Below are 87500 nucleotides of genomic sequence, written 5' to 3' on the forward strand. Positions count from 1 at the left end.
TGTTTGTGTGTTTTGAAGGAACCAGCATTCAGTTGGTAGTCAGCTTGACCGCATGACTGTTCGGAAGATCTCGTGAAACTGGTCTTAATTAATCAATGATCGGTTTGTTGGAAGCTTGCAGGCTCTCGAGTGTAAAAGGTACTCGGGTGTTTTTGCTTGTGGATGGCAGGCCAATGATGATCGTTTGTGCTCAAGTAGTCTGCCCGCGATCCCCGCAGCCCGTGAGGGCGAGGAGACGCAAGAGGGGAGTGCTGCGGTAGCGCACAAAGGGTCATGCTTAAACGTGCGTGAGCACGTTGAAGGATGAGCATTGATAATGAGAGTGATCAAGTGTCTTAAGGGCATTCGGTGGATGCCTTGGCGACAAGAGGCGATGAAGGACGTGATACGCTGCGATAAGTCATGGGGAGCTGCGAATAAGCTTTGATCCGTGAATTTCCGAATGGGGGAACCCACTCCGTATGGAGTACCCGTTAAGGGAGCAAACCCGGGGAACTGAAACATCTAAGTACCCGGAGGAAAGGACATCAACCGAGACTCCGCTAGTAGTGGCGAGCGAACGCGGACCAGGCCAGTGGCTATATTTTAAGAACCGGAACCGTCTGGAAAGTCGGGCCTTAGTGGGTGACAGCCCCTTACGGGTAGAAAGAGATATAGTCCTTGAGTAGGGCGGGACACGTGAAATCCTGTCTGAACGTGGGGGGACCACCCTCCAAGCCTAAGTACTCCTTGTCGACCGATAGCGAACAAGTACCGTGAGGGAAAGGTGAAAAGCACCCCGACGAGGGGAGTGAAACAGACCCTGAAACCGGATGCCTACAAACAGTTGGAGGGCGGTCTTCAAATTCTTCGGATTTGAAGGCCTGTTCATTTGCGCTCACGCATGAGCGGCCCTTTGGGCCTATGCTCCGCGAGGGCGGCCAAACGTGGCCGGCGCGCAGTCGCGCTTGCGGCGCTCATGCGCCGAAGTCTTTTTCCATGAGAGTGTTTTATGGAGAAGACGTCGAAGCCGTCAGGCTTCGCAAGGCCGACCGGCCGCCGCCGCTTATGCGGCGCGCCCGTGCAGCGCCAGCACATCTTTGATGTGCGGTACGGCGCGTGAACGATAAATGAAGGTCATTTAATGCGAAGCATTTGATGACCGCCTGACAGCGTACCTTTTGTATAATGGGTCAGCGACTTAATTTAACGAGCAAGCTTAAGCCGATAGGTGTAGGCGCAGCGAAAGCGAGTCTGAATAGGGCGATGAGTTCGTTGGATTAGACCCGAAACCGAGTGATCTAGCCATGGCCAGGTTGAAGGTGCGGTAACACGCACTGGAGGACCGAACCCACGCCTGTTGAAAAAGTCGGGGATGAGCTGTGGCTAGGGGTGAAAGGCCAATCAAACTCGGAAATAGCTGGTTCTCCGCGAAATCTATTTAGGTAGAGCGTCGGATGAATACTCTCGGGGGTAGAGCACTGGATGGGCTATGGGGGCTTACCGCCTTACTGATCCTAACCAAACTCCGAATACCGAGAAGTACTATCCGGCAGACACACAGTGGGTGCTAACGTCCATTGTGGAGAGGGAAACAACCCTGACCGCCAGTTAAGGTCCCTAAGTTATGGCTAAGTGGGAAAGGATGTAGGACTCCCAAAACAACCAGGATGTTGGCTTAGAAGCAGCCATCATTTAAAGAAAGCGTAACAGCTCACTGGTCTAAATAAGGGGTCCCGCGCCGAAAATGTACCGGGGCTCAAGCCATACACCGAAACTGCGGGTGCATCTTTGATGCGCGGTAGCGGAGCGTTCTGTAAGTCTGCGAAGGGATACCTGTGAGGGGTCCTGGAGATATCAGAAGTGCGAATGCTGACATGAGTAACGATAAAGCGGGTGAGAGACCCGCTCGCCGAAAGTCCAAGGGTTCCTGCGCAACGCTAATCGGCGCAGGGTTAGCCGGCCCCTAAGGCGAGGCCGAAAGGCGTAGTCGATGGGAATGCAGTTAATATTCTGCAGCTTGGTGGTAGTGACGGATGCAGTGTGTTGTATCTCCTTATTGGATTGGGGGTGCAGCGAATGTGTTCCAGGAAATAGCTCCACCTTATAAACCGTACCCGAAACCGACACAGGTGGACTGGTAGAGCATACCAAGGCGCTTGAGAGAACTATGCTGAAGGAACTCGGCAAAATGCTCCCGTAAGTTCGCGAGAAGGGAGACCTCAGTTCGGGCAACCGGATTGGGGTGGCACAGACCAGGGGGTGGCGACTGTTTATCAAAAACACAGGGCTCTGCGAAGCCGCAAGGCGACGTATAGGGTCTGACGCCTGCCCGGTGCTGGAAGGTTAAGAGGAGGTGTGCAAGCACCGAATTGAAGCCCCAGTAAACGGCGGCCGTAACTATAACGGTCCTAAGGTAGCGAAATTCCTTGTCGGGTAAGTTCCGACCTGCACGAATGGCGTAACGACTTCCCCGCTGTCTCCAGCATAGACTCAGTGAAATTGAATTCCCCGTGAAGATGCGGGGTTCCTGCGGTCAGACGGAAAGACCCCGTGCACCTTTACTACAGCTTCACACTGGTATTCGTCACGACATGTGTAGGATAGGTGGTAGACGTTGAAGCCTTGGCGCCAGCTGAGGTGGAGTCACCCTTGAAATACCACCCTTGTCGTCATGGATATCTAACCGCGGTACAACAATATCCGGGACCGTGTGTGGCGGGTAGTTTGACTGGGGCGGTCGCCTCCCAAATGGTAACGGAGGCGCGCGAAGGTGGGCTCAGAGCGGTCGGAAATCGCTCGTTGAGTGCAATGGCATAAGCCTGCCTGACTGCGAGACTGACAAGTCGAGCAGAGACGAAAGTCGGCCATAGTGATCCGGTGGTCCCTCGTGGAAGGGCCATCGCTCAACGGATAAAAGGTACGCCGGGGATAACAGGCTGATGATGCCCAAGAGTCCATATCGACGGCATTGTTTGGCACCTCGATGTCGACTCATCACATCCTGGGGCTGGAGCAGGTCCCAAGGGTTTGGCTGTTCGCCAATTAAAGTGGTACGTGAGTTGGGTTCAGAACGTCGCGAGACAGTTCGGTCCCTATCTGCCGTGGGTGTAGGAGAATTGAGAGGATCTGTCCCTAGTACGAGAGGACCGGGATGGACGTACCTCTGGTGGACCTGTTGTGGCGCCAGCCGCATTGCAGGGTAGCTATGTACGGAAGGGATAACCGCTGAAAGCATCTAAGCGGGAAACCCACCTCAAAACCAGTTCTCCCTGAAGAGCCGTGGAAGACCACCACGTCGATAGGAAGCGTGTGGAAGTGTGGCAACACATGAAGCTTAGCTTTACTAATAGCTCGTTCGGCTTGATCGCTCTCATTAATCAATGCTTATCTGAAATAGACCAGTTCACGACAAAACTGCGCTTCGCCGGCCTGGTGGCCTCAGCGGGGAGCCCCCACCCGATCCCATCCCGAACTCGGCCGTGAAACTCCCCAGCGCCAATGGTACTGCATCTTAAGGTGTGGGAGAGTAGGTCGCCGCCAGGCCTGCTAAACGCAGTTTGACATTCTTGGTGCGCTACCGCCTGTCGGCTGCTTGAGCGCCAAACTCTTCAACGAATTCTCGACCTTCACGCGGGATGGAGCAGCCCGGTAGCTCGTCAGGCTCATAACCTGAAGGTCGCAGGTTCAAATCCTGCTCCCGCAACCAACAAAACAGCCGCCCAACAGGGCGGCTTTTTTGTTGGAAGGGGTCGCCGATTTTAACTTGACAGGGTCCCCGGAAGGAGGACAACGTCCGACGCAACGGGGCAGAAAACAATCAAATCCTGCTCCCGCAACCAAAACACCCACACACAGCCCGCATGGCAATTGCCTGCGGGCTTTTTGCATTGAAACCTCCTGACTAGACCAGCCCGGAAGGGTCTTTACGGGCAAGTTCCCGTTTGACCTGTTCGATGAAATCGATGGCGATGCGCGGCATGTTTGCGCCGCGCCGGACGGCGACGCTCGCCACGATCTTGGTCTCCGGTACGAAGGGCCGCGTCACGATATTGAGATTGCTGGCAAACAGGGCCGAATAGGGGTCAACGACCGCCGCACCGATACCCTGTGCGGCCAGAATGCACGCCGTGTGACAGTACCGCGCCTCCACCTTGGCGTCGAAGGGAGTGCCAGTTTCCTCAAAGGCATGTCGGATCGTGGTGCCGATGTGGCTCTCCAGGCCGATAAGGCGGCTGCCCGCGAGGTCCTGCGGACTGACAACCGTGCGCGATTCGAGCGGATGTCCGGTCGGCAGCACGCAGACCATGTTCTGTTGCGCCAGTTCGATGACATCGAGATCCAGATGGGTCTTCAGTCCGAGCACGAAGCCCATGTCGACGATGCCCATCTTGACGTTCTGCAGGACGGTGTCGAGCCTGCGCACAGAGTAGCGCACGGTTGCGTTGGGGCGGTCCTCGAGGAAGGCGGACAGAATGCTCGGCAACGCGCCGTGACCGAGCGGGGGCGTCGTTGACAGCCGCAGCCGGCCGGACTTGGCCGCGCGCAGTTCCCGGGCTTCCGTCTCGATGTTGCGCAGGATCGAAAACAGCGGTTCGACTTCCGCCAGGAACAGGCGCGCATCCTCCGTCGGTTGAAGCTTTCGCCCGGTGCGCTCGAACAGGGAGAAGCCGAGCTGTTTTTCCAGGGCGCTGATGCCATTGGAGACCGCGGGCTGGGAAATGCCGAGATCTTCGGCAGCGCCGACGGTTGTCTGGCAGCGCATCAGGGCTTCGAAGATCTCCAGAAGCCGGAGGCTCAGGTCATTCTTCCGGGTAATCTTCAAGCGCGGCTCCGGGCTTGCTCTAATGGATCTATGGCGTCAGCAGCACAGCGCCCAAGGCCTGCCCGACAGCCGCCTGGGTGGGGTCAGTCACGGGCAATCCTATGGCCTTTTCAAGCTTTTGGCGATGCCGCGCCATGCCGGCGCAGCCCAGAACAAGTGTGTCCGCAAAATCCAGCTCCTTCAGCTCGGTGGCGACTTCCAGGACGCGGCCGAACGCTTCGTCGCTTTCTGCTGCTTCGACGGACAGGTGCAAGGGCCGTTCCGCGGCGAGCCGGCTTTCCACGCCGAGCCTGCGGACATAGGGCAGATGGCGGGCAATCGACCTTGGGCTGAGCGCAATTACACCCGCTCTTTCCCCTTTCTGCAGAGCGGCAAACAGGCCGCTTTCCTGGATCCCGAAGACCGGCTTGGACAGCGCTTCGCGGCAGGTCGCCAGGCCCGGGTCCGAATAGCAGGCAATGACGAAGGCATCCGCGTCCTGCCGGTCCAGCATGAGATCACGCAACGGCAGGATCACGCTGTCGACGTCCTGCTGGGTCTCCACGCCGAACGGGCCGCTTTCCAGGGTCACGCACTCGATCAGCGGACCGCCGGCAACGCGCAACGGCTCGACAGCTTCCGAGAAGCCTTCGGTGACCGCCGGATTGGAATTCGGATTGATGACCACGATCTTTTTCGGCATGTCGGTCCGGTCCTAGAAAAGGTTTGCGCCAAAGTTTGTCGCCGGCATCATTTCCGGCGCGCGCGCGGGAACGAAACCGGTGCCGTCGAATGGCAGGCGTTTGACGAACTGACCGGCACCGCGCTCGGCCTTGAGTTCTCCGCCATCGACGATGACGTTGCCGCGGTTGAGCACGGTGACCGGCCAGCCGGTCAGTTCCATGCCTTCGAACGGCGTATAGTCCATGTTGTCGTGCATGCCGGCGGCGGTCACCCGGGTTTTCTTCTCCGGATCCCAGATCGCGATATCCGCGTCCAGCCCGATGGCGATCGACCCCTTGCGGTCCTGCATCCCGAACAGCCGGGCGGCGTTGGTCGACGTCAGCGCAACGAACGCGTTCAGCGACAGGCGGCCCGTCGCGACACCTTCGGAAAACAGGAGCGGCGCCCTGAGCTCGATGCCCGGCAGCCCGTTGGCAATCCTGTTGAAGGGCGGATTGCTGCCGCTCGACAACTTGCCGGTTTCATCGAATCGGTAGGGTGCGTGATCCGAGGAGTAGAGCTGCAGGGTTCCGGCATTCAGGTGCCGCCACAGAACATCCTGCGTGGCCTTGTCCCTGAGCGGCGGCGAGCAGCAGAACTTCGCGCCTTCGGCGCCTGGCCGGTCAAGGTCGTCGGCGGTCAGGAACATGTATTGGGGACAGGTTTCGCCAAAAATCATGTGGCCGTTCATGCGTGCGTCGGCAATCGTCCGGGCACCTGCGTCGGTGGAGACATGCACGAACAGCAGCGGGGCTTCGACGAAGGAGGCCAGGGCAATGCCCCGTTGAATGGCCTCGGCTTCTGACGCGGCCGGATGGCTGACCGCGTGATATTTCGGCGCCGTGTAGCCGCGGGCAACCAGGCGGTTCACCATCCACTTGATCAGCGCATTGTTTTCGGCATGCACCATCGTCAGGCCGCCGTTTTCCTTGGCGGTAACCAGAATATCGAGCATGGCCTCGTCGGAAACGATCAGCTTGTCATAGGTCATGAACACCTTGAACGAGGTGATGCCGCGCTCAAACGCCATCGGCAGTTCTTCGTTCAGAACGGTCTCGGTCGGGTCGGACACGATCAGGTGGTAGGAATAGTCGAGAACGGATTTCGGCGCTGCCCGGTCGTCATAGATCCGGATGACATCGGTGATGGTCTGGCCGCGATGCTGGGCGGCAAAGGGGACGATGGTCGAGTTGCCGCCGAATGCCGCCGACACGCTGCCGGAGTAGTAATCGTCCGACGTCATGGCCCCGGTGGCGGACTCCTGCTCGATGTGGCAATGGGTTTCGATACCGCCCGGCAGAACCAGCTTGCCGCTTGCGTCGAGTGTCCTTGCCGCGCCGTCCAGTCCGAGACCGAGTGCTGCGATACGGCCGTCCCTTATGCCGATATCGGCCTTGAACGTATCGGTCGCGGTGGCCACGGTTCCGCCCTTGATGATGAGGTCATAGTCAGCCATGGGTTCGGTGCTCCTCGTCAGACAGATTTGATCAGGCCGCCGTCACAGCGCACGACGCTGCCGGTGACATAACTTGCGCGGGCCGAACACAGGAAGGCGGCGACATCGGCGAATTCCTCGACGGCGCCGTAGCGGCCAGCCGGAATGGTCGCCCTGGAAGCGGTCCGGATCTCGTCGATGGATTTACCCTGGCGCTCGGCCGCCTTGCCGTCCAGTTCGTCGACACGGGCGGTGTGAATTCTGCCCGGAACAAGCACGTTGGAGGTGATGCCGTTGCTGGCGGCTTCAGCTGCGAGCGACTTCGACCAGCCGATGAGGGCGGAGCGCAGCGTGTTCGACATGGCCAGGTTCGGGATCGGCTGCACCACGCCGGACGTTGCGACCGTCAGGATGCGACCCCAGCCGTTTTCGGCCATGCCGGGCAGGCAGAGATTTGTCACTTCGATCAGCCGCGTGACCATCGTGTCGAACTGCGAGCGCCACAGGCCGGCGGAATGTGCAGTGGTGGGGCCGGGAGGCGGGCCGCCGGTATTGTTCACCAGAATGTCCACGCGTCCGAGTTTGGCACACGCTGCCTGATAAACATCGCCTGCCGCTGTTTCTGCAGAGAGGTCGCACACCACGTAGTCGGCTTTGTGCCCGCTCCTGTTCAGCTGGCCTGCAGCCTCCGCCAGCTTGTCTTCCGACCGCCCTGACAGGCAGACATGGGCGCCTTCCCTTGCCAGGGCAGCCGCGATGCCGAGGCCCAGTCCCTGGCTGGAGGCCAGAACGAGCGCGCACTTGCCGTCGAGTTCAAGATCCATGAGCCATGTCCTTCAAATGCATGTCGAGACGGGCGAGAAGTCTGTCCAGATCCGCAATGTCTTCCGCCGTCAGTTTGGGTCCGGGCCGCCGTGTCGCGGCCGACGAAAGCGCGCCGCGGCGTTTCAGGATTTCCTTGCGGATTGCGAGCCCTGCTCCCGGCTGCTGTTCGAGGCGAATGATCGGCAGGTAGGCATCGAACAGGTCGCTAGCCTCCGCCGTCCTGCCGGCGCTGCAGAGGTTGACCACGCCCACCAGCATCTCAGGAAACGCGAAACCTGTCATGGCGCCATCCGCGCCGCGGATCATTTCTTCGGGAAGAAACAGTCCGCCGTTTCCGCACAGGATCGACACGCGGCGGGCACCGGTTTCGGAGGCTGCTGCGCGGACAGCGGTCAGCTTGTTCAAACCCGGCCAGTCCTCATGCTTCAGCATGACCAGTTGCTCGAAGTCCTGAACGAGCCGATTGAACAGGGCGGCTGAAATCGAGACGCCTGTGCTCAACGGAAAGTCCTGGTAGCAGACCGGAACACCGGGGCCGAGCGCTTCGAAGACCTGCGCGAAATAGCCGTAGTGTTTGTCTTCGGTCGTCAGACCCCGCATGGGGGCGACCATGACACCCGCCGCACCGCGGTCCATGGCCGCATGTGACAGCTGTGCCAGGTTGTCGATACCGGGACTGGAAACCCCGACGATGACCGGCACACGTCCGGCGACCCGTTCGAGCATGTGGGTCAGAAAGGCGGTGGACTCGTCCCCCGACAGTTTTGGCGCTTCTCCCATCATGCCGAGGATGGTCATGCCGGTTACGCCCTTGTCGAGATAAAACTCCACGAGCCGGTCGGCGCTGGCATAGTCGATGGCACCGGTGTCCGTGAACGGTGTGGCTGAAATGATGAAGACGCCCCTGGCGTCCACAGTCAGCTTCATGTGTGTTCTCCTCCAAACATGACGGTCCGCAGGCGGCTAGCTGCCGGGCTGCGGAACGGTAAGATTAAAACGGTCTTGCGTTTCGCAATACTCGGTGCCGTGCAGCCGTCCGACCGGCATGTAGGCGGACGCATCGACATGCAGGGTCGCGGCGTCGACCAGGCCGGGCCTGGCATGCAGGGCGAGTATCTCGGCGATGCACAGATGCCGGAGTGGCGTGATCTGGCGCATTTCGAACAGGCGGCATTCGAAGCGGATCGGCGCTTCGGTAATACCGGGCGGCGCGACGATATGGGATGGCGTCGATGTCAGGCCCGCGAAGTCGAGTTCGCTGCGGTCCGGTCCGAGATCCGCAGCGCAGGCCGCCATTTCGGACGCCATGTGCCTGTCCGCAAGGTTTATGACCAGTTCGCCGCTCTCCATGATGTTCCGGGTCGTATCCTTGATTGTCCCGGTGTCGCGGCGCGATTCCAGTCCAAGGATGGCAAGCGCGGGATCTTCGGAAAAGACGTTGAAGAAACTGAAAGGCGCGGCGTTGACCACCCCGTCGGGCGAGATCGTGCTGACCAGCGCGATCGGCCGCGGGACCACGGTGGCGGTGAGAAGCTTGTAACGCTGCTGCGGCAACAGGGCCGTGAAATCCAGGAACATCAGCTCATTCCTGCGGCAGTACGGTGCCGGTCCGCTCGGTGATCAGACCGTAGTGCTCGATCCGCCGGTGCCGGGCGAAGTCGAAGATCGTTTCCTTGCCGAAGTTGCACAGGTCGAGATCGCAGGCGTGGACGAGGATTTCGTCGTCCTCTGTCTTGCTTTCGGCAACGATCTTTCCGTTCGGATCGACAATGAGACTGCCGCCGATCAGGGGATGCCCGTCCTCGACGCCGGCCTTTGCGACCGCGATCACCCAGGTCGCATTCTGGTAGGCGCCCGCCTGAACGCTCAGGCGGTGATGGAACAGGCGGTCCTCCGGCCCTTCCTGCGACATCTGGGAATTGACCGCCGGTGTGTTGAAGCCGAGCATCACCATCTCGACGCCCTGCAGCCCCATGACGCGATAGGTTTCCGGCCAGCGCCGGTCATTGCAGATACACATTCCCAGAATGCCGCCCTGGCTTCGCCAGACCGGAAATCCGAGGTCTCCGGGCTCGAAGTAGCGCTTTTCCAGATGCTGAAAGGCACGCTCGGTATCGTAGTCCGCATGGCCCGGAAGATGGACTTTCCGGTATTTTCCGATGATGTCACCTTGGGGTGACACCAGGATGGAGGTGTTGAAGTGGTGCCCGTCCGGCGTTTTTTCCGCATATCCCAGATACATGCCGATGCCATAGGCCTTCGCGCGGTCGAAAAGCGGCCGGGTTTCCGCCGATGGCAGCTCCGTTTCGAACCAACTGTCGACCTCCGCCTGATCCTCCATGTACCAGCGCGGGAAAAATGTCGTCAGAGCAAGCTCGGGGAAGACGGCGAGCGTCGCGCCGGCATCCTTTGCCCTGTCGAGGAGTGCAATCATCCGCTCAACCACGTCCTTGCGCGTATCGGCCTTCTGGATCGGGCCCATTTGCAGTGCGGCGGTTACGATCTCACGCATCAATCGATCTCCTGATCATGTCGAAAGCTTGCGTTCCAGGCGGCTGCCCAGTCGGACGGCCGGCCACAGGAGCACAAGATAGAAGCACGCAGCCATGACGATTGGCGAAGCGTTGTAGGTGACGGAACGGGCCATGTCGGCAGAGTAGAGCAGTTCGGCAAAGGCGACGACACTGGCAAGCGATGTCAGTTTGACCACTTCGATCGTGTTGCTGACAAGGTCGGGCAAAACGTTCCTGACGGCTTGCGGCAGGATCACGTAGACCATGGACTGGAAACCGGTGAGACCGGTCGATCTCGCGGCCTCGTCCTGGCCCGTGCCGATCGATTCGATCCCGGCCCGGTAGATCTCGCCGTAATAGGCGGAATTGTTCAAGAGGAAGGACAGGCAGACGGCTGCGAACGGGCTGAGGCGAATGCCGGCAAAGGGCAGCCCGGCCGAAATCATGATCAGCAGCGCCAGCGGGGGGATGGCCCTGAAGATGTCCACCAGAACGGCGACAGGCCATCGGATCCAGCGCCTTTCGGATGTGCTCAGCAGAGCGACGGCAAGTCCGCCGAGAAGCCCGCTGGGAATGACGACGATGCAGAGCAGCAGCGTCATGCCGAAACCGCGCAGCATGATCGGCCAGGCCTGGACCATGATGTCGACATTGAAGAACTGGAGCAGGATCTGTTCCATCAGAGCCGCCTCCAGGCATAGGCCTTTTCAAGCCGCCGTCCCGCATAGACCACCGGAATGAAGAGGATGAGATAGGCGATCGTTGCCATCATCAACGGCGTTGCATTGGCTGCGAAGGATTGAGCCGTGGTGGCCTGATTGAGAAGTTCGGGAACGCCGATCACCATGCCGAGTGCGGTGTTCTTGGTGATCGCGATCGTCCGATTGGTCAGCGGCGCGACCGTCATCCGCACCGCCTGGGGGATGACGACGTAGATCAGGGTCTGAAAACGCCCCAGCCCGGTCGACCGCGCTGCCTGCCATTGGCCTTCCGGAACCGAGAGAATGCCCGCCCAGAAGATCTCCTCGGCAAAGGCCGACAGCACCAGCGTCAGCACAATCCACAAGACGAGGAACCCGGAGAGATTGATCCCGAGATTCGGCAGGCCGAAATAGAGAATGAGAATGAGAACGAGCGGCGGCAGCGCCCGCAGCAGATCCACGAAGATGACGATTGGCAGATTGATCGCCCTGAAGCCGTAGCTGCGCAGAACCGCGAGCGCGAGGCCGAGCGAAATGCCGCTGACAATGACCAGGATCGCGATCTGGCAGGTCACGAACAGGCCGCTGACGATATCGGGCCAGTATTGCTGCATCACCTCCGGTTTGAAGAAGGTGTCCACGAAGCGGTCGAAACGGGTCATCTCATTCAAAAGGGCTCTAGTGATAGGCTTCTTGCAGGAAAGTCCGGGTGCGCGCATGCACCGGTTCGTCGAAGATCTGTCCGGGAGGGCCGGCTTCCACGATCTGCCCTTCCGCCATGAAGACCACGTGATCGGATGCGGCTTTCGCGAAACGCATCTCATGGCTGACGACGAGCATGGTCATGCCGTCGTCCTTCAGCTGTCGCATGACTTTCAGAACTTCGCCGACCAACTCGGGGTCCAGCGCGCTGGTCGGTTCGTCGAACAGCATGATTTTTGGTTCAAGCGCCAGTGAGCGGGCAATCGCGACCCTTTGCTGCTGGCCGCCTGAAAGCTGGTTCGGGTAGTGTCCTGCCCGGTCCGACAGGCCGACGCGCTCCAGCTGCTTCAGGGCAATGGCCTCCGCCTCCGCGCGGCTTTTGCCGAGAACCTTGCGCAGCGCCAGCATGACGTTGCCCTTCGCGCTCATATGCGGGTAGAGATTGAACGACTGAAAGACCATGCCTATTCCACGCCGGACGCGGTTCAGATTGACGGAACGATGGGTGATGTCTTCGCCATCCACATAGATCTTGCCGGATGTCGGGGTTTCCAGGCGGTTGCAGCATCTCAGGAGACTGCTCTTGCCTGACCCGGACGGCCCGATCAGGAACGTCATCTCTCCGGTTCCGGCCTCCGGGGTGATGCCCCTGAGGGCGTCGACGTCCCCATAGCGAAGATGAAGATTGTCAATCGTGAGGATGGGTAGTCTGTGCGACACGCGGAAAATTCCTGAAGTCAGAACAGGGCCGGGCAGGCTCTGACGGCCCGCCCGGCTTGTCTTTCTTGAAAGAGATCAGGAGGAGCAGCTCAGCTCGTGAGGTTCGGACACGTATCCCTCCAGATCGGGGACGCCGTATCCGGGGTAGACCGTCACGGCTGCCGAGCCTTCAGCCGGTGTGACACCGAACCACTTTTCGGACAGTTCCGCGAGCACGCCCTTGGACTTGAGGCATTCCAGCGCGCCTTCGACTTTCGCCCTGAGTTCGGGCTTGTCCTTCGGGAACGGAATGGCAAAGACCTTGCCGGTCGAATGCAGGTAGGAGAGCTTCAGCGCGGGCGTCTTCTTCACGGCCCATGCGCTGACAGTGTTGCCGGCGACATTTGCGAAGGCGCGTCCGGACAGAACCGCCTGCACTGCATCGCTGTTCGTGCCGTAGGATTCGACCACCCAGCCGACCTCATCGGTCAGGTCACGGGCCCACTTGTCGTAGGCGGACCCCTTGTTGACGGCGATGGTCTTGCCCTTGAAGCCATCAAGGCTGTCGATGTCTTCCGCCTCGGCTTTGACGACGAACTGGAAGTCGGTGTTCAGATAGCCCTCGCTGAACAGAATGCTCTTTGTGCGTTCTTCGGTGACGGTTGTCGGCGCAACGAGGAAGTCGTAGGTGCCGGCCTGCATGCCCGGCAGGAGACCGGACCACTGCGCTGCTGTGACGTTCAGCGTCGCACCCATTTCCTTGCCGAGTGCTTCGGCAAGATCGACGTTGAACCCTTCGACACCGCCGTCGAGCTTCGGCATTGCGTGCGGGGCGAAGGTGCCGTCCAGGGCGACGTTGTAGACCTCCTCTGCAGCGGCAGGAGTGAGCGCCAGGCAGGCGGTAAGGGCGAGAGCCGTTCGAAAGCCTTTGAAATTCATGTAAATCTCCTTGCGATCAGGCTGCTGCTATCGGGAGTGGAAAAGCAGCACGCGGGAAACAGAACATTGATGGCGCGGGAGGGCGCAATCGGCGGTGTCGAGCGGATGCGCGATCAGAAATTAAGCATGCAAAATAATGCGTCACATTCAATAATCGGAGCTATTATATTACGGATATAAATATAATCTCACATTATGAACTCTCGATCATGGACGGATGGATATCGGTTCTGCCGTCGCGGGATGGGAGCCTCGGAAAAACGAGTTTCCCAGGATCGGATTTTTCCTAAAGACCTGAATTCAAGTGGTTTTCAACTTGAGTTTCTTGTCGGTCAATCAGATGCGCACCAGCCGGAACAGACAGCGTTCTGACTGCACCTTGGACACAGGCGAAACCCGCAAAGAATCTTTTGAGGTGGCAGGCGGAAACAGCGAGCACACTAGGGTACGGACCCATAAATGAAGCCGATTTGGCGGCAGAAATGGCAAAATCTTGCGAGGAAGCGTGCGCAGAGCGGGCTTTATGCCCGGTCAAGCGCGATGACGCTGCGAGGTGAAGCCATTTTGCCGTCCTTCGGATTTGGCCGTTTTGACCAACTGCCACGTCGCGAAAGGCTTGAAAATGAACCACATTTCCTGCGCTTTCGCTCCTCGCAGTTGGTCAAAACGATCCAAACCAAATTGACTTCATTTATGAGTCCGTACCCTAGGCTCAGGACCCCGGATAAGCCATCAAAGCGCCGGGTTGCGATGTGGCCGGGTCTTGGAAACCGGACAGGGAGAAGCCCGCCGACTGTGTGTGACGGGCTTCGTTTCTTTCTGGCGGCGGTCATGGGTGGCACGGCACTCGAAAGCATCAGGTGCCTTCAATGATCAGGAAATCGGCCTCCGCATTCGCCATTCTGATCTCGCGCGCCGCCCGATATTCCGGCGAGTCGTAGCACGCAAGAGCCGTCTGAAAGTCCTTGAATTCCACGACGACGTTGCGGTCGCGGGACTTGCCTTCCGGGTCCCTGTATTGACCGCCCCTGACGAGAAAGCGCGCGTCGTATTTCTCGAACGCCTGTCTGGCCGCGGCAAGGTAGGCGGGATAGTTCTCCGCGTTTTTGACCGACACCCGAACGACCCAGTATCCTTTTGACATGTGCATCTCCTGTTTTCAGATCCTGGATGGCATTGCATCTTCAGGACGGGTCTGGACATACGGCTTTCCTTGCATGAGAAAAAATGAATAATTGAGAATGAAGCATTCTCTAAGTGAGATACATGGAACTGAGTGACCTGAAGATATTCGTTGCGGTCGTGCGCCAGGGCGGCATCACCCGGGCTGCCGAAAAGCTTCATCGCGTGCAATCCAACGTCACGACCCGGGTCCGGCAGCTGGAAGACAAGTTGAACACCAAATTGTTCGACCGGCGCGGAAAGCGTCTCGTGCTGACCCCTGCAGGCCGGACCCTGCTGGACTATGCGGACCGTTTGCTTGCCTTGGCGAGCGAGACGGAGGCCGCCGTACAGGGAGGCAGGCCGCGCGGTGTATTCCGCTTGGGATCCATGGAAAGCACGGCCGCCGTGCGTCTTCCCACGCCTCTTTCGATCTATGCGCAAAAGTTTCCCGATGTCGTTCTGGAACTGAGGACGGGAAACCCGACGCAGTTGGCCAACGCGCTCCTGGCCGGTGAGATTGATGCTGCGCTCGTGGCCGAGCCGATTGCCGAGGCCAGGTTCGACTCGATTGTTGCCTTCGAGGAGGAACCGGTCATCGTCACGTCGACGGAGCATCCCCCGATTGACCGCGAGGGGAGCGTGCCCGGCACCATGATCGTGTTCGAACATGGCTGTCCGCACAGGCGCAGACTGGAGGAGTGGTATGCGCTCCGCGACGAGATGCCGGAGCGCACCATCGAGCTCGGCTCTTATCACGCGATGCTTGGCTGCGTTCTGACCGGCATGGGGGCCGCGCTCGTACCCAAAAGCGTGATCGCAACCTTTCCCGAAAGCCGCCGCCTGCGCATCAATACGTTGCCGGACGGTCAGAACCGGATCCGCACGCTGTTGATCTGGCCCAGGAACAGCCGTTCGCCCAAGATCGAGGGATTGCGGCGCATTCTCCAGGAAGAACTAGCCTGACACCTGCTGCCCTTGTCCGGGATGCCCGGCCGTGGCCGGAGGGTGCGGGATCCCGGAAAACGTGCGTCAGTCTTTGCCGCCGGTCCAGACCTGCGGGTTGATCATGTTGATCGGCTCGCCGCTGGAATAGGCATTCACCTGGTCGAAGATATCGGAAAACTGCAGATCGAATTCATCTTCGGTCACATACCCGATATGCGGCGTCGGCAGCACATTCGGATGTGTGAGCATCGGGTTGGCGGTGTCGGTCAGCGGTTCCGTGTCGAAGACGTCGACGGCAGCGAAGATCCTGTTTCTTTCGATCTCGGCTTCAAGCGCACCGGGCACGATCAGGCCCGAGCGGGACGTGTTGACCAGAAGGGACCGCGGTCGCATGGCGGCGAGATCGTCCGACGTGATGATGCCTTTCGTGTCCGGTTTCAGCCGCACATGCAGGCTGACAATGTCTGACGTTCCGAAGAAGGCGTCCCGGCTCTCGGCCACCCGGACGCCGTCTGCCACTGCCCGTGCGCGTCCGGCCTCCGACGACCACCATTGCACCTTCATGCCGATCGCGTCGGCGTAACCGGCGACAGCCTTTGCGATCCGTCCATAGCCGTAAAGGCCGAGCGTCCTGCCGCGCAGGCTCCGGCCGACGCCCATCTGCCAGTTGCCGCCCCGGATCGAGGCGACCTGTTCGGGGATTTGCCGGAAGCTTGCCAGGATCAGCGCCAGGGTGAGTTCCGCCGCTGCATAGCTTGGCGTGCCCGCATGCATGTTGGAACAGAGCAGGACGCCGTTCCTGGTGCAGGCATCGACATCGATATGCGGATAGACGCTGCGCTGGGAAATCAGTTTCAGGCCCGGAAGCCGGTCAAGCAGGTCAGCCGTGATTTTCGTGCGTTCGCGGAACAGGACCACCGCGTCGGCCGCTTCGAGGCGCGATGCCAGAACGGCCGGGTCCTCGACATGGTCCGTCCACACCGTGACGTCGTGATTTTCGAGTTTGGCGTAACACGGCAATGTGCGCAGCGTATCGAACCAGTCATCCAGAATATGTACTTTCATCGGCTCTCCACACCGCTGCCTTCGACCAGTGTCCGGGGGGTCGGTACGAACACGTCCATGTGCAAGGCAGTCAGCGCCCTGGTGATCTGCGCGCGTTTTGACAGGAGGTGGTTATACTGCGCATCGCAGCCGGAAACGGGTGTCGGGTAATCCCTGATTTCATCCGCGATTGACTGCCGCGCGCATTCCAGCGCGGCGCGTGCTTCATCGAGACTGTCTTCAAAATGCATGCTGTTCTCCTGTCCTGCCTCCGGCGCTGCCTTTCAGGATCCGGACCAGACATCGCCGGGAACGAAGACGTCGCCCGCGGCGAGTTTCCGGGCGGTGCGCATCAATCCGGCGGAGATGACATGGTACTGCCCGTCCTTGTCGCCGTAGTCTATCACGACTTCCATTTTGCCCATCGGGTGTTCCAGTTCAATCCTCACCGGAGATGACGGTGGTGCGGGTACGAGGCCTTCGGCGACCGTGCCGGGGGCCAATATGCAGGACGCCAGGCACTGCGAGCCAGTGACCGCGAGAGTGGGATGGCAGTTCCACGGCATGAAATAGCGGACGGCGGCGGTGCCCCCCTCACGCGCCGGTGCCAGAAGTCCGAATTTCGGGATGACGGATTTTGTTACATCTCCCAAACCCATTCGTTCGCCGGCAATCAGCCGCACGGCCTCCATTTTTTCAAAGAGTGCCTTGTTCGCATCCAGCTCCGCCGCGCTTTCATACCCGGTGATCCCGAAGTCCTCGGCGCGGCCGATGACCATCGCCATGGCGACATCCATGCAGGAAACCTCCAGGCCGTTGATCTCTTCCCTTGTCTGTCCGGTCGGAAAAAGGCCGCTCGTTGCACTGCCCTCCACATCCATGAACTGCAACTGGATGGGTGCAGCCGTGCCCGGGACACCATCGATCGACGCTTTGCCGTCGTAGCGGACCTGTTTGCCCGGTGTCTGGACAAGCGCGGCGACGCGCGTTCCCGTGTTGACCGCCCGGATCCTGACTTCCGTGACATCGCCGACAGGCTCGACGAGCCCCATCTCGATGGCCGCCGGTCCGACGCCGACAAGGATGTTGCCGCAGGATGGTTTGTAGTCGACGAGCTTCTCCTCGACGCTGACCTGCGCGAAGAAATAGTCCACATCCGCCCAGTCGTCCGCGGATTTCGAGAGCATGGCGACCTTGGTCGTGACCGCGGTTCCGCCGCCGATGCCGTCGATATTGAACGGATGACCCGCACCGACGATGGCAACCAGCACCTCCGACAGCCGGTCGAGATCTTCCGGCAGATCGCTGCGGTTCATGTAGGGTCCGCGCGAGGATCCCCCGCGCATGAAGAGAAAGGGGATGGCTGTCTGCGTCATGCGTCGCTTTCCTCTATGAGCTTGACCAGGACGGAGGCAAAGGCCTGGGTGCCGAGCGGACCTCCAAGGTCCGCCGTCCGGGTCTCCGGGTGGGCGAGTGCGGTTTTCAGGGCGCTGTCGATCGCCGCAGCGGCCTTGGCCTGTCCCAGGTGGCGCAGCAGCATGGCGGCCGAGCCGATCAGGGACGTCGGGTTTGCCCGGTCCTGCCCGGCAATGTCCGGTGCGGAACCGTGCTGGGCCTGTGCCGCCGCATTCTGCGGGCCGACATTCAGGGAGGCTGCCAGTCCGAGCCCGCCGGCAAGTTCGGTGGCAAGGTCCGACAGGATGTCGCCGAACATGTTGGTCGTCACGATGACGTCGAAGCGGTCTGGATCGCGAACCAGCAGCGCCGCCGCCGCATCGACCAGGACCTCGTCATATGCGAGACCTGGATAGTCCTCGGCGATCCGCCGGATTGCCTCCAGAAACAGGCCGTCGCTTGTGCGCATCACGTTCGCCTTGTGAACGGCCGTGACCTTTTTGCGCCCGGTGCTTTCGGCGAACCGGAAGGCCGCGCGTCCTATCCGTTCGCTGCCACGTTCGGTTATCAGCCGCATCGCCATCGCCACGCCCGGCACCGGCATGAACTCGCCGCTGCCGGCGTAAAGGTTGCGATCGGCGTAGAACCCCTCCAGGTTTTCCCGGAAAATCACCAGGTCGACGTCCCGTCCGGTTGGCGTTGGCAAGCCGCTGAAACTCTGAGCGGGCCGGATGTTGGCGTAAAGATCGAGTTTCCTGCGCAGCACGCCCGACGGATTGAGGCCGCCGTCTTCCTTTGGCGGATAATCATTGTGCGAGACCGGCCCGAGAATGACGCCGTCCGCGGCGAGCGCGGCTTCGATGACGGCATCTCCTATCGTGCTGTCACCGGCCTCCAGGGACGCAAAGCCGATGGTGCGATCCGTGAGCTCGATCCGTTCGCCCGACCTGGCGCAGGCAGCCGCCACGATGCGTTTCGTGGCGGCCATGATCTCCGGGCCGATGCCGTCGCCGGCAAGACAGAGCAGCGAGAGCGTCATGCCGCTGCCTTACGTAAGTGGCCACGGCAGGGTGACATAGGACTGCAGCAGTCCCGGCGGGAAGTCGCGGTTCAGCAGCCAGGCCATGCCGCACATGAACGCGATCCCGCAGGCGCCATAACCGAGCGCATACGGAAGGCTGCGTTTCGCCCGGTAGTGGATGAAGGTCACCAGGAAGCCGGCAAGCGCCAGGATGAACCCGATCAGCGACGTCAGGATCAAAAGACCGGCAAACCAGGCCAGCGTCGGCCACAGGCCATGCTGGTTGCCTTCCGAATTTCCGGCCTCGCTGTCGCTGAACAGCGGGCTCGTCTCGGGGCTGGTGCGCATTCGGAACAGAAGGATCAGGCAGCCGATGATCGATACCAGGCCGACGAATTGCGGGAAGACCCGGTCCGCGGAGGCATAGTCGGGGATCAGCGAGGCGTTGGTGAACGCAAAGGCAAGGTAAGCGAAGATCGCCAGCAGGAAGATCAGCGGCGCGCGTTTGCTGCCCGTGGGTACATCGCCTTCCGCGCGAATGTTCTTCGACTGGCGCAGTCCGATCACGACGGAGACGATCGTGATGATGATGAGCACGATCACGATCGGCGAGAAGATGTACTCCATGCCCTCCGCAAAGCCCTTGCGGAAGCGCGATGCGGCGATCTGGACCGCCTGGTTGGTGTAGGTTTCCGCCGGATTGGACAGAACGAACCCGATCAGGAATGCGGGCCGCGACCAGTCGAACCGCCGCATCAGGATGCCGAGCAGGCCGATAGCGAAAAGCGCCACGAGATCCATCAGGTTCTGGCCCGACTGGAACGCGGCGAACGAGATGATCATGAACAGGAACGGCGCAAGCAGCGCGAATGGAATGGTTGTCAGGCGCGCGATGCCGCCGGACCCGAGAATGCAGATGATCGTTCCGACGACGTTTGCCAGCGCGAGCAGCCAGACGATTGCGTAAGTGACGTCGAGATTGTTCTTCAGCATCGACGGCCCGACCTCGATCTGGCCGGAGCCGAGCAGCGCGACCGCGCCGATGAAGACGGCCATGGAGCCGGATCCCGGAATGCCGAACAGAAGCGTCGGCACCAGGCCGCCGCCTTCCTTGGCATTGTTGGAGCTTTCCGGTCCGATGACACCGCGCACGTCGCCGCTGCCGAACTTGGATTTGTCCTTCGACGTTTGCACCGTGTGGCCGTAGGCGATCCAGTCGACAACGGAGCCGCCGAGGCCGGGGATGACACCGACCGTGACACCGATCAGCGAACAGCGGATGCTGAGCCAGATATTGGAGAACCAGTCGCGCACGCCGTGAAGCCAGCCGCCGCCGAGCATGGAGCGCTCTGATATCGCGCGGTCCTGGCGCAACAGGGCGACGATTTCCGGAATCGCGAAGATACCGAGGCCGACGATGACCAGTTTCAGGCCGTCGGTGAGATACGGCATGTCGTAGGTCGCCATGCGCAGGGCGCCGGCGCTGTCGCCTTCGCCGATGGTTCCGACCATCAGGCCGAGACCGGCGGCGACGATGCCCTTGATGGCGACCTGACCGGCCAGAATGCCGACCATCGACAGGCCGAACAGCGTGATCATCAGGAGTTCCGGCGTCCGGAACTCCAGCACGATTGGCCGCGCGACAAGGATGAAGACGGTCAGAAAAGCCGCGCCGACGAGACCGCCGAAAAGTGATGACGCGAAAGCAGCGGAAAGGGCGCGCGCAGCCTCGCCTTTCTTGGCAAGCGGAAAGCCGTCGAGAACGGTCGCCTGCGAGGCGGAGGAGCCGGGAATGCCCATGAGGACGGAGGCGAACGTATCCGATGTCGGGACGACGGCGACCATGCCGATCATGAGGGCAAGGCCAAGCACGGGATCCATGCCGAACATGAACGGCAGCAGCAGCGACAGGCCGGCAATGCCGCCGAGCCCGGGGAAGACCCCGATGCAAAGGCCCATCACCACGCCGAGAATCAGGTAGCCGATGACGGCCGGCTGAAAGATCATCGCCGACGCATCGGCGAGCGCAGGTAAAGCGGTGCCAAGAATGTCCACTGGATCGCCCCGGATTTTGTTTTTCAGGAAAGGGAGCCCGTCCGGTCAGCCCGGACGGGCGGAAGTGCTGTTACTTGAGGGAGACGCCGTAGCGTTCCTGCAGCCAGCCGACCACGAATTCCTTCGCGCTGTCGGGCACTTCAGTCGCGCTCTTGAGGGCGCTGTCAGCCTCGGCACCTGTCATCTGCGGGTACTTGCCGAGCCGTCCTGCGGAGATCTCCGCGAAGTCGCCGCGTGCCTTGACCGCGTCAAACGCCTTGGAATAGGTGTCGATGGCATCCTGGGATGCGCCGTTCGGCAGGAACACCATCTTCTGGGCCGGGAACCCGGCGATGAAGAACGCCTTCCAGGCATCCCATTTTTCGCCCGAGGTTTCGCAGCCTTCGGTCGCCTCGCAGACTTCCTTGAAGGTCGGCATGTCGGGGAATGTCGGATCGCGGACGATGTTGCCGTCGGCATCCAGGGCACCCCAGCTCATCATCGGCACGGCCGTTCCGGCTTCGACCAGCGGCGTCACGCCTTTCAGGTAGGACGAAGACGTTTGGTAATCGATGTTGGCTTCACCGCGCTCGAACATCAGGCGGCCGTCACCGCGGCCCTTGATGCCGAAGACGGGCTCGACATTCAGGCCGAGCATTTCCCAGGCCAGAAGCGGAACGAGATCGAGCCGCGTCGCGCCCTGGGAACCGTAGATGAAATCGGTCTCCTTCAGCGCGCTGGCATCGTTGCCGCTCATCTTCGCGGCCAGATCCGGCGGCAGGTAGGCGACACCGCCCGTGCCGGACGCCAGAACCACGTTCCAGTCCTTGTAGTCGTAGCGCACGCGCGGATCGCCGAGCAGGTACGGGAACTGGGTGGAGCCGGACGAGCCGAAGATCACCGTGCCTTCGCTGTCGGCGAATTTCTGGTTCTGGAACCAGTTGGCGCCTTTCGTGGAACCGGCACCCGGCATGAATTTCACGACGACGGTCGGCTGGCCCGGAAGCGCTTCGCTCAGGAGCGGCGCATAGAAGTTCGCCCACTTGGCGGACCCGCCTGTTTCGGAGAAGGGAATGACCCATTCGACTGTTTTGCCGGAAAGGTCGAGATCGGCCGCAAGGGCCTGGGCCGGTACGAAGGCACCGGCAGCAAGTGTCACACTCAGCGCCAGCTGGCGCGCAAGCTTTTTCAAAACCATGTTTTCCTCCCAATGGCGCGGGCTGTGTGTTCCCGCAGCCTCACTCTCAGCGCTCGCAAAAGCGACTTGATGCTGGCAGTGTTCCCTGCGAAGCTTGCAACAAGCTTTCATCGAAAAAGAATAAAAATGCGGATCGCACTCGTAGAAGACAATGTCAGTCTGGCAAAGGGGATCGCCTATCAGCTGCGCGATGCCGGCCATTCGGTGGATATTCTCCATGACGGCGACGAGGCGGATGTGTTTCTGAAACAGGAAGGCGGCGATCTCGTCATTCTGGACATCAACCTGCCGGGCAGGAGCGGGCTGGACCTTCTGACAGATCTCAGGGAACGCGATGATCCGAGACCGGTCATTCTTCTGACCGCCCGGTCCGAAACGGAAGACCGGGTGATGGGGCTGGACGCGGGCGCGGACGACTACCTGGTCAAGCCGTTTGAAATGGAAGAGCTCGCGGCAAGGATCCGCGCGCTTGGCCGGCGCAAGGGTGTCGTGCCACGGCAGCTCATCGAGATCGGTCCGTTGAAACTGGATGCCGGCGCGCTGCAATTGCTTGACGGCTCCGAGGCCCTGGAAGTTCCGCGGCGCGAGCTTGCATTGCTTGCCGCGCTGGCCCAGGCGAACGGGCGCACGGTCTCCAAGGCGAGCCTATTGGACCAGCTTTACGGCGCGGGCAGCGAGACGGACGAGAAAGTCATCGAGGTCTATGCCTCCAGGCTGCGCAAGCGTCTTGCTCCTTACGGCGTCAACATCCAGGTTCATCGCGGCATCGGCTACTCTCTCGGCAAGGCGTCCGCATGAAGAGAACCTACTCTCTGCGCCTGCGCCTGACCCTGATCATCCTCGTTCCGCTGCTGTTCGTCGCCGGTGCGACCGGCCTGTGGCAGCTCAACAATGCACGCGTGACCGCCGGTGAAGTCTTTGACAGGAGCCTGCAGTCGGCGGCGCTTGCGGTTGCCAACGACGTTGCGCTATCCGGCGGTGACGCCCTGGCGCCGAGCACGCGCAAGATCCTGTCCGACACATCGGGTGGTCGGGTCTTCTACCACGTCTATGCGCCTGACGGCGTCATCGTCACAGGTTATGCAACGCCACCGGTGGGCATCCCGCTCGCCGGCGACGGCGATTTCAGCCCTGTCTATTTCAATGCGGAATACCTCGGCCGGGACGTGCGCGGGTTTCGCATGCGCACCCGTATGCAGGTCGATGACTTCAGCGGTCTTTTCACGACGACCGTCTGGCAGGATGTTGCCATCCGCGCGGCCTTCGTCCAGGACCTGATGCTGCGCTCGCTGGTGACGATCTCGTCCATCATCACGTCCCTGTCGCTGATCGTCTGGTTCGGCATCCGGATCGGACTGCACCCGTTGAACGACCTGCAACAGGCGATCGACCTGCGGTCCGGCGAGGTCCTGAAACCCATTCAAAGACCGGTTCCGGTCGAGGTCGAGGGGATCGTGCGCACCCTCAACCGCCTGCTTGGCCAGGTCTCCGAAGCCATGGCAACGCAGAGCGAATTCATTTCAAATGCCGCCCATCAGCTGCGCAACCCGGTTGCCGGTGTTCTGGCATTGGCTGAATCGGTCCGTTCCGCCCCGGATGAGGCGGCCATGCGCGAGCGCGCAGGTGATCTCGTTGACGCCGCAAAGGAAACGAGCCTCCTGGCGCAGAAGCTCTTGACCTACGAGCGCACCAAATCGATCAGCCCGGCCTCGGCGCAGGAAACGTTCTCGGTCAATGAGCTGATCGATGGTGTGACAAGGGATTTTCAGGGCAGAAGCATCGGCAGACCGTCGATCACCCCGCAATTGCCCGATAGAGACATCTCCGTCACCGGAGACAGGACGATGATCCGCGAGGCGGTGTCCAATCTGGTCGACAATGCCATGAAGCATGGTGGTGCAGGCCTGTCAGAGATCACCGTCGCGCTGGAGACCGCCCCGGAAGCGGCAACGATTGTCGTCAGGGACGACGGCCAGGGGCTGACAGAGGCGCAGATACAGACCGCGCTTCAGCGTTTCGGCCAGGTTTCGGAACGCAGCGACGGCAGCGGTCTCGGATTGCCGATCGTGGAAAGGGTCGCCGAACGGCATGGCGGCGGTCTAAAGCTCCGCGGGAACGACCCCGGTCTCGAGGCGCGCTTCACCATTGCGCGATAGGAGACAACGCCGGCAAGAGCGGTCTCCGTTCCCGCCCTGACGAATGCGGGGCTTCAGAGCTCCGCTGCTTCGTGATCGTCACCGGTCACGTAGTTGTAGCCGTCCACGAGCAGCTGGAAGACAATATCCGCCTCCTCCCGGGTGCGCGACGTATAAAGGAGGACGAAACCTTCCCAGCCCGGCCGGCTGTCCGCCCAGGGATGCATGGCCGCCCATCCGGCCTTCACGGCTTCGCGGGCGCGCGCCGGCGGCAGCGAAGCGTGCAGACTGCCATCCGGATGCAAATGGGCAAACTCCCGTCCGCCGACGATCGCCTGGGGCCGTGCCAGGTCGATGGTCTCGCTCAGCCAGAAGCCCTTGGCGCCCGGAAGCGAGATCACCGTGGCGCGGAGCTTGACCCCCGGCAAGGCCGCCACGCGTTGCAACAGGCGGTCCGACAGCTGCGGAACGGGCTCTTCACCGATCTGGATGTGCGGGACACGATTGGTGGTGGCGGGCAACTCACCATCCCGTTTCGGCAGACGGTCGTCTCCGGCCCGCGCTGACACGAGGGCGAGCCCGGCTATCATGAAAACCGCGACGGCAATCCGCCGCGGCATATGCCATGTTTTCATCTTTGCACAATAGCGGTTCGTCTATTCCGCTTCCCGGAATTTCGTGTGGCAATCCTTGCAGGCACCGCCAATGGCACCGATATTCGCGCGAACGGCATCGACGCCGTCACCGGCAACGTCGCTCATGGCGACCGCCGCCGCTGCAAGTTTCTTGTTGATCTCGGCGCTTTCCGGATAGGTCGACCAGGCTTCGACCTTTGCGCGTGTCTTTCCGGGCAGGGCCGTGCTGTCGGATCCCTGTGGCCAGGCCGAGCCCATGTTCATGGTTGCCATGATCTTGATGTTTTCCGCCGCGATCTGGGCGGCTTCCGCATTGTATTCGATATCCCCTTTTGCCATGGCGCCCAACTGGCCCAGGTTCCACGCATAAAGCGCCATGACCGCCTTGCGTGCCTTGATGGCGTTGTCGAAATGCCCGTCTGCGACGGACGTGCCCATACCGGCAGTGAAGACGAATACGAGTGAGCAGAAAACCTTCAATCCGTTTTTCATCAGACTCTCCTCTCATGTGCAGAATTGAACATCAGATAAGTCTCATGATCTAATGCGCTGATAAATTCTCTAAATTGCGACAAAAGGCTGTGCGCAGATGCACAAACTCAGATGGGACGATCTTCAATATGTCCACGCGGTTGCCGAGCAGGGATCGCTTTCTGCGGCCTCGCGCGCGCTCGGTGTGAACCACGCGACCGTCCTGAGACGGATCGCGCTCCTGGAAGCGTCCCGCGAGGTCAAGCTGTTCGACAGGCAGAAAGACGGGTATCGGCTCCGGCCCGAAGGCCGGGCGCTTCTGGCATCGCTCAAGCTCATGGACCACGCCTCGGCCAGGATCAGGAGAAGCCTGGATTCGACCGCCAAGGGCATCGAGGGCACGTTCCGTCTTGCGACGACGGACACGATTGCCTGCCTGCTTTTGCCCGACCATCTGGAAAACCTTCGGCAGATGCACCCGAACGTTAATATCGAGGTTGCCGTTTCGAACGATCCGATCGACCTGTCGCTTTCGGGTGCCGAGATCCTTGTGCGGCCCGGCCCGGATCTGCCACCGGAGCTGAGCGGTCTCAAGATCGGCACCGTCGAATTCGGCGTCTTCGGCTCTCCGGATTATCTGGCCCGCACCGGGGAACAGCCTCTCAGGGCGCACAAATGGCTGGGGACCGCCCCGGGCTTTGCAGGATCAACAGTCGGCGAATGGCAGCTTTCCAACGTCGAAAACCGGCGTGAGTTTTCCGCAGACAGCTTCCTTATGCTGGCGGCTATGGCCGAGAGGGGGCTCGGCCTTGCCATGCTGCCCGTCTTTGTCGCACAGAAATCTGCTCGGCTTGTTGCGTTCGGTGGCCGCGCCGGGTTGCCCTCAACGGGTCTCTGGGTGGCGACGCACAAGGATTTCCGGCAGCAGCGGGATATCGAAGCGCTGCTTGAGTTCTTTGCAGGTGCGCTGCGCCGTGATACGCGGGAAGGCGCAACTGCCTCGTGACCGCGCAAACGCCGCGGCGCAACTGCGAGCAAGGGGGAAATCCGTTCCGGTTCTAGCTGAAACGCCGCGCAAGCTCTTGTATATGCGCCGGTCCCACTTCGCAGCAGCCGCCGACGATCGTCGCGCCGGACGCAATCCAGCCGCCGACATGGTCGGCATAGGCGTCCGGGGTGAGATCAACACGGGACGTCAGCTTCGTCACCGCGCTGCCTGCGCTCAGGAATTCCTTGCTGATCCCGGTGAACCCGTTGGCGTAGCCGCCTGTCGGCAGTCCGGCTTCCGTCGTGGCTTTCAGTCCAGCGGTTACGGCTTCCGGTATGGAGCAGTTCAGCAGGATGGCTTGCGGGGCCAGCGCGGCAACTTCGCGGACGGCGTCTTCCAGGCTTTCTCCAGAGCGCAGTTTCGTACCATCTCCGTCGTCGACCGTCAGGCCGATCCAGACAGGTTTGCCGTGGCCGAGCGCACCCGTGACCGCGGCCCGTGCCTGCTCGATCGAAGCAATCGTCTCGATCAGGTAGGAATCCACGAAATCCGCCTGGATGCGGCAGATTTCCGCGTAAAGCTCGACGGATTCCTCTTCCGGCGGCGCGCCGTCGTGGCTGTAGGACCAACCGAGCGGACCGACGGACCCGACCACCGATCCGGAACCGTGTGCATCGCGCGAGCGGCAGGCGATTTCGCATGCCTGCTGCTGCAGTTCTTCGAACCGGTCTTCGATCCCGTTCGGGCGCAGGCGGTCGCGATGGATCGCGTAAGTGTTCGCCGTTGCCACATGCGCACCGGCAGCGAAATAGGAATCGTGGATCGCTCCGACGAGATCCGGCCGTTCCATCATGATCCGCGTCGACCAGAGCCCTGTCGGTTCGAGCCCGCTCAGGCGGACAAGCTCCTGGCCCATGCCGCCGTCGAGGATTGTTATCTTGTTCGTTTCCACCACTGCACCCGGATGATTGTTGGTTTTGTGTGCGATCCCGGGGACCGCGATACGGCCGGTCCCGTGTCCAAGCGTTCGGGGTTATATCTCGCTATCGGGGCCTGACAAGGCCGGGACCCGACGTTTTCAGGTCGCGATGCGTCTCTTGGTCATCCGTCCTGCACCGGCAGGGGATCGAGCATGTCCTCGAAGAACCATGCGGTCAGCTCGTTCCGGCTGGAAACGCCGGCCTTGCGGTAGACGGTGGATGCCTGCTGCCGCACCGTTTTCTCGCGCGTTTCCCTGAGCCCCGCGATTTCCCGGAATGAAAGACCCTTCAGCATTCCGATCACGACATCCTGCTCACTGGCGGTCAGGTTCCAGGCATTGAACTGCTTCTGCATGACCGCGCGGTATTGTCCCGCAAGCTCAACCGAACGCGAGTCGAGGCGCGCCAGTTGGCCGCGTGCTTTTTCAAGCTGTCCGCTCAGCTCCAGGAGTGTTTTCTGCTGAATATGGCGATCGTACAGAAAGGTGCCCAGGACCAGTGCGCTGATCAATAGCCTGGCAAGATCGTCGCCCATGGAACCGAGCGTTTCGCCGGCCCGGAATTCGTTGAGAACTTCAACGACACTCGTGGCAAACACGATCAGAACGAACGCGGCAAAAAAGGTTCGCCAATTCCACAACGGCCCGTTCGTATCCAGCATGAAGTCGTTCCCCGTCTTGCGTGTCTTTGGCAGCCCGGCATCCGGTCGCGCCGTTCGCATTGACCCTATGTCCTATGCCGGAAGGCGTCGATCCGGCATTTGTCCGATGGACGGATACCTACGTGTTTCCCATTCACAAATACATCGGGGCGCCATGCACCACTTCGCTGTGGCTTACGGCAAGTGCCCGCACCGGATTTGCTGAATTGGAGATCAGATATGTCGCTCACATTTTCCCGGCGCCAGGTCCTCGCAGGCGGCCTTGCACTCACAGGTACCTGTCTGGCAGGGCCGGCATGGTCGAACACGGCGCGGCCGCGGTTGCCGATATCGCCTCTTGCGGACGGCACGGACGGCGCGCCGCTGGACCTGACGATCCGCACTGGCATGTGGTCTTTCAAACCGGGCGTCATGACGCCGACGATCGGTGTCAACCAGGACTATCTGGGCCCGACCATTCGAACCCGGCGGAACACCGAGCTCACGCTCAACTACCACAACACATTGACCGAAGGCGTCTCCGTCCATGGGCACGGACTTCATGTCCCTGGGGATGTCGACGGCGGGCCGCAGCTGGAAATGTCCCCCGGCGAACGCTGGCAGCCGACGCTATCGATCGTGCAGCCGGCAGCCACCTGCTGGTACCATTCCCATACCCACGGAAAGACCGGAGACCAGGTCTATCGCGGCCTCGCGGGCATGATCATCATCGATGACGATGAGGACGTCTCGAAGGAACTTCCGAACCGATACGGCGTCGACGATCTTCCGGTGATCCTTCAGGACAGAACCTTCGATGCGGCGGGACGGCTGGTCTATTCGCTGGAAGAGGCTGGGGAAGACGGCTGGTTCGGCGATACGGCCATCATCAACGGTGCCTTGTCGCCGGTCGCGGAGGTTCCGGCCGGCAAGGTTCGTCTTCGCCTTCTCAACGGCGCGAACGCGCGATTTTATATCCTGGCATTCGCCGACAACCGGACCTTTCACAAGATCGCCAGCGATGGCGGCCTGCTGGAAGCGCCCGTGCCGATGACAACCATGGAAATGTCTCCCGGCGAACGCTGCGAAATCATCGTGGACCTGTCCGACGACACCTCGGCTGAACTGCTGACCTTTTTTGAAGACGAGATCGACGAGGAAGGTGAGGGGATCGTTTCCGGTCTCGTGGGTCTGCTGACCGGACCCGGTCAGTCGGCACCGCCCGCCTCGCTGCTGTTGACGGTCGACCGGACACTGGTCGCGCATACCGCGCGCGTTCCCGAACGCCTGGCGACGATTGACCGTCCGGACCCGGGCGAGATCACGAAAACGCGCGAATTCATTCTGGAAATGGATCACGGCGGCGGCGAGGGCGCCCATGCCGGGCATGCGCAGGGCCACGGTGCACATGAGGCGCACGCCATGACCATGACGATCAACGGGGCTGCAATGGACATGAGCGTGATCAACGAGCGCGTCGAGCGCGGTGTCTGGGAACGCTGGCGGATCCGTTCCGATCAGGGCGCGCATCCGTTCCACGTGCACGGCTGTTCCTTCCTGATCGAACAGATGGAGGGCGCGGCTGTAACTCCCGATCAGGGCGGCTGGAAAGACACGGTGGTGCTGGACGATGACGACTGGTCGGAAATTGTCGTCCGCTTCGATCACCTTGCGAGCGAAGATTTCCCCTACATGTATCACTGCCACATTCTGGAACACGAAGATCAGGGCATGATGGGGCAGTTCACGGTAACCGACAGAACCGGCTGAAGGCGGCGGGAACTTACCCCGCCGACTTCCGCTGTTCATCGCGAATGAGGGCGGTGAGGCGGTAGAAGCCGTGGGCCATCTTGGTATAGGGCGTCAGCAGGAAGAAGCTGAGCACCGAGCCAAGGTGGATGGCAAGCAGCGTCGGCATGGCCGCCGTGCTGCCGAGTGCGTAAAGCGCAAGGCCGGAGAGCGCGACCAGGAACAGGAGCAGGATGAAACCCATCTCGCCGCCCCAGTTGGCCGCTGCGCCAAGAGACCGGTCCGCTTTCAGTTTCAGCGAAGCCAGCATGACCGTGCCGATCACCATCAGGATGCCGCCCGGTATGCCCAGAAGCTTCGGCAGCGACCACAGCGGATAAGGCGCGGGCATGTCGAAAACGTAGTGGAGAAGCGTTCCGGCCGAGGTCGAGGCAAAGCAGAGCAGGAAGCCGTACATGACGGCCTGGTGCGCGTGACGCCGCGCCTGGCTGAACCGGTCTTCGTCTTCGAAATTGCAGCCGTCGCCGTGCCCGCCCGCGAGGTTCTTCATTTTCGCCGCGGACCCGAAGGCATCGACGATCTCCTTCAGCGCGATCGTCGTGCCGCCGGTCTCTGTCCAGTAGCGTCTCAGGCTGACCGCAATGCTTGCAAGCGGAAACAGGAAGGCCGGGAGGAAAATCGCCACCATGGCCGAATGGGACAGAACCGCATAAAACCCGTCGCCGCCGGCGGACCCGAGCGCGCGGAATGCCAGGAACAGGAGGGCAAAGCCGAGGATCGTCGCGAGCGCGATCATCACGCCGCTTTTCTGAAAACGCCGGGCAACCGGGGCGGGCCACGCAAGACTTTCCCAGCTGTCCTGGCGCACTTCCGCAAGCGCCTTCGGCAGATTGAGATCGAACTCGTGCGGTGCCGTGTACTGGCAGGCGTAGTAACAGCCCCGGCAGTTGTGGCAGAGATTGGCCAGCTGGGTCAGGTTTGCGTCGGTGAAGAAACGTTCCTGGTGCAGGGCCGGAAAGACCGAGCAGTAGCCCTCGCAGTAGCGGCAGGCGTTGCAGATCTCCGCCTGGCGGCGGGCTTCCTGGAGCAGATCAGTTTGCATGATTGGCGGCCTCCCGGCCTGCGATGCGACCGAACACGGTTCCGATGGTCATGCCGAAACCGGCGAGATAGCCCTGTCCGAGAATGGACCCGGCCATGGTTTCCCCGGCAGCCCAGAGGTTTCGGACAGGACCGCTTTCGGTGCTGCACTGGGCGTTCTCGTCCACTTTCAGGCCGAGATAGGTGAAGGTGACTCCGGTCTTCAGGCTGTAGCCGTAGAACGGCGGCTGGTCGATGGGGCGCGCCCAGTTGGTTTTGGGAATGTTGATCCCGGTTGTCTTGACACCATCCAGTTCCGTCGGATGAAAGTTCGACGTGTCGCCGCAGGCGGCGTTGAAGGCGGTGACCGTGTTGCGCAGCTTTTCGGGTGGAAGGCCCATTTTCCCGGCAAGTTCTTCCAGCGTGTCCGCCTTGATCGGCGGGAAGACCGACGGCATGAACAGGTCCAGCGACTTGGCATCGATGATGACGTAGCCGATCTGGTCCGGCTGGTTGGCCACGAGACGTCCCCAGATCGCATAGCGCTTCGGCCAGACATCCTCGCCTTCGTCGTAGAAGCGGTCCGCTTCCTTATTGACGACAATGGAAAACGGCACGCAGTCCAACCTTGTGACGATGCCGCCGTCGAATTTCGGTGCCCGGCCGTCGATCGCGACCGCATGGCACTGGGTCGGGTCACCGACCGACTGGACGCCCTGATCGAGGAGATCCGCCAGGACGACGCCGCGGTTGTAGGGTGTGCCCCGGATAAGGAAATTCTTTGCCGGTGGACCCCAGGCGCGGGTGAGCCACTCGGTATCTGCCTGGAACCCGCCGGAGGCAACAATCACGGCGCTGGGCGTCAGCTGTTTTGTCTCGCCTTCATGCGTGTAGTCGATCCGCACGATCCGGTCGCCGTCGAGCTCCAGATGCGTGACGTTGGCCTCGTAAAGGACCGAAACGCCGAGCTTCTCGGCGGTGCGGTAATAGGCGTTGACCAGCGACTTGCCGCCGCCCATGAAAAACGCGTTGGTACGCGCCAGCGAAAGCGTGCCGGACAGGGACGGTTGAAAACGGACGCCGTGCTCTTCCATCCATGGCAGGCATTCTTCGGAGGCGCGGATCGCCAGCCTTGCGAGCGTCTCGTCGGTCTTTCCGTCGGTGACTTTCAGAAGGTCGTCAAAATATTCGTCCTCGCTGTAGTCGTCGACCAGCGGGCCGAGCGGCGCCGTGTGCATGCACCGGAAGTTTCTGGTGTGGCGGGAGTTGCCGCCCCGATAGGCCTTGGGTGCGGTTTCCAGAATGACGACGCTTGCCCCTTTTTCCGCGGCCGTCATGGCCGCGCACAGGGCGGCGTTGCCGCCGCCGATGATGGCGATGTCGTACGGGCTGCTCATGATGCTTTTCCTCTCGGAGGCGTTTTAGCAGTCGTTCGATTATTTTGACAATTGTCGGTTTTTATCTCATTGATGCTCCATGCGCATCAATTTCGATTTCAACGATCTCGAGGCCTTTCTGGCCGTCATGGAGACAGCCTCGTTTCACCATGCCGCCGAGCGGTTGAGCCTGTCGCAATCCGCGATCACCCGCAGGATCCAGAAGCTGGAGGAAACGCTTGGCTCCGTCCTGTTCGAGCGCACCACGCGCGCGGTCAGACCGACGCTTGCCGCCAAGCGGTTGCAGGCGCGGGCCGAGGCGATGCTGGAAGGCGCAAGGGAGACAACCCTGGCCATGCGGGACGAAAGCGTCGCCTTTGCCCACCAGCGCGGCTCACTGGTAACGATCGCGATGATCCCGACCATGGTCACACCCCTGCTGGCACCCGCGATCGGCCGCCTTCGGGAAAGCGGCACGGTCCCAAGGGTGCGGCTTCTGGATCGGGCCGCCAACGAGGTCGCGGAAGCCGTTTCGCAGGGAGAAGCCGATTTCGGCATCTGTTCCATCGGCTCTCTGGAAGCGAACACGCAGTTCGAAGCGCTGTTCGAGGACAGGATCGTCCTGTCGCTGCCGCGCGGCCACCAGCTTGCCGAAGCCGAAGCCGGGGCCGTCGCCTGGTCAGATCTTCAGGACGTGCCCTTGATCCTTCCGGCAAGAGGCACGGGCAATCGTCTCCTGATCGACGAGGCGATGGCCAGGAGCCGGCTGTCGCCCCGCTGGACGTATGAAGTCGGCCGCTCGACCACCGCTATGGATCTTGTCAGTGAAGGTATCGGCGCCGCGCTGCTGCCGCGATCGGCAATGACGTCCGCACAAGGCAAAACGCTGGCTTTCAGGAAACTGGGCGACCCGGTCGTGTCGCGCCCGGTCGGGATGCTGACCCGGAACGGCGTTGCCGGAAATCCGCTCACGGATGCGTTTAAGCGGGCCTTCCGGGACTTGTCGGAAGGTTTGCGGACGATCTGACAAGGTGGTGTTCAGTTCGGCTTATCCGACTCGACGATGTCGACCTTGTATCCCCAGAGCCGCTCGACATGTTTCAGGGTTGCGGCCCTGCTGTCCGGATCGAGCGGGACGGCGTTGCGCCGGATGGCCTTCAGATGCAGGCACCGGTCTCCGAGAAGATCGGCGTCGGCGACCTGGATCTCCGGCTCAAGTGCCGACAGGTCATGGTCGCGCGCCAGGGCGTCGCGCACATGCCGGTACCCCTGCTCATTGTGGATGCCGGTCACCGTGCAATAGCGCGACGATGAGTCGTCCGACAGGGCGAACATCCTGAACCGCCGGATCACGGCAGGCGAGAGAAACTGCTGGATGAAGCTTTCGTCGCGATAGTTGGCCCATGCCTGTCTCAGGACACTGCGCCAGTCGCCGCTTCCGGCGAGATCCGGAAACCACTCCCGGTCCTCCTCGGTCGGGTCCAGGCACACGCGCCTGATATCGTCCATCATCGCGAACCCGAGCGCGTAGGGGTTGATCCCGGAAAAACGCGGATCGTCGAAGTCCGGCTGGGTCAGCACGTTGGTGTGGCTGTGAAGGATCTCCAGCATCGCGCCGTCGCTGATCCGTCCCTGTTCGTGCAGCTTGTTCAAAATGTAGTAGTGCACGAAGCTGGCACAGCCCTCGTTCATGACCTTCGTCTGCTTCTGCGGATAGAAATACTGCCCGATATTACGCACGATCCTCAGGATTTCGCGCTGCCATGTGGTCAGTACGGGGCTGTAGTGTTCCAGGAAATAGAGCAGGTTCTCTTCGGGCAGATGCATGTCGCGTTTGCGGTCGAGAAGCTCCGTATCCGTCGACGCTTGACCGCGCGCAGGGTTCAGGATGGTGTTCCAGAGATAGTGGACATTCTGTTCGGCCGCTGCGATCCGTTCGCGGCGCTGCTCTTCCGCTTCTCGCAGGGAGGGCTGTCGTGGACGGCGATGCCGGAAGACGCCGTGCGGCATGAGGGAATGCGCGGCGTCGAGCGTTGCCTCAACCTCGCCAAGACCATGCTTTTCCTCGCAACAGGCAATGAATTTTCGCGCGTATTCGAGGTAGTCGAGAATGCCGTCGGCATCCGTCCATTGCCGGAACAGGTGGTTGGACTTGAAGAAGTGGTTGTGACCGAAAGCGGCATGCGCCATCACCAGCGCCTGCAGCGGCATGGTGTTCTCTTCCAGACAATAGCTGATGCACGGGTTGGAATTGATCACGATCTCATAGGCGAGCCCGCGCGCGCCCTTGCGATAGAGGCGCTCGTGGCCCAGAAAGTGTTTTCCGAACGACCAGTGATGATACATCAGCGGCATGCCGATCGACGAGTAGGCGTCCAGCATCTGCTCGGATGAAATGATCTCGATCTGGTTCGGATAGAAGTCCAGCCCGAGGTCATCGCGGGCCACCTCCTCGATGGCGTCCAGTGTCCGCCGCAGCGTTTCGAAGTCCCAGTCGGCCTGGTCGAACAGCAGTTCGGATTTGGGTTTCGGTGCGCGTTTAGCCATGGCCTTGCCCCGAGGGGTCGCGCGCGAAGAGTTCGCGGAAAACGGGATAGATATCGGCGGCGGTCGCGACCCGTTTTCTAGCAAAGTTCGGCCAGGCCTCCGCCACGCGTCCATAGGACTCCCAGAGCTCCATGCCGGTTGCCTCGCTGTTGATCAGCTGCGCTTCGTCCTCGCCGACGATCTCGACATAGGCAAAATACTGGCAGACCTGCATGAGGTCTTCGCCGAGGAGGGCGGCGCAGCGCCGGGAATCGCCGCCGAAGTTTTCGCCGTCCGAAGCCTGTGCCGCGTAGATGTTCCATTCCGACGGCGGGTAACGGTCGCGGATGATGTCCTTCATGACGACAAGCGCGGTACTGACAACGGTTCCGCCTGTCTGCGGCGAGTAGAAAAAGGTGTCTTCATCGACCTCCGACGCGTCGTGTGTGTGCCGTATGAAGACGATGTCGGTTTTTTCGTAGCGGCGCTCGAGAAACAGGTGCAGCAGCATGAAGAACCGCTTTGCCAGGTCCTTTTCGCGTTCGCCCATTGAGGCGGACACGTCCATCAGGCAGAACATCACGGCATTGGCGTTCGGTTCCGGTTGCTGGATGAAGTGGTTGTAGCGCACGTCGAGCGGGTCGATATAGGCGACAATCTTGCGTCGTTTCGCCAGGATTTCATAGGCGGCGCGCAGGTCGGCCAGTTCCGCGCGTTGTTCAGGCGTCGGTGACGCGACCTGCTCCAGCCTGAGAATTTCCTTCAGCAGGGCCTGCGCTTCCTTGTCGGTCGGTCTTTTCAGGCCGATCCTGCGGCCAAGGGCATTGCGCATCGTCCGGGCAATATTGATGTTGGCCGGTGCGCCCGACGTGGAATAGCCGGCGCGGTGGGGATGCGTCCGGGTGATTTCCTTCAGGCTCTGCTTGATGAGGTCGGGCAGCTCCAGGTCCTCGAAGAAAAAGTCCAGGAATTCCTCTCTGGAAAGCGCAAACAGGAAATCATCCTCGCCGTCCCCGCCCGGGGCTCCCTGGCGGCCGGCGCCGGAACCGCCGCCGCGCGGCGGCTTTTCGATCCGGTCACCGGTCTGGAAGCTCTTGTTGCCGGTATAGACCCGTTCCCTGCGCCCGCCTTCGGCAGCCTTGCGGAACGAGGGTTCGCTGACCCCGTCGGTCGGAACGCTGACATCCTTGGCCCGGCCGACATCCGCGACGCCGCGCTCGCGCACGGCATCCTCGACCGCTTTCTTGATCTGGGTCCGGACCCTTTTCAGGAAGCGCCGCCTGTTGCTCAGGCTCTTGTCTTTCGGGTTCAGTCTGCGGTCGATGAAATGCGCCATCTTTCACTCCGCCTCCGGCGCTACCCGGCCTTGTTGACGCGCATGTACCACTCGACCAGCCGCCTGACCTGCCGTTTGGTGTAGCCGTGACCGGTCATGCGCTCGACGAACTCGTGGTGCTTCTCGTCGGTCTTCTTGTCCCGCTTGGCACCGAAACTGATGACTGGAAGAAGCTCTTCCACCTTGCCGAACATGCGCTTTTCGATGACCTGGCGCAGCTTCTCGTAACGCCGCCAGTCCGGGTTCTGTCCCTGGTTTTCCGCACGGGCGCGCAGAACGAACTTCACCACCTCGTTGCGGAAGTCCCGGGAGTTGGCGACACCTGCCGGTTGCTCGATCTTCTCCAGTTCCTTTTCCAGAACGTCGCGGTCGAATATCTGGCCAGTGTCCGGGTCCTTGTAGTCCTGCTCCTCGATCCAGGCGTCGGCATAGGCGATGTAGCGGTCGAACAGGTTCTGGCCGTAGTCCGTGTAGGATTCCAGATACGCCTTCTGGATCTCGTTGCCGATGAACTCGGCATAATGCGGCGCCAGCTCCGTCTTGAGGAAGTCGAGATAGCGGCTCTCGGTTTCACCATCGAACTGCTCCCGCCTGATGGCCTGTTCCAGGACATACATCAGGTGGACCGGATCGGCGGAAATCTCCTCGGTGTCATGATTGAACGTCTCCGACAGAACCTTGAAGGCAAAGCGTGTCGAAATGCCGTTCATGCCCTCGTCGACGCCGGCCGCATCCCGGTACTCCTGGAGCGACTTCGCCTTCGGATCCGAGTCCTTCAGCATCTCCCCGTCATAGACGCGGAGCTTGGAATAGAGCGTCGAGTTCTCGTGTTCGTGCAGCCGCGTCAGCACGCTGAAACGTGCCAGCAGTGGCAGGGTTTCCGGGGCGCAGGAGGCCTCGGCCAGGGCACTCTGGCTGAGCAGCTTGCCGTAGATTTCGGCTTCGGCGCTCGCCCGCAGGCAATAGGGAACCTTCACCACGCTGATGCGGTCTAGGAACGCCTCGTTGTTCTTGTTGTTCTTGAACTGGCTCCATTCGGATTCGTTCGAATGCGCCAGGATCAATCCCTGGAACGGCAGGGCGCCGATGTTCTCCGTGCCGACATAGGACCCTTCCTGGGTCGCCGTCAGCAACGGATGCAGCACCTTGATCGGCGCCTTGAACATCTCGACGAATTCCATCATGCCCTGCGTGGTGCGATTGAGCGCGCCCGAATAGCTGTAGGCGTCCGGATCGTCCTGGCTGAATTCCTCCAGCTTTCGGATGTCGAGCTTGCCGACAAGCGCGGAGACGTCCTGGTTGTTCTCGTCGCCCGGTTCGGTCTTGGTGACGCCGATCTGGCGCAGCTTCGACGGGTAGAGCTTGACGATGCTGAACTTCGATATGTCGCCGTCATATTCGTCGAGGCGTTTCGTCGCCCACGGGGAAATCAGTCCGGTCAGAAGGCGCCGCGGAATGTTGTACTTGTCTTCCAGCAGGTCGCCGACACGATTCGCACTGAAAAGGCCGAGGGGCGACTCGTAGACCGGGCTGATCTGGTCGCCGGCCTTGAGCACGTAGATCGGCTCCTGTTCCATCAGCCTCTTCAGGATTTCGGCGATACTTGACTTGCCGCCTCCGACCGGGCCGAGCAGGTAGAGGATCTGCTTGCGTTCTTCCAGACCCTGGCTGGCGTGTCGGAAGAAGCCGACAATGCGCTCGATCGTCGCTTCCATTCCGTAGAGGTTCTTGAAGGGGGCGTACCGTTTGATCGTCCGGTTCATGAAAATCCGGCCGAGCCGCTGATCCTGGCTCGTGTCGATGACCTCGGGCTCTCCGATTGCGGCCATCATGCGCTCGGCTGATGTCGCGCGCATCAAGGGGTCGTCTCTGCATCCAAGCAGGTAGTCCTGGATCGTGATTTCTTCCAGGTTTCTATTTCTGTAGTCCTCGGCGAACCGTGTGTAGATCTCCATGTTCCACTTCCAGCTAGGCGCTCCCAGAGTACCTGCCCCCACTTAAAGTAGATGGGACTTTCCCCTTTGCTGGCAACTTAAACTTTCGACTTTCGCAAAAATTTCGTTCTCAAAAAAAATTGCAGGAGATTTTCGTCTATCTGCCTTCATTCCGGCGTAAAGATCTGGTTCGCATCTGCGGAAGACTTGGAAAGTGGCAGTTTTCGCCTGTTTTTTCTCCACGCTGTCTGAAAATTGGGCTGTACTTTTTCAATTATTGCAAAAATTGCTGACTTATTCCGCGATTACACTTGAGATGAACTTGGGGAGCTGTCGCAAGCGCGGCTTCAAAGTCATCGATGTGTCGAGTGATCATAGGCCTTGGCACCGTGGAACGAGCATACCATACTGATTGGCAATTCTGTCACCCGGAGCCCATCGCATGGTGGTGTCCGATCAGCTGATTCGGGGAGTAGGCCGATAACGAGATGATCCCGCTGCGCCGACGAAGGATCGCCCGTTTTCCGGCCCTCGCTGCGTCGAAAATCGAAAATTGCATCGCTTGTGAACCGGGAATTCTGGATTTGGCGCACGAACCGGATGAATATGATGGTGTGAAAGACATGCTCGATGCCGCGATGGCCCCGTGCCGTTCGCTGATCGACCTGTTGGCAAAGCCGCAAGGCGCGGCATGGACAGATGGGGAGAGCTATGCGTTTTAAAATGATAGGGAGTGGGCTGGTCAGCGCGCTGGCATTGGCCGCAAGCATCGGCATCGCGGAAGCCAAAAGCGATATCGTGGTCGCCATGCAACTCGAGCCTCCGCATCTGGACCCGACCAGCGCCGCCGCCGGTGCGATCGATTCCGTGCTTTATTCCAACGTCTTCGAGGGGCTCACCCGCTTTGGGCCGGACGGCACGGTCAATCCCGGCCTTGCCGAAAGCTGGATGATCTCCGAAGACGGCAAGACCTACACATTCAAGCTGAATTCCGGCGTGAAGTTCCACGACGGCACGGACATGACGGCCGAGGATGTGAAGTTCAGCCTCGACCGGGCCCGGGCCGACGACAGCGCAAACGCCCAGAAAGCGCTCTTTGCCGGTATCGACAGCGTCGAGGTCGTCGACCCGCTTACCGTCAAGGTCACGCTGACGGAGGCCAACAGCAATTTCCTGTTCAACATGGCCTGGGGCGATGCCGTCATTGTCGCGCCGGAAACGATCGCCGACATCAAGACCAATCCGGTCGGAACCGGGGCCTTCAAGTTTTCCGATTGGGTTCAGGGCGACAAGATCGAACTGGAAAGGAATCCCGACTACTGGGGCGCGCCGGCGCAATTGGACAATGTCACCTTCAAGTTCATCTCCGACCCGACAGCCGCGTTCGCGTCCGTGATGGCCGAGGACGTCAACGCGTTCGTCGGTTTTCCGGCACCTGAAAACCTGCCGCAATTCGAGGCGGACCCGAGGTTCCAGGTTCTTGTCGGCTCGACGGAGGGCGAAACGATCCTGGCGATGAACAACAAGCTTCCGCCGCTCGACAATCCGAAGGTACGCGAGGCCATTTCTCATGCGATCAACCGTCAGGCCATCATCGACGGGGCCATGTTCGGATACGGCACACCGATCGGAACGCATTTCGCTCCGCACAATCCGGACTATGTCGATCTGACGGGCATGAGCCAGTATGATCCGGAGCTTTCGAAGAAGCTGCTGGAGGAAGCCGGATTCCCGGATGGCTTCGAGACAACGCTCAAGTTGCCGCCGCCGTCCTATGCCCGCCGCGGCGGAGAGATCATCGCCTCGCAGCTCAGGGCGATCGGCATCGAAACCGAGATCACCAGTCTGGAATGGGCGCAGTGGCTTGAGCAGGTCTTCAAGGGCAAGGACTACGGCCTGACCATCGTCAGCCATACCGAACCGATGGATATCGGTATCTATGCCCGGCCGGATTACTACTTCCAGTATGACAATCCGGAGTTCCAGGCGCTGTTCGCGGACATCACCAGCGAAAACGATCCTGAAAAGAGGTCGGCGCTTCTGAAGCAGGCGCAGGAGAAAATCGCTGCAGATCACGTGAATGGCTACCTGTTCCAGCTGGCGTTTCCGACCGTCGCCGATGCCAGGATCAAGGGTCTTTGGAAAAACCAGCCGACCCAGGCAACCGACCTGACGGGTGTCTCCTGGGAAAATTGAGGTCAGCACAGACGGGCGCCCGCACCTGGCGGGCGCCCCGCGGTTTCAAACGGTCCGAAGTTTGCGGACACGACATGTCGGCTGGTGCGTGACGGGCTCATGTTGCACTATTTCCTGAAACGCCTGCTCTCGCTCGCACTGAGCCTCGTCGCGGCGTCCGTGCTGATTTTCCTGACGCTCGAAGTCGTGCCCGGCGATCCGGCGGCCTATATGCTCGGTATCAACGCGCAGGAGGACACACTCAACGCCCTGCGCGAGCAGCTGGGCCTGAATGGCACGATCCTGCAGCGGTACCTGTCCTGGGCGGGCGGGCTGCTGGTCGGTGATTTCGGGACGTCCTACACCTACCGGACACCCGTTGCCGAGCTGATCGGCGAACGCCTCTGGGTATCGCTGCCGCTGGCTCTCTATGCGCTTTTGCTGAGCACGCTGATCGCGTTTCCCGCCGGTATCTGGGCGGCGTCGAAACGGGGGACCGTTGTCGATTCCTGTGTCATGGGCGTCACCCAGCTTGGCGTGGCGATCCCGAACTTCTGGTTCGCGATGCTGATGGTGCTGGTCTTTGCCATCAATCTGCGCTGGTTCTCCGCGGGCGGTTTTCCCGGATGGGAGGAAGGTCTGTTCGCAGGCATGAAAGCCCTGACCCTGCCGGCGATCGCCCTCGCCCTGCCGCAGGCAAGCATTCTGACGCGGGTGATGCGCTCCAGCCTGCTCGACACGCTTGGCGAAGATTACATCCGCTCTGCCCGCGCCAAGGGCCTCACACGGCGTCAGGCGATGTGGCGGCATGCGTTGCGCAATGCCCTCATCCCGGTGCTGACCATCATGGGCCTGCAGTTCTCCTTCCTGCTGGCGGGCGCGATCATCATCGAGAATGTGTTTTATCTGCCGGGTCTCGGCCGCCTTGTTTTCCAGGCCATCAGTTCACGCGACCTGATCGTGGTCGAGAGCGTGGTCATGCTGCTCGTCTTTGCGGTCATCCTCGTCAATTTCGCCGTCGACCTTGCCTATGCCTGGGTGGATCCGAGATTGCGGAGGCGGCGATGAAGAGCCTTCTGCACAACCGGTCGACGCTGCCCGGAGCGCTGCTGACGCTCATCTTTGCAGGCGCGGCGATCATCAGCCTGTTCTGGGTGCCGTATGACACCACGGTCCTCAACATCGCGGACAGGATGAAACTCCCCAGTCTCGTCCACCCGTTCGGAACGGATCAGTTCGGGCGCGACATCCTGAGCATGCTGATGGTCGGTGCGCGCACATCGATCGCGGTCGCGCTTGTCGCGGTCGGTATCGGCATGCTGGTTGGCGTGCCCCTCGGACTTGCAGCCGCCGCCCGCAAGGGCAGCCTGCCGGACGAGATCATCATGCGCACGAACGACCTCGTGTTCGCGTTCCCGAGCCTTCTGATCGCCGTGATGATCACCGCCGTTTTCGGTGCATCGGCGCTGAACGCCATCATCGCCATCGGCATTTTCAACATCCCGGTCTTTGCCCGCCTGACCCGTGGCGCGGCCCTGACCCTGTGGAGCCGCGAATATGTCATGGCGGCGAGGGTCGCCGGAAAGGGACCCGCCCGGATTTCGGTGGAACATATTCTGCCCAATGTGACCAATCTCCTGATCGTCCAGGGCACGATCCAGTTTTCGCTCGGCATTCTTGCCGAGGCCGGTCTCAGCTATGTCGGCCTCGGTGCGCAGCCGCCGACCGCCAGTTGGGGACGGATGCTGGCCGACAGCCAGACCATGATTTCGCTGGCACCGCATCTGGCGATCTTCCCGGGCATGGCGATCCTGCTGACCGTGCTCGGTCTGAACCTTCTGGGCGACGGGCTGCGCGATCTGCTTGATCCCAAACTGCGGAGGGCGCGCACATGAGCCTCCTGGAGATCGAAGACCTGTCGCTTGAGATCCACGGCGAGCCAATCCTGAAAAATGTCTCGATGCAGGTCGAGCCCGGCCGCGTCCTGGGCGTGATCGGCGAGAGCGGCTCCGGCAAGTCGATGACGGCCTTCAGCGTGCTGCAGCTGCTGCCGAACGGGTCGGAATGCGAAGGCCGCATCTCCCTTGCCGGACAGGACATTCTGACCGCCGGTGAAGAGAAACTCTGCAGCATTCGCGGCCGGGACGCCGGCATGGTGTTTCAGGAGCCGATGACGGCGCTCAATCCGCTGCAGACGATCGGTGCGCAGGTTGCCGAAACGATCCTCGTCCACGAAAAGGTAGCGAAATCGGAAGCCCTTGCGCGTGCGGCGGATGCTCTGCGCCGCGCCGAGTTGCCACCGGAACGGTTTCCGCTGACACGCTATCCGCACGAGCTTTCCGGCGGTCAGCGTCAGCGTGTCGTCATCGCCATGGCGATCGCGCTGCGGCCGAAGCTGCTGATTGCCGACGAACCGACCACTGCGCTGGACGTCACCACGCAGGCTCAGATTCTTGAACTCCTGAAACGGCTCGTCGCCGAGGAGGGCATGGGTCTGATGCTGATCAGCCATGACCTCGCGGTGGTCGCGGATCTCGCCGACGATCTCGTGATCATGCGCAGCGGCGAGGTCGTCGAGAGCGGACCCGCGCAGGACCTGTTTCGAAACATGCAGCACCCGTATTCGCGTGCCTTGCTGGAAGCCTCCGGCCACGTTCCGGAGAGACGCGAGGCAGCCGGGGAGACGGCCCTTCTGCAGGTCAGCAATGTTGTCCGCGAGTATCAGACGCACACCCATGGCTGGTGGGGCCGGACAGCGCAGGTCCGGGCTGTCGACACCGTCAGCTTCGAGATCCGGAAAGGGGAAAGCGTCGGGCTCGTCGGAGAGTCCGGCTGCGGCAAGTCGACATTGACACGGGCCATTCTCGGGCTTGAGGAAACACAGGGAGGTGACATCCTGCTGGACGGAACACCCGTGATCAGCCATCACCGGATCAACCGGGATATCCGCCGTCGCATGCAAGTGGTTTTCCAGGATCCTTACGGCAGCTTCAATCCGCGTTGGCGCGTCGACCGTCTGATCACCGAACCCTTTCACCTCCTGGACAGCCCTCCAGCCGGCGCCGAACGTGAGGCGGCGATCGTCGAGGCGCTGGAAAGCGTTGGCTTGAGCGCCGGTGACAGCCGCAAATACATCCATGAATTCAGCGGCGGCCAGCGCCAGCGGATCGCGATTGCTCGCGCGCTCATCATCAAGCCCGAGCTGATCATCCTGGATGAAGCGGTCTCTGCGCTCGATGTCTCGGTGCGCGCCCAGGTTCTGGATCTTCTGGCCGGGCTCGCGGATCGCTTCGGCCTGACCTACCTCTTCATCTCGCACGATCTCAGCGTCGTGCGCTCCATCACCGAACGTGTGCTTGTCATGAAATCCGGACGGATCGTCGAGGAGGGCCCGACGGAAGACGTCTTCGACAGGCCGCAACATGCCTATACCAAACAACTCGTGGCCGCGGCGCCTGTCCTGCCGGCGGACGTTGCCTGAAGGAGATGTCATGACAGACCAGCTCGATCTTTGGTTCGATCCTTCCCGATGCCTGTTAGACGGAAAGTGGGTGGCGCCCACGGGCGGCGAATATCTTCCGCTTGAGGACCCGTCGACGGGCGAACGGATCGGCTCGATCGCAAGAGGCACCGCCGCGGACATCGATGCCGCCGTCGCATCCGCGCGGAATGCGTGGCAGGGCGACTGGGGCCGCACGACAGCGGTCGAGCGCGGGCGTCTGCTCTTCAGGCTGCGGGAGCTGGTCCTGGAAAACGTCGAACATCTGGCGCGCATCGAGGCAATCGACGTCGGCAAGCCGCTGAAACAGGCGCGCGCGGATGCCGTCGCCCTGGCCCGATATCTTGAGTTTTACGGCGGTGCCGCCGACAAGCTCCATGGCGAGACGATCCCCTATCTGGACGGATACACGGTCTACACCTTGCGCGAACCGCACGGGGTCACCGCTCATATCGTGCCGTGGAACTACCCGATGCAGATCATCGGACGGTCCGTCGGTGCAGCGCTTGCGACCGGCAACGCCTGCGTACTGAAGCCGGCCGAAGACGCCTGCCTGACCGCCCTGGCGTTCGCGGATCTCGCGATCAAGGCAGGGCTCCCCGCCGGGGCACTGAATGTCGTCCCAGGCCTTGGAACGGAAGCCGGTGCCGCGCTGACGGGTCATCCGGGTGTCCATCACATCAGCTTCACCGGTTCCGTCGCCACGGGCGTGCATGTTCAGACCGCCGCCGCGCGCAACGTGGTTCCGGTGACGCTTGAACTGGGCGGAAAGTCACCGCAGCTCGTCTTTGCGGACGCGGATCTCGACGCCGCCCTGCCGTTTCTCGTCAACGCGGGCATCCAGAATGCGGGCCAGACCTGCTCGGCATCGTCCCGGATCCTGGTGCACCGGTCGATCCACGACGAGCTTGTCGGCCGGATGGCTGAACGATACGGAGCACTCAGGGTCGGTCCCGCCCTGTCGGACCTTGACGTTGGTCCATTGATATCAGGGCGGCAGCAGGCCATCGTCTCCAGCTACCTGGATAGGGGCGACGATCTTGACAAGGCGGCCGAGGCTTCCCTGGAGAAAGTGCCTGACGGAGGCAACTACGTGCGGCCGACGCTGTTTTCCGGTGTGTCGCCCGCGCACACTCTGGCGCGCGACGAGATTTTCGGGCCGGTGCAGGTGGTTATCCCGTTCGGGGACGAGGACGAGGCCGTGGCAATCGCCAACGGAACGGACTACGGGCTGGTTGCCAGCATCTGGTCACGGGACGGCGCACGGCAGATGCGGCTGGCCCGGAAAATCCGCTCCGGTCAGGTTTTCATCAACAATTATGGGGCTGGCGGCGGCGTCGAGCTGCCCTTTGGCGGTGTCGGCAAGTCCGGACACGGGCGCGAAAAAGGCTTCGAGGCGCTTTACGGTTTCACCACGGTGAAGACGGTCGCCGCCTTTCACGGGTGAAGACCGCAGATCCGGAACTGAAAGATGAACAGGAAACAAAAATGAGATTGCAGGGAAAAACGGCCATTGTGACCGGCGGCGCGTCCGGCTTCGGTGCCGGCATCGTCCGAAAATTCGTGGCCGAAGGCGCCAGGGTGCTGATCGCGGATCTGAACCTGGCCGCCGCACAAGACATGGCACGGGAGGTCAGTGCTCTCGCGGCCAAGGTGGATGTGGCGTCCAATGAAAGTGTGGCCGCCCTCGCAGCTCAGGCCGCCGAAGTGCTCGGACCGGTGGACATATTCGTCAACAATGCCGGCGTCACGCACCTGCCCACGCCGTTGCAGGACGTGAGCGAAGAGGATTTCGACAAGGTCTTCGCGGTCAACTGCAAGTCGGTCTACCTGACGGCGCGCCATTTCGTTCCGGCAATGACCGCTGCCGGAAAAGGCGCGATCCTCAACGTGGCGAGCACTGCGGGCCTCAGTCCGCGGCCGAAACTCAACTGGTACAACGCTTCCAAGGGCTGGATGATAACGGCAACCAAGACCATGGCGGTGGAACTGGCCCCGTCGGGCGTGCGCGTGAACGCGATCTGCCCCGTCGCCGGCGAAACGCCGTTGCTGAAGAGCTTCATGGGGGAAGACACGCCGGAGATGCGGGCGAAATTCCTGTCAACGATACCGATTGGCCGGTTCTCCACGCCGGAAGACATGGGCAACGCCGCCTGTTTCCTGTGCTCCGACGAAGCCGGCATGGTCACGGGTGTGGCCATGGAGGTCGATGGCGGGCGCTGCATCTGACGATCCGGGGCTTTGGGATGTCCGTCTGCGCGGGCGTTCCGGGAGACTTCGTATGCAGGGCAAACAGATTGGGCCGCAGGATCACGTCTTTTTGTCAATTGAGGGTTTGTGGCGCGCGCTGAAATGGTGATGATCCGACAGCGCCGCGTCCGGTGCGGTGGCAGCTTCAAAGGGATATCGAAACGATGATCAGAATACATGGCCGTATTACGTCCGCAAACGTGCAGCCCGTGGTCTGGTGCCTTGAGGAACTGGGTGTTGAATATGAGCGCCTGGATGTCGGTGGCCCGTTCGGTGGCAACGACACGCCCGAATACCTGGCCATGAACCCGCTCGGACTGGTCCCCGTCATGGAGCAGGACGGCGAGGTCCTGTCGGAATCGGTGACAATGCTCCGGTACATCATGCGCCGCTACGGAGGTCATCCCTCCGACCCGATGGCCGCTGCGAAGATCGAGCGCTGGGCCGACATGTCCCGCCAGCATATCTACACGCCGTTGATCCCGACGTTGTTCTGGCAGTTGATCCGGACACCGGCGGACGAACGCAACAACGCAGGTGTCGCGGGTGCGGTCGCGGCGCTCAAGCAGTCGATGAACATCTTCCAGGACCTGATCGAAGGACCCTTTGTGGGCGGCGACAAGCTCAATCTCGTCGACTACCAGATTGGCAGCCTGCTCTATCGCTACTACGAGCTCGATTTCGAACGGGCGGACCTGCCCGGGTTGCGCGCCTATTACGACCGTCTTTGTGAACGCCCGGCCTATCGCGACTGCGTCATGATCGATTTCATGGGCATGAAGGTCCCGGGCGCCTGACGACGGTGTTCATGTGCGTGCGCAAGGGCGCCGCGGGCATCTTTGCGCATGAAGCTGTCAATGAGGACGCGGTCACCCGCGGCAAGCGGGAACAGACCGGAAAGGCGAGAAACGTGATCGAATTCTATACATGGACAACGCCCAACGGGAGAAAGGTCTCCATTCTCCTCGAGGAACTAGGCGTGGAATACACCGCCCGTGCGGTCGATATCGGCAAGGGTGAACAGCACAAGCCTGATTTCCTGAAGATCGCGCCGAACAACCGCATCCCTGCGATTGTCGACACGGAAACCGGCATCACCATGATGGAAACCGGTGCCATCATGCTCTATCTGGCCGAAAAACACGGGAAATTCATGCCGGAAGGGCCGGCCCGGTGGCAGGCCATCGAGTGGCTGATGTGGCAGATGGGCGGACTGGGCCCGATGCTGGGCCAGGTTCATCACTTCGTGAAATACAACAAGGGCAAGTCGGACTACGCCGAGGAGCGTTACGCGACGGAGGGCCAGCGCCTTTACCGGGTGCTCAACACGCAGCTTGAGGGCCGGGACTATATCGCCGGAGACGGCAAGGGCGAATACTCGATCACGGACATGGCCTGCTGGCCCTGGGTCTCCCGTTTCGAATGGCAGGAAATCGATCTTGCCGCCTATCCGAACGTCAAGGACTGGTATCTGAGGATCGCGGAGCGGCCGGCTGTCCAGCGCGGCTACCATGTCCCGAAATACGTCAACGACATTCCGATGCCGTAAGCAGAAACCGGGACCGGTCTCTCCTCAGAGGTCGATACCGGATGTCTGCGCCAGTCTGACAAGTTCGGATACGCGTTCCGCGTTGTCGCGGGCAACGCTTCCGTCCCTGTTCCACAGCGAGTTCTCAAAGCCGACCCTGGCCTTGCCGCCAAGTTCCAGCGTGCGCAGCAGGCAATCGGTTTCTTCCCGGCCGAACGCGCACAGCATCCAGTCGAACGCCTGCGTCTCCTTCAGTGCAAGCATCGGCTGGATAAAAGGTTCGATATCTTCCGGCCGGCTCACCTTGCTGCCGTCATAGGACCCGAGCACCAGCTGCACCTGATGGGAACGGCCCGGAATGGTGCCATTTTCGATGAAGCCGATCAGCCGGTCCATGTCCTTCCGGTCGAAGCAGATATGCTGGATCGCGACGTCGTTGTCCCTTGCCCAGTGATAAAGCGCCCTGGCCTCCGGCTCGGCCTCCGCATCCGGGACGAGTTCCCGGATCGCAGCCGTGACGGCCTTGGGTTTGAGCGCACGGATGAGCGTCCTCTGATCGGCGGCATCGAACCGGCCGGCGGCCTCGCTCGTGACCTGCACGAACCAGCCCGGGAACGCGTGTTCAAGCCGCGCAACGAGTGTCCTGTAGCGCTCGAGGTCGAGGCTGTGCGATCCGTCATCGGCGCGGATATGCGCATGCACACCGCCCGCCCCGGCCGCCGCACAGGCGCGGCAGGTCTCGACGATTTCGTCGATCGTGATGGGCAGCGCGGGATGCGCGGACTTGCCCCGGCGCGCCCCGGTCGGAGCGACAAGTATCTTCGGAAGAGCGGTCATGATCTTTTGCGGTGGCGTGGGTGAGTTTGCGGACGGATGAACCATGTACCGGTTCGCGGCTGCGCGATGCAAGTCCGCCGTGGCAAGACGCGGTCACTTCGGCTGACTGTGGTGGCCGATGTCAGCCAGGGGGCGCCCCGACGGCATCCGGGTGTGCATCCTGAAAGGCTTTCAGGCCCTCCGCCGCACGTGCAGCCTCCCGTATTCTGGCAAATCCGGAGACGTCGGCGCCCCAGCGGTCGGCGTTGTAGAGCTGCGGGATCAGGCAACAGTCGGCCATGGTCGGCTGAGCGCCGAAACAGAACGGCCCGTCCGTGGACCGGAGCAGGTCCTCGAAGGCGGCAAGGCCCTTTTGAATGAAGTGGCGCATCCACTCCGCCCTTGTGTCGTTGCCGCCACCGGTCAGGTCCAGAACGTGTTGCGCGACACTGAGATTGCACACCGGGTGGATCTCCATGGCAATGGCATAGGAAAGCTGGCGGACCCGGTACTGGCCGTCGATATCGCCCGGCAACAGTGAAGATCCGGGGGTGGCCGCATGCAGGTATTCGATGATGGCCAGGGACTGGGTCAGAACCTTGCCGTCGATCTCGAGCGTCGGCAGAAGCCCTTGCGGGTTCTGCGCGAGATACAGGTCGGAGCGGTGATCTCCTGTCAAGAGGTTGACCGGCCTGAGCGTGGTCGGAATGTCCAGCAGGTTCAGCGCGATGCGAACGCGATAACTGGCTGAGGATCGCCAGTAATCGGATAGAAGTGCCGTTCGCGCCATTTTGAATCTCCCGCTGTTTGCTGCTGGGTCTTGATAGACCCGCAAGCGGAACAAGTGCAATGGTGCAGGGCAAATTGGACGGCCAGCCAGGCAAGGCTGACCGGAGACCTGCTACGAGGCCCGCGTGCCGCCCAGGATTGCGGTGATCTGATCGCGATGCAGGTAAAGAACGGCGGCGCAGAGCAGTCCAAGCACAATTGCCGGCACTGCCGACGGGCCTGTTATGAACCAGTGTGTCAAGACGGCGCCGACCATTGTTCCGCCAAGAACCGAAGCGCCGACGGCCTGCCGGTTCGGCCACCAGAGAAGTGCTGCTCCACCCACCTCGACGCCGCCGGTGAAGTATCGAAACCATTGGCCGAAGCCGATGGCGTCGAAGCCTTCAACCATCATTGGGACACCGACAAGTTTCGCGCCACCGGCGCCTACAAACACGAGTGTCAGGAGGGCACGCAGTCCAAGAGAAAGATAGGTCATATTCGGTTCCAGATAGTATTCGCAGTTGTCATGTTCGAAAATGTATGCTGCATAATTGCAAATCAATGCGCAAAAAAGCGCAGAATATGCGCGTAAAATGTACAGGTACGAAATGGAGAAGTGGACCGAACTCCGGACGGCCTACCACGTCGCCAAACTTGGCACGGTGAGCGCGGCCTCTCGCGCTCTGGGTGCACACAGAGCCACCGTCAACCGCCACATCGATGTTCTGGAGAAAGAGCTGGGAGCAAGGATATTCATCCGCCACCCGAAGGGTTACACGCTCACCGAGTTCGGTGAGGACCTCCTCAAGGTCGCGCAAAAGACAGATGAATTGCTGGAGGATCTCGTCGACCGCGCGAACGGCCGCGATGGATCGATCGAGGGTGAAATCAGGATCACGTCACTTCAGCCGATTGCCAATGCGCTCATGGAACCAATCGCGGCATTCCGGTCGGCGAACCCGAATTGTCAGGTCACGATCCTATCAACCGAAGACCTGAAACGTCTCGAACATGGTGAAGCGCACATCGCGCTTCGGGCAGGACCAAAGCCCGAGCATCCCGACTATGTCGTCCAGACCTTCGGCCGTGTCGGGCTGAACCTTTATGCCCATACCAGCTATCTTTCCCGAAAAGGCGCACCGGACAACGTCGCGGACCTGGCGTTCCATGAGTTCGTGATGCCGCCGGAGAACGAAAGCCGTCTTGCCATCTGGTCCTGGATTTACGAGCGGATTGGCACGCCGAAAGTGGCTGTTGCCGCGAACGACCCTTTCGTCGTGCGGGAAGCTGTTCTCGCCGGGCTGGGGCTCGGGGTTCTGAGTGATGTCGATGTTGCGGGCCGGACCGACGTTCGTGCCGTTCTGCCCGGTAACGAGGATTGGGCCGTCCCGCTCTGGCTGGTGACCCATGTCGATCTGCATCGAACCGAGAAGGTGCAAGAGATGCTCACGCACATAAAAACGCTGCGGAGTTAAAGCTGTCAGCAGCGTTGTGAAGCGGCTAGGTTTTCGTGGTGGCGTCGAGGGTTGTCCGGCTTACGCCGCAATGATCTTGTACGACGTTATCACGCTGGCAGACATGTCGTTCCGGCTGGCGCGCAATGGCGCAGGCCGAAATCCGTCCGGTCCTGCGTTGTCATGCATCGTATACGCTGTTTATAGTTAATAAGGACGGTTGAGCGCATGCCTTTTTGCATGGGTTCTCGGGGGCAATAGAATTTTCAGACAATCCTTGCTTACCAAGGAGTTCAAGAAGATGCGTTTCAAGAGACACTTGTTTTGCAGGACCATCGCAGCGTTGCTGTTTCTTATGGCGTTCCCTGCGCTCGCGGAGCAAAAAACCTATACTGTCGTGGTGCAGGACTACGAGGAACTGCCACCCTATTCCACTTACCAGAATGGCGCTTACGGTGGCTTCAATCGGGAGCTTCTCGACCTTTTTGCGGAGCGGAGCGGGTACACCTTTGTCTACAAGGCGTTTCCGGTGAAGCGCCTCTTTCATGAATTTGTAAACGGCGTGGGTGACCTGAAATACCCCGACAACGACAAGTGGGCGCTCCATATCAAGAAAGACAAGGAAATCCACTACAGCGATCCGGTCGTGACCTACGTGAATGGCGTGCTGGTGAGGCCGGACAAGTTGGGCGAAGGCACAGGGGCAATCAAGAAACTGGGGCTGGTCGCGGGCTGGACCCCTATTGGCTTTCAGGACCAGATTGAAAGCGGACAAGTCAGTCTGATTGAAAACAATTCGTATTCGGGCCTCCTGAAGCAGGCCATAGCGGGCCGCATCGACGGGGCCTATTCCAATGTGGCGACAAGCACCTACTACCTCAAGAACGTCGTCGGGCAACCTACGGCACTTGCCTTCGATCAGTCGTTGCCGCACGTGAGAAGCGCACGGTTGCTCTCGTCCACGAACCATCCGGAGCTTATCGCCGAGTTCAACCAGTTCCTGGTCGATGAAGCGGACGCGATAAACGAGCTGAAACTGAAATATGGGGTCGAGGCCGGCGTCGTCATGAACTGACCGGCCTACTTCGGCTTGCTGTCCTTCGTGCCGTTCTTGAGATCCGAAAGCAGGATCTCGAGCAATCCCGCAAATTTCACGCGTTCCGTTTCTGAAAGCGCATCCACATCCAGTGTGAGCCTTTCAGGCGCGGGCCCGTCTGTGTCTGCTTCAAGTGCCAGAGTCCGGGACGTGGAAACCTCGAATACTTCGATCGGATAGGGAATTCCCTTGACCTCTATCTTGCCCCGCGGCGTGCAGGGGATCTCGTCGCAAATGTGGGCATGGGTTGCATAGGAAACGAGGATCTGGCCCGGTTCGGCTGCCGACTCGAGTCTTGAAGCCGTATTCACGCCACGGCCGATGATCGTGTAGTCCATACGGCTCTCACTGCCGAAGTTTCCGACGGTGCAATAGTCGGTGTGAATGCCGATCCTGCATCTCAGGGGTTCGAGGATGCCCGCCTTCTTCCATTGATCCTGCAATTCCGTCATCCGTTCGGACATGGCAATTGCCATGCGCGCGCAGGCAAGGGCGTCTTCCCTGATGCCCCTGCTTTCCGGGTCGCCGAAGAAAATCACGATGGCGTCACCGACATACTTGTCGATCGTCGCGCCATGTTCGATCGCGATCTTGGACATTTCCGTGAGATAATTGTTCAGGAGGCCCGTCAGTTCCTCCGACTCCATGCGCTCGGCCGTCTCCGTGAAGCCTTCGATATCGGAGAAGAACACGGTGAGCTTTTTGCGGTTTGCAGCCAGCTTGACTTCATTGGTTCCTTCAAAGATCGAAGCATAAATCTGCGGCGAGAGATATTTCGCTAGCTGGCTCGACAGGTTTTCGAGCATCACGGTTTTTTCGGTTAGTTCGGTTTCCCGGAGCTTGAGCTCAGATACGTCACTGAAAACCGCGACGGTGCCGCCGTCGCTGGTCTTGGTCTCGCTGATCTGTATCCACTTGCCCTTGCCGCGCTTCTGAAGGATCGATGAGGTCGGATTTCGATGCTGTTCCAAACGTCTTTTGATAAAGTCTTCCGGATCTCCGGTCTCGACGTCGATAAGCTCATCCTTGATCCCGAGGCGGAGGATCTCCTCGAAGGACATGCCGGGTTTGATTTCGACCTTGGCTTCTCCGTAAAGCAGTTTGAGATATTGCTCGTTGTGCAGGATGAGCGTGTCGTCAGCGTTGAAGAAGGCAAAGCCTTCCGACGTGCTGCCGATCGCATCGACGAGTTTCTGCCGCGCTGCCGTCACTTCTCGGGTGCGCTCTACAACGCGGGCCTCAAGGGTCTCGTTGGCGTGCCGCAGCTCCTCTACCAACTTCCTGATTGATTGGCGCATGAGCGAAAAGGACCCGGCAAGCTGGCCGATTTCATCCTTTGCGGACAGGCTGATGCTCGTGTCCAGATTTCCGGCGCCAATCGCGCTCGCGGATTTCTGAAGGTCGGCCAGGGGTCTGACGATGTAACGGCGTGAAATCAGCACGGATGCCAGCGTGATCGTCGACAGAACGATGAGCGTGACGACACCGATGGCAATCGTGTTGGTGAGAATTTCTTCGCGCAATGCTTCACGGCTTGCAACCAGCCGGATAGCGCCGATCTCGTTGCCTTCGTGGACGATTGTTCCCTCGCGAATCGAATAGTCCCGGCCCTCGGAAACGGTTTTGTATGCGATGCCGCCATCATCTGCCTTTTCGCGAATGATTTCGGTCCCGTCTGTTGACGTCACACTGGCGAAAACGATGGATTTGTCGAGAATGAGGCTCTCCAGGTACCCTTCGACGATCGGATAGTCGAAATTCCACAAGGGGGCCTCAAGCCCAACCCGGGAAATGCTGATGTAGTTGTCGAGCTTTTCGTCCAGCGCTTCGGAGTTTCGCTGCCCGGTAAAGTGAACGGCCGCACCTGCAAAAAACAGCATGATGAGCGCAACGATGATTGCGAGCGTCAGATTGAAGCGTGTGCTGATGCTTTGGGTCTGCATGTGCCCCTTCGGCAGTATGGGGCTCGGTCCGAGACCCTGTTGGCGTAAATCCGGGGCCGGCGAAGACCATCCTGAAATGACAGTTCGGCATGAACACATTCGTTTTTCAAGGAAATGATTGTGTTCGCCGGTCCGAGGCCTCTTTGGATTTTCTCATCTGCGTTGAAACGCCGGGATCGGATGCCGTGCGAACAGCGAAGCTTGACAAAAAAGCAAATATCGAGATATTTCGATTTATGGACGTTGAAAACGCGATAGCCGCCCTGAACAACCCGATCAGGCGAAAGATCCTCGAATGGCTCAAGGACCGTTCGAACTTTCCGCCTGCGTTGCCCGAGCACGCGGATCTTGAGGGTGTATGCGTCGGCTATATCCAGGAAAAGGCAGGGCTCTCGCAGTCGACCGTTTCCAACTACATGGGGCTGTTGAAAAAGGCTGGGTTCGTCTCGGCCGAGCGGCACGGTCAATGGACCTTCTACCGGCGCGACGAGGCCAACATTCAGGTCTTCCTGCAGACCGTTCAGGACGAACTTTCAAAACCTTGAGACGGTGGAAAAGCCGTTTTCAGACGCAGCGATTAACAAAGTATATCGAAATATTTCGATGGAGAGATGGAATGAAGCGTCTAAGCAATCTGCCGAATTCCAGGCTGGACAGTCCTCTTCGCCTTCCCTGCGGTATTGAGCTGAAAAACCGACTGGTCAAGGCTGCGATGTCTGATTCGCTCGGCGATGGCCGGGGCAATCCGACGGACCGGCAGATCCGGCTCTATGAGCGCTGGGCCGGGGGTGGGGCCGCCCTGTCGCTGATTGGCGAGGTGCAGACGACCCCGTCTTTCCCCGAAAAACCGGGCAATCTCGTGCTCGGTCCCTTGAGCGACAAGGTGGGTTTGCGGTGTCTTGCGGAGCGGGGATCGGTTCATGGCGCGCAGATCTGGCCGCAGCTCGGGCACGCCGGCGCGCTGGCCCATCCGCCCATCAGCAGTCCCAAGGGGCCGTCGCCCCTGGATGTGGCGGGGCTCAGATGCGCGGGCATGACGCTGGAGGACATCCGGGCCTTGCCGGAAATCTATGCTGCGGCCGCGTCGATCGCTCTTCAGGCAGGCTTTGGCGGCGTCCAGATCCACGCGGGCCACGGCTTCTTGTTCAGCCAGTTCCTGTCCCCGCTGTTCAACCGGCGGACAGATGCCTATGGCGGATCGGTCGAAAACCGGTTCCGTGTGATCGGTGAGGTCATCGATGCAGTCCGGAAGGCGGTCGGGCCGGGTGTTCCTGTTGGCATCAAGATCAATTGCACCGACAAACTCGAAGGCGGTCTTACCGAGGAAGAGGCGCTCGAAGTGGTGCGCCTGCTGGACCGGACATCCGTGGATCTCATTGACATCAGCGGCGGCACCTATTTCCCCGGCGCGCCCGCAAGCTCCGATGGTGTCTCGGCAAGCGGCCCCTATTTCGCGGATTTCGCACGCCGGGCGAAATCAGTAACGGACATTCCGGTCATGCTGACGGGCGGCATCAAGACATGGGCCGAGGCCGCCGCGGTGATTGAAACCGGCAGTGCTGATGCGGTCGGTCTGGCGCGCGCAATGGTTCTGGAGCCCGGGCTGCCGAATGACTGGCTGAACGGAACAGGCGGAGATCCAGCCTTCCCGGTCTTTGACGCACCGGCCGAAGGTGCGGTGACGGCCTGGTACACGATGCGCCTGACCGCGCTTGGCGACGAGTGCGAGGCAGCTTTCAACATGAGCGCCACGGAGGCCTTGAAGCTCTACAAGGTGCGTGACGCGGAGCGCTGCGAACACTGGTGCTCGCATTTCAGCTGAGCCTGTAAATGCTCATGATTGCGCCGTTGAAGCAGGTGGCCGATCTGACGAGTTTCATGTCCTGCCGTGCCGTTCCGGGCTCAAACAGGCGTTTGCCCGCGCCCGCAACGACTGGAAACGTCCAGAGCCGGAACTCGTCGACAAGGTTCCGGCTGATCAGGAACTGGAGCAATTGCCAGCTTCCGTGAACCTGCAGCAGCGGGCCTTCGCGCGTCTTCAGCTTTGATATCTCAGTTTCGATCTCTCCGGATACCGGCTCAGCGTTGGTCCAGGCGAGCGGGGCTTTGGAAGAGGTCACGACATGTTTCCGGGCAGCGTTCATCATGTCCGCGACCGGGTTGTCTTCGACGTCCGGCCAATGCCCGGCGAAAAGATCGAAGGTCTTGCGGCCGAACAGCATGTCGTAAGGTTCGGCCGTCGCCACCTCCTGCACCTGCTCCATGACACCCTCCCAGTAGGGGGCGGCCCATCCTCCCTGTCCGAAGCCGCCGCTGCGGTCCTCGTCCGGCATGCTGGGAGCCTGCATCACACCGTCCAGCGTGACGAAGGTCAGGGCGGCAAGGTCTCTCATGATTGGATCTCCCGGGTAAGATGGCTTTCGAGGATCTTCAGCGTGGCCTCCCAGCCTTCGGCGTGGATGGTGCAGGCCTGGTCGGACGGAATGCCCTCGTGCACGACGACGACTTCCGTGCCTCCGGGAACATCCAGGAACCGGAAACTCACCGTCATCGGGACATTCTCAAGCGGATCGGGCGCCTGCCACTCCCAGGACATGCTGATGAACCGGGACGGCTCGATTTCCAGGAACACACCGGCGACACAGGGTGTCCGGCCATCGGGCATCCGGTAGCGCAAGCGAAAACGTCCGCCTTGTTCAAATGCGAATTCCAGCGCATCCACCGTGATGCCCGGGTCGGGAGTGAACCATTGCGTCAGCGTCTGCGCGTCGCCGAACGCGTCGAACAAGCGCGTGCGCGGCGCGTTGATGATCCTGCGGACGATCAGCGGGACTTGCGGCTCCGTCATGTCTGGCCGTCTTCCTGATCCGCCGTGCTGACAAACTTATCGAGGCGGCGCAGTGTGCCTTCCCAGAAATTGCGATGGCTGGCGATCCAGTCTTCGGCTTGCTGCAGCGGGTCGGTTTCCAGATGGAACAGATGCACGCGCCCGGTGACCTCGCGGCGGACGAGACCGGCCGTCTCCAGCACCTTCAGGTGTTTGGAGATCGTCGGTTGGGCGACGTTGAAGGGCGCGCGCAACTGATTTGCCGATTGCGCACCGTTTCTGGCGAGCATGGAAATGATCTGGCGCCGCGTCCCGTCGCCGAGCGCGTGAAACGCGCGATCCATCGAATTTTGATAATGTATAGCCATTTGGCTATATAATTGATCAAACCGGTTTCAGTCAAGTCTCCAACTGAGATCGGCGTTCAGGCTTCGGTCAAGTGTTCCAGAAGGAACGCCTTTGCGCCTTCGATGTGGCGGCGGGTCAGGTCGGCCGCAAGGTCCGCGTCTCCTGCTTCGCAGGCGTCTATGATCTCGGTGTGCTCCCGGTCGGCGCGGTCCATGCCGTTTGACATGACCAGTTGCGCGCGGATCTGGCGTTCGACCCGGTCGATGGCGTTGTGTGCAATTTCCTTGAAGAACGTCAGGTCGCTCGCACTGTAGAGCGTTTCATGGAAGTCCCGGTTGAGATCGCCCCATTCCATCGGGTCCGGCGACGATGAAAACGCCGCGCATTTTTTACGCGCCTCTTGCAGTTGCGCCGGTGTCATTCGCGGAACCGCATTCCGGATGATCTCCGGTTCCAGGAGTGCCCGCAGATTGAAGATTTCTTCCGTCTCCTTGGGCGACAGTTGTGCGACGAACGCGCCCTTGTAACGCCGGGTCTTGACGAGCCCCTGCTCTTCCAGCCGGGAAATCGCCTCGCGGACCGGAATCCGGCTCGTGTTGAACAGCCGGGCGATTTCGTCCTGGCGCAGCGGTTCGCCCTCTTCAAGTTGTCCCTGAATGATGGCCTTGCGCAGCGCCTCGAAAACGATCGATGAAGCGGAAGCTGTCGCGGAAATGTCCATTGAAGTCAGTTTCAAGGCCGTGTCCCTCACCGGCATCGCCGGCTTACGTTTCGCGGACGATGTCACTTTTCGGATATTTGATATTGAATATTGGATCCAATTTGATTTATCAATCCCTCAAGCCGTCTTTTCCAGCGGACAGCAATTCGGCGATGTCATTCGGGAAACGCCCGGTATTGCTGGCGCTGGCAAGGTTTCATTGTGCGATGATGTGCATTCACGCGGTGGATGCCCACGGAATGCGGAAGATCTGCAGCAAGGAGTGATCGATGCCCTCGAACGTCTTTACCGGATTGATGCCGGCCCTCATGACCCCTTGCCTGCCCGATCGCACACCGGATTATGATGCGCTTGTTGCAAAGGGACAGGAATTGATTGCTGCCGGCATGTCCGCGGTCGTTTATTGCGGCTCGATGGGCGACTGGCCGCTGCTCACGGATGCGCAGCGCATGGAAGGCGTCGAGCGGCTTGTAAGCGCGGGTGTACCCGTTGTCGTCGGCACGGGCGCGATCAACACGGCCTCAGCCGTCGCGCATGCCCGGCATGGTGCAGACGTCGGTGCGCACGGCCTGATGGTGATCCCGCGCGTTCTGTCGCGCGGCAGTTCGGCGGCCGCGCAGCGCAGCCACTTCAGCGCGATCCTCTCCGCTGCCAGTTCGTTACCCGCAGTCATCTACAACAGCCCCTACTACGGCTTTGCGACGCGTGCCGATCTCTTCTTCGAGCTTCGCAAGGCGTTTCCGAACCTCGTCGGCTTCAAGGAATTCGGCGGCAAGGCAGACCTGCGCTACGCGGCGGAGAACATCACCTCGAAGGACGATGACGTTACCCTGATGGTCGGCGTGGATACGGCCGTCCTGCACGGCTATGTCAATTGCGGAGCGACCGGCGCGATCACCGGCATCGGCAATGCGATCCCAAAGGAAGTGCTGCATCTCGTCCGCCTGTGCGAAAGAGCTGCCGAAGGCCATGTCGAAGCGCGGCGGTGCGCGCAGGAACTGGAGGACGCCATGGCGGTTCTATCCAGTTTCGATGAGGGTCCGGACCTGGTGCTCTACTACAAGCACCTGATGGTTCTGAACGGTGACGACGCTTACCGTCTGCATTTCAACGAGACGGACGCGCTGACCGATGCGCAGCGCAACTACGTCGAGGCGCAATATGCGCTCTTCAGGGCCTGGTACGCCGACTGGTCCCGGCAGGATGGGGTGATCGCCGAATGCGCGTGATCGACAGCCATACGGCCGGTGAACCGACCCGCGTGGTGATCGAAGGAGGACCCGATCTCGGAACGGGGTCCTTGAGGGAACGCGCCGCGCGCCTGGAGACGGATTACCTTGATTTCTGCGCATCCGTGGTTCTTGAACCGCGCGGTCACGATGCCATCATCGGCGCGCTGTTGCTGCCCCCGTCCCGGGACGACTGCGCCGCGTCGGTCATCTTTTTCAACAATCTGCAAAACCTCGGCATGTGCGGCCACGCCTCGATCGGCCTGGGCGCGACCCTAGCCTATCTGGAGCGCATCAGCCCGGGCCGTCACAAGCTTGAAACGCCGGTCGGCGTGGTGGAAATTTTGCTCCAGGATGCCAACACGGTCTCCGTCACCAATGTTGAAAGCTACCGTCACCTGAAGGATGTCACCGTTGAGGTCGAGGGCGTCGGGGCCGTTACCGGTGATGTCGCCTGGGGCGGCAACTGGTTTTTTCTTGTCAAGGAAAGCCCGCTGGATCTCGTCCCGCAGAACATCCGGCCGCTAACCGATCTGACTCTGAACATCCGCAAGGCCCTCGAGGACAACGGGATCACCGGCCGGGACGGCGCCTGGATCGATCATATCGAGCTTTTCGGCCCTCCTGTCAGCCCGCAAGCCGACAGCCGCAACTTCGTCCTGTGCCCGGGCGGTGCCTATGACCGGTCGCCCTGCGGGACCGGGTGTTCGGCCAAGCTCGCCTGCCTTGCCGAAGACGGTCTGCTCGCACCCGGTCAGGAGTGGGTTCAGGAGAGCGTCATCGGCAGCACCTACCGGATCAGCTACCGGGAAGGGACGGGTTCAAGGGTCATTCCGACGGTCACGGGACAGGCATTTGTCACCTCCGATGCCACCCTCAACTTCGATCCGGCGGATCCCTATCGCTCAGGGATACGCTTTTAGGTTTTGAACCGGGTTCAGGCGGGTTTCGTGGACACGCGGATGAGAGACAAAACGCAGGATATCATTGTTGTCGGGGGCGGCATCGTCGGCATCTCGGCGGCGCTCCGGCTGCAGTCGAGCGGGCGGTCCGTCCTTGTGCTGGACCGCAATGACGGCAGGCAGAAAGCGTCGGAGATGAATGCCGGCGCGTTCGCCTTCGCCGATATCGAGCCGCTGGCCGCGCCCGGGATCATGCGCAAGGCACCGAAATGGTTGCTGGACCCGCTCGGTCCCCTGTCGGTCCCGCCTCGCTACGCCATGCAGATTGCGCCCTGGCTGCTCCGTTTCTGGCGCGCGAGCCGCCCGGACCGTTACCGCGCTGCCGTGAAAGCTCAGGCGGATCTGATGGCAACGGCGCACAGCGCGCTGGAGGACATGGTCCGGGAAACGGCCGGCGAACACCTCGTCCGCCGGGAAGGCCAGCTGCAGCTTTATGAAGGCGAGGCGGAGTACCGCGCCAGTCTTCCCTCCTGGGATCTGCGCCGCGCGCACGGCATCGATTTCGAACTGCTGGAAACGCCGGATGCGATTGCCGCGTTTCAGCCGGGATTGGATACGCGGTTCACCCATGCCGGCTTCACCCCGCGCTGGATGAATTCCGTCGATCCCGCGCTTTGGCTTAAACACCTGACCGATGCTTTCGTTGCGCGCGGCGGATACGTCGAGACCGGCGAGGTCAACGCCATCAACCTGGAAGAAGCGGCCGTCGCGCTCTGCGGGCCCGGCACTGAGTGGCGCGCCGGTCAGGTCATTATTTGCGCGGGGGCATGGTCACATCATCTTGCCGGGACGATCGGGGACCGTTTCCCGCTGGAAACCGAGCGGGGCTACAACACGACGCTCGGTGCAGGAGCCTTCGATCTGAAAACCCATCTGACCTTTCCGGGGCATGGCTTCGTGGTCACGCGCATCGGCGACGGCATCCGGGTGGGCGGTGCCGTCGAACTTGGCGGCTTGTTCTTGCCGCCGGATTACCGGCGGGCCGGGACGCTTCTGAAAAAGGCCAGGCAGTTCCTTCCCGGTTTGTCCGGCGAGGACGGGCATCAATGGATGGGCTATCGTCCGTCCCTGCCGGACAGTCTTCCGGTCATCGGCCGATCGCCGCAGGACAACCGGGTGATTTATGCGTTCGGACATGGCCATCTGGGATTGACACAATCGGCAGGGACAGCCGAACTCGTTATCCACCTTGTCAATGACACGGCTCCGCCCATCGATATGACCCCGTTTTCCGCCCACCGTTTTTGAAGGAACTCCGATGAAAATTTCCGCGATCAATGTCTTTCAGGTCGACTTGCCGCTCAAGGAGGGGCGCTACAGCTGGTCGAACGGGAATTTCGTGGAGGTGTTCGACAGCACGGTTGTCGAGATCGTGACCGACGAGGGCCTGAAGGGCTATGCGGAATGCTGCCCTCTCGGATCGGCCTATCTGCCGAGCTTCGCGCGCGGTGTCCGGGCAGGTCTGGAGGAGCTTGCGCCGCACCTCCTGGGACAGGACCCTCTGAATATCGGCGCCATCAACCGCACCATGGATACCGCACTGCGGGGGCATCCCTATGCCAAGGCGCCCATCGACATTGCGTGCTGGGATCTTCTCGGAAAGGCGACGGATCAGCCCGTCTATACGCTGCTCGGCGGATCCGCGCAGGACGATGTCGTGCTCTACCGGGCGATCAGCCAGGAAGCGCCGGACGTCATGGCGCGGAAGATCGAAGGCTATGCCGCTGAAGGCTACACAAAGTTCCAGCTGAAAGTCGGCGGCGATGCCAATGAGGATATTCAGCGCATTCAGGCGACGCGCGCCGTGCTCAAGCCTTCGGATCTGCTCGTTGCCGATGCCAACACCGGCTGGACGCGCCACGAGGCGGCCCGCGTGGTTGGTGCGGTTTCCTCGCTAGACGTTTATATAGAGCAACCCTGCATGACCTACGAGGAATGCCTGTCGATCCGCAGGCGCACGGGGCTTCCCTTTGTCCTGGACGAGGTGATCGACGGCCCGGACATCCTTGTGCGCAGCCTTGCGGAGGATGCGATGGACTGCATCAACCTGAAGATCTCCAAGGTGGGCGGGCTCACGCGGGCAAAGCTGATGCGGGATCTGTGCGTCGCGCATGGCATTCCGATGACGATCGAAGACACCTGGGGCGGGGACATCACCACGGCGGCCATTGCGCATCTTGCGAGGTCGACACCGGCGGACTTCACGTTTTCCGCGACAGACTTCAACAGCTATGGAACCGTGGACATCGCCGAAGGCGCGCCAAAGCGTGTCAACGGCCGGATGACGGCGGCAGATCGTCCCGGACTTGGCATCACTCCGATTTTCGACGCGCTCGGCAAAGCTGCCGCCCGCTATTCATAAAGGGTCCGTCATGCGCAGCAGCAAGACCATTCATGTGATTTCGTGCCATGCGGAAGGCGAAGTCGGCGATGTGATCGTTGGTGGGGTCGTACCACCCCCGGGCGACACGCTTTGGGAACAGCGCAGCTTTGTGGCCAATGACAAGACCTTGCGGAATTTTGTGCTGAACGAACCACGCGGTGGCGTGTTCCGGCATGTCAATCTGCTCGTGCCACCGAAACATCCGGACGCCGATGCGGCGTTCATCATTATGGAGCCGGAAGACACGCCGCCGATGTCCGGATCGAACTCGATTTGCGTGTCGACCGTATTGCTGGACAGCGGCATTCTGCCGATGACCGAACCAGTCACGGAACTGGTGCTTGAAGCGCCGGGCGGGCTGGTGCATCTGACCGCCGATTGCCGGGACGGCAAGGCGGAAAAGATCCACGTCCGGAATGTCGCCAGCTTTGCTGACAAGATGGATGTCGCGCTTGAGGTCGAGGGTCTGGGAACCCTGACGGTCGATACCGCTTTCGGCGGCGACAGTTTCGTGGTCGTGGACGCTGCAAGCCTCGGCTTTGCGATGAACGAAAGCGAAGCGGCGGATATCGCAAGGCTCGGCGTGCGCATCACCAATGCGGCAAATGACCAGCTTGGCTTTTCGCATCCCGAGAACCCGGACTGGAATCACATCTCCTTCTGCGCATTCTGCGGTCCGCTGACCGAAACCGAAAAAGGCTATACCGGGCGTTCCGCGATTGCGATCCAGCCGGGCAAGGTCGACCGCTCGCCCTGCGGCACGGCGGTTTCGGCACGCATGGCGCTGATGGCGGCCAGGGGCCAGATGAGCCTCCGACAGGAGTTTGAAGCGCTTTCGATCATCGGATCGGCCTTCACCGGCAAGATCCTGGATACCGCGACGGTCGGAGGCGTGCCCGGCATCATTCCGCAGATCAGCGGGCGCGGCTGGATCACCGGTATCCATCAGCACATGCTCGACCCGCACGATCCCTGGCCGGAAGGCTACAAGCTGAGCGACACCTGGGGCGCATAGCGCCGTCTCTTCAGGCGATCCGGGAAACATTTCCATTTTTCACCGGAGTGGTAAGCTCACTCGCGGGTCTGACGCGTCAGGAAAGAGATAATCATCGGTGAGGCCATTGCTCATCGGGCGCGGAAGACATAGGGTCAGGACCCATCGATTTGGATGAATTGGTAGGGATGAATTTGTTCGGATACGAGGCGCAAAGCTGCAGGAAACCGTCTGGTTTCCAAAGATTTGCAACGACGTTGCCGGGCAAATTCACCCTATCCCTGCAGGACGCAAAAACGGCTTCGATCCGCACCGTCAAACCGCTCGACCGGGCAGAAAGCCCGCTTGTTGCGTTTTTCCTTGCAGCTCATCGCCGTTTGCTGCGCCAATTCAACCAAATCAATGCGTCCTGACCCTAGGTAAAGCATCGCATTCAGCGGGAGGCTGTCTGTCGCTTTCGCAAATATCCGAAAGGAAACTTTCCATGTCGCTTCGCATCAATGACACCGTGCCGGATTTCACGGCTGAGACCGATCAGGGCCAGATCAGTTTTCACGACTGGATCGGAGACAGCTGGGCAATCCTGTTCAGCCATCCGAAGGACTTCACACCTGTTTGCACCACCGAGTTCGGCGTTGTCGGGCAACTGAAGGACGAATGGGAAAAGCGCGGTACCAAGGTCATCGGCGTCTCGGTCGACAACGCGGAAGACCATCGCAAATGGAAGCTGGACATCGAAAAGGTCTCCGGCGCGACCCCCGGCTTCCCGATCATCGCCGACGATGAACTGCAGGTGTCCAAGCTGTTCGACATGCTGCCGGCGGAGGCCTACCTGCCGGATGGCCGGACCCCGGCGCACAGCGCGACCGTCCGTTCTGTCTTCATCATCGGACCGGACAAGCAGCTGAAACTGTCCATGACCTATCCGATGACGGTCGGCCGGAACTTTGCCGAGGTCATCCGGGCCCTCGACGCACTGCAGATGTCGTCGAAGGGCGTTGCCACGCCGGCAAACTGGAATGTCGGTGAAGACGTCATCATCCCGCCGAGTGTCAACGATGACGACGCCCGGGCCAGGTTCGGTGACTTCGACGCGGTCCTGCCCTACCTGCGCAAGATCAAGGCCCCGGCCTGATCAAGCGACGCGGGTCGCGTTTGACTGGCCGCTTGCGGTTTTTTTCAAGCCGTCACCCCGGCCGAGCGAAGCGAGAGCCGGGGCCCACTCGTTTGCAGAGTGATAGGCCATTTTTTGGGCGCGGTTCAGGCGATTGCCTTGCGCTTTGACAAGTGGTGATTTGAGTAGGCCCCGGATCGGCGCTTCGCTTGTCCGGGGTGACCTTGACGGCGCGGAGCCTCACCCCAGCGGCGAGCAGATCTGCAGCAGGGCGGCCAGATGGTCGGGTGTGGCAAGGCCGATGCAGCACGCGTGAACGGTCACCAGGAACGCGGTCAGAACCGTTCCGGTGGCCAGCGCGAGCATGAGCGACGGGTCCTGCCGGATCTCGCGCAGGGCGGCGGTGCTTCTGGATTGCGGGTTTTGCATGTGTTCCTCCCTCGGACACGCGGCGCCCCGGCCTGAGCCCGGGCGCCAGGATGATCAAGTAGCGGTTTCTTCCGCTTGCGCTTCCGTTTTCTTGCCGCCGAAAAGACCGCCAAGCCATCCCTTTTTCTGCTCGGGAGCCTCTGTCGTACCGTCTTCCGGAGCAGCCTCTTCCTGGGATGCGCTCGGCGCGACCTGTTCGGCGAACGCCGTGAAGAACTCGCCGGCCAGCCGTTTCGCGGTTGAATCGATCAGCCGTGCACCGAGCTGGGCAAGCTTGCCGCCGACCTTGGCATCGACGTCATAGTGCAGGATGGTCGCGTCCGGTCCATCTTCCTCGAGCCGGACCTTGGCACCCCCTCGGGCAAAGCCCGCGACACCGCCGGAGCCTTCGCCCTCGATCGTGTAGCCGTTGGGCGGATCGAGGTCGTTCAGCGTCACCTTGCCGCCGAAGGTCGCCTTCACGGGTCCGACCTTGAGTTTGACTTTTGCTTCCATCTCGGTGTCGGAATGCTTGGTCAGTTCCTCGCAGCCGGGGATTGACGCTTTCAGCACGTCCGGATCGTTCAGGGCCTCCCAGACCTTCTGTATCGGGGCTTCGATCCGTTGGCTGTCGTTCATTTGCATGTGGGGTACTCCGATTGAGATGTCAGATATATTGAATATTGGTCTGGCGCTGGCCCCTGCGCCGGATCACGAGCAGTTCCGCGAGAATGGACAGGGCGATTTCTTCGGGCGTGATCGCACCGAGATCGAGCCCGGCAGGCCCTTCGATCCGCTCCAGCTCCGGGTCGCCAAAGCCCTTTTCCCTCAGCTTGTCCTTCAGCGCACTGATCTTGCGGCGGCTGCCGACAAAGCCCACGTGGCGGACGGGCACGGACAGGGCGCCTTCCAGCGCCGCAAGGTCACCGCGCCCCTGGGTGGAGACGATGACATAGGTGTCCGCGTTTCCGATCGCATCCGGGCCGAGACCCTCGATCCGCCGGTTGGCACCGGGGAAGGACGCGTGGTCTTCCTTCGGCGCGCAGACCGTGACGTCGAAGCCGATGGTCGGTGCCTGCCTGGAAAGCGCGAAGGCGACCGGGCTCGCGCCGCAGATGACCAGGCTCGGGCGCGGCAGGACCGGTTCGACGAAGATGTCCATCGTGCCCTGGCTGGGGCACATGTTCTTCGCGAACTGGACGCCTGCGCGCTCTTCGCCGGCTTCCACGCCGAGATCCGACAGCAGGTCTTCCGGCTGGAGCGAGATCAACCTCGTTTCGCCATCCGCAAGCGCTGCTTTGGCCGCCTTGACGACGGCGGCGCGCGCACATCCGCCGCCGATCCAGCCACCGGCAATGCTGCCGTCCCTGGCGATCACGGCCTTTGCACCTGCCTTTGCTGCCGTCACCGATATCGTTCTGACGACGGTTGCCAGCGCAAAGGGTTCGCTGGCGTCCTGCAGGCGGCTCATCAGCGGCTGGAGGTCATTGGTCAGCTCGGGAGCAGCGCCCTCGTGCGGGCCTGGGATGGAGGTGTGTTTCATGTCTTCATCTCCCATGGGATCACAACTTCGCCAGGTAGGGCTCGAGCGCTGCGAGACTGTCGAGATTGTGTGCGGGCGCGAACAGATCGATATGCGGCAGGGCGGCCTGCATGCCTCCCGCCGTCGGTTCATACCCCTGCCAGCCGATCAGCGGATTGAGCCAGACGATGCGTTTGCAGCGCCGTCGCAGCTTCGCCATTTCCTCGCCCAGGGCGTCCGGTTCTCCGGTGTCGTAGCCGTCGGACAGGATCAGCACGCAGGTGCGTGAATGGATGACCCGGGCCGCGTGCCAGCGATTGAACTCGGCGAGCGCTTCGCCGATCTTGGTGCCGCCGCCGACGCCCTGGGCCATCAGGCCCATGCGGTCGAGCGCCCGCGCCGCGTCGCGCTCCGAAAGCGCGGAGGAAACATGCACAAGGCGGGTGTGGAACAGGAAGGCTTCGGCTTCGCGGAAATTGTCCAGCATGCCATGCACGAAGCGGGTGAAAACGGCCGTGTAATTGTTCATCGAGCCGGAGGCGTCCAGCAGGATCACCAGCCGCAATTGCCGTTGGCGCGGTCCCTTGCGGATCAGTTCGATCGGCGTGCCGCCATGAGCGATCGAGTGCCGTATCGTCTTGCGGAGGTCGAGGCGCGGCCCCTTGCGCTTCTGCTTGTCGCGGCGCGTCAGACGCACGCGCATCGATCGCGCCAGACGTTCCGCCAGCTCATGTGCCTTTGCTGTCGCTTCCGGATCCTGCATCTTGTGGAAATCGACCTGGCCGAGATTGTCAGCAATGCTCGCGCCTTCCCGCCGTCCGGACGGGCTGTCGTCCGTGTCTTCGTCTTCCTCGCCCGGTTGCCGTTCGACATCACCGGCAATCGTGTCCTGACGCGTGCCCTGGACATCCATCAGTTCCCGGATCGTCTTCATGCTCTTTTTCGTGCTGGTGCCCGACACCTTCACGCCTGACTTCACGCCTTTCCCGGCCCAGTAGGCATCGAAAAGCTCGTCAAACACCTTCCAGTCCGACAGCCTGCCGCAAAACAGGGACCGGAAGGCGCGCTTGAGCGTGTGCGCCTTGCGCACCGCCGGGCTCTGCAAGAGCAGCAGCGCATCCCGTGTTTCCGCGAGGCCGACCTTGAAGCCGCTGTCCCTGAGTGAGCGCACGAAACCGGCGAGGCGCTGCCGAAGGGCCGCTCCGATCTCTTCACTCGACAGGGTCAGCGTCGCAGTCATTGCATCATGCCACTTTGCCCAGCAGGCGGTCCGTGACTTCCTGCGTGACGCGCGACTGGTCCTCGCGGGTTTTCAGGACGCAGGCGAGCGTCTCGAAAACGAGTTCCCGGCTTTCGTGGAGGTTTTTCGTTCCCAACCCGAGCAGCGCCGCGGCCCAGTCGATTGTTTCCGCAACGCCCGGGACCTTTGTCAGGTCTTCCTTGCGCAGCTTGCCCATCAGTTCGGCGATCTGCAGCGCGAGCGCCGCATCGAGACCGTCGACGCGCGAAAGCAGGATGCGCGCCTCACGGTCCGGCGTCGGGTAGTCGACATAGTGATAGAGGCAGCGCCGGCGCAGCGCGTCGGAGAGCTCCCGCGTGCCGTTCGATGTCAGCACCACACGCGGAATGCTGGTCGCCTCGACCGTGCCGAGCTCCGGGATGGAAACCTGGTAATCCGACAGGATTTCCAGCAGGAAGGCTTCGAATTCCTCGTCGGCCCGGTCGACCTCGTCGATCAGCAGAACCGGCGGTTTTTCCTGGCGGATGGCGGCAAGCAAAGGGCGTTCCAGCAGGTATTTTTCCGAAAAGACGGCCTCTTCCACCTGCTCCGCCGCCGCGCCGGTCCCCTCGCGCGCCTTGATGGCGAGAAGCTGCCGCTGGTAGTTCCACTCGTAGATCGCGTCGGAACGGTCAAGTCCTTCGTAGCACTGCAGGCGGATGAGGTCGGTCTCCTCCAGCCGCGAAAGAGCCTTGGCGACCTCCGTCTTGCCCACACCCGCTTCTCCTTCCAGAAGAAGCGGCCGGTTCAGCATCTCCGTCAGCAGCAACGCCGTCGCCAGCCCGTCATCCGCGACGTAGCCGGTTTCCGAGAGCGCTTTCGCCAATTGTTCCCTTGTCTTGGTCATCCGACTTGTCTTGGTCACCTGAGAAACTCTGTCCGGTCATTGCCGGACTTGATCCGGCAATCCAGCCCGTTGCCGCGCAACTTTGCGAGGCTTTTTTGCAACGGGACCGCATCGGTCCGGATTCCACGGTTGAACCGTGGAATGACGAAAAAGGGCATCGCGGGTGTCGGCGTGGTGAGGGGGGTGCCGTCCCGCAATGCCCTGTTCACTCAGCCGTGTGCGCCGAGGTCCTTGGCAGCCTGCCAGATCCGCCACGCATCGTGGGGCATCTGGATGTGGGTGCTGCCGAGGAACTGGAATGCATCATTGACCGCGTTCGAGAATGCCGGAACACCGCCGACATTCGGGCTTTCACCGACACCCTTCGCACCGATCGGATGATGCGGGCTCGGTGTCACCGTATGGTCGGTCTCCCAGTGCGGGGTCTCGACGGCGGTCGGGATGAAGAAGTCCATGAAGGACGCTCCGAGCACGTTGCCCGTCTCGTCGTAGCGGATTTCCTGACCCATCGCGATGGCGAAGGCTTCCGTCAGGCCGCCATGGACCTGGCCCTCGATGATCATCGGATTGATCCGCGTGCCGCAGTCGTCCAGGGCGTAGAAGCGGCGTGTCGCGGCGACGCCGGTATCGACGTCGATATCCATGACGCAGAAATACGCTCCGAACGGATAGGTCATGTTGGGCGGGTCATAGTAGCTGACGGCTTCCAGGCCCGGTTCCATGTTGGGCGGCGGGGCATGATAGGCCGCCCAGGCGATTTCCTTCATCGACTTGCGCGCTTCCGGATTGCCCTTCACCTGGAACCCGTCAATGTCCCACTCAAGGTCATATTCGGATACTTCCAGCATGTGCGCCGCGATCATCTGCGCCTTGTTGCGGATCTTGCGGGCAGCAAGCGCAATGGCGGCGCCGGCGACAGGCGTCGACCGGGAGCCGTAGGTGCCAAGACCGTAGGGCGCCGTGTCGGTGTTGCCCTCCTCGACCATGATATCCGCGGCCGGGATGCCGATTTCCGTTGCGATGATCTGGGCCCAGGTGGTTTCGTGGCCCTGGCCCTGCGACTTCGTGCCCATGCGCGAGATCACCGACCCGGTCGGGTGCACGCGGATCTCCGCACTGTCGAACATGGCGACACCGAGAATGTCGCAGTTCTTGGACGGGCCGGCGCCGACGATCTCGGTGAAGAACGACACGCCGATGCCCATGACCTCACGAGTCTCGCCCCGCTTGAAGGCTTCCTGCTTGGCCTTCTGTTCGGCGCGCAGTTCACGGTAGCCGATCGTGTCCATCGCCTTCTGCATGGCCGTGTGATAATCGCCGCTGTCATACTCCCAGCCGAGCGCCGACTGATACGGGAACTGATCCGCCTTGACGAAGTTCTTCATGCGCAGGTCTGCCGGATCCATGTCCAGTTTCTGCGCCAGAATGTCCATCGCCCGCTCGATGCAATAGGCGGCTTCCGTCACTCGGAACGAGCAGCGATAGGCCACGCCGCCGGGCGCCTTGTTGGTGTAGACGCCATCCACCGACAGGTGAGCGGCAGGGAAGTCATAGGACCCCGTGACGATGTTGAAGAAGCCTGCCGGCCATTTGGATGGGTCGGCACAGGCATCGAAGCCGCCGTGGTCGGCGAGCACGTGCACTTTCAGACCTGTCACGGTGCCATCGCTCTTTGCGGCGATCTCCGTGGTCATGTGGTAGTCGCGGGCAAAGGACGTCGTGGAGAGGTTCTCCATCCGGTCTTCGACCCATTTCACGGGAACGCCCGTAACGATGGAGGCCACGATCGAGCAGATGTAGCCCGGATAGGCGCCCACCTTGTTACCGAAGCCGCCGCCGATATCAGGCGCGATCACGTGGATCTTGTGCTCAGGGATCGTGGACAGCAGCGAGGCAACCGTGCGGATGACATGCGGAGCCTGGAACGTACCCCAGACGGTCAGTTCACCCTTCACCTTGTCCATGGACGCGACGCACTGGCAGGTTTCCAGCGGCGACGGGTGCGTCCGGTGATAGGAGATCATCTCGTTGATGGTCACGTCCGCTTCGGCAAAGGCCTTTGCGGTTTCGTCCTTGTCGCCGACTTCCCAGTTGAAGATGTGATTATGGTGCTTGCGCGGTCCATGCGCGCCTTCCGTCTTGCCTTCGAGGTCCGGACGCAGAACCGGGGCATCCGGTTCCATGGACTTGAACGGATCGACCAGAACCGGCAGTTCTTCGTATTCCACTTCCACCAGTTGAATGGCGTCGTCCGCGATGTAGCGGTCTTCCGCCACGACGAAGGCGACTTCCTGGTTCTGGTAGAGAACCTTGCCGTCGGCCAGAACCATCTGCACGTCGCCGGCCAGTGTCGGCATCCATGCAAGGTTCACACCCTTGAGATCCTCGGCGGTCAGGACCGCGATCACGCCCGGGATCTTGAGGGCTTCGGTGGCGTCGATCTTGGTGATCTTCGCGTGGGGATAGGGCGAGCGGACAAAATCGCCGAACACCATGCCCGGCAGTTTCAGGTCATCCACATACTGGCCCTTGCCCTGCGTGAAGCGGACATCTTCCACGCGCTTGCGCTTGCAGCCCATGCCTTCAAGGGCGGCTTCGCGCTGTTCCCGTGTCGGGGTCATGTCATTCATTCTGCAGCCTCCTGGGTTTCAGGCTGGTTGAGCTGGTCGGCGGCATACTGGATGGCCTTGACGATGTTCTGGTAGCCGGTGCAGCGGCACAGGTTCCCGGCAATCCCCATGCGGATTTCCTCTTCCGTGGGGTTCGGGTTTTCCTTCAGGAGCGTGTGCGCGCGCGTGATCATGCCGGGCGTGCAATAGCCGCACTGGAGACCGTGCATCTGGCGGAAGCCTTCCTGCAGGGCCGACAGCGTGCCATCGGGATTGGCCATTCCTTCGATCGTTGTCAGCTCCGCATTGTTCGCCTGGGCGGCAAAAAGCGTGCAGGATTTCACCGACATGCCGTTCATCTCGACGGTGCAGGCACCGCAATGCGAGGTCTCGCAGCCGATATGCGGGCCGGTCAGGTTCAGTTCCTCGCGCAGGAAGTGGATCAGCAGGGTGCGCGGTTCGACGAAGCGCTGCACCTTCTTGCCGTTTACGGTCACCGTGACCGGGATCTGTTCGATATCACTCATTGGTTTTTCCTCGGTCAGGGTGTCAGGCGCCGGCGCGTTCGGCGGCGCGTGCAAGCGCGCGCTGCATCATGATGCCGGCCATCTTGGTGCGGTATTCCGCCGGGCCGCGTCCGTCCGATGCCGGATCGGTGATCGCTTCCGCGGCTGCGACAGCCTTCGCCACGGTGCCCTCGTCCAGTGTCGATCCGGTCAGGATCGCGCTGGCGTCCGCTGCATGAAGCGGCGTGTCCGCCACGTTGGTCAGCGCGACCGAGCAGCTGGCAACCGTGCCACCATTCATGGTGAGGACAACGGCGGCGGCGGCCGTGGCGTAATCGCCGACCTTGCGCTTGAGCTTTTCATAGGCATAGCCGTGACCGGCCGGCGGAACCGGGATCTTGACGGCGGTGAGGATTTCTTCCGGTGCCAGCGCCGTGAAATAGGCCGCTTCGTAGAAGTCGCGCGCCGCAACCTCCCTGTCGCCATCCGGCCCGGTCAGGACATAGGTGGCGCCGAGGCATTGCATCAGACCCGGCATGTCGTTGCCCGGGTCACCGTTGGCGACGTTGCCGCCGAGCGTTCCCATGTAGCGGATCTGCGGATCGGCGATCAGCAGGCTCGTTTCCCGGATGATCGGCAGCTTGGCGGACAGAAGGTCGGAGTCGATCAGCTCGTGCTGGGTCGTCATGCAGCCGATGGTGATCGTGCCACCGTCCTCGCTGATGCCCTTCAGATCGGCAATGCCGCCGAGATCGACAAGATGCTCAGGGGCTGCCATGCGCAGCTTCATCATGGGGATCAGGCTGTGGCCGCCGGACAGGGGCCGCGCTTCATCGCCGTGACTTGCCAGGATGGCAACGGCTTCGGCCACGGATGATGGCCTGTGATAGGTGAATTCACCGGGGATCACGTTCTCTCTCCTCCCATTCGCCGTCCCGGATGGCTCCGGAAGCGGGCGCCGCTTGCTGTCTGTCGCGTCCAGTGTCAGTCAATCGGCAAACACAGACCGCCACGCCTGGGCGGCGGAATGTCACATGCTCCAAGGGTGATAAGGGGTGCACTGCACACTCAAGGCAGCATTCACGGAACACCGCGTGCAATACATCGAAGGCGGCTGTCCCGGGCACGAAATGCGTCAGAAAGCCTGACGTATTTCACGAGTTGCAGGGAGCCAGGAACGGGGAAAATCGGCGAAAGTCTCTGAAAGATCAGCGCTTAATTCGTGCGTTTGCGGCGTTGGCCTGTCTGGCGGCGAAAGTGACGTATTTCGTGCAATTCGCACGAATGGCGACAAAAAATCGATATTTTTGCACCGCACACACTAGGTGATGGACCCATAAATGAGGCGGAAATGGTTTGATGCGCAATCCGGTCAAATCCGAAGGACATGGAAATGGCTTCACCCAACGTCGTCAGCGTGCTTGACCGGGCAGGAAGCCCGCTCCGCACACCCTTCCTAACGGGATATCGCCATTTCGCATGCCATTTCCGCCTCATTTATGGGTCCATCACCTAAGGCCGGCAGATGCAATTCCGTTCGGCTTACTCCGCGGGGGCGGCCTGATCCGGTTGGTCGGACGTATCTGAAAGGGCCGTCAGTCTCTCGCGAATGCGGCTCCATCTGGACCGGCTGACGGGAACCGTCTGCGCGTCGGTTCCCTCGAGCACCAGCACGCCACCGTCACCGGAGCGTTTGAAACTGGTGACCCGGGAAAGGTTGACGATATGACTGCGGTGGACCCGCTTGAACACCTTTGAATCCAGCTGCTGTTCGGCCTCGCTGATCGAAAGCGGGCAGAAATGTTCCCGTTCGCCGTCGTAAAGCTTGGTGTAGTGGGCATCCGCGTGAATGGCGGAGATATCGGACACGCTGATCTGCGTTTTCTGCCCGTCGCGCTCGATCGGCAAAGTCCGCCGGGACGCGGGCGCCGACACCCGTGGCTTTGACGCAACGGCCTGAAGACCGGCTGCAGGCCGGCGCGAGGGATCTTCCACCGATTGAGCGGTGTCCGCCTCCTCGGCCTCGGCAGTCTGCACCGGTTCGGTGGCCGGGGTCTCCGCGACACTGCGTGCCGGTGCCGGTGCCGGCGCTGCCGTTTCGCTTGGAACCAGAGCCAGCAGGAACAGACCGGATACCAGGAATGCGACACAGGATACGAAAATCGCGAGCGTTCCCGGCGCGAGCGAAGGAGCGGACAGCTGGTCGGGGCTCTGCGTCAGCTCGTAGGTCAGTCCGGTCATCGCGGTGTAGTGCATCGCCGATATGGCAAGCGCCATCACGGCCGCCGAAATCACCAGAGGCGGCCGTTTGCCGAGACCGAACAGCAGCCAGAGGGCCAGGCCGGCGGCATTGAAGGCGATCAGAAAGCTCGCCAGGACGTAGGTCGGGTTGTGGGTCATCTGCAAAGACGTGTGCAGGGAGTACATGCCCAGATAGTGCATCGTGCAAATGCCGGCGCCCATCACGAATGCCGCCAGCCCGAGCCTGATGGACGTGAGCCTGCGGTTGCTGGCGGTGAAGACGGCGACGCCGACGACAAGCACGCACACGAGGAAAGACAGAAGCGTCGGCAGCACGAGGAAATCGACGCCGAGCGGAAACTTCACGGCGAGCATGCCGACGAAATGCATCGACCAGATCGCGAGAGCCAGTGTCAGCGCGGCTCCGGCAAGGAGCAGCCGCCGTCTCGGTTCAACCGCGTTTCTGACCTGAACGGCCAGACTCAAACCAACAAAGCTTCCCTGAAAGGCCATTACCAGGGAAAGCGCAACGAGCCAGGGCTCGTGCGTCACTGTCATGCCGAGGCTCTCCTCCCTCGTTGCCCGGATCTGCCTCCTGACCGGGTCTCCGGACCGCATGATAGGGGAAAGGGAGAATGCCAGCAACGATGACCTTTGGCGCATACAGGCGTGCGCGGTCAGCCTATCGCGCTGCTTTTACTCAACAAACCAGTCGCGGGCATTTTCGTGGCAAATCCTGCGGATGAGACCGTCGGTCAAGTCCCTGTCATCTGGCATGCTTCCGTCTTCAACCCATCGTCCGACCATCCTGCAGACCAGGCGCCGGTAATATTCGTGGCGGGGGAAGGAGAGAAACGAGCGCGAATCGGTAAGCATCCCGATGAACCGCGAAAGCAGTCCCATCTGCGCGACCTGGTTGAGATGCCGTTCCATGCCTTCCAGCTGATCGTTGAACCACCACGCCGGCCCGGACTGGATCTTGCCCGGCTCCGAGCCGTCCTGGAAATTGCCCGCCGTCGTCACCATCACTTCGTTCAGGGCCGGATTGAGGCAATAGAGGATGGTGCGGGGCAGACCCTTGCGCCTGTCGATCTGGTCGAGTAACTGGTTCAACGGACCCGCAACCGATTGATCGGACATGGAATCGCCGCCCGTATCGGGGCCGAGACGGCTGAAAAGAGTGCTGTTGTTGTTGCGCTGTGCGCCGATATGGAATTGCATCGCCACATTGCGATCGCGATAGGCCTGCCCGAGTTCCGTCAGGACGGCAGCCTTGAAATCGGCCTCGTCCCGGGGTGAGACCTGCGCGCCGTTGGCACCGAGCGCAAGAATGCCGTCTAGGTCCGTCGAAGAGCGTTTTTCGAAAGCGTGAAGTTCGTTCAGGGCGTGGTCGCTTGCCTTGCAGCCGAAGGCGATGAAATGGTCCAGCCGCTTGAGCAGCGCTTCGATGAGATCGTCGAAGCGCGTGATCGTGACGCCCGACGTCCGTTCGAGCGTGCGGCAATAATCCGCAAACCCGGGCGCTGACGGCGACAGCGCCTTATCGGGCCGGAAACTCGGCGCGATTTTGAAACCCAACTCCGGATCGGCTTGTGCCCTGGCATGATGCGCGAGGTCGTCGGTCGGATCGTCCGTGGTGCCGACGTAACTGACATTCATCTGATGAAGCAGGCCCCGCGCACCGTGGCTCGGCTTTGAGAGCGTCTCGTTAGCAACCTCCCAGACCTCCGCAGCCGTATCCGGACCGAAGACGCCGTCCCAGCCGAAATATCGGCGCAGTTCCAGGTGCGTCCAATGGTAGAGCGGATTGCCGACACAGTGCGGTATCGTCTCTGCGAACGCGTCGAATTTCTCCCGGAAATCGGTGGCGCCGGTCACCAGGTCTTCAGGCACACCGTTGCAGCGCATTACCCGCCATTTGTAGTGATCGCCTTCCAGCCAGATCTCGCCGATGGAAGACCAGTGCTTGTCGTCTGCAATCGCGGCCGGATCGAGGTGATTGTGAAAATCAACCAGCGGCAGCGGTGCGGCAACCTCGTGGTAGAGGCGGCGGCTCGTGGCCGTGTCTAGAAAGTAGTCCGGCCCGAGAAATGGTGCGGTCATGAAATGCGTCCTGTTGTCAGAGCGATGCGGCGATCGAGTTGATCACGCCTCGGGAGCCGATGTCATGGTAAGCGGACCGGATCTTGTCCGCAAAGGCCTGCGACGCCGGAAGCTCGTCACCGAAGACCGGCGTTAGCGACAGAAGGGTGTCGACGTAGCCGGTGCCATCGGACTGTCCGGCAATCAACCGGATTCGCTCGGCAAGCGGATCGTTGAGCGGCAGGGCCGCGGAAGATTCCGATGCACCACGGCAATAATGCATCCAGCCGGCAACCGCCAGAGCGGACAGCGGCCAGGGGCGGCCGGTGCCGAGATGGTGCCGGATCGGCGCAAGCAGTCTTTGCGGCAGTTTCTGACTGCCGTCCGACGCGATTTGCGTTGTCTTGTGCTGAAGCGCCGGGTTTGAGAAGCGCTCGATGAGATCGGCGGCATAGCGTGAAATGTCGACACCGCCGGGAACGTGAAGGGTCGGCGCCTGCTCGTCCAGCATGAGCTTTTGCGCGGCCGACTTCAGGACGGACTCGTTCATGCAGTCCGATATGGTTTCCTTGTCCGCCAGCGCGCCCAGATAGGCAAGAAAGGAGTGCGACCCGTTCAAAAGGCGCAGTTTCATCTCTTCAAAGGGCGCGACATCGGCGACGAATTGCGCTCCGGCAAGGTCCCATTGCGGACGCTCGCCCGCGAAACGGTCTTCAATGACCCACTGGCGAAACGGCTCGCACAAGATGCCGTTGGGATCCGGCCGTCCAAGGGCCGCTTCGAGATCCCGGTGCGATGCCTCCGTCATGGCAGGCGTAATCCGGTCGACCATGGAACAGGGGAAGCGGCAACAGGTCTCGATCCATTCCGTCAGCTTCGGGTCAAGCTGTTCGGCAAAGTCGAGCAGCGCCCGGCGGCAAAGATGCCCGTTGGCGGGAAGGTTGTCGCAGGAAAGGATCGTCACGCCGGGCGCGCCGGCAGTCATCCGCATCGCAAGCCCTCGTGCAAGGATGCCGATCGCAGTCCGGGGTGCCTCGGGGTTGGCCAGGTCTTCTCGAATGCCGTCATGGGAAAGATCCAGAGAACTGCCCGAAAGACAGTAGCCTTTTTCGGTAATCGTCAACGTGATCACGCCAAGCCCGGGATCGGCGATCCTGGACAGCAGCGCCGGCAGTCCGTCCCGTCTGGCATGCAGTGTTCCGGTGACGCAGCCGATTTTCCGCAAGTGCAGCCCGGCGCCCGACATCTCGCCGACCGTGAACACACCGCCCGCCTCGTCCAGCTTCGTCAGTTCATCCGCACCCGAATGAAGCCGGGCGGCGATGACGCCCCAGTCCCCGGAGGTCTGCCGCAGCATGTCGTCGTGGAACGCCATGACATGCGCTTTCGCAAAAGCGCCGAAGCCCAGATGCAATATCCTGGGCCGCAGGGCGCCGCGGTCATAGGGAATGCCTTGAATGGCAAAAGTTGGATCGGACATGTTTTACCGGGCCGGATTGAGACTGAGTGTGTCGCCCGCCGAGCGGGCGCGATCATTCACGATAAGACCGGTTTGACCTGCAAGCCAGATCCGGGCGTCGGAATAGGCGGGTTCCCAGGTGCCGGACCTGGACCAGTCAAGCCGCAGCGCGCCCATCTCGCGGGAAAGCTTCAGCGTCGTGAGGCAATGGCGGTCTGTCAGTGCGTCGCGTGAAACACCGTCGTCGTCATAGGTGTGGGATGTGCGCAGCGGACGGGTCTCTGGTTGCGGGTAGATGCACCAGGTCCGCTCCGTGTCGGAAGCCGCATCGGAGCGCAGATTGGGCGCGGCCATCGGCAGCACGGTGCCGCCGCGAACAAACAGCGGTATCGTCGCGTCGGTCACGGGAACCTCCAGCACATCGCCGCCCGGATGCCACGTGCTGCCGTCAAAGGCCCACCATCCATCCGCGTTTTGAGGCAGTGTCACGCGCCGCGTTCTGGCACCCGGTTCGACAACGCTTGCCACCAGCAGGTCCTTTCCGAGAAGGAAATCGAATTCCGCTGTTCTGCAGTTCGGGTCATCGGGATGATCCAGAAACAGCGGCCGCAGCATGGGTTCGCCATCGGTAACCGCCTGGTAGAGGAGGGTATAGAGATACGGAAGGAGCCTCGCCCGGAGTTTCAGCGCGTCGCGGACAAGTGGGGTGATTTCGGGATACATCCAGGCTTCGTTGGCCGTCCCGTCATCGTTCCAGGAATGGATTGTGAAACGGGGATTAAAGATGCCGTTCTGCACCCAGCGCAGAAACAGCTCGGGGTCCGGTCTCGGTCCGGCAAAGCCGCCGACATCGTGACCGACATTGTAAAAGCCGGACAGGCTCAGTCCTAGCCCCATGGGGATGTTCCATCTGAGGGTATCCCAACTCGTATGATTGTCGCCGGTCCAGGTCTGGGCGTAGCGCTGCGTACCGGGTGAGGTGCAGCGGGAGATCAGGTAGGGCCGTTTGTCCGGCTGGTCCTGCTGCTGGGCTTCGAAGGAAGCGCGCGTCATCAGCTGGCTGTGGAGCGGCCGGATCAGCCTGATCGGGATCGGCTCGCCGAAGCCCGCGCAGCGCGCATCATCATCCCAGACTTCATATTCGTTGTTGTCGTTCCAGGTGCTCTTGATGCCCCGGTCGAGCAGTTTGACGGTCACGTTGTCCTGCCACCAGCGGATGGTTGCCGGGTTGGTGAAATCGAGGTGGGATCCGGTACCGTCCCAGAAGGGCGACTGTTCCGGCTCGCCGCTCTCGCTGTCGCGGATGAAGAGACCCGCATCGACAGCCTGTTCATAGAGAGGGTGATCATCGAGCAGGACGGGCTTGATGTTGGCGATCAGGTTTATGCCCGCCGCTGCATAGGAGGACGTCAACGCTTCCACGTCGGGAAAGCGGTCGGTGTTCCAGTTGAAAACGTAGCGCCTGCCTTCGATCGCGGTATAGCCGGACGAAAGCTGGAAACTGTCGCACGGCATGTCCTCCGCATCGAGCTTTGCAAGAAACTCCTGCAGACGCTCCTGCGCATTTTCCGAATCCGTGTAGGACATGGTGGAACCGGAATAGCCCAGCCCCCATCGCGGCATGAAGGCCGTGCCGCCGGTCAGCCAGTGGTGGCGCTTGACGATCTTAAGAACCGAGGGCGCCCAGCTGAAATAGTAGTCCAGGTCGCCGTCTTCGGCCCGGAAGGCGCGGAAGGGCGGGTGGTAATTGTCCTTTTCGTTGCCGAGGTCGAACCAGCAGGAGGACAGCGTGTCGTAAAAGAGGCCGCAGGCGCCGAGAGCGCCCTTGTCCGTGATCGTGAACGGGATGTGCTTGTAGAGCGGGTCCGTGGTTCTGGCGTCATAGCCGAGCGCGTCGAGATTGCGCATTTCAAAGCGCCGGCCGGACCGGTCAAGCGCTCCGGACTTCTCGCCGAGACCGTAAAATGTCTCGTCCGGGTGCCTGAGAAGATGGTGCTGGTTCCGGTGATCCTTGCGTCCGAGCATGTAGGCGTTCAGGGGCCTGTCCCGGGCGACTTCCTGCCAGGGACCGGCCGGTTCCGTGCGCGCTTCCCAGATCAGTGCAAGTGGTCGACCAATTTTGAGACGCAGCGTTCCGGTTTCAAGTGTCAGGCCGTCGTCGTTCTCGTTCAGGTGGAAATTGGGACAGGAGAATCCGGATATGTCATCCCGTTTCCGGCCTTCGAAAGGAACGTCGCGCGCTGGAGCGATCGCCCAGGTCCTGTCGAGACGATACTGGCCGTCCTTCAGAAGCGAGATCCGGATGAGGTCTTGTTCCAGGACCGAAACGTTGAAATGGTGCCGGCCTTCGACGATCAGGCGTACGCCGTTTTCGGTGCGCGCCAGGAATTGCCAGGCATTGAGTGCTTTCATGGTCTAGTACCCCAGAAGGACGCGCGGCAGGAACAGGCTGAGCGCGGGGAAATAGGTTATCACCAATAGCAGCGATACCAGGACCGCGTAAAATCCGAGCATCGGCTTGATGACCTGACCGATCTTCACACCGCCCACCGAACAGCCGACGAAAAGCGCCGACCCGACCGGTGGCGTGCAGATGCCGATACACAGGTTGAACGTCATGACGACACCGAAATGCACCGGGTCCATGCCCAGGTCTTCAACCACGGGCAGGAAGATCGGCGTGAAGATCAGCAGCGCCGGCGTCATGTCCATGAACGTGCCGACGACCAGAAGCGCGATGTTGATGATGAGCAGAAGCACGATCGGGTTTTCCGAAAGGGCAAGCAGTGCGTCGGAGATCGAATAGGGAATGTCCGCAAACGCCATCGCCTTGGACATGGCGATGGAGCAGCCGATCATCAGGAGTACGATGGACGTGGTCACCGCGCTTTCCAGGATGATCCCCGGCAGCTCCTTCAGTGTGATTTCACGGTACCAGATCACGGCAAGGAAAAGCGTGTAGACGACCGCGACGGCGGAGGCTTCCGTGGCGGTGAAGATGCCGCCGATGATGCCGCCCATGACGATGACGATCAGGCCGAGCGGCAGCATGGCATCGGCCGCCTTCTTCACGACCTCCGACCCGCTCGGGCGTTCGGCGACGGGGTAGCCGCGCCGTTTCGCGATGATCCCTGCGACGACCATGAGGCTTAGGCCCATGAGAATCCCCGGAATGTACCCGGCAACGAAAAGGGCTGCGACCGAGGTGCCGTTCGTGATCAGCGAATAGACGATGAAGGTTGAACTCGGCGGAATCAGCAGGCCTGTCGGGCAGGACGCGATGTTGACAGCGGCGCTGTAGGTCGGGTCATAGCCTTCCTTCTTCTGCAAGGGCGCCATGACGCCGCCGACGGCGGCGGCCGACGCGACCGCGGAGCCGGAAATCGAGCCGAACATCATGTTTGCGATCACGTTGCAATGGGCAAGGGCTCCGGGCAGACGGCCGCCCAGCACTTTTGCGAACTCGATCAGGCGCATCGCGATGCCGCCGCGGTTCATGATGTTCCCGGCCAGGATGAAGAACGGAATGGCCAGCAGCGTGAAGCTGTCGAGTCCCGACGCCACTTGCTGTGCGACGATATAGACCGACTGGTCGAACGACATGAACAGCAGGAAAGTGGCAAAGGCCGCAAGACCGATCGAGAAGGCGATCGGCACACCGAGTATCATGAGCAGTGCAAACGTCCCGAACAGGACGAGGACAGACTGAATATCCATTTAGTTCCTCAATATCCTGCGTCGGTCAGTCGAGCGGACCGCCCGCCCTGGGCGCGCCGTCCTGATCGTTCGGTCCCCTGCCTGTGCGGAAGAGATCGGCCAGGAAGGTCAGGCAGTAATAGAAGATGCAGATCCCAGAAAAGGGGATCGCGACATAGACAAGGCCCATGGGCAGTCTGAGTGCCGGCGAGACCTGTCCGGTTGCCAGCGTCCGGTTCACCAGGTCCAGGCCGCCGTAAATCATGACCAGCGCCGCGAAGGTCGCGATGGCGATGATGATACCCGCATTGACCGAGAGCCTGAGGTTGCCATGCGTGATCTGCGGAAGCAGGTCGATGGCCAGGTGCCGGCGCTGACCGAGCGTATAGGCGCCGCCCAGGAGCGCGACCCAGATGAACAGGAACCGCGCCATCTCGTCGGTGACCGTGCTCGGGCTTTCCAGCACGTAGCGCGAGAATACCTGCCAGATGACGCAGGCAACAAGAACGGCGAATGCCAGGATGATGACGAGGCGCAGGACAAGGTCCACACCTCTTGTAATGCGTGTCACGATTGTCCTCCCAGACCGGTCCGCGTTGCGTTTTCAAGCAACATTAGCGGCGCGTGCCCGTGTAAGACATGCGTCAAGAAATTAAATTGGTCAACCAATTTTGCAAAAAAGGTTGACTGATTTTGAAAATTGGACGAACAATTCGCCATCCGCAGCGATCCATGCTGCGAAACCGCGGCCGGTGCGGTTCCTCGTTGAGGCGTCTTTTTCGCCCGGCCTGCATTTGGGAGGAAATCATGAAGAAGTTCGCGAAGCTCGCGGCCGTGCTGGCTGCAGGCGTTGTTGCAATTGGAACCGCTGCCAATGCCAAGACCCTGCGTCTCAATCACAACAACCCGGAAGACCACCCGCTTCACAAGTCGATGGAGTTCATGGCCGAGCGTCTTGAAGAAGCAACGGGCGGCGATCTGAAGATCCGCATCTATGCCAATGCGCAGCTGGGCACCCAGCGCGAATCCATGGAGCTGATGCAGAACGGCTCCCTGGACATGGCCCGGTCGAATGCGTCCGAACTCGAAGCCTTCGAGGAATCCTACGGTGCGCTCAACCTGCCTTACATCTTTGTCGATGCCGACCATTATTATGACGTTCTGAGCGGCGACATCGGCTCGGACATTCTCGCTGCGTCCGAAGACAAGGGCTTCATCGGGCTGGCGTTCTATATCGAGGGCGCACGGTCCTTCTATGCCAACAAGGAAATCCGCTCCCCAGCCGACCTGGAAGGCATGAAAATCCGCGTGCAGCCGAGCCCGTCCGCGATCCGCATGGTGGAACTGCTCGGCGGCAACCCCACTCCGATCGCCTGGGGTGAACTCTACAGCGCCTTGCAGCAGGGCGTTGTCGATGGCGCGGAGAACAATCCGATGGCCCTGACATCCGCGCGCCACGGCGAGGTTTCCAAGGTCTATTCCGATGACGGTCACACCATGATCCCCTCTGTGGTCATGATCTCCTCCAAGAGCTGGAACGAACTGTCGGACGACCACAAGGCCGCCCTGACCAAGGCGGCGCGCGAATCGATGGACTTCCATCGCGAGCAGTGGGATGCCATGAGCGCGGCAGCCGTTGAAACGGCCAAGAGCGAACTCGGTGTCAAGTTCATCGAGGTCGAGAAGGGCCCGTTCATCGAGGCGGTCCTGCCGATGCACGAGGAAGCGGCTGAAAAATCGCCGGTCGTCGCCGACCTGATCGGCCGCATCAAGGCGATCGCTCCGCAGTAAGCCAAGGCCCGACCGGAGACCGGAAAGATGCTCGAACGCTCGAAACTCGCCGAAAATGCGCTTCAGGCGCTGCATGACGAAGACTATGATCTCCCGTTCAACACGCAGTCTCTGAACCACAATGGCCTGATTTTCATGGGCGGGCGGGCATCTGAAAGTCTCAACGGCAACTGGAACTTCTGTGTCGATCTCCTGGACACCGGTCTCCGGCAGAAATGGTTCGCCCTGCTGCCGGAGGCACCGGAGGACCGCAAGGAGCCCTGGGACTACGATCCCTACATGGGCGAGACGGTTCCGGTCCCGTCGAACTGGGCGATGCTGAAGGAAAAGTGGTATTTCTTCGAAGGCAGCGCCTGGTACACGCGGCCGCTCGACGTCGGCGCCGTTGATGACGAAAAGCGCCGCTTCTTGCATGTCGGCGCCGCCGGCTACGACTGCAAGATCTTTCTGAACGGGCAGTTTCTCGGCAATCACTATGGCGCGTCGACGCCGTTCTGCGTGGAGCTGACCGGTCTTTTGCGCCCGGGCCGGAACTGGCTCATGGCCTGTGTCAACAACACCCGCACCCGCGACCGGGTTCCGATGCGCAACACCGACTGGTTCAACTATGGCGGCCTCTACCGCGATGTGAGCCTCTTCGAGACCCCGCGCGCCCTGATCAGGGATTTCTTTCTTTATCTCGTGCCCGACGGTACTTTTTCGAAAATCTGCGCGGAGATCGAAATCTGCGGAGCCTCGTCGGGCGAGGCAATGCTGTCCATTCCGGGTCTTTCGGTTGAAACGGGCATACCCGTCAGCAATGGCAAGGGCCGGGTCACGCTCTCGGTGCAGCCGGAGCTCTGGAGCCCGGACAACCCCGTCCGTTACGATGTGGAGCTTGCCTTCGGCGCGGACCGTGTCTCGGACCGGGTCGGCTTCCGCCAGATTGAGCGCGCCGGCACGGATATCGTGCTCAACGGCGAACCATTGTTCCTGCGCGGGATTTCCGTTCACGAGGATGATGCCGAACTGGGCAAGGTGACGAACGAAGCCGACTTGCGGCGCCGGTTCGAACATGCGCGCGACCTCGGCTGCAACTATCTGCGCCTCGCGCATTACCCCCATGATGATCTGGCGGCGCGCCTCGCCGATGAACTGGGGTTCCTCCTGTGGGAGGAAATCCCGGTCTATTGGGCGATCGACTTTGCCAATCCGGCCACCTATCGGGACGCGGAGAACCAGCTTGCCGAGCTGATCAAGCGCGACCGGAACCGGGCCAGCGTGATCATCTGGTCCGTCGGCAACGAAAATCCGGATACGGATGCAAGGCTCGAATTCATGCGCGGCCTTGCCGAGACCGCCAGGAAACTCGATCCGACCCGGCTGACCTCTGCCGCCTGTCTCGTCAACCATGCCGCCAACCGGATCGAGGACAGGCTCGCGGACCACATCGATATCATCGGCCTGAACGAGTATTACGGCTGGTACGAGGAGAATTTCGACGATCTGGCCGCAATCGGCAGGAACTCCGACCCGGGCAAGCCGGTGGTCATCTCGGAGACCGGCGCCGATGGGGTCATCGGCGAAAACGGGCCGCCGCGCGGACTTTTCAGCGAAGATTACATGGCCGAGGTCTATCGCCGTCAGATCGCGGTTTTGCGGGAACTGGACTACGTGAAGGGCATGTCTCCGTGGATCCTTTATGATTTTCGCGTTGAACGCCGGCAAAACATCTTCCAGAATGGCTATAACCATAAGGGGCTGATTGCCGCGGACAAGAAAACCAAGAAAAAAGCGTTCCATATTCTGGCGGACTACTATCGCGAGATTGCCGCCGCAGAGAAGAACGCAGGGAAGGCTTCATGACCGGCGAGGGTGGAAAACGTCGCTACCAGGAAATAGCCGAGCTGCTCGCACGAAGGATCACCGATGAGGGCTATCGGCCGGGAGACAAGTTTCCGACCGAGCGCCAGATTTCACTCGAGTTGGGGATCAGCAGGGCGCTCGTGCGCGAGGCCTTCATCGTGCTGGAAATCGAGGGTTACCTCGATGTCCGCAAGGGATCCGGCAGCTATGTCGCGTCCGGTGAGAAGATTTCCCTCAACGTGCACAAGCCGGATTTCGGTCCGTTTGAACTGCTGCAGGCCCGTCAGCTCCTGGAAAGCAGCATCGCGGGCTTTGCGGCGTCGACGATTACCAAGCACGATATCATAAAGCTGCGCGAAACCCTCGAACTCGAGCGCAAGGCCATCGAGAACGGCGTCGAGGACTATTTCGCCGACAAGCAGTTTCACCTGCTCATTGCCGAAGCCACCCAGAATAGCGTCCTTGTCGATCAGGTCGCCGACTTGTGGACCAAGCGGGAAAACAGTTCCATGTGGGCGCGGCTGCACGACCGGATTTTCGACATCAGTTACCGGACCAGGTGGCTTGACGATCATGCCGTGATCCTGGAGGCGCTGCGGCACCGCAATGCCGAGCAGGCCAGAAGCGCCATGTGGCAGCATCTCGAAAATGTGCGCCTGACGCTGCTCGAACTCTCCGATGTCGGAGACCCGGAATTCGACGGCTACCTTTATACGCCCGCAGTGGCGTCTCCTTGAGAACGATAACAAAAGAAAAGGCAAGGCGATGATCGAAAGCTGGCGTTGGTTCGGGCCGCAGGATCCGGTGTCGCTGAGGGATGTCCGCCAGACAGGCGCCAGCGGAATAGTGACTGCGCTCCACGAAATTCCGAACGGCACCTTCTGGCCGGAAGAGGAGATTGCCGCGCGGCGGCAGATGATCGAGGCGGCCGGCCTGAGCTGGATCGTCGCGGAGAGCATCCCGGTTCACGAGGACATCAAGACCGGAGCTCCCGGCTGGGAAAAGTGGGCCCTCAACTGGGCGGAGACGGCCCGCGCGCTCGCGCACCAGGGCGTGACGACCATCTGCTACAATTTCATGCCGGTTCTGGACTGGACGCGGACCGATCTGGACTTTGAACTTCCGGACGGGGCGACCGCGCTCCGGTTTGAATTCGCCGCCTACGCGGCATTCGACCTCTTCATTCTTGAAAGGGAGGGCGCCGAGGCCGACTACAGCGCGGCTGATATCGCGGCAGCGGAGGCGTTTCTCGCCGCCGCGTCGAAACAGGATCGCGACCGGCTGACGGCCAATATCATCGCGGGGTTGCCGGGCTCGGAGGAAAGCTACACGCTCGAGACGTTCCGCGCGCGGCTTGCCGCCTATCGCAATGTCGACCGCCAGGAACTGTTTCAGAACCTCCGCAATTTCCTCGATATCGTTCTCCCGGTGGTCGAGGAAGCGGGCGCGGTCCTGGCGATCCACCCGGACGATCCGCCCCGGTCCCTGTTCGGATTACCGCGGATCGCAAGCACGCTGGCGGATCTGGGGCTGATCGCCTCCATGAACGCCTCCCGTGCGAACGGTTTCACGCTTTGCACCGGATCGCTCGGTGTGCATCCGGACAATGATCTGCCTGCCATTGCGCGCGCTCTAGGCGACCGCATCCACTTCGCCCATCTGCGGGCCACACGGCGCGAGGATGACCCGCGAAGCTTTTACGAAGACGCCCATCTGGCCGGTGACATCGATATCGTGTCGATTGTCCGGGAATTGCGCCGCATGGAAACCGGCTCGGGAAAACAGATCCCGATGCGCCCCGATCACGGGCACCGCATCCTCAACGATCTGACCGGTACGTCCACGCCCGGATATCCGGCCATCGGACGCCTGCGGGGTCTATCGGAACTGCGCGGCGTGCTCAAGGCCGTCGACTATTTCGAAGACGCCTGAGCGCGGCCGCCACCCCGGGACGTTCTCCTCTCTTGACCTCTCGCGGCTTCCGGCTACATCCATGTCCTGAAACAGATTCTGAAAAGCGAAATGTTTGATGAGCGAAACGACGGACGCTGCGCGCACTCTGGTTGAAGACGGCCCTGACACGATCCTGATCGAAAATCTGCTGCTGCCGGCCGAAATCGGCATCCTCGACAGCGAGAAAGGACGGCGCCAGTCCGTCTGTTTCAGTGTCGAGATCGAGACGGTACCCGGCTATCGCGAAACGGTCCGCAAAACCGGCACCTTCGTGTCCTATGCGGACACCGTCTTCTTCATTCAGGAAAAGGCGAGCGCCGGCGGTCACGTGGATCTCGTCGAAGACTGGGCGGAGGCGATCGCCGAGTTCGTCCTGACCAATCCGCTCGCGTCCCGGGTCACGGTGAAGGTGACGAAACCCGACATCTTTGACGAGGCCGGCGCCGTTGGCATCCGCATCACGCGCAAGCGTGCCTGACACCCCCCAGATTCTCCGGCCGCCCGCATGCGGCCACGCACAGTCTTTTCTCAATTCCCTGAAGACCCGGAGCCCGTCCAATGATTTCCGCTGATCGCATCCTGCCGCTGTGGCTGAAATACAGGGAGGCCCTTGAGACCCCGGTCAGGACATTCGCGTTTCCGAAGTTCGGCCGCAGCTTCGAGGACCGGACCTACCAGATGGGCGTCCTGAACCTGTCGCCGGACAGCACCTACAGGGAAACCGTCTGCCACACGTTCGAGGCCGCGCTTTACCGCGGCAGGCGGATGACGCTCGAAGGGGCGGCGATGGTTGATATCGGCGCGGAATCGACCGGAGACACGGCGGACATAGTCTCCATCGAGCGCCAGATCGACCGCATGCGGCCGGTCGTGAAAGCGCTCGCGGAGGAAAACATCCTGGTTTCGGTCGAGACCTATCACCCTGAAGTCGGCGTCGCGCTGCTGGAAGCCGGTGCCGGCGTGATCAACCTGACCGGGCGTGTCGACGACAGCGCCTTTTACGAGGCCATCGCATCGCATCAGGCCGGCATTATCCTGTGCTACACGCCGGGAGAAAACGCCCGTTCGGCGGACTATCTTCCGCCCGCCGAGGACATATTCGATCATCAGCTGACCTTCTTCAGGGAAAGGATCGATCTTGCGACGCGCGCGGGCGTGGAGCGTCTCTGGGTCGATCCCGG

Annotated in this window: 82 protein-coding genes, 1 tRNA gene and 2 rRNA genes (1 of these 85 running past the window's edge); 36 read left to right on the plus strand and 49 right to left on the minus strand. The window is 61.2% G+C overall.

What is annotated here, in order from left to right:
- Positions 1–324 precede the first annotated feature (324 nt).
- The 3 genes from ACO07N_RS08310 (at position 325) to ACO07N_RS08320 (ending at position 3688) form a co-directional block, all read left to right on the plus strand.
- A 23S ribosomal RNA gene (locus ACO07N_RS08310) occupies positions 325–3350 on the plus strand.
- A 60-nt stretch (positions 3351–3410) separates the two neighbouring features.
- A 5S ribosomal RNA gene (gene rrf, locus ACO07N_RS08315) occupies positions 3411–3525 on the plus strand.
- An 86-nt stretch (positions 3526–3611) separates the two neighbouring features.
- Positions 3612–3688: transfer RNA gene (locus ACO07N_RS08320), tRNA-Met, on the plus strand.
- 195 nt (positions 3689–3883) lie between these two features.
- Here ACO07N_RS08320 and ACO07N_RS08325 read toward each other — a convergent pair.
- The 12 genes from ACO07N_RS08325 to ACO07N_RS08380 form a co-directional block, all read right to left on the minus strand.
- Entirely contained in the window at positions 3884–4804 is a 921-nt protein-coding gene (locus ACO07N_RS08325; RefSeq protein WP_421980566.1) for a LysR family transcriptional regulator, read from the minus strand.
- Between the two features lie 28 nt (positions 4805–4832).
- Complete coding sequence (locus tag ACO07N_RS08330) at positions 4833–5486, minus strand: aspartate/glutamate racemase family protein (RefSeq protein ID WP_421980567.1); 654 nt, start codon at positions 5484–5486, stop codon at positions 4833–4835.
- A 12-nt stretch (positions 5487–5498) separates the two neighbouring features.
- Complete coding sequence (gene hydA, locus ACO07N_RS08335; RefSeq protein WP_421980568.1) at positions 5499–6962, minus strand: dihydropyrimidinase; 1464 nt, start codon at positions 6960–6962, stop codon at positions 5499–5501.
- A gap of 17 nt (positions 6963–6979) precedes the next feature.
- Positions 6980–7765, minus strand: coding sequence for an SDR family oxidoreductase (locus ACO07N_RS08340; protein WP_421980569.1), 786 nt, complete (start codon positions 7763–7765; stop codon positions 6980–6982).
- The gene (locus ACO07N_RS08345) at positions 7755–8693 is read right to left on the minus strand and encodes a dihydrodipicolinate synthase family protein (RefSeq protein WP_421980570.1); all 939 of its coding nucleotides are present in this window, start codon (positions 8691–8693) and stop codon (positions 7755–7757) included. Before ACO07N_RS08345 ends, ACO07N_RS08340 begins: the two co-directional genes overlap by 11 nt.
- A gap of 36 nt (positions 8694–8729) precedes the next feature.
- Positions 8730–9344, minus strand: a complete 615-nt coding sequence (locus tag ACO07N_RS08350) for a flavin reductase family protein (RefSeq protein ID WP_421980571.1) — start codon at positions 9342–9344, stop codon at positions 8730–8732.
- A 4-nt stretch (positions 9345–9348) separates the two neighbouring features.
- Positions 9349–10278, minus strand: a complete 930-nt coding sequence (locus ACO07N_RS08355; RefSeq protein ID WP_421980572.1) for an N-carbamoyl-D-amino-acid hydrolase — start codon at positions 10276–10278, stop codon at positions 9349–9351.
- 15 nt (positions 10279–10293) lie between these two features.
- Entirely contained in the window at positions 10294–10959 is a 666-nt protein-coding gene (locus tag ACO07N_RS08360; protein ID WP_421980573.1) for an amino acid ABC transporter permease, read from the minus strand.
- Positions 10959–11642 carry an amino acid ABC transporter permease gene (locus tag ACO07N_RS08365; RefSeq protein ID WP_421980574.1) on the minus strand — a complete coding sequence of 228 codons (684 nt, stop codon included), beginning with the start codon at positions 11640–11642 and terminating at the stop codon, positions 10959–10961. Before ACO07N_RS08365 ends, ACO07N_RS08360 begins: the two co-directional genes overlap by 1 nt.
- 16 nt (positions 11643–11658) lie before the next feature.
- Entirely contained in the window at positions 11659–12402 is a 744-nt protein-coding gene (locus ACO07N_RS08370) for an amino acid ABC transporter ATP-binding protein (protein ID WP_421980575.1), read from the minus strand.
- 75 nt (positions 12403–12477) lie between these two features.
- On the minus strand, positions 12478–13320 hold the full coding sequence (locus ACO07N_RS08375; protein WP_421980576.1) for a transporter substrate-binding domain-containing protein: 843 nt from the start codon (positions 13318–13320) through the stop codon (positions 12478–12480).
- Between the two features lie 856 nt (positions 13321–14176).
- Complete coding sequence (locus tag ACO07N_RS08380; protein WP_421980577.1) at positions 14177–14464, minus strand: DUF1330 domain-containing protein; 288 nt, start codon at positions 14462–14464, stop codon at positions 14177–14179.
- 122 nt (positions 14465–14586) lie between these two features.
- On the opposite strand from ACO07N_RS08380, the gene ACO07N_RS08385 reads away from it, so the two are divergent.
- Positions 14587–15447: a LysR substrate-binding domain-containing protein gene (locus ACO07N_RS08385; RefSeq protein WP_421980578.1), complete on the plus strand. Its 861-nt coding sequence runs from the start codon at positions 14587–14589 to the stop codon at positions 15445–15447.
- A gap of 66 nt (positions 15448–15513) precedes the next feature.
- Here ACO07N_RS08385 and ACO07N_RS08390 read toward each other — a convergent pair whose 3' ends face one another.
- The 6 genes from ACO07N_RS08390 to ACO07N_RS08415 all read right to left on the minus strand — a co-directional run bounded on the left by ACO07N_RS08390 (position 15514) and on the right by ACO07N_RS08415 (position 22121).
- Complete coding sequence (locus tag ACO07N_RS08390) at positions 15514–16494, minus strand: D-2-hydroxyacid dehydrogenase family protein (protein ID WP_421980579.1); 981 nt, start codon at positions 16492–16494, stop codon at positions 15514–15516.
- Positions 16491–16724 carry a hypothetical protein gene (locus tag ACO07N_RS08395; protein WP_421980580.1) on the minus strand — a complete coding sequence of 78 codons (234 nt, stop codon included), beginning with the start codon at positions 16722–16724 and terminating at the stop codon, positions 16491–16493. The genes ACO07N_RS08390 and ACO07N_RS08395 overlap by 4 nt, the downstream gene beginning before the upstream one ends.
- 33 nt (positions 16725–16757) lie before the next feature.
- On the minus strand, positions 16758–17849 hold the full coding sequence (locus ACO07N_RS08400) for a 4-oxalomesaconate tautomerase (RefSeq protein WP_421980581.1): 1092 nt from the start codon (positions 17847–17849) through the stop codon (positions 16758–16760).
- Positions 17846–18907, minus strand: coding sequence for an isocitrate/isopropylmalate dehydrogenase family protein (locus ACO07N_RS08405; protein ID WP_421980582.1), 1062 nt, complete (start codon positions 18905–18907; stop codon positions 17846–17848). Before ACO07N_RS08405 ends, ACO07N_RS08400 begins: the two co-directional genes overlap by 4 nt.
- A gap of 9 nt (positions 18908–18916) precedes the next feature.
- A complete protein-coding gene (locus ACO07N_RS08410; RefSeq protein ID WP_421980583.1) occupies positions 18917–20944 on the minus strand; it encodes a tripartite tricarboxylate transporter permease in 2028 nt (675 codons plus the stop codon).
- 70 nt (positions 20945–21014) lie between these two features.
- Positions 21015–22121: a tricarboxylate transporter gene (locus ACO07N_RS08415; protein ID WP_421980584.1), complete on the minus strand. Its 1107-nt coding sequence runs from the start codon at positions 22119–22121 to the stop codon at positions 21015–21017.
- A gap of 126 nt (positions 22122–22247) precedes the next feature.
- On the opposite strand from ACO07N_RS08415, the gene ACO07N_RS08420 reads away from it, so the two are divergent.
- Both ACO07N_RS08420 and ACO07N_RS08425 read left to right on the plus strand, forming a co-directional pair.
- A complete protein-coding gene (locus ACO07N_RS08420; protein ID WP_421980585.1) occupies positions 22248–22919 on the plus strand; it encodes a response regulator transcription factor in 672 nt (223 codons plus the stop codon).
- Entirely contained in the window at positions 22916–24277 is a 1362-nt protein-coding gene (locus tag ACO07N_RS08425) for a sensor histidine kinase (protein ID WP_421980586.1), read from the plus strand. The genes ACO07N_RS08420 and ACO07N_RS08425 overlap by 4 nt, the downstream gene beginning before the upstream one ends.
- Before the next feature lie 53 nt (positions 24278–24330).
- Here ACO07N_RS08425 and ACO07N_RS08430 read toward each other — a convergent pair whose 3' ends face one another.
- A complete protein-coding gene (locus ACO07N_RS08430) occupies positions 24331–24891 on the minus strand; it encodes a luciferase family protein (protein WP_421980587.1) in 561 nt (186 codons plus the stop codon).
- Positions 24892–24912: 21 nt separating this feature from the next.
- Complete coding sequence (locus ACO07N_RS08435) at positions 24913–25383, minus strand: cytochrome c (protein WP_319384985.1); 471 nt, start codon at positions 25381–25383, stop codon at positions 24913–24915.
- Positions 25384–25480: 97 nt separating this feature from the next.
- Between ACO07N_RS08435 and ACO07N_RS08440 the strand changes: the two genes are divergently transcribed.
- Positions 25481–26368 carry a LysR family transcriptional regulator gene (locus ACO07N_RS08440; protein WP_421980588.1) on the plus strand — a complete coding sequence of 296 codons (888 nt, stop codon included), beginning with the start codon at positions 25481–25483 and terminating at the stop codon, positions 26366–26368.
- 52 nt (positions 26369–26420) lie between these two features.
- Here ACO07N_RS08440 and ACO07N_RS08445 read toward each other — a convergent pair whose 3' ends face one another.
- Both ACO07N_RS08445 and ACO07N_RS08450 read right to left on the minus strand, forming a co-directional pair.
- Complete coding sequence (locus ACO07N_RS08445) at positions 26421–27302, minus strand: homocysteine S-methyltransferase family protein (protein WP_421980589.1); 882 nt, start codon at positions 27300–27302, stop codon at positions 26421–26423.
- A gap of 149 nt (positions 27303–27451) precedes the next feature.
- Positions 27452–28051, minus strand: coding sequence for a helix-turn-helix transcriptional regulator (locus ACO07N_RS08450; protein WP_421980590.1), 600 nt, complete (start codon positions 28049–28051; stop codon positions 27452–27454).
- 159 nt (positions 28052–28210) lie between these two features.
- Between ACO07N_RS08450 and ACO07N_RS08455 the strand changes: the two genes are divergently transcribed.
- Positions 28211–29740: a multicopper oxidase domain-containing protein gene (locus ACO07N_RS08455; protein WP_421980591.1), complete on the plus strand. Its 1530-nt coding sequence runs from the start codon at positions 28211–28213 to the stop codon at positions 29738–29740.
- A 13-nt stretch (positions 29741–29753) separates the two neighbouring features.
- Here the strand turns inward: ACO07N_RS08455 and tcuB are convergent, their stop codons facing one another.
- Positions 29754–30821, minus strand: a complete 1068-nt coding sequence (gene tcuB, locus ACO07N_RS08460; protein ID WP_421980592.1) for a tricarballylate utilization 4Fe-4S protein TcuB — start codon at positions 30819–30821, stop codon at positions 29754–29756.
- Complete coding sequence (gene tcuA / locus ACO07N_RS08465; RefSeq protein WP_421980593.1) at positions 30811–32196, minus strand: FAD-dependent tricarballylate dehydrogenase TcuA; 1386 nt, start codon at positions 32194–32196, stop codon at positions 30811–30813. The genes tcuB and tcuA overlap by 11 nt, the downstream gene beginning before the upstream one ends.
- A 79-nt stretch (positions 32197–32275) precedes the next feature.
- Between tcuA and ACO07N_RS08470 the strand changes: the two genes are divergently transcribed.
- Positions 32276–33202 (plus strand): LysR family transcriptional regulator, encoded by a 927-nt coding sequence (locus ACO07N_RS08470; protein WP_421980594.1) that lies wholly within the window; start codon positions 32276–32278, stop codon positions 33200–33202.
- 11 nt (positions 33203–33213) lie between these two features.
- Here ACO07N_RS08470 and ACO07N_RS08475 read toward each other — a convergent pair whose 3' ends face one another.
- The 3 genes from ACO07N_RS08475 to ACO07N_RS08485 are packed head-to-tail and all read right to left on the minus strand — an operon-like array spanning position 33214 to position 37992.
- Positions 33214–34722, minus strand: coding sequence for a SpoVR family protein (locus tag ACO07N_RS08475; protein ID WP_421980595.1), 1509 nt, complete (start codon positions 34720–34722; stop codon positions 33214–33216).
- Positions 34715–36037, minus strand: a complete 1323-nt coding sequence (locus ACO07N_RS08480) for a YeaH/YhbH family protein (RefSeq protein ID WP_421980596.1) — start codon at positions 36035–36037, stop codon at positions 34715–34717. Before ACO07N_RS08480 ends, ACO07N_RS08475 begins: the two co-directional genes overlap by 8 nt.
- Positions 36038–36057: 20 nt before the next feature.
- Positions 36058–37992, minus strand: coding sequence for a PrkA family serine protein kinase (locus ACO07N_RS08485; protein ID WP_421980597.1), 1935 nt, complete (start codon positions 37990–37992; stop codon positions 36058–36060).
- 467 nt (positions 37993–38459) lie between these two features.
- Here ACO07N_RS08485 and ACO07N_RS08490 point away from each other — a divergent pair, with 467 nt between their 5' ends.
- The 9 genes from ACO07N_RS08490 to ACO07N_RS08530 all read left to right on the plus strand — a co-directional run bounded on the left by ACO07N_RS08490 (position 38460) and on the right by ACO07N_RS08530 (position 47444).
- Positions 38460–38693, plus strand: a complete 234-nt coding sequence (locus ACO07N_RS08490) for a hypothetical protein (protein ID WP_421980598.1) — start codon at positions 38460–38462, stop codon at positions 38691–38693.
- Positions 38683–40167, plus strand: coding sequence for an ABC transporter substrate-binding protein (locus ACO07N_RS08495; RefSeq protein WP_421980599.1), 1485 nt, complete (start codon positions 38683–38685; stop codon positions 40165–40167). The genes ACO07N_RS08490 and ACO07N_RS08495 overlap by 11 nt, the downstream gene beginning before the upstream one ends.
- A 99-nt stretch (positions 40168–40266) precedes the next feature.
- Positions 40267–41214 carry an ABC transporter permease gene (locus ACO07N_RS08500; protein ID WP_421980600.1) on the plus strand — a complete coding sequence of 316 codons (948 nt, stop codon included), beginning with the start codon at positions 40267–40269 and terminating at the stop codon, positions 41212–41214.
- Positions 41211–42041 carry an ABC transporter permease gene (locus ACO07N_RS08505; protein ID WP_421980601.1) on the plus strand — a complete coding sequence of 277 codons (831 nt, stop codon included), beginning with the start codon at positions 41211–41213 and terminating at the stop codon, positions 42039–42041. Before ACO07N_RS08500 ends, ACO07N_RS08505 begins: the two co-directional genes overlap by 4 nt.
- Positions 42038–43627 carry an ABC transporter ATP-binding protein gene (locus tag ACO07N_RS08510; RefSeq protein WP_421980602.1) on the plus strand — a complete coding sequence of 530 codons (1590 nt, stop codon included), beginning with the start codon at positions 42038–42040 and terminating at the stop codon, positions 43625–43627. The genes ACO07N_RS08505 and ACO07N_RS08510 overlap by 4 nt, the downstream gene beginning before the upstream one ends.
- 10 nt (positions 43628–43637) lie before the next feature.
- Entirely contained in the window at positions 43638–45092 is a 1455-nt protein-coding gene (locus ACO07N_RS08515) for an aldehyde dehydrogenase family protein (protein WP_421980603.1), read from the plus strand.
- Positions 45093–45133: 41 nt separating this feature from the next.
- Positions 45134–45874, plus strand: a complete 741-nt coding sequence (locus tag ACO07N_RS08520) for an SDR family oxidoreductase (protein WP_421980604.1) — start codon at positions 45134–45136, stop codon at positions 45872–45874.
- Positions 45875–46059: 185 nt separating this feature from the next.
- The gene (locus ACO07N_RS08525; RefSeq protein WP_421980605.1) at positions 46060–46692 is read left to right on the plus strand and encodes a glutathione S-transferase family protein; all 633 of its coding nucleotides are present in this window, start codon (positions 46060–46062) and stop codon (positions 46690–46692) included.
- A 113-nt stretch (positions 46693–46805) separates the two neighbouring features.
- Complete coding sequence (locus tag ACO07N_RS08530; RefSeq protein ID WP_421984400.1) at positions 46806–47444, plus strand: glutathione S-transferase family protein; 639 nt, start codon at positions 46806–46808, stop codon at positions 47442–47444.
- Between the two features lie 24 nt (positions 47445–47468).
- Here ACO07N_RS08530 and ACO07N_RS08535 read toward each other — a convergent pair whose 3' ends face one another.
- From ACO07N_RS08535 to ACO07N_RS08545, 3 genes are all read right to left on the minus strand, one after another.
- The gene (locus ACO07N_RS08535) at positions 47469–48260 is read right to left on the minus strand and encodes a 3-keto-5-aminohexanoate cleavage protein (RefSeq protein ID WP_421980606.1); all 792 of its coding nucleotides are present in this window, start codon (positions 48258–48260) and stop codon (positions 47469–47471) included.
- Positions 48261–48381: 121 nt separating this feature from the next.
- Entirely contained in the window at positions 48382–49029 is a 648-nt protein-coding gene (maiA, locus tag ACO07N_RS08540) for a maleylacetoacetate isomerase (RefSeq protein WP_421980607.1), read from the minus strand.
- Positions 49030–49140: 111 nt separating this feature from the next.
- A complete protein-coding gene (locus ACO07N_RS08545) occupies positions 49141–49506 on the minus strand; it encodes a DoxX family protein (RefSeq protein ID WP_421980608.1) in 366 nt (121 codons plus the stop codon).
- Between the two features lie 97 nt (positions 49507–49603).
- Between ACO07N_RS08545 and ACO07N_RS08550 the strand changes: the two genes are divergently transcribed.
- Both ACO07N_RS08550 and ACO07N_RS08555 read left to right on the plus strand, forming a co-directional pair.
- Positions 49604–50485 carry a LysR family transcriptional regulator gene (locus tag ACO07N_RS08550; RefSeq protein ID WP_421980609.1) on the plus strand — a complete coding sequence of 294 codons (882 nt, stop codon included), beginning with the start codon at positions 49604–49606 and terminating at the stop codon, positions 50483–50485.
- Positions 50486–50765: 280 nt separating this feature from the next.
- The gene (locus ACO07N_RS08555; RefSeq protein WP_421980610.1) at positions 50766–51539 is read left to right on the plus strand and encodes a substrate-binding periplasmic protein; all 774 of its coding nucleotides are present in this window, start codon (positions 50766–50768) and stop codon (positions 51537–51539) included.
- 5 nt (positions 51540–51544) lie between these two features.
- Here the strand turns inward: ACO07N_RS08555 and ACO07N_RS08560 are convergent, their stop codons facing one another.
- Positions 51545–53503: an adenylate/guanylate cyclase domain-containing protein gene (locus ACO07N_RS08560; protein WP_421980611.1), complete on the minus strand. Its 1959-nt coding sequence runs from the start codon at positions 53501–53503 to the stop codon at positions 51545–51547.
- 236 nt (positions 53504–53739) lie between these two features.
- Between ACO07N_RS08560 and ACO07N_RS08565 the strand changes: the two genes are divergently transcribed.
- Positions 53740–54048, plus strand: a complete 309-nt coding sequence (locus ACO07N_RS08565) for an ArsR/SmtB family transcription factor (protein WP_421980612.1) — start codon at positions 53740–53742, stop codon at positions 54046–54048.
- Positions 54049–54119: 71 nt separating this feature from the next.
- A complete protein-coding gene (locus ACO07N_RS08570) occupies positions 54120–55325 on the plus strand; it encodes a tRNA-dihydrouridine synthase (protein ID WP_421980613.1) in 1206 nt (401 codons plus the stop codon).
- Here ACO07N_RS08570 and ACO07N_RS08575 read toward each other — a convergent pair.
- From ACO07N_RS08575 to ACO07N_RS08590, 4 genes are all read right to left on the minus strand, one after another.
- A complete protein-coding gene (locus ACO07N_RS08575; RefSeq protein WP_421980614.1) occupies positions 55318–55896 on the minus strand; it encodes a dihydrofolate reductase family protein in 579 nt (192 codons plus the stop codon). The genes ACO07N_RS08570 and ACO07N_RS08575 overlap by 8 nt on opposite strands.
- A complete protein-coding gene (locus ACO07N_RS08580) occupies positions 55893–56351 on the minus strand; it encodes an SRPBCC family protein (protein ID WP_421980615.1) in 459 nt (152 codons plus the stop codon). Before ACO07N_RS08580 ends, ACO07N_RS08575 begins: the two co-directional genes overlap by 4 nt.
- On the minus strand, positions 56348–56674 hold the full coding sequence (locus ACO07N_RS08585) for an ArsR/SmtB family transcription factor (protein WP_421980616.1): 327 nt from the start codon (positions 56672–56674) through the stop codon (positions 56348–56350). Before ACO07N_RS08585 ends, ACO07N_RS08580 begins: the two co-directional genes overlap by 4 nt.
- Positions 56675–56754: 80 nt before the next feature.
- Positions 56755–57414, minus strand: a complete 660-nt coding sequence (locus ACO07N_RS08590; RefSeq protein ID WP_421980617.1) for a GntR family transcriptional regulator — start codon at positions 57412–57414, stop codon at positions 56755–56757.
- Between ACO07N_RS08590 and ACO07N_RS08595 the strand changes: the two genes are divergently transcribed.
- The 8 genes from ACO07N_RS08595 (at position 57392) to ACO07N_RS08630 (ending at position 64102) form a co-directional block, all read left to right on the plus strand.
- Positions 57392–57745: a hypothetical protein gene (locus ACO07N_RS08595; RefSeq protein WP_421980618.1), complete on the plus strand. Its 354-nt coding sequence runs from the start codon at positions 57392–57394 to the stop codon at positions 57743–57745. The two genes, ACO07N_RS08590 and ACO07N_RS08595, sit on opposite strands and share 23 nt — an antisense overlap.
- Complete coding sequence (locus tag ACO07N_RS08600) at positions 57669–58628, plus strand: dihydrodipicolinate synthase family protein (protein ID WP_421980619.1); 960 nt, start codon at positions 57669–57671, stop codon at positions 58626–58628. Before ACO07N_RS08595 ends, ACO07N_RS08600 begins: the two co-directional genes overlap by 77 nt.
- Entirely contained in the window at positions 58619–59551 is a 933-nt protein-coding gene (locus tag ACO07N_RS08605) for a proline racemase family protein (RefSeq protein WP_421980620.1), read from the plus strand. Before ACO07N_RS08600 ends, ACO07N_RS08605 begins: the two co-directional genes overlap by 10 nt.
- Before the next feature lie 39 nt (positions 59552–59590).
- Entirely contained in the window at positions 59591–60838 is a 1248-nt protein-coding gene (locus ACO07N_RS08610) for an NAD(P)/FAD-dependent oxidoreductase (RefSeq protein ID WP_421980621.1), read from the plus strand.
- Positions 60839–60848: 10 nt separating this feature from the next.
- Positions 60849–61952 (plus strand): cis-3-hydroxy-L-proline dehydratase, encoded by a 1104-nt coding sequence (locus ACO07N_RS08615; RefSeq protein WP_421980622.1) that lies wholly within the window; start codon positions 60849–60851, stop codon positions 61950–61952.
- 10 nt (positions 61953–61962) lie between these two features.
- Positions 61963–62988: a trans-3-hydroxy-L-proline dehydratase gene (locus ACO07N_RS08620; RefSeq protein WP_421980623.1), complete on the plus strand. Its 1026-nt coding sequence runs from the start codon at positions 61963–61965 to the stop codon at positions 62986–62988.
- 149 nt (positions 62989–63137) lie between these two features.
- The gene (locus tag ACO07N_RS08625) at positions 63138–63380 is read left to right on the plus strand and encodes a hypothetical protein (protein ID WP_421980624.1); all 243 of its coding nucleotides are present in this window, start codon (positions 63138–63140) and stop codon (positions 63378–63380) included.
- Positions 63381–63451: 71 nt separating this feature from the next.
- Positions 63452–64102, plus strand: a complete 651-nt coding sequence (locus tag ACO07N_RS08630) for a peroxiredoxin (protein ID WP_421980625.1) — start codon at positions 63452–63454, stop codon at positions 64100–64102.
- 219 nt (positions 64103–64321) lie between these two features.
- Here the strand turns inward: ACO07N_RS08630 and ACO07N_RS08635 are convergent, their stop codons facing one another.
- The 14 genes from ACO07N_RS08635 to ACO07N_RS08700 all read right to left on the minus strand — a co-directional run bounded on the left by ACO07N_RS08635 (position 64322) and on the right by ACO07N_RS08700 (position 81301).
- Positions 64322–64510, minus strand: a complete 189-nt coding sequence (locus ACO07N_RS08635; RefSeq protein ID WP_421980626.1) for a hypothetical protein — start codon at positions 64508–64510, stop codon at positions 64322–64324.
- Positions 64511–64564: 54 nt separating this feature from the next.
- Positions 64565–65134: an SRPBCC family protein gene (locus ACO07N_RS08640; RefSeq protein ID WP_421980627.1), complete on the minus strand. Its 570-nt coding sequence runs from the start codon at positions 65132–65134 to the stop codon at positions 64565–64567.
- Positions 65135–65156: 22 nt separating this feature from the next.
- Positions 65157–66032 (minus strand): XdhC family protein, encoded by an 876-nt coding sequence (locus ACO07N_RS08645; protein WP_421980628.1) that lies wholly within the window; start codon positions 66030–66032, stop codon positions 65157–65159.
- A gap of 19 nt (positions 66033–66051) precedes the next feature.
- The gene (locus ACO07N_RS08650) at positions 66052–67251 is read right to left on the minus strand and encodes a vWA domain-containing protein (protein WP_421980629.1); all 1200 of its coding nucleotides are present in this window, start codon (positions 67249–67251) and stop codon (positions 66052–66054) included.
- Positions 67252–67255: 4 nt separating this feature from the next.
- Positions 67256–68137: an AAA family ATPase gene (locus tag ACO07N_RS08655; RefSeq protein ID WP_421980630.1), complete on the minus strand. Its 882-nt coding sequence runs from the start codon at positions 68135–68137 to the stop codon at positions 67256–67258.
- Between the two features lie 209 nt (positions 68138–68346).
- Positions 68347–70767 carry an aerobic carbon-monoxide dehydrogenase large subunit gene (locus ACO07N_RS08660; RefSeq protein WP_421980631.1) on the minus strand — a complete coding sequence of 807 codons (2421 nt, stop codon included), beginning with the start codon at positions 70765–70767 and terminating at the stop codon, positions 68347–68349.
- Positions 70764–71273, minus strand: coding sequence for a (2Fe-2S)-binding protein (locus ACO07N_RS08665; RefSeq protein ID WP_421980632.1), 510 nt, complete (start codon positions 71271–71273; stop codon positions 70764–70766). Before ACO07N_RS08665 ends, ACO07N_RS08660 begins: the two co-directional genes overlap by 4 nt.
- Positions 71274–71295: 22 nt before the next feature.
- Positions 71296–72162, minus strand: coding sequence for an FAD binding domain-containing protein (locus ACO07N_RS08670; protein WP_421980633.1), 867 nt, complete (start codon positions 72160–72162; stop codon positions 71296–71298).
- A gap of 632 nt (positions 72163–72794) precedes the next feature.
- Positions 72795–74051 carry an MHYT domain-containing protein gene (locus ACO07N_RS08675; RefSeq protein ID WP_421980634.1) on the minus strand — a complete coding sequence of 419 codons (1257 nt, stop codon included), beginning with the start codon at positions 74049–74051 and terminating at the stop codon, positions 72795–72797.
- A 138-nt stretch (positions 74052–74189) separates the two neighbouring features.
- Entirely contained in the window at positions 74190–75596 is a 1407-nt protein-coding gene (gene uxaC / locus ACO07N_RS08680; RefSeq protein ID WP_421980635.1) for a glucuronate isomerase, read from the minus strand.
- 16 nt (positions 75597–75612) lie between these two features.
- The gene (locus tag ACO07N_RS08685; protein WP_421980636.1) at positions 75613–77055 is read right to left on the minus strand and encodes a mannitol dehydrogenase family protein; all 1443 of its coding nucleotides are present in this window, start codon (positions 77053–77055) and stop codon (positions 75613–75615) included.
- A 3-nt stretch (positions 77056–77058) separates the two neighbouring features.
- On the minus strand, positions 77059–79446 hold the full coding sequence (locus ACO07N_RS08690) for a TIM-barrel domain-containing protein (protein ID WP_421980637.1): 2388 nt from the start codon (positions 79444–79446) through the stop codon (positions 77059–77061).
- A gap of 3 nt (positions 79447–79449) precedes the next feature.
- On the minus strand, positions 79450–80751 hold the full coding sequence (locus tag ACO07N_RS08695) for a TRAP transporter large permease (protein ID WP_421980638.1): 1302 nt from the start codon (positions 80749–80751) through the stop codon (positions 79450–79452).
- Positions 80752–80776: 25 nt separating this feature from the next.
- On the minus strand, positions 80777–81301 hold the full coding sequence (locus ACO07N_RS08700; protein WP_421980639.1) for a TRAP transporter small permease: 525 nt from the start codon (positions 81299–81301) through the stop codon (positions 80777–80779).
- Between the two features lie 236 nt (positions 81302–81537).
- Here ACO07N_RS08700 and ACO07N_RS08705 point away from each other — a divergent pair, with 236 nt between their 5' ends.
- From ACO07N_RS08705 to ACO07N_RS08730, 6 genes are all read left to right on the plus strand, one after another.
- Positions 81538–82521 carry a TRAP transporter substrate-binding protein gene (locus ACO07N_RS08705; RefSeq protein WP_421980640.1) on the plus strand — a complete coding sequence of 328 codons (984 nt, stop codon included), beginning with the start codon at positions 81538–81540 and terminating at the stop codon, positions 82519–82521.
- Positions 82522–82548: 27 nt separating this feature from the next.
- Positions 82549–84366 carry a glycoside hydrolase family 2 protein gene (locus ACO07N_RS08710; RefSeq protein ID WP_421980641.1) on the plus strand — a complete coding sequence of 606 codons (1818 nt, stop codon included), beginning with the start codon at positions 82549–82551 and terminating at the stop codon, positions 84364–84366.
- A complete protein-coding gene (locus tag ACO07N_RS08715) occupies positions 84363–85103 on the plus strand; it encodes an FCD domain-containing protein (RefSeq protein ID WP_421980642.1) in 741 nt (246 codons plus the stop codon). The genes ACO07N_RS08710 and ACO07N_RS08715 overlap by 4 nt, the downstream gene beginning before the upstream one ends.
- A gap of 28 nt (positions 85104–85131) precedes the next feature.
- On the plus strand, positions 85132–86298 hold the full coding sequence (uxuA, locus tag ACO07N_RS08720) for a mannonate dehydratase (protein ID WP_421980643.1): 1167 nt from the start codon (positions 85132–85134) through the stop codon (positions 86296–86298).
- Between the two features lie 97 nt (positions 86299–86395).
- The gene (locus ACO07N_RS08725) at positions 86396–86797 is read left to right on the plus strand and encodes a dihydroneopterin aldolase (protein ID WP_421980644.1); all 402 of its coding nucleotides are present in this window, start codon (positions 86396–86398) and stop codon (positions 86795–86797) included.
- 80 nt (positions 86798–86877) lie between these two features.
- Positions 86878–87500 carry the 5' portion of a dihydropteroate synthase gene (locus tag ACO07N_RS08730; protein WP_421980645.1) on the plus strand. It continues 262 nt past the right edge of the window, so the window shows 623 of its 885 coding nt (coding positions 1–623); its start codon is at positions 86878–86880; its stop codon lies beyond the right edge, outside the window.

Source organism: Roseibium sp., from assembly GCF_965229775.1.
In the GTDB taxonomy this organism is placed as follows: Bacteria; Pseudomonadota; Alphaproteobacteria; order Rhizobiales; family Stappiaceae; genus Roseibium.

Coding starts and splice junctions, on each gene's coding strand:
- ACO07N_RS08610 (WP_421980621.1), top strand. CDS start 59,591: ATGAGAGACAAAACGCAGGATATCATTGTTGTCGGGGGCGGCATCGTC.
- ACO07N_RS08575 (WP_421980614.1), bottom strand. CDS start 55,896: ATGAGAGACCTTGCCGCCCTGACCTTCGTCACGCTGGACGGTGTGATG.
- ACO07N_RS08490 (WP_421980598.1), top strand. CDS start 38,460: ATGATCCCGCTGCGCCGACGAAGGATCGCCCGTTTTCCGGCCCTCGCT.
- ACO07N_RS08705 (WP_421980640.1), top strand. CDS start 81,538: ATGAAGAAGTTCGCGAAGCTCGCGGCCGTGCTGGCTGCAGGCGTTGTT.
- uxaC (WP_421980635.1), bottom strand. CDS start 75,596: ATGACCGCACCATTTCTCGGGCCGGACTACTTTCTAGACACGGCCACG.
- ACO07N_RS08690 (WP_421980637.1), bottom strand. CDS start 79,446: ATGAAAGCACTCAATGCCTGGCAATTCCTGGCGCGCACCGAAAACGGC.
- ACO07N_RS08330 (WP_421980567.1), bottom strand. CDS start 5,486: ATGCCGAAAAAGATCGTGGTCATCAATCCGAATTCCAATCCGGCGGTC.
- ACO07N_RS08600 (WP_421980619.1), top strand. CDS start 57,669: ATGCCCTCGAACGTCTTTACCGGATTGATGCCGGCCCTCATGACCCCT.
- ACO07N_RS08480 (WP_421980596.1), bottom strand. CDS start 36,037: ATGGCGCATTTCATCGACCGCAGACTGAACCCGAAAGACAAGAGCCTG.
- ACO07N_RS08550 (WP_421980609.1), top strand. CDS start 49,604: ATGTACAGGTACGAAATGGAGAAGTGGACCGAACTCCGGACGGCCTAC.
- ACO07N_RS08500 (WP_421980600.1), top strand. CDS start 40,267: ATGTTGCACTATTTCCTGAAACGCCTGCTCTCGCTCGCACTGAGCCTC.
- ACO07N_RS08440 (WP_421980588.1), top strand. CDS start 25,481: ATGCACAAACTCAGATGGGACGATCTTCAATATGTCCACGCGGTTGCC.
- ACO07N_RS08355 (WP_421980572.1), bottom strand. CDS start 10,278: ATGCGTGAGATCGTAACCGCCGCACTGCAAATGGGCCCGATCCAGAAG.
- ACO07N_RS08455 (WP_421980591.1), top strand. CDS start 28,211: ATGTCGCTCACATTTTCCCGGCGCCAGGTCCTCGCAGGCGGCCTTGCA.
- ACO07N_RS08585 (WP_421980616.1), bottom strand. CDS start 56,674: ATGGATCGCGCGTTTCACGCGCTCGGCGACGGGACGCGGCGCCAGATC.
- ACO07N_RS08495 (WP_421980599.1), top strand. CDS start 38,683: ATGCGTTTTAAAATGATAGGGAGTGGGCTGGTCAGCGCGCTGGCATTG.
- ACO07N_RS08475 (WP_421980595.1), bottom strand. CDS start 34,722: ATGGCTAAACGCGCACCGAAACCCAAATCCGAACTGCTGTTCGACCAG.
- ACO07N_RS08725 (WP_421980644.1), top strand. CDS start 86,396: ATGAGCGAAACGACGGACGCTGCGCGCACTCTGGTTGAAGACGGCCCT.
- ACO07N_RS08525 (WP_421980605.1), top strand. CDS start 46,060: ATGATCAGAATACATGGCCGTATTACGTCCGCAAACGTGCAGCCCGTG.
- ACO07N_RS08650 (WP_421980629.1), bottom strand. CDS start 67,251: ATGACTGCGACGCTGACCCTGTCGAGTGAAGAGATCGGAGCGGCCCTT.
- ACO07N_RS08360 (WP_421980573.1), bottom strand. CDS start 10,959: ATGGAACAGATCCTGCTCCAGTTCTTCAATGTCGACATCATGGTCCAG.
- ACO07N_RS08420 (WP_421980585.1), top strand. CDS start 22,248: ATGCGGATCGCACTCGTAGAAGACAATGTCAGTCTGGCAAAGGGGATC.
- ACO07N_RS08510 (WP_421980602.1), top strand. CDS start 42,038: ATGAGCCTCCTGGAGATCGAAGACCTGTCGCTTGAGATCCACGGCGAG.
- ACO07N_RS08515 (WP_421980603.1), top strand. CDS start 43,638: ATGACAGACCAGCTCGATCTTTGGTTCGATCCTTCCCGATGCCTGTTA.
- ACO07N_RS08675 (WP_421980634.1), bottom strand. CDS start 74,051: ATGACAGTGACGCACGAGCCCTGGCTCGTTGCGCTTTCCCTGGTAATG.
- ACO07N_RS08620 (WP_421980623.1), top strand. CDS start 61,963: ATGCGCAGCAGCAAGACCATTCATGTGATTTCGTGCCATGCGGAAGGC.
- ACO07N_RS08365 (WP_421980574.1), bottom strand. CDS start 11,642: ATGACCCGTTTCGACCGCTTCGTGGACACCTTCTTCAAACCGGAGGTG.
- ACO07N_RS08535 (WP_421980606.1), bottom strand. CDS start 48,260: ATGACCGCTCTTCCGAAGATACTTGTCGCTCCGACCGGGGCGCGCCGG.
- uxuA (WP_421980643.1), top strand. CDS start 85,132: ATGATCGAAAGCTGGCGTTGGTTCGGGCCGCAGGATCCGGTGTCGCTG.
- ACO07N_RS08470 (WP_421980594.1), top strand. CDS start 32,276: ATGCGCATCAATTTCGATTTCAACGATCTCGAGGCCTTTCTGGCCGTC.
- ACO07N_RS08385 (WP_421980578.1), top strand. CDS start 14,587: ATGGAACTGAGTGACCTGAAGATATTCGTTGCGGTCGTGCGCCAGGGC.
- ACO07N_RS08545 (WP_421980608.1), bottom strand. CDS start 49,506: ATGACCTATCTTTCTCTTGGACTGCGTGCCCTCCTGACACTCGTGTTT.
- ACO07N_RS08380 (WP_421980577.1), bottom strand. CDS start 14,464: ATGTCAAAAGGATACTGGGTCGTTCGGGTGTCGGTCAAAAACGCGGAG.
- ACO07N_RS08395 (WP_421980580.1), bottom strand. CDS start 16,724: ATGCATTTTGAAGACAGTCTCGATGAAGCACGCGCCGCGCTGGAATGC.
- ACO07N_RS08505 (WP_421980601.1), top strand. CDS start 41,211: ATGAAGAGCCTTCTGCACAACCGGTCGACGCTGCCCGGAGCGCTGCTG.
- ACO07N_RS08695 (WP_421980638.1), bottom strand. CDS start 80,751: ATGGATATTCAGTCTGTCCTCGTCCTGTTCGGGACGTTTGCACTGCTC.
- ACO07N_RS08390 (WP_421980579.1), bottom strand. CDS start 16,494: ATGAAAGTACATATTCTGGATGACTGGTTCGATACGCTGCGCACATTG.
- tcuA (WP_421980593.1), bottom strand. CDS start 32,196: ATGAGCAGCCCGTACGACATCGCCATCATCGGCGGCGGCAACGCCGCC.
- ACO07N_RS08450 (WP_421980590.1), bottom strand. CDS start 28,051: ATGCGAACGGCGCGACCGGATGCCGGGCTGCCAAAGACACGCAAGACG.
- ACO07N_RS08340 (WP_421980569.1), bottom strand. CDS start 7,765: ATGGATCTTGAACTCGACGGCAAGTGCGCGCTCGTTCTGGCCTCCAGC.
- ACO07N_RS08485 (WP_421980597.1), bottom strand. CDS start 37,992: ATGGAGATCTACACACGGTTCGCCGAGGACTACAGAAATAGAAACCTG.
- ACO07N_RS08645 (WP_421980628.1), bottom strand. CDS start 66,032: ATGAAACACACCTCCATCCCAGGCCCGCACGAGGGCGCTGCTCCCGAG.
- maiA (WP_421980607.1), bottom strand. CDS start 49,029: ATGGCGCGAACGGCACTTCTATCCGATTACTGGCGATCCTCAGCCAGT.
- ACO07N_RS08350 (WP_421980571.1), bottom strand. CDS start 9,344: ATGTTCCTGGATTTCACGGCCCTGTTGCCGCAGCAGCGTTACAAGCTT.
- ACO07N_RS08430 (WP_421980587.1), bottom strand. CDS start 24,891: ATGAAAACATGGCATATGCCGCGGCGGATTGCCGTCGCGGTTTTCATG.
- ACO07N_RS08400 (WP_421980581.1), bottom strand. CDS start 17,849: ATGACGCAGACAGCCATCCCCTTTCTCTTCATGCGCGGGGGATCCTCG.
- ACO07N_RS08415 (WP_421980584.1), bottom strand. CDS start 22,121: ATGGTTTTGAAAAAGCTTGCGCGCCAGCTGGCGCTGAGTGTGACACTT.
- ACO07N_RS08715 (WP_421980642.1), top strand. CDS start 84,363: ATGACCGGCGAGGGTGGAAAACGTCGCTACCAGGAAATAGCCGAGCTG.
- ACO07N_RS08605 (WP_421980620.1), top strand. CDS start 58,619: ATGCGCGTGATCGACAGCCATACGGCCGGTGAACCGACCCGCGTGGTG.
- ACO07N_RS08655 (WP_421980630.1), bottom strand. CDS start 68,137: ATGACCAAGACAAGGGAACAATTGGCGAAAGCGCTCTCGGAAACCGGC.
- ACO07N_RS08640 (WP_421980627.1), bottom strand. CDS start 65,134: ATGCAAATGAACGACAGCCAACGGATCGAAGCCCCGATACAGAAGGTC.
- ACO07N_RS08520 (WP_421980604.1), top strand. CDS start 45,134: ATGAGATTGCAGGGAAAAACGGCCATTGTGACCGGCGGCGCGTCCGGC.
- ACO07N_RS08565 (WP_421980612.1), top strand. CDS start 53,740: ATGGACGTTGAAAACGCGATAGCCGCCCTGAACAACCCGATCAGGCGA.
- ACO07N_RS08405 (WP_421980582.1), bottom strand. CDS start 18,907: ATGACGCTCTCGCTGCTCTGTCTTGCCGGCGACGGCATCGGCCCGGAG.
- ACO07N_RS08635 (WP_421980626.1), bottom strand. CDS start 64,510: ATGCAAAACCCGCAATCCAGAAGCACCGCCGCCCTGCGCGAGATCCGG.
- ACO07N_RS08710 (WP_421980641.1), top strand. CDS start 82,549: ATGCTCGAACGCTCGAAACTCGCCGAAAATGCGCTTCAGGCGCTGCAT.
- ACO07N_RS08615 (WP_421980622.1), top strand. CDS start 60,849: ATGAAAATTTCCGCGATCAATGTCTTTCAGGTCGACTTGCCGCTCAAG.
- ACO07N_RS08345 (WP_421980570.1), bottom strand. CDS start 8,693: ATGAAGCTGACTGTGGACGCCAGGGGCGTCTTCATCATTTCAGCCACA.
- ACO07N_RS08660 (WP_421980631.1), bottom strand. CDS start 70,767: ATGAATGACATGACCCCGACACGGGAACAGCGCGAAGCCGCCCTTGAA.
- ACO07N_RS08555 (WP_421980610.1), top strand. CDS start 50,766: ATGCGTTTCAAGAGACACTTGTTTTGCAGGACCATCGCAGCGTTGCTG.
- ACO07N_RS08580 (WP_421980615.1), bottom strand. CDS start 56,351: ATGACGGAGCCGCAAGTCCCGCTGATCGTCCGCAGGATCATCAACGCG.
- ACO07N_RS08685 (WP_421980636.1), bottom strand. CDS start 77,055: ATGTCCGATCCAACTTTTGCCATTCAAGGCATTCCCTATGACCGCGGC.
- tcuB (WP_421980592.1), bottom strand. CDS start 30,821: ATGCAAACTGATCTGCTCCAGGAAGCCCGCCGCCAGGCGGAGATCTGC.
- ACO07N_RS08595 (WP_421980618.1), top strand. CDS start 57,392: ATGTCCATTGAAGTCAGTTTCAAGGCCGTGTCCCTCACCGGCATCGCC.
- ACO07N_RS08435 (WP_319384985.1), bottom strand. CDS start 25,383: ATGAAAAACGGATTGAAGGTTTTCTGCTCACTCGTATTCGTCTTCACT.
- ACO07N_RS08425 (WP_421980586.1), top strand. CDS start 22,916: ATGAAGAGAACCTACTCTCTGCGCCTGCGCCTGACCCTGATCATCCTC.
- hydA (WP_421980568.1), bottom strand. CDS start 6,962: ATGGCTGACTATGACCTCATCATCAAGGGCGGAACCGTGGCCACCGCG.
- ACO07N_RS08630 (WP_421980625.1), top strand. CDS start 63,452: ATGTCGCTTCGCATCAATGACACCGTGCCGGATTTCACGGCTGAGACC.
- ACO07N_RS08560 (WP_421980611.1), bottom strand. CDS start 53,503: ATGCAGACCCAAAGCATCAGCACACGCTTCAATCTGACGCTCGCAATC.
- ACO07N_RS08665 (WP_421980632.1), bottom strand. CDS start 71,273: ATGAGTGATATCGAACAGATCCCGGTCACGGTGACCGTAAACGGCAAG.
- ACO07N_RS08375 (WP_421980576.1), bottom strand. CDS start 13,320: ATGAATTTCAAAGGCTTTCGAACGGCTCTCGCCCTTACCGCCTGCCTG.
- ACO07N_RS08570 (WP_421980613.1), top strand. CDS start 54,120: ATGAAGCGTCTAAGCAATCTGCCGAATTCCAGGCTGGACAGTCCTCTT.